Below are 115,343 nucleotides of genomic sequence, written 5' to 3'. Positions count from 1 at the left end.
CATCAAGGCGCTGGTCGATCAGGTCAACCGCGAGGACATTTGGCGCGAGGCGGCGAAGGATCTCGGTGTCGCAGCGGCCGATATTCCGGCCTCGTCGTCGCGCGGCGTCGAGACCTTCTTCGACGGCAAAATCTTCGATCCGGCCAACCCGTCCGCCTATCTCGACAGCTTGAAGATCAAGGCATCCGCCTGATCGCCGGCGCGCCCCAAGGAGTTTTTCCCAGACATGTCGATCCAGACAATCGAGGACACCACAGTGAAGGCGTTTCCCGCAAAGCCGGCCGCGGTGATCGCTTTCACCGCCAAGGCGCGGCGCCGCTTCGACCCGATCGCCATCGCCGGCAATCTTGCCACCGCCCTGGTGCCGCCGGTCATCGTCATCGCCTTCATGCTGGTCGTCTGGCAGATCGCCTGCTCGTCGCCGACCGCCAGCCTGCCGCCACCCAGCCAGGTGTGGAACGAGGCCTATGACCTGATTGCACACCCGTTCTTCAACAATGGTCCGCAGGATATCGGGCTGGCGTGGCGGGTGCTGATCTCGCTGCAGCGCGTCGCCATTGGCTTTGGCCTTGCGGCGATCGTCGGCGTCGCGCTCGGCGCGCTGGTCGGCCAGTCGATCTGGGCGATGCGTGGCCTCGATCCGGTGTTCCAGATCCTGCGTACCGTGCCGCCGCTGGCCTGGCTGCCGCTGTCGCTGGCGGCGTTTCGCGATTCCAGTCCGTCGGCGCTGTTCGTCATCTTCATCACCTCGATCTGGCCGATCATCATCAACACCGCCGTCGGTGTGCGCAACATCCCGCAGGATTACCGCAACGTCTCGCGCATCCTGCGGCTCAACCAGTTCGAGTTCTTCGTCAAGATCATGGTGCCGGCTGCTGCACCCTACATCTTCACCGGCTTGAGGATCGGCATCGGCCTGTCCTGGCTCGCCATCGTCGCCGCCGAAATGCTGACCGGCGGCGTCGGCATCGGCTTCTTCATCTGGGACGCCTGGAACTCGTCGCGGCTGCCCGACATCATCGTCGCGCTCGCCTATATCGGCGTCACCGGCTTCTGCCTCGACCGCGTGGTCGCTGGCGTCGGCGCCTTCGTCACCCGCGGCACAACGGCAAAGTGAGGAGAGGGCGATGAAGGCCTATCTGAAGCTCGACCATATCGACAAATCCTTTGCCCGCGGCAATCAGGTCAGCGAGGTGCTCAAGGACATCAGGCTGACCATCGACAAGGGCGAATTCGTCTCGATCATCGGTCATTCCGGCTGCGGCAAGTCGACCTTGCTCAACCTGATCGCCGGACTGACCAAGGTTTCCGCCGGCGCCGTGCTGCTCGAAGACAGGGAGGTCGACAGCCCCGGACCCGAACGCGCGGTGGTGTTTCAGAACCATTCGCTGCTGCCGTGGCTCACCGTCTACGAAAACATCAGCCTGGCGGTATCGAAAGTCTTCGGTCGTTCGAAGAGCAAGGCCGAGCGGCATGACTGGATCATGCGCAATCTCGACCTCGTGCAGATGGCGCATGCCAAGGACAAGCGGCCGGCGGAAATTTCGGGCGGCATGAAGCAGCGCGTCGGCATTGCGCGTGCACTCGCCATGGAGCCAAAAATCCTGCTGCTCGATGAGCCGTTCGGCGCACTCGATGCGTTGACCCGCGCCCATCTGCAGGATGCGGTGATGGACATCCATTCCAGGCTCGGCTCGACGACGATCATGATCACCCATGATGTCGACGAAGCGGTGCTGCTTTCCGATCGCATCGTCATGATGACCAACGGTCCGGCGGCGACCATCGGCGAGGTGCTTGCCGTGCCGCTCGCCCGGCCGCGCCACCGCGTCGAACTCTCTTCGGATCGCACCTTCCTGCGCTGCCGCGAGGCGGTGCTGAAGTTCCTCTACGAACGCCACCGCTTCGTCGAAGCCGCGGAGTAACGCCATGAGCGAAAAACTCGTCATCATCGGCAATGGCATGGCCCCCGGGCGCATGCTGGAGCATCTCCTGGAACAGGCGCCGGGTCGCTACACAGTCACCATCTTCAACGCTGAGCCGCGGGTGAACTACGACCGCATCATGCTGTCGCCGGTGTTGTCCGGCGAAAAGGCCTATGAGGAAATCATCATCCACGGCGACGGCTGGTACATCGCCAACAACATCACCCTCTACAAGGGCCACAAGATCATCGCCATCGACCGGGAGGCGAAGACCGTCACCTCCGATCACGGCGTCACCGAGCCCTACGACAAGCTCGTCATCGCCACCGGCTCGGTGCCCTTCATCATTCCGGTGCCCGGTCATGATCTGCCTGGCGTGCTGACCTATCGCGACCTCGACGACGTGCAAGCCATGATGCTTGCCGCCCAGTCGCGCGCCAAGGCCGTTGTCATCGGTGGCGGCCTGCTTGGACTCGAGGCGGCAGCAGGTTTGAACGCCCAAGGCATGGACGTCACCGTACTGCATGTCATGCCGACGCTGATGGAGCGCCAGCTCGATCCGGCCGCCGGCTATCTCCTGCAGCGCGCTGTGGAACAGCGCGGCATCAAGGTCGTCACCAAGGCCAACACACAGGCGATCACTGGAAACGGCAAGGTCGGGCAGGTGGAGCTGGCTGATGGCACCATCATTCCGGCGACGCTGGTGGTGATGGCGGTCGGCATCAGGCCGAATTCGGCGTTGGCCAAACAGGCCGGCATCGCCGTCAATCGCGGCATCGTCGTCGACGCCGGCATGCGCAGCAACGACCCTGATATCTACGCGCTCGGCGAATGCGCCGAGGTCAACGGACAGGTCTACGGGCTGGTGGCGCCGCTCTACGAGATGGCGCGCGTTGCCGCGAGCCAGCTTGCAGGTAACGAGGCGGCGGCCTTCGTCCATATGGACACGCCGACCAAGCTCAAGGTCACCGGCATCGACCTGTTTTCGCTCGGCGACTTTGCCGAAGGCGAGGACCGCCAGGAGATCGTGCTGCGCGATGCCGCCGCCGGCGTCTACAAGCGCCTGGTGCTGAAGGACGATCGCATCATCGGCACCGTGCTCTACGGCGAGACGGCGGACGGCGCCTGGTTCAATGATCTCAAGAAGAAGCAGACAGACATTTCTGAGATGCGCGACACGCTGATCTTCGGCCAGTCCTACCAGGGGGGTGCCCCGCTGGACCCTATGGCGGCCGTTGCAGCCTTGCCGGATGATGCGGAAATCTGCGGCTGCAACGGCGTCTGCAAGGGCAAGATCACCGGCGCGATTTCAGGCAAAGGCCTGACTTCGCTCGACGATGTGCGCGCCCACACCAAGGCCTCGGCCTCCTGCGGCTCCTGCACCGGGCTGGTCGAGAAGCTGATGGTGCTGACCATCGGCGACAAATACAACCCGGCCGCCGTTCAGCCTATGTGTGGCTGCACCACACTCGGCCATGACGAGGTTCGGCGGCTGATCATCGCCAAGAGCCTGAAGACCATTCCGGCCGTTATGCAGGAGTTGGAATGGACGACCTCCTGCGGCTGCGCCAAATGCCGCCCGGCGCTCAACTACTACCTCGTCTGCGACTGGCCCGACGACTACGCCGACGACTACCAGTCGCGCTTCATCAATGAGCGCGTCCACGCCAACATCCAGAAGGACGGCACCTATTCGGTGGTGCCGCGCATGTGGGGCGGCGTCACAAACGCCGCGGAACTGCGCGCCATCGCCGATGTCGTCGACAAGTTCGAGATCCCGATGGTCAAAGTCACCGGCGGCCAGCGCATCGACATGCTGGGCATTCGCAAGGAAGACCTGCCGGCGGTGTGGGCCGATCTTGGCCAGGCCGGCTTCGTTTCAGGTCATGCCTACGCCAAGGGGCTGCGCACGGTGAAGACTTGCGTCGGCTCCGACTGGTGCCGCTTCGGCACGCAGGATTCGACCGGCCTCGGCATCCGCATCGAAAAATTCATGTGGGGCTCGTGGACGCCGGCCAAGGTCAAGATGGCGGTGTCGGGCTGCCCGCGAAACTGCGCCGAGGCAACCTGCAAGGATGTCGGCGTGATCTGCGTCGACAGTGGCTACGAGATCCATTTCGCCGGCGCCGCCGGTCTCGACATCAAGGGCACCGAAGTGCTCGGCCTCGTGAAGACAGAAGACGAGGCGCTCGAACATATCGTGGCGCTGACGCAGATGTATCGCGAACAGGGCCGCTATCTCGAACGCATCTACAAATGGGCCAAGCGCATCGGCATTGCCGAGATCAAGCGCCAGATCATGGACGATGGCGAAAAGCGCAAGGCCTATTACAACCGCTTCGTCTTCAGCCAGAAATTCGCCCAGGTCGACCCGTGGTCGGAGCGCGTCTCCGGCAAGGACAAGCACGAGTTCAGGCCGATGGCTTCGGTCGGGTTTGCGCAGGCGGCGGAGTGATGGAGATGAACTGGATTGCAATCGGCGCCATCTCCGACATCCCCCGCCGTGGCGCGCGTTGCGTCGACACGCCGGAAGGCAAGATCGCCGTCTTCCGCACCGCTGACGATCAGGTCTATGCCATTGACGACCATTGCCCGCACAAGGGCGGGCCGCTCAGCCAAGGCATCGTGCATGGCACGGCGGTGACCTGTCCCCTGCACAATTGGGTGATTTCGCTGGAGACGGGCAGGGCGCTCGGCGCCGATGAGGGGGCGGTGCGCACCATTCCGGTTAGGATCGAAGGCGAGCGTCTGTTCATCGCGCTGGAAGCGCTGGCCAGCCGCGCGGCCTGAATCATGGAAATCGACGCAGCGCGCGAGGTGAGGACCACCTGCCCCTATTGCGGGGTGGGTTGCGGCGTGCTGGCGAAGGTCGCCGCGGACGGTGAAGTCAGCGTCCGCGGCGATCCTGACCATCCGGCAAATTTCGGCCGGCTCTGTTCGAAGGGTTCGGCCCTTGCCGAAACCATCGACCTCGATGGCCGGCTGCTCCATCCGGAGATCGACGGTCGCCGCGCCGGTTGGGACGATGCGCTCGATCTGGTTGCCTCGACCTTCTCAAAAACCATCGCCGAGCACGGTCCGGATTCGGTCGCCTTCTATGTTTCCGGACAGCTGCTGACTGAGGATTATTACGTCGCCAACAAGCTGATGAAAGGTTTTGTCGGCTCGGCCAACATCGACACCAATTCGCGGCTGTGCATGGCCTCATCGGTGGCCGGCCATCGCCGCGCCTTCGGCTCCGACACCGTTCCGGGCACGTACGAGGATCTTGAGCTCGCCGACCTGATCGTGCTGGTCGGCTCCAACCTCGCCTGGTGCCATCCCGTGCTCTACCAGCGCATCGCAGCTGCCCGTGAAAAACGGCCAGAGATGAAGATCGTGCTGATCGATCCGCGCCGCACCATGACCGCCGACATTGCCGACATGCATCTGGCGATCGCGCCGGATGGCGACGTTGCTTTGTTCACCGGGTTGCTCGCCTGGCTCGGCCAGCACAACGCGCTCGACCGCGGCTACATCTCAGCGCACACCGCCGGTTTCGGCCAGGCGCTTTTTGCCGCCTCGAAACTCGACCTTGCCGGTGTCGCCGCCGCCACCGGCCTCAGCGAGGATGAGCTTGGCCGCTTCTACAGCCTGTTCGTGGCCACCGCGAAGACCGTCACCGTCTACAGCCAGGGCGTCAACCAGTCGTCGTCGGGCACAGACAAGGTCAATGCCATCATCAACTGCCATCTCGCTACCGGCCGCATCGGCAAGCCAGGGGCAGGGCCGTTTTCGGTGACCGGCCAGCCCAATGCCATGGGCGGCCGCGAGGTCGGCGGCATGGCCAACATGCTCGCCGCCCATATGGAGATCGAAAACCCCAAGCACCGTGACCGCGTGCAGCGCTTCTGGAATGCGCCGGCCGTTGCGCAAAAGCCGGGCCTGAAGGCAGTGGAAATGTTTCAGGCGCTGGCCGACGGGCGCATCAAGGCACTGTGGATCATGGCCACCAACCCGGTCGATTCCATGCCGGACGCCGACGCCGTCGAAGCGGCGATCAAGGCTTGCCCGTTCGTCGTGGTGTCGGATGTGCTGGCCAGGACCGACACGGTCCGCCACGCCCATGTCCGGTTGCCCGCCGCCGCATGGGGCGAGAAGGATGGCACCGTCACCAATTCAGAGCGCCGCATCTCGCGCCAGCGCGCGTTTCTGCCGGCACCCGGCGACGCTCGGCCGGATTGGTGGATCATTGCGGAAGTGGCGCGGCGGATGGGGTTTGGCGAGGCGTTTTCGCATGCCGCCCCTGCCGAGATTTTTGGCGAGCACGCGGCGCTGTCGGGGTTCGAGAATGATGGCGCGCGGGATTTCGATATTGGCGCTTATGGTGAAATGGACGCGGTGGCCTACGAGGAGTTGGCGCCCTTCCAATGGCCAGCGTCGGCTCGCGGCACCCCCCTCTGTCCTGCCGGACATCTCCCCCTCAAGGGGGGAGATCAGCCCGCACCCCGGCCTTCGCCAATGTTTGGCGTCGCAGAACAGGCGGCGAGCCCGAAGCTGCCAATCTCCCCCCTTGAGGGGGAGATGTCCGGCAGGACAGAGGGGGGCGTTCAAGCTCGACATCAGCCGGAGCGAGCCGTACCTGGTCCCTCCGACACCCGCTTCTTCGCCAACGGCAATTTCTATACCCCCGACCGCAAGGCGCGCTTCATCGCCATCCGCCCAACGGTCGAAATCCGAACCAATCCGGACTATCCGCTCATCCTCAACACTGGCCGGGTCCGCGACCACTGGCACACGATGACGCGGACCGGCAAAAGTTCACGCCTGTCCCAGCACATCGCCGAGCCGTTCGTCGAAATCCATCCGGCGGATGCACAGCAACACGGTATCGGCGATGCCGACATCGTGCGTGTCTCCAGCCCGCGCGGCGAGGTGCTGGTGCGCGCAATGATCACGTCCCGCCAGCGCCGCGGCAGTCTGTTTGCGCCGATGCATTGGACCGACCAGTTCGCCGCCAAGGGCCGCCTCGACACGCTCACCGCGCCGCTGACTGATCCTGTTTCCGGCCAACCCGCCTTGAAACACGTCGCGGTTCGGCTTCAGAAATTCGCTGCAAAAGCCTTTGGCTTCGCTGTGACGCGACGACGTCCCGAGGCGATCGACGCCGACTACTGGGCAGCAGCCCGCTGCAAGGGCGGCTGGCGGGTCGAACTCGCTTTTGCCGACGGCGACATCGACTGGGCAGGTTTCGCCCAGGCCCTGTTCGGCGCGCCGCCTGAAACCGAAATGCTCGCTTACCACGACCGCGACGCGGGCCAGCACCGTATCGCCGCCTTCGATGACAACCACCTCGCCGGGGCCTTGTTCGTTGCGCCCGGCCCGGTTGCGGTATCACGCGGCTGGGCAGCGCAACAGCTCGAGGAGGTGCACGCCAGCCAGCGCGAACGCTTCCGCATCGTCGCCGGCCGCGCCGGAACTGAGCGGCCAGATGCCGGTGCGATCGTCTGTTCCTGTTTCGGCGTCGGGGTCAACCAGATCGTGGCGGCAGCGGCGGCCGGCTGCACGACGGTCGATGCCATCGGCGGCGCGCTCAAGGCCGGCACCAATTGCGGCTCCTGCCGGGCCGAGATCAGGGCGATCATCCAGGTCAATCGGGTTCAGGCCGCAGAGTAGATGCGCTCCGGCGCTTGGAGTGTCGATGCCTTCAGGTGCTGCGCTCTAATCCAAGATCCACAGCGCCGGGCCGCGCCTACTGTGGCATCTCAAGTCCCGGCCGCAATCCTGTCGCGACGACTGAGACCCGGAATTTTCCGGCGAGTGCCCGGTCGAATATCGCGCCAACGATGATGTCGGCGTCGGCGTCGACCTCCTCGCGGATGCGGGTGGCGGCCTCATCGACTTCGAACAGCGTCATGTCCATGCCGCCCGAGATCGAGACCAGGACGCCCCTGGCGCCGATCATCGAGGCTTCGTCGAGCAGCGGGTTTGCGATGGCCGCTTCGGCGGCCCTCTTGGCGCGGCCCTCACCCGTGGCTTCGCCGGTACCCATCATCGCGCGGCCCATGTCGCGCATCACCGACTTCACATCGGCGAAGTCGAGATTGATCAGCCCCTCCTTGACGATGAGGTCGGTGATGCAGCCGACGCCGGAATAGAGGACACGATCGGCCATGGCGAAGGCGTCCGCGAAAGTCGTCTTGGCATCGGCGATCCTGAACAGGTTCTGGTTGGGAATGACGATCACGGTATCGGCGCATTCGCGAAGCCGCTCGATGCCCTCTTCGGCCGCTTGCATGCGGCGTTTTCCTTCGAAGGTGAATGGCTTGGTGACGACCGCCACCGTCAGGATGCCGGCTGTGCGCGCAGCGTTCGCGATGACGGGCGCGGCACCGGTTCCGGTTCCGCCCCCCATGCCGGCGGTCACGAAACACATATGGGTTCCCGCTAGGTGGTCCCTGATCTCGTCGATCGACTCCTCGGCAGCCGCGCGGCCCACCGCGGGCAGCGATCCGGCGCCCAGGCCTTCCGTGACATGGGCTCCCAACTGGATCAGCCGCGATGCCTTGGACATGGTGAGAGCCTGGGCATCGGTGTTGGCGACGATGAATTCCGCCCCCTGAAGATTTTCGGCAATCATGTTGTTGACCGCGTTGCCGCCACCACCGCCGACGCCGACAACGGTTATCTTCGGCCGCATTTCAGAGATGACGGGCCTTGCCGCGGTGCTCATCGTCTTGTCTCCTTGGAATCGATCGACAAAAAATTCATCCCGGAACGCGCCGTTTGAACACGCCAGGAGCAAGAATCAGCTTCTACAGCCTTGGCGCAGGGAATCAGAGGGCGAACTTCGCGGCAAGACATGATGTAGCGCTCGTATCATATGCGCCTGGTCGAGCCCACCACATGGCGTCCGCCTATGGACAGCGCGCCACGGAGCAGCGACATTGGCGGCTCACAGCAGGCGAACCAGGGCAGGTGGCATGGCATCGGTTTCGGATTTCGAGCAGGGGCAGAGCTTTTCCGTCGAAGCCGGCGGCAGGACGATCGCGCTGCAACTGAGCGCGGTAAAACCCATTGCCAACAGCCCGCGCGAGGGTGGCGGCTTCACGCTGCTTTTCAGGGGGCCGCGCGACATAGCGCTGCCGCAGGCCACATATCACCTCACGGGCGATACCATCGCCGACGACATCTTCATCGTCCCGATTTCCGTCGACGCCGCCGGCTATGTCTACGAGGCCGTCTTCAACTGATCTTCGGCGGCTAGGCCGGCAAGGGCGACGACCAGACCATCAGGTCACTCCGGAAGCGAGGACGGCTCGGAACATGATCGACTATATTGAGATGGCGGGTGTGCTTTCCGAAGCAGCATGCAGCGCGCTGTGCGCGGAAATTCGGGCGGCGCGCGGCCGTCCGGCTGGCCTGATGGGGCGGCCCGACCAGAAGCCGGCATGGCCGGAGGTCCGCAAGACCAAGCGCGCCGAGATCTCGCCGGCCAGCGAAGCGCGGGTGGTTACCCTTTTGGCGGAGCAGAAGACTGCGCTGGAGCGGCATTTTGGCCTCGCGCTGGGCCATGCTGAGAAACCCCAGTTTCTTCACTACCGGGAAGGTGATTTCTTCGTGCCACACCAGGATGGCAACACTCCGCTCATTCACGACGACTCGCGTTTCAGAAGGATCTCGGCGGTGATCTTTCTCAACCGCCAATCGGACGATCCTTCCCCCGAAAGCTACGCAGGCGGCTCGCTGGTCCTGCATGGTCTCTATAGCGGTCCGGACCTGCGCGTCGCGATGCCTGCATTGCCGGGTTCTCTGGTCGCATTTCGCTCGGAAACAACGCACGAAGTCACACCGGTCACACGCAACGAACGTTTCACCATCGTATCCTGGTATCGCAGCGCGTGACGATCGGCACAGCCGTCACTGCGGCGAACGGATCATCAGGTCGTAGACGCCCTTGTCCTCGGCAACCGTGAAGCCGAGCCGCTGGTAGAGCCGTCGCGCCGGGTTATTCTTCTCGACATGGATCGAGACCGACTTGCCGACAGTGGCCGCCTCATCAATGAGATCGGTGAGCAGCGCACTGCCGAACCCCTTGCCGCGGTGCGCCGGCAGCAAGGCGATGTCGATGATGCAATGCTCGCTCGGCGAGCGCTCGACATAGAGGCGGCCGATGTCTTGCCCAGCCTGCTCGATCACCAGCCAGTCGGCATTGGGATAGTATTTTTGGTAATGCGCGTGCTGCGCTTGAAACTGCATCTCGAGGAACGCCGTTTTCTGCGCGTCGCTCCACGGTGTGACGGCAAGTTCTTCGGCGCGGGTCGAGGCGTAGAGTGCCGACAGGAACGGCAGATCGGCGCCCGCGATCGGGCGGAACGTCAGGCCAATCCGTGCCGCGCGCGCCCAGCAAAATGGAACTCGCGCGCCGTCCGCGATCGGAAACCGGATCATGGAGTGGCGCTTACGGACGCGCCGGAAAAACGCCTTGCATGGCGATGATGAACGTCATCGCCAGATAGGGAGGCAGGTTGTTGTGAGGCAACGTACTGCCCGTCATGCTCAGCGCCTGGGGGTCCATCTGGACCAGATTTTGCGACGTGTTGTTCTGATACAGCATTCCGCCCCCCGACTTCCCCAGAACAACCGCATCGGTCAGAGTTCCTTGGGCGCCATTCTCGGTGGATATCGCGACAAAATGATTATGTTGCGGCATTTCCGTCTGCAGAAGGGTAACGGACGTTTCGCCACCCGTCTCGCCGAGAAACCGCTCCGACAATCCGTTGCCCTGTCCTTGCGCCATGGGTGCGGAGCCGGCCATGTTGGGCAAAGCGAAGGTCGACTTGCCGTCGCCGCCGTAGTACGTGCCCAGCAGTGAAAACAGCGCCGTATTCTGCGAGATTGGCAGCAGCTGACCATCGCAGGTCGCCCAACCAGTCGGGGCGAAATCTCCGGCAAAAATTCGTATTTCGGCGACGAACGGATTGGTCATGACAATCTCTAGCTTTGCTGAGGGAAGATGCCATACAGCGAGATGATGAAACTGACGGCGAGGAACGGCACCATATTGTCGTGAGGTTGGCTGCCGCCGGTCGGCGAAATGGCTCCGGCGGCCATGTTGCCATCAGGTGCGATACCCACATAGGGCGTCAGCAGGCTCGATGTCGCCAGGACACCGCCGGACGGACCCGGATTCTTGGCGATATTCGACGAACCCGTCCATGTATGGGAATGGTTCGGCATTTGTTGAGTTGAAACAGTGACGGATTCGACCCCGCCCAGTTCTCCGAGTTGATAGGTCTGGCTGACCAGCGGGCCTTTGCCAGCATGGACGGGGATGCGGGATGCGAGGTTGGGCAGGGCGAATGTTTCCTCCCCGTCGCCGCCATAGGTCGTACCGATCAGAGTAAACAAGGTTTCGTTCTCGGAGATCGGCATCAGCTGGCCTTGGCAGAACGCCCAGCCATTCGGAGGGAAATTGCCGCCGAACATCCTGATCTCGCCGACAAAAGGTTGGCTCATCGAAGCGTCCTCTTAATTTCGCGACGGGAAAATGCCTTGCAGGGCAATGATGAAATTCAAGACGAGATACGGCGATCTGTTCTCATGCGGCTGACCGCCACCGACGAAAGTGATGTTTTCCTTCGCCATAGCCACCGCGCTGCCAGGCGGTTGATAGATCGGGCTGGCGCTCGCCCCCAACAGTGCGCCGGATGGATTGTTGACGTTGCCGGCAGTGTTCGATGCGTTGACGAAATGGTTGTGTGTCGGCATTTCGCCGAGCGTGAGCGTGTGAAACTCTTCTCCGCCCTGACCGCCGACAACTGCACCGATAGGGCCGCCGGTATGAACAGGCGCGCGTCCCCTGACATCCGGAAGAGCAAAGTTTGTCTGGCCGTTGCCGCCGTACTTGGTGCCAAGAAGTGAGAACAATGCCTGGTTCTGGTTAATCGGCAACAACTGGCCGTTGCAAAATGCCCAGCCGCGCGGAGCATAGTTCCAGGAAATGATCTTGACTTCACCTAAATAAGGCTCACTCATCCCGGTTCCCCTCGGTTCGCGGCTTACTGTCTGAATTCTTGTATTATGCCTAACTAAGGCAACAAGTCGATATCAGATTTATAAAATATATTTCCCAAGGTGGAATCCAAGGTTGCGATTACGGCGTGGCTGCAGGCAGCAGTGGCAGCGGCTGGCTGAAGAACGTCCGGCCGTCCGTCAGCGCCGTTGCCCCGCCATTGACGGCTTCGATACCTGCCTCGTTCGCCTGCGGCACGTTGATGGTGCCGTCGGCGGCGCCGAGGCCGTCCGCGAGGAAGCGGATGGCATTGGCGTTGTTGACATTGGTGATGGTGTTGGCGTGAACGTCGGCATTGATGATGGCGCCGGCAAACGTGGCGGTGACCGTGATGCCGCGGCTGTCGGCATTGTCGCGAATGATATTGTTGGTTACCGTCGCGTGCACGGTGCCCGGCTGGACGAGTTGCGAGATCGTGATGCTGTCGCCACCGCTTACGCCGTTGACGCCGATGCTCTGGATGATGTTGTTGTCGATCAGCACCTTGGCGACGCCGAGGCTTTCATGTCCAATCCGGATGCCAGAGCCGGCTACCGATCCCGAGGTTGCCACGCCTTGCGTACCGATGACGTTGTTGGCGATGATGCCGTCGAGCGTCCGGGCGAGGTCGCCGCTGCTGAACACGTTGATGGCGTTCCCTTCGCTGTTGGTGACGGTGTTGTTCTTGACGGTGAAATTCAGATTGCCGCCCGTGCCGGCGCCGGCATTGCTGCTCTGGGTGAGGTTGATGCCGTTGTTCAGGTTGTTGAAGAGATTTCCCGTGGTCTCGCCGATGTGAGCGTTGACGGTACCGTCATTGGCAATGACGAATAGGCCGGTTCCAGGGATGACGCCCGGCCCGGGATAAGCGTTGTTGCCGGTAAAGGTTGCGCCGTCCACGGTCAGCGTCATCGTCGGCGTGCCGGCGACACCGGCGCCGTCCGCTTCGAAGATGAAGTCGCTGCCGGCATTGTCGGAGGCGCCGTTGTTTGAGAACGTGCCGCCGCTCACCACCAGATTCGTCAACGTGCCGCCGGAATTGATGACCTGCACGTTGTGGGTGAATGAGTTGGAGACAATAAGGTTGGTGAACGTGGTGACGTGCGAGGCATTGCCGGTAAGTTCGTTGAACAGGATTCCGGACTCGGTGTTGTTATCGGCATTGCTGTTCAGGGTCAGACCGTTGAGTACCACACCGTTGACCCGCAGGCCCTTTATGCCGTTGCCCGCATTGTCGCTGATGATCATGTTGCTCAGGCTGACATCCTGAGTGTCGGTCAGGCTGACGCCGTCGCCGGTCGAGTTCTGGATCGTGCCGCCGCTGCCCGCCGTCGCGCCGGTGCCGGTCACCACCAGATTGCCGCTCGTACCGGTGTTGTTGAGCACGATGCCGTTGGCTGCGCCATTGGACGCAATGCTCCTGAACGTCACGTCGCTGACGCCGATCGTCGTGTTGGCGATATTGAGGGCCGTGCCCGTGCCGGACGCGATGGTGTTGCCGGTGCCCTGCACCGTCACCGTGCCGCCGCCCGTGGCATTGAAGCCGGCGCCGCTGGTGGTGGTGATGGCCAGCCCGCCATTGGTGAAGTCGATCGTCGCGCCGCCATTGTCGGTCAGGCTGACGCCCGCCGCCGTCGTCGAGGTGATCGACTTCGAAGCGCCGGAGAAGGTGATGATGCCGGCGGCATTGTCGTCCATAAAAATGCCGACCTGGCCCGCCACATTGTGCGTGATGTTGCCCGACAGCGTGATGTTGCCCGCGCCCGCTGCGCGATCCTGGATGTCGATGCCACGGCCGGTGCCGCTGGTGATGGTGCCGGCATAGGTGAATGCCGCCGTGCCGCCGCTGTTGGCAGTGCCTAAGCCATCGCCGATGCGGATCACCGCGCTGGTGCCGCCGACCAGCGCGCCGGTGCCGAGATCGATCGCGCCGGCACCGATGACGGTATCGAGGATGACGGCGCTGGTGGCGCCGGCGCTCTTGTTCGTGGAAGCGAAGGTCATGCCGCCCGCGCCGATGGCGACGGTGTCAAGATTCACGGCGACGCCGCCCGTCGTGGTGATCGAATTGCCAGCACCTGTCACGGAGATCGTGCCGCCACTCGTGGCGTTGAAGCCGGTGCTGGTGGTGGTGTTGATCGCCAGCCCGCCATTGGTGAAGTTGATCACCGTGCCGCCATTCGCGGTCAAATCGACAGCGTTGTTGGCGCCGGTGGTCAGCGTTTTCGTGGTGCCGCCGAAGGTGATCGTGCCGCTTTGATTGCTGGTGGCAAGGATGCCCAGGCCATTGTCGTTGCGGGTGATCGAGCTGGCGGAGTCGAACGTGACCGAACCGCCATTCATGCCCCGGATGTTCACGACGTTGCCGCCCGGGTTGGTGATGTCGACATTGTTCAGGTTGACGGTCGCGCTGACATCGTTGTTGGGCGGCAGGCCCTGATCGCCGTCGATGACGAAGGCATGGTTCGTCGCGCCGGCGGCAGTCTGGATGGCGACATTGTTGAAGGTGAAGGTGCCGGTCGCGTTGTTCGCCGCATCGCCGAGGATGGTGATGCCGCGCGCTCCGGTGAGGCTCGCATTGTTGACGGTGACGTTGCCCGCCGCGCCGTCGATGAGTATGCCGGTGCCGGTGGCCGCCGAGTTGTTGAGGCCGTTCACCGTCGCGGTTGTGAAATTTATCGCACCGCCGGTCGTGTTCGCGATCGCGATCATGCGCTGGCCGGCGGTTGCCTGGGTGATGGTGCCGGCATAGGTGACGGTGGCGCTGCCGCCACTGACATCGAACGATGTGCCCGTCGCGCCGCTCAGCGCACCGGTGCCGAGCGCGACCGTGCCGGTGACATTGGTCAGCGCGACATTGTTGACGCCGCCGGTCGACGTGGTCGAGGTGAAGTTGACGCCGGCAGCGATACCGTTGAGGTTGACCGCCTGCGCGCCGGTGGAATTCACCGTGCCGGTGGTGACATTGACCGTGCCGCCATTGCTGGCGCTGAAGCCGGTCGTGCCGTTGCTGACGATGTCGAGGTTGGCGAAGCTGACCGTCGAGGCGGTGCCGTTGTTGTCGATCGAGACGGCGGTGCCGGTCAGCGCCGTGGTCGTGCCGAGAGCGACGCCGCCGGTGAAGCTGACCGTGTTCGCCGCTGTCGCGCCGGAAACGCTGATGCCGCTCGCCGCGCCATTTGCCACGACCGCCCCGGCAAAGGCGAAGCTGCCGCCAGTCCTGGTCGCGATGGTGACCGCCGTGCCGGTCGACGTGCTGGCAACAAAGCTCGCCGCGTCGAAGGTGATGGCAGCGTTGCCACCGGTGACCTTGATCCCGCCACCGGCGCCGCCCGTGACATCGACATTGGTAGCCGTAATCGTGCCCTGGGGACCGGACGCGCCACCGAAGACGATACCGGTTCCCGTCGCCGCCGTGGTGACATTGACGTTGGTCAGCGTCGTGGTGCCGGTGGTGTTGCGCAGGTCGAAGGCGATGCCGGTGGCGCCTGTGCTGCTGACGTTGGTGATGGTGGTGCCCAGCGCATTGACGATGACGTCCGACGCGTTGTTGGCGAATGTCACATTGCCGATCGTCGTGTTGGTCGACGGCGTGATCTCGACGCCGGCGGTCAAGAAATTTCGGATCGTCATATGGCTGATCGTGGTGCCGGAAGCACCGGCGCCATTGTCCTTGATGCCGCGCGCCGCGCCCGCCGGGCTGCCGTCGAGGATGAAGCCGTCGATAATGTTGCCGCTGGCGCCGAGCGTGATGGCGTTGCTGCCGGCACTTGTCGTCAGGGTCGCCGCGCCGTCCGGCGTCTGGTCGATGATCGAGATGTTGTTGCTGGCCAGCTGGATGGTTGAGGGTACCGTCAGCGCCAGGTTGATGTTGCCATTGCCGAAACCGCGCACCTGCTCGCCGGTGGCCAGCGCCAGCGTGTCGTTGCCGTTGCTGCCCTGCGCGGTGATGACGCCGCCATTGTTGACGAGAACGATGATGTCGGTCGCCACCGCCGCGGCTTCGGCCGTCGAGAGCGTGGCCAGATTGTTCTGGTCGCGCCCGCTGCCGTCGCCGGTCGACGTCGCGCCAACGAAATAGACCTTGCCGACACCGAAGCCGAGGCCTGGGGTCGCCTGGAAATTCACGTCCTGGAAATTGTAGGTGCCGGCCACCGGCGCGCTGGAAGCGTCGATGCCGACATTGGCGCCGATGGTCGAGAGCTGGTCGATCGCCGATTCGCCATCGCCATAGGTGAAAGCAAGGTTGGTCGCGCTGTTGAGGAACACGCCGGTGTTCACGCCGGCAATGCTGGAACTGGCGCCGCCGGCCGCGGCGTCGCCAAGGCGGACCGTCTGGCCGCCAATGGCGCCACGCAGGTCGATGCCGATCGAGGTGCCGGCGGCGGCCGCGTTGGTCACGTCGAAATCATTGGCCGTTATCGCCGCATTGATGGTGGCGCCGTTGAGATCGAAGGCCACACCCGTGGTGCTGTTCAGGCCGATGTCGAGATCGTTGAAGGACAGCGCCGCGCCAAGCGAGCCGGAAACATCGACGCCGCGCGTGGTGATGCCTTGCAAATTGACCGTGCCAAGCGCGATGGCGCCGCCGCCGGACGAGGCGATGTTGTTCAGCGAGATGCCAGTCGCCGCGCCATTGACGGAGATGGAGCTGAAGTTGAGGCCGCCCGCGCCGATCGTCGCGCCGCTGAGGTTCAGCGCGGTGCCGCTGCCGGTCGAAATCGTGTTGGCGCCGCCGGTGACGCTTATCGTGCCACCGCCGGTGGCGTTGAAGCCGGTGCCGGACGTGGTGGTGATCCCCAATCCGCCACCGAAATTGATCACGGCTCCGGTGTTGGCAATCAGACTGACTGCCGGGCTGGCGCCGGTGGAAAGCGTCATGGCTCCGTTGAAATTGAACGTGCCGCCACTGTTGGTGTGGACATCGATGCCGTTGTCGAAGCCACCGGTGGCGCTGAGGTTGCCCGACAGCGTGACCGTACCGCCGGTGACGCCGGAGATGTCGACGATATTGCCGGCGGTGGTCTTGGTGACCGTGCCGCCATAGCTGACGGTCGCGTCGCCACCGCCGAGCAGGAATGCGACGGCCGACGCGCCGGTCAGCGAGCCGGAACCGAGGCCCACCGTGCCGGTGACGTTGGTCAGGCTGACATTGTTGGTGCCGCCACCAGACGATGTCGAGTCCAACGCAATGGTCGCCGCGACGCCGGAGAGGCTGATCGCCTGGCCGAGGGTTGAGTTCACCGTCTCGGCACCGCCGGTGGCGGTGATGCCCATCGTGCCGCCGGTACCGGCGATGCCGGTGCCGGTCGTGGTGTCGATGGTCAGGCCGCCGGTGAAGCTGGTGGTGCCGCCGCTCTGCGACAGGCCGACGCCGCTCGCCGTATCGATGTTGGCGAGGCCGGTGACGTTGACCGTGCCGGATACCACATGGATGCCGCCGCCGGCGGTGGCGGTGTTGTTGACCGTCACCGCGCCGAAGGTGAACGTGCCGCTGTTGGCGCCGGTGACGTCGATGCCGAAGCCGCTGGTGCCGGTGATGCTCGTCGCGCCGGAGACATTCACCGCCCCGGTGAGGCCGTTGAGGATGATGCCGCTGGTGCCGCCGCTCGAGGTGATGCTGTCGAAGTTGACGCCGCCGCCGCCGAGCGTGCCTTGCAGCGACAGCGCCGTCTGGCCCGTCGCGTTGATCGTCGTGGACCCGGCATTGGCGACGGTCAGGACATTGAGGCCCGACAGGCTGAGGCCGGTGGTGGCGGACGTCGTGATGTCGAGGCCGCCGTTGAAATTGACCGCGGCTGCCGCGCTGCCACCCGAAATCGAGACGCCATTGCCGCCGGTGATGGTCACCTGGTCGGTGAAGGTCACCGCGCCGCCGGTGCGGTTGGCGATACTGATACCGCCACCGGTCAGCGTTCCCGGCGTTGCGCTGTTGGGCAGGATGCCGCGCGAGACCGAGATGGTGCCGGTGCCGCCATTGACGTCGAGCAGCGTGCCGGCAACGTTGATGTTGTTGTTGATGACCGACAGATTGCCATTGAGGCCGGCAACCTGGATCGCCGTCCGGCCTGCCGCGACATTCGAGATCGTCACGCCTTCGATGGTGATGCCGCTGGCATTGCTGAAGCCAACCGCGCTCTGGTCGATCAGGAAGGCGGCACCGGTGGCGCTGCTGAAGTCGAATGCGGTGTGGCGCACGGCATTGTCGCCGAGTAGCTGCATCAGGTTGGCCGTTCCGCTGACCACGGCCTCGTCGCCGGTGATGTTGCCGCCGGTGGCGCCGAGATTGCCCTGGACGTTGGCCGGCTGGATCGTGCCGGTCGAAACCACATTGCTGTTGCCGAAACCGGTGATCGTCTGGCCAGAATCGAGCGTGAAGGCGGTGGCGCCAAGATTGATCGTGCCGACGAAGGCGAAGTTCTGCGCGCCGGTCAGCGCATCGGCGGCGGCGAGCGAAATGGTGTTGACGCCCATGCTGAGATTGCCGGTCGTGCCGGCGGCGATGAAGCCGCCCGACTGCGAGACCAGCGTGACCGAACCGGGCGCTGTGGCAAGGTTGGCGCTGCCGGTGAAGAACACGTCGTCGAAATCGTAGTTGCCGAGCGTCGGATCGAGACCGACCGTGTTGACGGTGAAGCCGCCGGCGGCGGCGATGATGAAGGATTCCAGCCCGTCGGTGGAGTCGCCGTCGCCGAAAGTGAAGGTGGCGTTGGCTGAGGTCGCGGTGGTGCCGCCGGACGACAATTCGACGCCGACGCCAAGATTGTCGATCTTGGACCCCTGCAGGAAGGTGATGACCTTGTTGCCGGTGGTCGACGACAGGTCGATGCCGCGCGAGGTCAGATCGCCAAGACCGGTGATCGTCGTCAGGCCGAAATCGGCTGTCGTGGAGGAACCGCTGAAGTCGATACCGGTCTGGTTGGCGCCGACATTGTCGATGGTCGTCGTGCCGAAGCTCACATCGGCATTGGTGCCGCTGAAATTGATGCCGGCCGTATTGGCGGCGGCGCCCATCGTCACCTTGGTCGTGCCGAGCGTGACAGAGCCGGAATTGCCTGAAATGTCGATGCCGTTGCCGCCGGCGCCGCTCACCGTCACCGCTCCGAAGGTGGCGCTGCCGGCAACATTGGCGACGGACAGGCCGTTGCCGGTCGCGTTGGTGACAGAAAGCGCCGCGGTGGCGTTGAAGGTCGCGCCGACGCCGAGCCCGCCGATCACCGCACCGCCGCCGCCCGTCGCCGTCAGCGTCGAGCCCGTGAAACTGATCGTGCCGCCGCTCGGTGCCGTCGTCGAGCCGATGTTGAAGAGATTGCCGGTGCCGGTCGAGGTGGAATTGCCGCTGAAGGTCACCGAACCACCGGTGATGCCGTCGACCTTCACCGCGGTGCCCGGCGCGGTGGCCGAGTTGGAGATGCCGGCCGAGACCGTGATCGCCGCGCTGCCGCCGGATACGACCACGCCGTCGCCGCTGCCGGAGTTGGTGATGGTGCCGCCAATGCCAATCGTGCCGGTGTTGTTGGTCAGGTTGACGTCGGCGCCGGAAACCAGCGTTGTCACCAGATTGTTCACATTGACCGTCGCGGCGCTGCCTTCCACCACGAAACCGGCGCCGCCGCCAATGACCGTGTCGATCGTCGTCGTGCCATTGAAGGTAACGGCGTTGGCAACGTTGGTGAGGCGGATGGCGTCGCCATTGACGCGGTTGATGTTGACGGCACCGAAGGTGATATTGCTGCCGATGGTGTTCTGGATGACGATGCCCGTCGCCGCCGCTCCGCCAGAGCCGTCGACAGTGACACTGTCGAAAGTAAACCCTTGCGCGATGACCAGGGTGTTCGGGCCGCCCTGCAGTTGAATACCTCTTTCGGCTAGCCCGGCCCCCGTTGTAACCGTGTTGCCGGAGCCTGTGACGCTCAGTATTCCGCCACCGACGGAGCTGAAGCCAAAGCCGCCGTCGGTCGTCAGGTCGAGCCCACCGGTGAATTTGATCGTACCACCCAGATTGTTGGTCAGGTCGATCGCGTTGGCGGCGCCGGTGCTGGCGGTAATCTTGCCGCCGAAGGTGGCCGTGCTGCCGCCGGACATGGCATTGATCTTTACCGCGCTTGCCGCGCTGGTCTGGTTGATGGTGCCGTTGTAGGTCAGGTCCGGCTGGGCATTGTCGATGTTGAACGCCACGCCCGTCGTATTGGCAATCGAGCTCGCGGCGTCAAAGTTCAAGGTGCCTGTAGAACCACCAACGAGGTTGATGCCTATACCAGCGCCATTGATATCGAAATTCGCAAAAGTGGCGTTGCCACCGAAATTATCAAGCGATAGGGCGGTTCCGGTGACGCCACCGATCGTCGTCGTGCCGCCGAAGGTGACCGCAGCCCCGTTATTGTCCAGAGCGATGCCGTTCTGAGCCGCCTGGATTGTTAGGTTGGTGACGCTGACGGCGCCCGAGGCGGCGGTCAGGTTGACGCCGGTGACCGCGCTTTCGATGGTCACGCCGTTGATCGTCACGCCGACGGAGCCGGCCCCGTCAATCGCAGAGCCCGAGCCGGCGTTTCTGACGCTGAGATCGGCGACGCGGTTACCGTTGGCCAGGTTGATTGCGCTGCCTGTCGAGTTGTTGAGCGTGGCGGCGCCATTGCCGAACGGATCGACTTGGGTGCCGGCGGTCACGACCTCGGTGCCGGTAACGTTGGCCGGAGGCCCGCCCAGAGCGATCGTGTTGCCGTTGGCAAACGAGACGATCTGCTGGCCGTCGGCAAGCGTAAAGCCGTCGGCATCGGTGCCGAGGTTTCCGTTGCCGTCATTGACGAGGACGAAAATGGTACTGGCATCGGTCGTCAGATCGTCGGCAGCCGCCGCATTGATCAGGTCATTGACGCTGGCGCCGGTGCCGGAACCGGTATTGGCGGCACCGACGAAGACAACGTTGGCGGCATCGAACAGCTGCGGGCCGACCAGGTGCGTGGCGTTGAAGGCATAAGTGCCGCTGCCGGCCATCAGGCCGCGCATGTCGAGCGAGGCGGTGGTGCCGGTGATCGTGCCGCCGCCGGTGGCGCCGAAGGAGAACACCGTGTTGGCGGTGGTTCCGGCTGCCCCATGCGTGCCCATCTGCACGCCGGTATCGGCCGTAATTGTTCCGGTGCCGATCGTGACCGAGCCGCCGGTCGTGCCCGACAGGTCGATGCCGGTTGAGGTGGCGCCGCCGAAGACGGTGAGCGAATTGGCGGTAAAGGTCGACTGGCTGCCTGACAGGTCGAGGCCGGTGGCCTCGACGCCGCCAATAAATATCGTGCCGAAGCCGATCGTGCCGTTGACGCCTTGAACGTCGATGCCGTTGAGGCCCGGCAGACCAATTTCCGCATAGCCGAAGCTGACGGCGCCGGTGTTGCCGTTGAGCGCGATGCCGTTGCCAAGCACCTGGCTGATGAGCACATCGCCGCTGAACCCGACCGTTGCCGTGCTCCCGCTGACCGAAATGCCGTCGCCCGTGGTGCTATCGATCGTCGTCGGGCCGGTGACGCTGAAGCTGCCTGAGACACCCGAAAGGCTGACGCCGGTCGTGCCGCCGACCTGGCCGATATTGTCCAGCGTGACGTCGAGCCCGATGTTCGTGGCCTGGAAGGCGGCTGTCGTGTTGTTGCTGACGATGCCGCCTTCGATCGAAAGCGAGCCGGTGCCGGTTGACGTGGCCTTGACGCCATTGCCGCCATTGCCGGTCGCATTGAGCGTCTGGAAGCTGGTGATGGCGTTGCCGTTGATCAGCAGGCCATCGCCGGTATTGTCCGACAACGTCGTCGTGCCGGTGAAATTATACGTGCCGTCGCCCTGGATCGACAGGCCAGCGCCGCCATTGCCGGTCGAGCTCAAATCGCTGCCGGAAACGCCGTTGGTGCCGTCGAACAGCACGCCGTTGAGGTTGGCGCCGGACACGGTCATGCCCGTCAGCGTGACGCCGGTGACGCCGCTGCCATGGATGCCGTTGGCGGTGCCGCCCGAGATGTTGAAATCCAGCAGCGAGCTATTGCTGGCCAATGTGACGACGTCGCCGCTGCCCGAAGCGGTCAGCGTCGCCGCGCCCGCGCCGTCCGAGACGGTGGAATTGTGCTGGACATTGTCGCCGACGACGTTCATCGGCACGCCGCCGAGCGAGAAGGTGCGGCCGCTGCCGAAGGACGCCAGCGTCTGCCCTGCGTCGAGCGTGAAGCCGTCCGTATCGTCGATGAGGCCGCGATTGACCAGCACGAAGATGGCCTGGCCGTCCGCGTTGGCGTCCGCATCGGCAATCGTGGCCAGATTGTCTAGGGACGACCCGTCGCCGGTGCCGGTCGCCGCCGCGGCGACAAAGAGCAGATGCGCCACGTCGAATAGCTGCGGCCCGTTGAACTGGGTCGAGCCGAAATTGTAAAGCCCGGAACCGGGGTTCAGCCCGCGTGCGTCGAGTGAGGCAAGGTTGCCGCCGATCGAGCCGCCGCCGAAGGTGAACTGGGCGTTGGCGGTGTCGGCCGGCGAGCCGGCAATGCCGAGCCGCACGCCGGTGCCGACATTGGCGATGGTGCCGCCATTGGTGATGATGATCGTGCCGCCGTCGGTCTGGGCGAGATCGATGCCGATCGAATTCGTGCCGCCGGTGCCGGTTATGTTCAGCGACTGCGCCGTGAAATTCGTCGCGCTGTTCGAGAAGTCGAGGCCGACGCCAGCGCCAAGGCCCGCAATAACGATGTTGCCGGCAATCACCGATGTATTGGCGCCGGCAAACACCATGCCGTCGGCGAGGGGATTGGTGATGTTGATGTCGCCAAAGCGGATCGCCGCCGGCGATTCCGTGATCGCAATGGCGGGTCCGGTGGTGCCCGTCGCATTGGTCGCGCCGGTGACGGTAAAGCTGCCGGAGACATGGTCGAGGACAACGGCCGACGTGCCGCCGGTCTGGGTGATCGAATCCAACACGATATGGGCGGTGATCGGATCGATGAAGACGCTGACGCCGTCATCGCCGAGCGCCTTGTTGCCCGACACCTGGCCGCCCGTAATGGTGATCGAGCCGGCGACCCCGGTGCCCTTCACGGTTATGCCGGCATCGTTGTTGTCCAGGGCATTGAGGGTGGCGAAGGTGTAGGTGCCGTGGCCGGTTGCGTCCAGGCCGTCGTCGCCATTGCCCTGCAGCAGCGTCGTGCCGGTGAAGTTGTAGGTGCCGTCGCCTTCGATATGCAGGCCGTCGAGGCCGTTGCCGGTCGCGGTGAAGTTCGAACCTTTGACGCCGGTCGACGTGCCGGTGAAGCTGGCGCCATTGCCGCCGGTGCCGGTGACCGTGACGTTGGTCAGCGTAGCGCCGGTGATGTTGTTGCCGAAAACGCCGTCCTTGCCACCGGTGATGGTGATGCCGCTCAGCGTGTTGCCGTTGGCGAGCGTCAGGACATTGTTGGCGGGATTGGTGCCCTGAATGGTGCCGTTGGAGCCGCCGAAATTATAAGTGCCGATGCTGCCGTCGGCGAGCTTCGCCTGGACGCCGCCGCCACCGCCGATGACGATCTGGCCGTTGGCGAGCGTCACGCCGGCTGTCGTAATGTTGCCCTTGCCACCGAGCGCGACGACAACGCCATTTGCGCCGGCGCCGGCGACTGCATTGTCGAGCGTGGTGGGGTCGCCGATCGTGCCAAGGCCGAGCGCGTCGTTGTCGCCATCGGCGAAGAAGAACTGGCCGAACGCCGAGTTGGTGGCGGCGTTGATCGCGACACGCGTGGTCGAGCTTGTGACCTTGTCGTGGCTCTCGATCCGGACGCCGATGTCGCCGCGCACGCGCTCGTTGAGACGTTTGCGCAGGCCGGGGCTGACCGGGTAGACTGGCTCGGTGCCGTCATCGACCGATGAAGTGGTCTGGTCGAAAGCGTTGAGCGGCACCGTCAGCCGGATGCTGCCGGCGAACTGGGTGTCGTCGCGATTGTCGTTGCGCACCTCGCCGGTGAAGGTCAGCGACGTGCCTCTGCCGATGACGTCGCCGATCGAGTATTCCAGGCCGGCCTTGGCGCCGGTGATGCTGCGGTCGTCGCCATCCGGATCGCCGAAATGGTAGGCGCCGACATCGAAGCGCAGCGAATGGTTTTCAGGCAGGTCGAGCGGCACCTGGACGCCGATCTCGCCCTCTATGCCCCAAGCCGCGTAGTCGCGGTGGTCGATGGCCGATATCTGCTCGATCAGCTGATGGCCGACCAGCGAGAGGCTGGACTCTTGCCCGCTCGAGTGGCGGTCGCCGCTGATCGGCAGATAGACGTTTACATGCGCGTCATATTTCGAGGTGATGGCCTCGAGGCCGAGCGTCGAGGCGACGAACTGGTGGCTGTCGTGATTCTGGATGTTGAGGTAGGCGTAGCCGCCGACCATCAGATCCGGATTGACGATGCGGCGAACGCCGAGGCCGACATCCTGGCCGAAGCCGTCGTCGAAATCGTATTTCGAGCGCACATCGAGGAAGAGAACGGATTCGAGGTTCTGCTTCAGCGGCAGGAAGCCCTCGATGGCCGTGTTGCCGCCATTGTTGTTGGCGCCGATGATGGCGCGGACCTGTGGCTGCCACAGTCCATTGTCACCCGCCTGCGCGGCTATGCCGGAAAGGGCAAGTGCCAAGGTGGAAAGTGCTGTTGTCTTCCACAAATGCCTGGAAAAGCCTGACCGGCGATACTCAGTATTCGCCCGGAAGCGTCTTCCGTGCGTCGCCATGTCATTGATTTGCCGAGTTTTCTCGGTCGTCTCCATCCCGTACGGACCCCGTGGAGTACACGCTCGGCGCGAATATTTATCCGAATCCTACTGTATAGCGAGCGCCGATTCTTCTTTTTACACCTACAAGATTGCAAAGTTGTTTATTGTGGCAGCAAGGCAACAGTACATTAGCCGGCTCTAATTCGCCTGTAGTGGCTTCCCGGCCAAGCTCGCCTGTTGTATCAAGGCCGCGAAAACCCTGACACGGCGAGGATCGCGTGGCTCGACTGCTGAAAACCATCTTTGGGCGGGCCGCGTGGGTTGGCATTTTGTGGCTTGTGGTTTCGGCAATGGGGCCGGCGCTCGCCGAGGATGCAAAGCCTGCCGAAGCCAAGCCTGCCGATGCCAATCCATGGGCGGTAAACTGCTCCAGCGGCTCGGCGAACACCGAGCTTCAGTGCCAGGTTTCGCAAAACCTTACCGAAGCCAAGACGGGCCAGCGTGTGCTGACCGTGACCGTGCGCCGCGACCCTGGCAATGGCAGCCTGGCAATGTTGCTTGCCCTTCCGCACGGCTTGTTCCTGCCGTCCGGCGCCAGCTATCAGATCGACCAGGGGCAGAAAACCACCATCGCGATCCAGACCAGCGACCAGAACGGCGCCTACGCCGCCACGCCGCTGTCACCGGAGCTTGTCAAGGCGATGAAGTCGGGAACCAATCTGAACATAGGCATGGAATCGGTGACGCGTAAGCCGGTCACCATCCCGGTGTCGCTAGGCGGCTTCACCGCAGCTATCGCCAAACTGGAAACCCTCAAATAGCGGTTCAGGTCCCAAACTTGCGAAAGCATCGGCTTACGCAACGCCCGATCACCTCACAAATGCTTGCGGCCGGTCCTCACCGCCGGGCTGCGACTAAAATGCGTCGGTGCGGCGGCCGTGCTTGATGCCGCCGCAGTTTCGCTCCACATCGTGAGGGATGAAGACGGAGACATCGCAGCGGCGTCGGACTTTGCTGTGGGCCTTGCCCGCATCGCTGATCCTGCATGCGCTCATCGCCGCGCTCCTGGTCTACGGCCTGCCCATGCCCCCTCAGGAGCCGCAGGAGGAGCAGCCGATCAATGTCGCGCTCGTGCCGCCGCCCGAACCGCCGAAGCCGAAACCTCCACAGAAACCCGAAGCGAAAAAGCCGCCCGAACAGAAGGTTGAAAAGCCGGCGCCGGAAAAGCTGCCGCCAGTCAACGTCCTGAAGCCTGTTTTCCAGTTCGGCGACAAAGATACCGGCCCGAGAAAATCCATGGATGGGGGCAGCGATCAAGACCAGGCGCCGTCGCCGGCCAAGGACAATGAGCCGGAGCCAGCCGCCGCGCCAAAGGATGCGGAGAGTAAACCCGCCCTTGCGCCGGATGTCGAGGAACCGGCTCAGTCGACCAAGATCGGCGAGAAGTCGGAAGCTGACAAGCAGGAAGCGGGAGCCCCAGACGCCGACAAACAGGAGTCCGCGACCACGACGCCTTTGCCCGCTGCCGAGAACGACAGTGAGATCGAGCTTCCAGCGTCGGCCGAGGCTCCTCAGGCCAGGCCCGACAATGTGCCGAAACCCCGGCCGGTAAAGGCTGCGAAGTCAGAACCCGGAAATGCGGGAGTGCGAGGCTCAACGGCCGCGGCTACCTCTTTGGCGTATTCGGGCCTTCCGGGTGTCCGCAAACTGTTTTCGCAGGGCGCTACTGGCGATGTGTTCGCGATGAGCTCGATGGCCGATGTGCCCCGCGACCAAAGGATCGCCCAACTTTGCGCCAGCGTTCTTAGCCAGGAACTGAGGGATGCAGCCTATGCTCCCCATCTGATCCCAAGTATTCCGCTGAAGTCCGGCAACATTCTTGACGCCCCGGATACCGCGTTTCGCACAGCAACTACGTGGTACCATTTGCGTTTCCGGTGCGGGATCGATGCCAATGCGACGCGGGTCACGTCCTTCGCCTTCCGTGTCGGGGCCGTCGCCTCGCCCGAAGAAAGTGTTCTTCTTGATCGAGATGCTCGTCGGCAGGGCTTCCGGTGAGAACGGCCCAGTAGTGTAAGGCGAGGATTTCAGAGCCCGCGCAATAATTGCCTCCTGAAAGGCTTGTGCTGCCGCGTGGATGCCCTAGTCCGGCATGTCTGCTGCGTAGCTCTGCTTCAGCCCTTCACTGGATTGGCCTTTCGCCATTCCTCGTATTCGCCGCGGGCATCGTCGTGCAGCGGATAGTAGCGTTGCAGTGGCGCACCCTGCATCAGCTTCATGCGGGAGAACTCCTCCCACTCGTGATGCTTCTGTGATTCTTCGATCACTTTTGCGGCCATTGCGAGCGGAAGCACCACCACCCCGTCGTCGTCGGCCACGATAATGTCGCCGGGGATCACCGTGACACCGCCACAGGCAATCGGCACGTTGACGGCATTGGGATAAATGCTGGTCTGCACATGATAGTTGGGCGTCCAGCCGCGCAGCCAAAGGGGGAGGTCGAGCTTCTCGACATTGGGCCTGTCGCGCATGCATCCGTCGATGACGATGCCGGCGCCGCCTCTGCCCTTGAAATAGGTGGACATCATATCGCCGAAGACGCCGGAGCTCATGTCGCCGCGCGCGTCGACCACGACCACATCGCCCTCCTGAGCGTGATAGAGCACGTGGCGGTGCAGTTGCGTCTCCGGATCGGCATATTCTCCCTCGCTGAATAGGTCCGGCCGCTGCGGCAGGAATTGCAGCGTCAGCGCCGGCCCGACGACCGACTTCCCATGGTTTTGCGCCACCGGACCAACCATGTGCGGATTGCGGAAGCCCATGTGGCCAAGCGTGCCGGCAACCGTCGCGGCGCCGATCTCCCTCAGCGCATCGATCAGGTCTTTTGGCGGCCGCTGCGTGATGTCGGAAGTATGCGTCATTAGGGACTCCGGTTGAAGTTGAACTACCAGTTCGTAACTGAACCATCGCGGCGCTTGAGGTGAGGCGCTTCCCAGAAGCGGAAGCTCTGCGCCTGGATCGCCTCTTCGTTGATCTCGACGCCCAGTCCCGGCAGATCGCTGACCGGATAATCAGGGCCGTCCAGCCGTGGTTGCACGGGAAAGAACTCGGAATTGTCGAAGCCCAGCTTCCTTTCCGGCGCCCTGGTTTCGAGCCATGCGAAATTCGGCACCGCCGCGGCGAGATGGATGGTTGCTGCTGTGCAGACTGGGCCAAGGGGATTGTGCGGCATCAGGTCCACATAGTGCGCCTCGCTCCAGCCAGCGACCTTCATCGCCTCCGTCAGCCCGCCGACATTGCAAACGTCGAGCCGGTTGAATTGGTGGATGCCGCGCTCGATGTAGGGCAGGAACTGCCACTTGCTGGCAAATTCCTCGCCGATGGCGAACGGGATGTCGGTCATCGTGCGCAGGGATTCGTAGGCCTCCGGGGTCTCGTCGCGTATCGGCTCCTCAAGAAAATCGAGCACGCCACGGCCGAGTTTGTTGCAGAAGCTCGCCGCCTCGGCGACCGACAGCCGATGATGATAGTCGATACCAAGGACCACCTCGTCGCCCAGCGCCTCGCGTGCCTTGTTGAGCATCCTCGCGGTAGCGCCGATCGACTCGCGCGGCTCGAAGATGTCCTTGCTGCTTTGGCCTGCGGGGAAGAAGCGGATCGCCTGCCACCCCTGCGCGCACAGTTCCCGGGCTCGTTCGATGGCAACATCGCCCTCGGCCTCGTCTCCGGTCGAGGCGAAGGTGGGGATGCGGTCGCGCTGCTTGCCGCCGAGCAACTGGTAAACCGGTACCCCCAGCGCCTTGCCCTTGATGTCGTGAAGGGCGATGTCGATGGCGGAAATCGCAGCCTGCAGAACGCGTCCGCCTTCGAAGTACTGGCTGCGATAGACCTCCTGCCAGATCCGGCCGATCTGCATCGGGTCGCGGCCGATGAGAAATTCGCGATAGTGCTCGAGCGCGCCGGCCACGGCTTTCTCGCGACCGCTCAAGCCGCTCTCGCCCCAGCCGAAGATACCCTGGTTGGTCTCGACTTTGAGGAGCATCTGGTTGCGGGTTCCCACCCACACCGGATAAGGCTTGATCGCCGTGATCTTAAGTTTCGTGGTCATTCACACGCATTCCCCCAACGCATACGCCCCTGTCTCAATCGGCCTGGAGGGCCATCTCCGTTTCGCCGTCGAACAGATGGATGCGTTCCTGATCGAACTCGAGCCAGATGTGCTCGTCGGGTGTGACGGCGATGTTGGGAGACACGCTGATGTTGACGATCGCGCCGGAGAGGAACGCTTGCACGAAGGTGACGTCTCCGGTTGGCTCCACCGTATAGGCCTTGGCCGGAATGGCGCCGGGGGCGGCGCTCTTGTGCAGCTTGATCGTCGAATGTCGCGCGCCGAGCACCACCTTCCTGGTGGTTGCTCCCAGCACCTTGCGCGCGTTGAGTTGCGACAGCGGGAGGCTCCAGCCTTCGGCGCTCGTCAGAGTTGTGCCGCCGTTTGCGGTCGATGCCTCCAGCGGGATAAGGCTCATAGCAGGGCTGCCGACGAAGCTCGCGACGAACATGTTGGCGGGATGAGCGAAAACTTGCGCCGGCGAATCGTATTGCTGCAGGAAGCCGCCGTTCATCACGGCCATCCTGTCTGCCATCGTCACGGCCTCGAGCTGGTCGTGTGTCACATAGACAATCGTCGCCTTCAGGTCCTGGTGGAACCGCTTGATTTCAGACCGCATCTGCACGCGCAGCTTTGCGTCGAGATTGGAGAGCGGCTCGTCCATCAGGAATACCGCAGGATCTCGAACCAGGGCGCGCCCTAGGGCCACGCGCTGCTGTTGCCCGCCTGAAAGCTCGCGTGGCTTGCGCTCGAGCAGTTGCGTCATGTCGAGCACCTTCGCCGCTTCCCTGACCTTCCTGTCGATCTCGTCCTTTGGCAGCTTGCGCATCTGCAGGGGGAAGGCGAGGTTCATATAGACCGACTTTTGCGGATAGAGCGCGTAGTTCTGGAACACCATTGCGATGTCCCGGTCCTTGGGGTCGAGGTCGTTGACCACCCGGTCGCCGATGACGATATCGCCCGACGTGATCGGGATCAGCCCCGCGATGAGATTAAGCGTCGTCGTCTTGCCGCAGCCTGAGGGGCCGACGAGCGCAACGAATTCGCCGTCATTGAGCGTCAGCGAGACTTTGTTGACGGCTTTGAAGCTGCCATAGGTCTTGACCAGATCTTTGAGGACCACGTGGGCCATCGGCAGCTCCTTAGTGCTTGACCGCGCCTTCTGTAAGGGCGCGTACGAAATGTCGTTGCAGGACGAGGAACAGCACCACCACCGGCACGCTCATCATAAAGCTGGCGGCCATCAGGCCGGGAAAGTCCGTCGTATTTTCGGAGAAGAAGCGCTGGATACCGACCGGCAGTGTCAACTGCTCGTTCTTTGACAGAAAGGTATAGGCGTAGATGTACTCGTTCCACGCGCCGATAAAGGAATAGATCGCCGTTGCGATGATCCCCGGCGTCGAGAGCGGCATCACGATCAGGATAAAGGCCTGGAACCGTGTTGCCCCATCGATGCGCGCGGCCTGTTCGAGCTGCACCGGAATGTTGTCGTAGAAGCCCTTGAGCAGCCAGATCGCCAGCGGCAAGCCGAATGTGAGGTAGGTGAGGATGAGCGATCCATGCGTGTTCACCAGCCCCAGCATGCGCATCAGGATGAAGAGCGGCACCAGAAAGATGACCGCCGGGAACATGTTGCGCAAAAGCACAGTGAAGAACAGGAAGTTCCGGCCGGGAAAACGGAAGCGCGAAAACGCGTAGGCCGCAGGGACAGCCACGATCACCGAAAGGATTGTCGTGACGGTCGACACGAAAAGGCTGTTCCAGAAGAAGCGGAGGAAGTCCTGGCCGACACTGTTCTGCGGATCGAGCAGCTTCTGATAGCTGGCGAGGGTAGGTTCATCGGGCCACCATTGCGGCGGAAATTGCATCGCCGCGAACCCGGATTTGATCGAAGTGATCAGCATCCAGACCATCGGCAATGCTGTGTAGAGCAGCATGAACACCAGGAAGATACGTCCGGCCCACCGCCATCCGTCGACGCCGCTACGGCGACGGGACCGGCTTCGAGGAGCAGTCTCGGCAATCTTGCTCATGAGTCCGCCTCTTTCCGCTCGTTGCCGCTCAGCGCACGGACGTAGAAGTAGCCCAGCGTCATCATGAACAGGAACAGGAGCACCGAATAGGCGGAAGCCACCCCCCAGCGCTGCCGGCCGAAGGCGAGTTCATAAATATGGGTGATCCAGATGTGCGAAGCGTTGGACGGCCCGCCACCGGTCGTGATCCAGGGGATGATGAAGGAATTGAAGTTGGCCACTGCGAGCAGCAGGATCGTCACCGTCGAGACGTCTCTCAGGTGCGGGAAGGTGACGTGCCAGAAGCGCTGCCACGCGTTGGCTCCGTCGACTTTGGCGGCACGCAGCAACTGGTCGGGAACTGTCTGCAGGCCGGCCATCATCATGATCATGGCAAACGGAAACTCGCGCCAGATATTGACGACGATGAGAGAGGGCAGCACCGTGCTGACGCTGTCGATGAAGTTCGGCGGCCGGTCGGTCAATCCGAGGCCGACCAGCACCGCGCCGATGATGCCGAAATCCGAATGGTAGATCCATTTCCAGATATAGGAGGCGGCGACCGCGCTGATCACCCAGGGAACGATCAGGATGGCGCGCAGGACGCCACGACCGACAAAGTCGCGGTGAAGCGCCAGAGCCGCTGCAAAGCCGAGGGCGAAGGAGATGAAAGTGGATGCCAATGTCCAGACAATGGTGTTCCACGTGACCTTCCAGAACACCGGACTTGTAAGGATGGCCGTGTAGTTGTCGAAGCCGATGAAGATCTTGTCGCGGAGCTGCAGGCCTGGCGGCGTATTAAAGAACGACAGCTCGACCGTGTAGTAGATTGGATAAGCGATGACGATGAGCATCACGACGATCGCAGGCAGCACATACGCGTAGTCAGCGCGATGCTCCCAGATCTTGCGCAGCAGCAGGCTCCAACGAGCGGGCCGCAACTCTTGCCGAGCTCCGGCCTTGCCGGTCACGATCGTCACTTTGGCGTGCCCTTGTTTTTCGAAACGGACCGGCTGCACTCTCGGCGCAGCCGGTGGATCGCAGGTCAGGCTTCGGCTAGAGTCCGCCGTCCATCAGCTCTTTCACCCTCTTGGCCGCGTCGTCCGCTGCCTGGTCGACGGTCATCGCTCCGGTCAGGGCATTCTGCAGCATGTCCGGCACGATGATGTTCATGATCTCGGGGGACTGCGGCAGCGCCGGGAACGGGATGCCGTATGGCAACATCGACGTCGTGACATCGAGGAACTTGATGCTATCCAGGCGTTCCTTCATCCATTTGGTCTTGAAGCCGTTGAGGTTGCCGGGGTTCGAGCCGGCATAAGCCATCTTCAGCGACCATTCCGGGCTCGTCCACATGCAGATGATGGCCTTTGCCGCCGGCTCGTCCACCTTGCCGCCCTCGACATATTCGGGCTTGAGGATGTGGATGTTCGAGCCGCCGAACACGACTGCGCGCTTGCCGTCCGGGCCGGTCGGTATCAATCCATAGCGCATGTTGTCGATGACGGTCTGCGCCTTGTCCTTGTCGGTGCCGGTCGCCTTCTTCTGCAGGTCGAGCATCACGTTGTAGTCGGACGGATGCGAGACCATCATGCCAAGCTGGCCGGCCAGGAACAGGGGCTGGTTGTCGGCCTGCTGGTTGGTGAGTGCCGAAACCGGAACCGATTTGTCCCGAACATACATGTCGTAGGAGGCCTGCAGCGCCGCCTTGCTTTGCAGGCTGTTGAGTTGGATCTCCTTGTAGGTCGGGTTCGCCGTGGCTTCGTCGAAGACGCCGCCGCCATAGGCCCACAGCTGCGGCATGAAACGGTACGGCGTATTGCCGGCATTCTTGCGGGCCACGAGGCCGTAACCGGCAATGCCGAGCTTGTCGTGGATTTGCTTGGAATCCTTGACGACGTCGTCCCAGGTTGCCGGAGCCTTGTCCGGATCGAGGCCTGCACGCTTGAAGATGTCGGCATTCCAGATGAACGCCATCGTCTCGTTGTTGGTTGGAATGCCGTAGGTCACCCCGTCCCAGGTCACGGCCTTCATGGCGCCGGGCCAGAAGTCGTCAGTTGAATACCCTACATCCTCAGGCTTGAGTGGCTGCAGATAGCCCTTTGCGGCGAATTCGGTGCCGCCCAGGATTTGCAGGCGCACCGCCATCGGCGCGGCATTGCCAAGAAGCGCCGTGCGGAACTTGTCGAGGAGATCGTTGTAGGTGAGGGCTTGTTCTTCCAGCTGGATGTTGGGGTAGGTCTTGCGGAAGGTTTCGAAGAAATCCTTGTAGTACTGGCGCAGGAGGTCGGGGTCGCCCTCGAACACGCCCTGATACCAGAAAGTCAGTCGCCCCTTGTAGTCGAGCGGGGTGACCTTGGCGCAATCGCCCGCCGTGTCAAAATCCTGCGTACCCGCAATGGAACGCACATATTCCGGCGACCACTTGCTCAAGTCGACCGGCGCCGCGCCCAGCGCCGATGCGGACATCAACGATACCATCAAAGCAGTGGAGACAGTGCCGCGCAGGACGGCACCGCCGAGTGAAATCCTCGTCATAGGTATCCTCCAGGTTTCTCTCCCACGCCGCTCTGCGTCGAGGCGAGCGGTCCTGCTCGTCGGTGGGCGAACGTTCCGTTCGATGTATCCCTTCGAGCACTTCATACGTTTTCAGATCGTGGATTGTCTGTCAACGCGCCAAATCGTACATTGTTTATGGAAACCGTGCGTGATATCGATTGAAGTGTGTATTGATCTGGGGGCAGCCTTGGCCGAAGCAAGCGATTTCAAAGCAGAGCCACCCGAAGGGATCGACCCTATCGGGGCCTCCAGCGAGGGCGCCTCGCTTTATCAACTGATCCGGGAAGACATCATCGAGGGGCGGCTCGCCGCCAACGAGCGGCTTGTGGTCACCGATCTCGCCCGCCGTCACGGTACCTCGACCAACCCGGTGCGCGAGGCTCTGCAGCTTCTGCGGGGCGAGGGCTTTGTCACCTTTGTTGCCAACCGTGGGGCGCGTGTCCGGCCTATAGACCAGGACTTTGTCCGGGATATCTACGAGATCGGAGTCCTGATCGAGCCGGCCCTGACGCGATGGTTTGTGAATATGGCTACCGTCGAGGACATTGCCGAACTCGAACGTATCCAGGGCCTGATTGAAGAGAACAACTTTGCCGACACGTTCAGGCACAGCGAGCTGGATACGGCCTTTCACACCGTGATGTACCAGAGACACTACAACCGCCATGCCGCCGAGCTTTGGTGGAAGCATCGCGAAGTGCTGCGGGCTGTGAGCCGGCGTTTCAACTTCACGCTCGCCCGGCGTGCCGCGATCCTTCGCGAGCACCGCGAGCTCATCGCGCATGTAAAAGCGGGAAATGCCGACGAGGCAGCCGAACTGATCGCGCGGCATGTCGAGGGCTCCGGCCGGCATGTCCTCGAACACATGCGCGCGCGTAGCGCCGCGCGGGCAGGATAGAACATCCGGTCCAGAACGCACCAATCCCGATCCACTTCGCATAAGGCAGTTGAGATGAAAATCACGAGCGTTCGGCCGTGGCTGATCAAGTCCGGCGCTTCTTATTGGGGAGAGTTCCTGTTCGTCGAAGTGACGACTGACGAGGGGGTGAGCGGCTGGGGAGAAATCACCACCACCACAAGGCTCGCCAACCGCGCTCTGTGCACGATCCTGCGGCAGATCGGTGCCGCCGTGACAGGTGAGGACCCGGCGCGTATCGAATATCTGTGGCACAAGATATTCCGCAGCTTCACCTATATGGGCAGCCGCGGCGCCGCCGTCGAATGCGTGAGCGCCATCGACATAGCTCTCTGGGACATTCGCGGCAAAGTTCTTGGCAAGCCGATCTACGAGCTGCTGGGCGGACCGGTACGCGATGAGGTCGCGCTCTATACCCATCCTGACCAACGCAAGTTTACCAGCAAGGAGGCTGTAGTTCGCGAAATTCGAGACATCGTCGAGTCCGGACACACGGGGCTGAAGTTCGATCCTTTCCCGCATCAGGGCAACACCGCCGACGGGCAGTCGCGCGAGCAGCGGGACGGCTACCTCGATGGCAGCATGACCCGCAAGGACGAGCGTGAGGCCGCCGAACTGACGGCTCTGATCCGCGAAACGGCGGGCCCCGACATCGACGTCCTCATCGATGCGCATGGTCGCTTCGACGTTCCCACCGCCATTCGCCTCTGCCGGAGCCTTGAGGAAGCCGGCCAGATCGACTGGTTTGAGGAGCCTTGCCCGCCCGAGAGCCTCAATGCCCTCAAGCAGGTGCGTGAGAAGGTCAGCGCCGCTATCTCGTGGGGCGAGCGCGGCCACACGAAATGGGATTTCGTGCCGGTGCTCGAGAACAAGCTCGCCGACTACATCATGCCGGACGTGACCTGGACCGGCGGCATTACCGAACTGAAGAAGATTTCCGCCCTGTGCGAAGCCTACTACATCCCGGTATCGCCGCATGACGCGGCGGGACCGATCAACGTGGTTGCGGGAGCGCAGGTGATGATGACCGTTCCCAACTTCTACAAGCTCGAAACGTCGGAGTGGAACCTTGGCAAATATGATCACCTCATCGATAGACCCCTCGACGTTTCAAACGGAAATCTCAAGCTGACGACGAAACCCGGTCTCGGGGTTGAGATGAACCGCGACTATCTGCAAGCCCACGAGATTGAGCTGGGCTAGCGATGCTCTGTCCGGCGCAGCGTGCGGGCGCCAAACGCAGCCAACAGAACGAGGATAAGCCATGCCCAAGACGGGTAGCGCCGGCGAGGCGCTCAATCGGGTAAATACGAACTCCAAGCCGTCCGAGCTGCGCATCACCGACCTGCGGGTCGCCGAGATCGTCGGTGCGCCGTTCACCTCGGCGCTCATCAAGATCTACACCAACCAGGGCATTGTCGGCCTGGGCGAAGTGCGCGATGGCGCCAGCGCGACCTATGCGCTGATGCTGAAAAGCCGGCTGCTTGGCGAGAACCCCTGCGACGTCGACCGGTTGTTTCGCCGCATCAGGCAATTTGGCGGCCATGGGCGGCAAGGTGGCGGCGTCTCGGCAATCGAGATCGCGCTGTGGGACCTTGCCGGCAAGGCGTACGGCGTACCGATCTACCAGATGCTCGGGGGACGGTTCCGCGACAAGGTGCGCGTCTATTGCGACACCGATGCGGACAAGCCCAGCGGCACCGAGACCGGCAAGCGGCTGAAGGCGCGGATGGATCTCGGGTTCACCTTCCTCAAAATGGACCTCGGGCTGGCGCAGATCGCGCACATACCGGGCGCGGTGGTGGCGCCGGCCGGCGTGCTCGACGGTTTCCGCACGCATGCTGCTCGCGGCCCTGCACGCACGCTGGACGAGCGCCGGGCGCGCAATGTCGCCTATGACGCGCAGAATGTGCCGCACCCCTTCACCGGCCTCCACTTCACCGAAAAGGGCATCGACCTGCTCGACCAATATATCCACGAGGTTCGTGAGGTGATCGGCTACGAGGTCCCGCTCGCCATCGACCATGTCGGCCACATCTCGCTGCAGGACGGCATCCGTCTCGCCCGGCGGATCGAGAAATACGCGCCGGCCTGGCTCGAAGACGTGATCCCCTGGCAATACACCGAGCAGTATCGGCAGTTGCAGCAGGCGACGTCGGTGCCGATCTGCACGGGTGAGGACATCTACCTCAGGCAAGCATTCGAGCCGCTGCTCAAATCAGGCATTTCCGTCATCCACCCGGACCTGCTGACCACCGGCGGCATCCTAGAGACCAAGAAGATCGGCGACGCGGCGCAGGAGCATGGCGTCGCCATGGCCATTCACATGGCCGAAAGCCCGATCGCGGCGATGGCCGCCGCCCATGTCGCGGTGGCCACGGAAAACTTCATGGCGCTCGAGTACCACAGCGTCGAAGTGGACTGGTGGGACGACATCGTCACCGGCTTGCCCAAGCCGCTGGTCAAGGACGGGTTCATCACAGTGCCGGACAAGCCGGGACTGGGCATCGATGACGTGGTGGACGAGGTGATCAGCCAGCATCTGCAGCCCGGTGTCACGGGGATATGGCAATCCACCGAGCGTTGGGACAATGAATATAGCTGGGACCGGACCTGGAGTTAGCCCAGACCTCCTACCATCATTCCCCCCAGGCTCACAGGGCCAAACGACCGACCATTCGTGTCGACCTTTCCCAAGGGTGCAAAGAAAGAAACGGACGAAACCATGATCTACGAACTGCGTATCTATGACTGCCTGCCGGGCAGGCTGCCGGCTTTGCTCAAGCGTTTTTCCGACCAAACGCTGGCCATCTGGGAGCGGCACGGCATCCGCCAGGCCGGGTTCTTCACCACGGTTGTCGGTGAAAACAGCAATCGACTGACCTATTTCGTCGCCTGGGAATCCCTTGCCGAGCGCGAAGTGAAATGGAAGGCCTTCACCACCGATCCGGCATGGCTCAAGGTCCGTGACGAGTCCGAGCGCGATGGCCCGATCGTGGCCAATATTTCCAGCCAGTTTCTCGCGCCAACCGCCTTCTCGTCGGTGAAATAGAGGACATCATGAAAATCACCGATCTCCGCTGCGCCGTCATCGGGCGGCATCCCATCGTTCGCGTCGTCACTGACGAAGGTCTCCATGGCCTCGGCGAGGTCGAACACACCAAGCCTTATCTGAAACCCTGGGTGCTGCATTTTCGCGAGGCGCTGATCGGCGAGGACCCGACGGATGTCGAACGCTGCATGCTGAAGATCCGGCAGCGCGGCTCGTTCAAGCCCTATGGCGCCGCCGTCAGCGCCATCGAGCATGCGCTGTGGGACATTGCCGGCAAGGCGGCAGGCGTTCCGGTCTACAAGCTGCTCGGCGGCAAGGTGCGCGACCGGGTGCGGGTCTACAACGGCTCTATCCGCAAGAAGCGCACCGGAGACAGGCCTGAGGATTACGCTGCCGACGTCAAATGGATGATGGAGCGGCCGGAAAACTTCTTCATGGTCAAGCAAGGCATCAGCTTCCACTCCAACATGAAGACATCAGTGCCCGACTTCCACTACGGCGTGCGCCAGCCGCCGACCTATCACGGGGCGATGGACCAGGGGCAGATCAGCGAGCGCGGCATGGCGCATATGATCGAATGCGTTATCGCCATGAAGGAAGTGCTCGGCGACAAGGTCTCGCTGGCGCTGGATTGCGGTCCCGGCTGGTTCCTGCCGGACGCGATCCGCTTCGCGCAGGCGGTGGAAAAATACAATCTGATGTGGCTGGAGGACATGCTGACCGGCGACTACGTGCCATGGATCAACCCGCAGGCCTACCGCGAACTCACCACATCGACATCCACCCCGATCCACACCGGCGAGCAGATCTATCTGCGCCACAATTTCAAGGAACTGATCGAGACGCAGGCGGTCCGGGTCATCGGTCCGGACCCTGCCGATATTGGCGGCATCGCCGAGCTCAAATGGGTGGCCGAGCACGCCTATATGCACTCGATCATGATGGCGCCGCATGGCACGGCCAACGGCCTGCTCGGCCTCGGTGCGCTGATCAATGTCTGCGCCACGCTGCCGGCCAATTACATTGCCTTCGAATATCCCAGTGCCTCCGACCCGTGGTGGGAGGACATCGTCATTGGCCTGCCGACGCAGATCGTGAAGGATTCGATGATCGACCTGCTCGAAGCACCGGGGCTGGGCCTCGACATCGATGCTGCGGGAGCGAAAAAATATCTCGCGGAAGAGGACGCCGGTTTCTTCGACTAGCGCGTGCGGCCACGGGGGCCGACGGTTCTAACCCGTCAGGAGCGCCGTTTCGCGCTCTTGCCAAATATAAAGCCAACCACCACCCTATTCGAAATAGCATTGGAAATAATTATTCGGTTTTCGCGCGAAGTATCTTTAAACCCGTTGGCGCTATGCCTACGTCATTTAGCGTAGTGTCTATCAAGGCAACACCGATGTGAGATAACTCACGGCCACGCCGCCCCCACTGGGGACTCGGGACGCGCGGTCATTTTCCACACAATGAGCAGCCCAAACGTTCGACATGCCCTTGGTGCGTCGGGCGCGCCGGTGCGCAATCTCCCCGCTTCATCAATCAACACCAACCGAGTGGCCCTCGGGTGAACGAACCCGCGCGCCCCATAGGAGAGAAGAGATGGAAGCCCTGCAATATCTCGGCCCGATCGAATGGACGGCGGTTGAGGTCGCCGTAACAGTCATCGTGCTGGCAATCCTGTTCAGGTGGAGCGGCGTGGTCCGCTACATCCCGAACGACAGGCTCGGCATTCTGGAAAAACTATGGAGTTTTCGCGGCTCCATCAGCAATGGCTTCATAGCGCTCAACCGTGAGGCGGGCTACCAGCCGGAAGTCGTGCGCGGTGGCCTGCATTTCTTCATGCCGTTCCAATATTCGATGCATCGCGCCAATCTTGTCACCATCCCGCAGGGTCAGATCGGCTATGTCTTTGCCCGTGATGGCAAGCCGCTGCCCGACGCAGACACTTGCTTCCAACACCGAAGCCGATGATTTCCAGGATGTGCGCGGCTTTCTCGAAAAAGGCGGACAGAAAGGACCGCAACGCAAGATCTTGCGTGAAGGCACCTATGCCATCAACCTCGCACAATTCATCGTGCTGACCGCCCAGTCGATCCATTCCGTCAATCTGAGCTCGTCGGAACAAAGCCTGTTTTCCAACATGTCCAGCATGATCTCGGAGCGGGGCGGCTTTGAGCCGGTCGTCATCCACAATGCCGATGACATGATCGGCATCGTCACCATCCATGACGGTCCGGCCCTGCCGGACGGCGAGATCATCGCACCGACCGTCGCCAACGATCCGAACGACCCGAACTTCCACAACAATTTTCAGGACCCGGAGAAGTTTCTCAATGCTGGTGGCTACCGTGGCCGGCAGTTGCAGGTGCTGGCCGACGGTAGCTACTTCCTCAATCGCATTTTCGCGACCGTCGAACTGGTCGAGAAGACGATCATCGACGTTGGCACGGTGGGTGTCGTCGTCTCCTATAACGGCCGCCACGGCACGGATATATCCGGGCAGGCTTACCGTCACGGCGAGCTGGTCGAAATCGGCGCACGCGGTGTCTGGTCGACGCCGCTGCTGCCCGGCAAGTATGCGTTCAATACCTTTGCCGGCAAAATCATCATCGTGCCGACCACCAACTTCGTGCTCAAATGGACGAAGGAGCAGTTTGGCGAACACAGGCTGGACGAGAACCTGTCTGAAGTGTCGTTGATCACCAAGGACGCGTTCGAGCCTGTGCTGCCGCTCTCAGTCGTCGTGCATATCGACTACATGAAGGCGCCGCTCGTGGTGCAGCGTTTCGGTGACATCAAGCGGCTGGTTGAACAGACGCTCGACCCGATGGTCTCTGCCTACTTCAAGAATATCGCCCAGACAAAGACGCTGATCCAGCTTTTGCAGGAGCGTAGCGATATCCAGCGCAAATCGGGCGAGGAGATGCGCGAAAAATTCAATTCCTACAGCCTCGAGCTGCAGGAAGTGCTGATTGGTACCCCCCGTGCTGCCAATGGCCAAAACAGCATAGAGCAGATCCTGATCCAGCTGCGCGATCGCCAGATCGCAGTCGAAAAGGTCGAGACCTATAAATTGCAGGAGAAGGCGGCCATTCAGGAACGCACGTTGCGCGAGAAGGAGGCGCTCGCCGAACAGCAAGCCAAGATCACGACGTCGGCCCTTACCATCGAGATCAGTGAGAACGAGGGCAAGGCGCAACTCGCCCGCACCCGCCAGGAGGCGGAAACCATTCAGGTCACTGCCAAGGCAGAGGCCGAGAAGGTGCGCCTCGGCGGCCAGGGCGAGGCCGACATGATCAAGGCTGTCGCGCTTGCCGATGCCGAACGCATCAAGGCGACCGGTTTTGCGGAAGCCGAGAAGGTGCGCGCCATCGGCCTGGCGGAGGCCGAGGCCACCGAAAAGAAGGTCGCGGCCTTCGGCGGACCGGACTATCAGCTCAACTCGCAGGTTCTCACGCGCTTTGCCGAGGCGATCGAGAACGGCAGGCTGCCGATCGTGCCGCAGATCCAGATCGGCGCTAGCGGTGGCGAGAAGGGGGCTGCCAATGGCCTTGTCGAGATGATGCTTTCGATGCTCGTTGCCGACCGGATTGGACCGCGGAACCTGCCGGATGCGATCCCGGAACCCGTTGAGGAGGAAACCGTCGAGGAGGAATGAGTGAAATTGGGCCGGTGGTACCGGCCCATTTTTTGCGCTCTCCCCGCACCGACTGAATCCGGGCGCGACGGGAACCTTCCCGATAGCGGCTGCTCGTCGGGGGCGATGCGGCATAGATTGTTGCCAGAACCGGATTTCTGGTTGAGAATCTGGCAGCAATGTTGCGCATCCGGGAAGAATAGATGGACCGTATCGAAGCCATGCGGGTGTTTGTGGCGGCGCTGGACGAGGGCAGTCTGGCGGCCGCGGGGCGCAAGCTGCGGCGCTCGCCCGCCGCGGTCAGCCGCGCCATTGCCTTTCTCGAACAGCATGTCGGCGCCGAACTCCTTCACCGCACCACGCGGTCGATCAAGCTCAGCGAAGCGGGAGAGCGATACGCCTCGGCCTGCCGGCGCGTCCTGATCGACCTCGAGGAAGCCGATATGTCGGTTGCCGGCGAGCGCGCCGCGCCACGCGGAACGCTGACGATCAGCGCGCCGCCGATCAGCGGCGAGGAGATCCTGCGCCCGGTCATCGACGCTTATCTCGACGCGTATCCGGCCGTGTCGGTCAATCTCATCCTGATCGACCGACACGCCAATCTGGTCGAGGAGGGGATCGACGTTGCCCTGCGTGTCGCGCAGCTGCCGGATTCGTCCCTGGTTGCCGTGCGGGTGGGCGGTGACGTCAAGCGCGTCATCGTGGCATCGCCGCGCTATCTCGCCCAGCATCCGCGCATCGTCGAGCCTGCGGATCTGACCAGGCATCGCATCGTGACGACCACGCATTTCGGTCATGACGCGTGGGTCTTTGCGCCGCCGGCGGGCGGCACGATCGCCCGCTCTGTCCACTTCAAGCCCCGGCTGGTGGTCAACAGCGTTCGCGCCGCGCTGGCGTCGGCTGTGGCCGGCCATGGGGTCACGCGCCTTTACACCTACCACGTGGCCGAGCGCGTTCAGGACGGCTCGCTGAAGATCGTGCTGCGTGACGCCGAACCCGCCGCTCTGCCCGTGCACCTGCTCACGCCTCAGGGCCGCACCCTCGCGCCAAAGGTGCGTACCTTCGTGGATTTTGCGGTGCCGCGACTGCGCGCCGAGTTTGGAAGACTGTCCGCGCAGGCCGACGACCTGAAGGACTGAGGCACCTATTCTTCCGCTTTGGGGAAGGATGCCTGCCGAACAGCAGCTATTCAGCCGATTTCCGATCGATCCGATATTCGTGGCCGGCCCGCGTTGATGGGTCGCCGGCGGCAATTGGCCTGCCGGATCTCTTTTCAGGACAGGACAGATCATGAGCAACGAACAGAAAGTCGCCATCATTACCGGTGGCTCGCAAGGCATTGGCGGCGCGCTGGTGAAAGCCTATCGCGATCGCAACTTCAGGGTCGTCGCCACCTCGCGTTCGATCAAGCTAGGCGGCGACAAGGATATTCTCGCCATTGCAGGCGATGTCGGCGATCCCGCGACGGCGCAACGCATCGTCAGCGAAGCGATGGCGCGTTTCGGGCGGATCGACACGCTGGTGAACAATGCCGGCATTTTCATCGCCAAGCCGTTCACCGATTATACCGCCGAGGATTTCACGTCGAAGATCTCGACAAACCTGGCCGGCTTCTTCCACGTCACCCAGGCCGTCGCCGCGCAAATGCTGAAGCAGGGCTCCGGCCACATTGTCAGCATCACCACCAGCCTGACCGATCATGCCATCGCCGGCGTTCCGACAGTGCTGGCCAACCTGACCAAGGGCGGCATCAATTCGGCCACCAAGGCGCTGGCCATCGAGTACGCCGACAAGGGCATTCGTGTGAACGCTGTCTCGCCCGGCGTCATCAACACCTCGATGCACGCTTCGGAAAACCATGAGTTTCTGGCTGCGCTTCATCCGGTCAAGCGCATCGGTGATCTCAGCGATGTCGTGGGCGCCGTGCTCTACCTCGAAACCGCCGGCTTCGTGACGGGTGAGATCCTGCATGTCGATGGCGGCCAGAGCGCCGGTCACTAGGGGAGGTCTCACCATGCCCATCGTCACCATTCAAGTCACCCGGGAAGGGTCTGCTCCTGGCCGGGATTCCGTCACCGCCGAGGAGAAGGCCGCCCTCATTGCCGGCGTCAGCCAATTGCTGCTCGACGTCCTCCACAAGCCGCTCGAAGCGACCTTTGTCGTCATCGAGGAGGTCGAGCTGGAAAACTGGGGCTGGGGCGGATTGCCGGTGCCCGAGTACCGAAGGCGCAAAGCCGCCGGCAACAGCTGACCAACCGGGCCGCCACGCTGTGGCGGCCCGCCGTCAGTCATCAATTCTCCTGAGGCGGTCCGAAGATCGCCGAAGCAGGCAGCGGATGTAGAGACGGGCAAGACGGACTGAGGTCGGGCAGGCATGCTGCGGCTCAGCAACAAGGCGCGCTTTTGGCGTTCGCCGGTTACATCCCTGGCAGCTGGCACTGTACACGCGCCTTCTTCGCCTGACGCTCAAATAAAGCTGTGGATATTTTAGATATGACCGGATTGTGTCGTATCGGCCAAATGAAGCCGGAGTAGCGTCAAGCAACTGACTCGGGGGTTTCAATGAAGCGGTTGCTTTTGGGTGCGGCTATGTTTTCCGCTGGCATTTTCGGCGCGGATATATCTTCCGTTTCTTATATTAGGGGCGATGCAGGAATAGAAGCCTTTGCGCAGAATGCGCAGGGAACCTCGCTCGAGGCGCCAGCCAGTGGCGGTTTCGGTAATGGCGGGGCAGCACTTGGCGGCGGCTCTACCAAGCCCGCCCCGGCGGCAGGCGCGACCGGTGACGCGGCGACCGGCAGCCCGGATGCGGCCGCCAAGGTTGGCGCGAAACCGGCCGATGCCAAGGCTGGCGATGCAAAGGCGAGCGACAGCAAGGCAGCCGACACGAAGACGTCCGATACCAAGGGCAAGGAAGCCGAGAAGGCCGATACGGAAGCAGCGCCGGAGGAACCGCCCGCAGCGGCGGCAGTTGCAGCAGCCGCGGCCACCGACAGCGGCGATCCTGAAGCGGTCGGCACGCCGAAAGTGGACCTGCCCAAGGCCGCCGGCAACGGCAATCTGGGCTACGCCATCGGCATCGACGTGCCGGACTTCCATGGCATCGAACCGCAGATTTCGCTCAACTACAATTCTTCTCGCAAAACAAAGCTCGGCGGCCTCTACCAGGGTTGGCTGGGCTATGCCTGGGGCCTCGATGGCTTCGATGTGATCGAGCGGGCAACGCCGGGCTATGGCATGCCGGCGTACGACGCCAATGACATCTATCTGCTCGACGGCCAGGCAATGGTGGCTTGCGTTGCGGGCACCGTCTCGCCGTCCTGCGCGACCGGGGGCACGCATGCGACGGAGAATGAGAGCTACCGCCGCATTGCGCTGAACGGCGCCACCAACGAGTGGAAGGTGACGGATCGCGACGGCACGGTCTCGACCTTCCGCTCGGTGGCGGCGGTTGCGAACCTCACCCCGGCCGCCGGCACGCCGGCCTATGACCTTGCGATGAGCTATCGCTGGCTGCTGACTTCGGTCACCGACACCAACGGCAATACGGTCACCTACAGCTACTCTTGCCCGGTGAGCCCGGTCTGCTATCCCGATGCCGTCAGCTACAACGGCACGGTGGTAAAGTTCTACTACGAGACCCGGCCCGACATGATCCTGATGGGCAATGGCCGCGACATCTCCGAGACCAGCCAGCGCATCAAGACCATCGGCATCACGGTCTCCGGCGCTGTGCGCGGCGCCTACAAGCTGACCTACGACCAGGCGCCGTTCTCCAACGCCTCGCGGCTTACTGCCGTCACCCGCTACGGAACTGATGCCGTCATGGCCACGGATGGCACCATAACCGGCGGCACGGGAAAAATCCTCGGCCAGATGACGTATCAGAACACCGATGGGGTCTACACGACATTCAATAGTGCGCCCTCCAAATTTCAAGGAGCTCCAAAGGAGACCAGTGATCTCAATTTTGACGGTCGCGACGAAATGTTTGGAGACCAAGCGGGGACAACAACAACGCACTCCGGAGGAAGTGAGGGCGACACAATAACGAGCCATTTCAGAAAAAAACATATATACAAATTTAGTTCAAATGGAGAGTTTGTTGAAGAAATTGTAAAAGACGTCAACGCAGACGAAGATTATTTTTCACAATCCGGAAGATTTATTGCAGGAAAAAACACGGCTGATTTTGCAGATTCGGTGATCCATACTTTCACTGACGGCCACACCGGCCGCACTACTTATACCCCTCAAAATTCACTTCTTAAGACGGACACTTCGCTTGGGTTGACAAAAGCGCCTTGTTCGCCAACGGCACCAGCCGGTTACCAAGCCATTTGTGACGGGCTGCCAACTGGTGGGGCTACAAAATCCTTGTGGCCCGTTGTTGCTGACGCTGATGGCGATGGCATCGACGCCGTCAACGCCGTCGGTGGCAGCGCGCCTAGAACCATAATAGGCGTCGGCGATTTTCTAGGCAACGGACGGCAGCAGCCGCTCTACTGGGGCGCTGGCGGAACGGCAAGGAAGGGAACGCTTTCGAGCGGCGTTTGGCAGAAGAGCGGACCATCCTTCAGTATTAGTTGCCCGGCGCAGGAATCGCAAACCTCCGGCACATGCGTATTTGCCGATATCAATGGCGATGGGGCAACGGATGTTTTCCGCTTCGGCGGCAACGGCGTCGCGGTTTGGCTATCGACGGGCCTCGGCTTCAAGAATTACTCGATTTCCCCGATGTCGGGAACATCTGCCATCCTGCGCGACTTCGACAATGACGGGCGCACGGATGTCATCACGACAATCGGCAGGCAGCTATCGCCACCCCAGCCGTTTTGGACCGGCCCGATCAAGATTTACTCGTTGCGGCCCTCCTCGACGGCGATGACGCCAGTGGAGTTTACACTGCCGGCCACGGCTAACGTCGGAACAGTCATTGGCGATTTCAACGGCGATGGTCTGCCGGACTTCACCAACTACACCAGCATGTTCATCTCGAACGCCGGCACCGGCAATCCGAACCTGTTGAAGCAGATCGTGACGGAGCTCGGCGGCACGGTTGCGGTGGAGTACACGCCGTCCTCGACCTGGGTGAACGACTATCTGCCGCAGCTTGTGCATGCGGTGACCAAACTTTCGGTCAGCGATGGCCGCGGCCAGACGGCCGTGTCGAGCTATACCTATGCCGGCGGCAAATACGATCCGGCGGCACGCAAGTTCCTGGGCTTTGCCTCGATCGTCGAGACAAAACCGCTGGCCAATGGCGAGACGGCGCCTTCCAAGATCGAGACCACTTACCGGCAGGATCTGGCGAGCTACGGCCTGCCGTCGCTGACGCTGTGGAAGGATGGCGCCGGTGTCGTCCACAAGCAGGTGGCCGAGACCTATGTCGTCAATACGGCGAGCAAGCCTTACACCGTGCAGAACACGGCGACCGACACGACGGTCACCGAGAGCAGTGTCGTGCGTAGTTTGCGGGTCGAGCGTGGTTTTGATGCCTACAACAATTTCGTCAGCCTCAAGGACTGCGGCCGCACCGACGTCAGCGGCGACGAGACCTGGACGGAGCGCTTCTTCTCGCCCAACACATCCGCTTACATTGTCTCGGCGTTGATCGCCGAGCGCACTTATGCCGGCCTCGACACCAGCGCTCCCTACATCAGCTACAAGCACAACTACTACGACGGCAGCACCGACGTCTGGGCCGTGCCGACCAAGGGCAACCTGACCTGGGTTCGCGACTTCAGCGACATCAACTCGACGCCGGTGAAGGCAGCCCAACAGATCTTTGTCTACGACAGCTATGGGAACAAAATCTCTGCCACCAATGGGCTCGGGCACAAGACCGAATGGGACTATGACGCGACCTATCACCTTTATCCGGTGACGCAGCGCAGCCCTCGTTATTTTGCCACCGGCGGCCAGAGCTCCGACACGCGCTTTGTCTCAACCGCAACCTACAGCGCCACCTGCGGGCTGCTGGCGACGAAGACCGATCCGAACGGCCTGGTCAAAACCTTCACCTACGATCCATTCTGCCGGCTCTACCAGGTCTCGCAAAGCGTCACCGGCGCCTATGCCAAGACGCGCTTCGAGAACGAAGGCAATCCGGCAACCCAGGCGCTGGTGAAGTACACGCCGCTGCCCAACGGTGCCGGCGAGGATTTTACCCGCTCCTACTATGACGGGCTCGGCCGGGTCTATCGTGTCGAAACCCCTGGAGAGACGGCAGCCGGCGCAAAGCGCATTGCCGAGACCGACTACGATCTGCGCAGCAACGTCCTGCGCACCGCCTTCTCGAGGTTCGTCGGCGAGGCTGCGCAGTGGACCACGAACTCTTATGACTGGGCCGACCGGCTCGTGCTGACGGTCAATCCGGATGCCAGCCAGCGCAGCTACCTGCCCTATCTCGCCACCGCCGAAACCATTCCGCCGCGGCTGTGGGGTACGACGATGACTGACGAACTCGGTCACAAAACCACGACGGTCACTTGGGCACGTGGCGATGTCGTAGCCTTCTACCGCGACACCACAGGTCTCGGTCTGTTTGAGAGCCGCAACTACGACAGGCTTGGCCGGCTGATCGGCGTGACCGATCCCGGCGGTTCGACCTGGACCTACACCTATGACATGGTCGGTAACCGGTTGTCGGCGTCCGATCCCGATCTCGGCACGTGGACCTACAGTTACGACGCCGCCAACCGGCTGGTCAGCCAGACCGACGCCAGGGGCACGGTCACCAATCTCAGCTACGACCAGATGGACCGCTTGACGCTGAAGACGGCAACGGCGCCGGGTGGCAGTGCGGTGACGCAGACACAGAACAGCTACGATCAAGCCGCTGCCGGCTACTACAACATCGGCCAGCTGACCACCTCGACCAACCCTGCCGCGACGCAGAGCTACAAATATGACGGCTTCGGCAAGGTCGCGCGTCAGGACGCCACCATCGGCACGCTGACCCACACCACGACGTCGGTGCGCGATGCCTCGGGCCAGATTCTGGCGACGCAATACCTGCCGGTGCAGCTCGACTTCGGCACAGTGGCCGCGCCGCTGCAATACAGCGCCGGCAACAAGCTCATCTCCGCACCCGGCTTCATCACCTCGACGATCTATGAGGCCGATGGGCAAACGAAGGAGATCACCTACGCCAATGGCGTGAAGACCTCTTTCACCTATTCGCCGACAAGGCGCTGGGTGACGCGTGTCACGACATCGAAGGGCGCTAGCGTCCTTCTCGATGATCAGTATGCGCGCGACAATCTTGGCCGCATCACCGGAACGACGGGGATGACCGCTGTCGACAGCTGGACCTATGGCTATGACAATGCCGATCGTCTGATCTCATCGGACAATCTCGGCGACAACACGCTGGACGAAACTTTTGTTTATGCCGCCAACGACAATATGGTCTCGCGCACCCGTGTCGCCGGCACCTATGTCTATCCCGCGGCGAGCGCTGCGCGTCCGCATGCACCGATATCCGTCGGCGCCAATGCCATGGCCTATGACGCCAATGGCAATCTGACATCCGACGGCAGCCGCACACTCACCTGGGACGAGGCCAACCGGCTGAAGACCGTCACGCTTGCCGCTAACACCGTCAATCTCACCTACGGACCGGACGGGGCGCGGGCGACGAAGAGTTCGTCCTTCGCCACCACGCTCTATCCCGACGCTTCCGTCGAAATCAATCCCGCAACACCGGGAGCGGAAATCTACACCAGATACCCGCATCCCGACATCAAGGTGACCGGCACGACAAAGGCGTTCCTGCACAGGGATCACCTGGCCTCGGTGCGCATGGTCACCGACGCCTCGGGTAATATCGCCGAGGCCACCAACTACTCCACCTATGGCGAGCGCCTCAACTCTGGCTTCCAGACGCAGAAGAGCTACATCGGCGAACGCTTCGATCCCGAGACTGGGCTGCTCTATCTCAATGCCAGGTATATGGATCCGGTTCTGGGGCGGTTCATCTCGCCGGATGATTGGGATCCGACGAAGGAAGGCGTAGGCACCAATCGGTATGCATATGCCCAAAATGATCCGGTTAACAAGAGCGACCAGAATGGGCATCTTTCCGTCGCGCAAGCTCCCCTCTCCATTGGGGATTTTCTCAAGGGCTTACTTGGCAGGGATGGAGGAAATGATGGCAAGAAGAGCGATGCATACCAGGCCGGGGCAAAGTTGAGGGCTGACATCGGCGACAAACTGGACTTCGCCAAAAAGATGGCCCGCCAACCCAAAGCATGGTCTGGTGTGGCGAAGCAGATCGTTGGGGGGGCCATTGTTGGTGGTACGGTCGCCGCGAGCGGCGCTGCTGAAATAGGGTCGGGGACTCTCGCAACGCCGGCTGTTGCTCCCGCTGCGATAGCCGCCGTGGGAGCAGGTTTGGTGATAAACGCGGACGGTGCCAGGGATTACGCGGAAGCTCGTTCCAATGTACTTACGGCGAAGAGCCACGACCAATACGAAGATCAAGATCGAGTTCAAAAAAATAACAGAAGCAATAAGCCTGGAGACAACAAGGCGCAAAACAGATCATTTCAGGGTGCGGTTAGGAGCGTTGAAAGAGAAATAGGTAGAGAGTTAACCAATTCAGAGAAGAGGGATTTTCACGATGAGATCACTGGACAGGACTACGACTACCATGAAATGGTTAGTACCGGCGTGAGTATGTTTAAGTGAGTGAAAAGTTGTGATTGTATCTGGAAAAAATTCTCTGGGTTGCGTTGAGTGCCTGGTGTCGAGCTCAATTCAAAGATCCGGCGTTATTTCAGCAAGCCGATCAGTTGGATCTAGTTTTATGATTCGCGCTGGGTTAACTGGAAAATCAGCAAAGGGAAAGTATACCTCGGAATGGAGGATAGACGTCCTGTCTGCTAGATGGAGTTTAGTTTCCGGTGGCAATAAAATTTCATGCTCAGAGGACCATGATGGAATTCAATACGCACTAAATCTATTGCCTCGTAAAAAAATATTTAAGATTTCGATGATAATGGATGGTACGTTGAAAATTGTATTTGATGAAGGCCATATTTGTCTTGAGTTGATTGAGAGCGATCTGGAAGAAGGGATAAATTGGATGATATCGTATTGGGATCGATGGCTCCTCGTCGAGAAGCAAGGGCATATTTTCGAGCTTGAAGCATTGGCAGAACTAGATTGAACTCTCGAGGGTGACGGTGGACTTCTTCGGTTTGCGGTGCCAGTGCACCTTTGCTTGCCCGTCAGAATTATGAAACTACGGCGACAGTGCACTTTTCGTGCTTACCCAAATAGCGTGTCCGGATTGACGATATATCCCCGCCTCTGTTGCAGCGCGCTCTCCCGCCCAACAAAAGCTGTGGCTAATCCGCCCTCCGCCTTCTCGCTGATATCCCCGTCACACCAGCCCCTGTAATCTCAAACCCGAAAGCCCTCGGCTTAGAATCAACCGGGGCGGGGTGGGGTCGTGGCGGCATTGAGCGCGCAATGTCTGGATTTCCGGGACTGGTGGCTCGAGGAGCTGCGAGGGGTGCGGCTTTCGCCGAAGCAGAAACTGGCTTCCACTGCCGACTGGATCGTCAGCCTCGCCGATGACGGCATCCGCGTGCGCGAGGCCGGGGCGCCGGAGTTTCAGTCGATCCCGCTGGCGCTCACCGCTTCGTCGGACGAGATTCTGGCGCTGCTGCAGGGCGGGCGCCGCGTCCGGCGGCCGCGCTTCGACATTGTCATCCAGCCCGGCCTGTTCCTGACAAGGCAGCTGGCGCCGCGGCGTCTGCCGGTTCGGCAGGCGCGCGACATGGCCGAGCTCGACCTGCTGGCCTCGACGCCGTTCGACCCGGCGCAGGTGCATGTCGTGTTCGCCAGGGATGGCGGGCAGGAGAGCGCTTACCATGTCGTCAAGGGCAAGACTCTTGCCCCGGTGCTGGACGCGGTGCGCCGCGCCGGCGGTTCGGTGCGCAGCCTGTCGCTGGCGCAGCCGGACACGACGCCGCGCGCCGATCCGCTCAGCCTGGCCGCGATCTGGCCGCCGACAGCGCGCGACCGGCGTAGGCACCGCGTCTGGATCGCCGCCTGTTCGGCGCTGGCCGCGGCCTTGCTCATCACCTTTGCCCATGCGCATTGGCTGATATGGCAGGCCGATGGCGAACTCGACGCCGAGATTGCCGATGCGCAGGTGCTGGCCAAAACGGCGCGCGCGTCGCTGCAGAAACGCCAGGCCGGCATCGAGCGGGTCGAGAAAATCCGCCAGGAGAAAAAGACCACGGCCTCGCTGGTGCGGGTCTGGGCCGAGCTCACGCATCTGCTTCCCGACACGGCTTGGCTGACCGATCTCTCCGCCAAGGGCGACGACCTGACGATCACCGGCTTTTCCACTTCGGCGGCGGAATTGATCCAGCCGATCGATGCCTCGCCGCTGTTTTCGGCGCCTGAATTTGCCGCACCGGTGGTCAGGGTACCCGGGCAGGACGGCGAACATTTCACCATTTCGGCCAAGATCGGAGCGCTCTGACGATGCTCTCCGCCATCCTCAACACCAGCCCGCCGCTGCGCCGCCTGATCGCGCTGGCGCTGGCAGTGGTGGCGGCGTGTCTGTGCGCCTGGCTGGTGTTCGCGGCGTTCGACAGCGTTGCGTCGGCGCGAGCCCGCATCGAGGAAAAGCGCGCGCTGCTCGGCCAGTTGCAAAACGTGGCGGCGCTGGCCAAGCGCCTCGACAGCGACGCCAGCCCGGTGGCAGCGGCCACCCCCGAATTCCTCACCGGTGAAAGCGAAGCCATCATTCGCGGCGGCTTGCAGACGCGGCTGAACGCGATTGCCGCCGCCAATGGCGTCAGCGTGCTGTCGGCCGGCAATGCCCCGGTGCTGAGCGAAGGCGGCGTCGATTTCATCGGGCTGCGGGTCAATCTGTCGGGGCCGCTGGAGGGCATCCACAACGCCGTGCTCGCTTTGGAGACCTCGCTGCCGGTGCTGTTCATCCGCGAGGCGACGCTGCGCACCACCGATGTCAGCCCCGCCGCCGGGCGCACCGGCGACCCCGAGCTGTTTGCCGAGATCCTGTTTTACGGCCCGCTGCAGACGCAAAGTCCGCCAGCCGGGGTCAAGCCATGAGCGGGAAAATCGCGGGCCTGGCGATTGCTGGAGGTATCGCGGTTCTCGTGCTGGTCAATGTCGCGCTCTACAACACGCCGGTCGACATCACGTCGATCGCTTCCGGCAAGGGGCATGATGGCGGCCCGGCTTCCGCGGCGGGATCGCTGCAATTTCCCGCGGCCGGCGATTTCGGGGAGACGTTCCAGCGGCCGCTGTTTACGCCGACACGGCGGAAAATCATACCGCCCCCGCCGGTACCGCAGCCGGTGGAGGTTGCCGTGGCGCCTGTCGAACAGGCGCCGGCGCCGGTCGACGTCGCGCCGGCGGCCGCGCCATCGCTTCTGGGCATCAGCATTCAGGGCGGGGCGGGGAAAGCGCTGCTGCGCGTCGCCGGCAGCGATGCAGCGGTCTGGTATGGTAGTGGCGAGACCGTCGATGGCTGGACGGTCTCGGCGGTGGACAGGGACCAGGCCGTGCTGGAGCGCGACGGCAAGGTGGCGCGCATCCTGCTGCATCCGCCATGGACGAACCCGCCGCCAGTCCCACCGCCCCCGCCACCACCGCCTGAGCCGCAGCTATGAGCGGGCGCGCAGCTCCCGGGAGTGCAGGCAGGACAATCACATACGGCAGCGCCGCCCCCTCTCCGTCCGCTGCGCGGCCACCTCTCCCCCACTTCGTGGGGGCGAGGAACCCAAGCTTTTCGAGGTCGCGCCCTCGGGGGTTAGCGTTTCCTCGCCCCCATGAAATGGGGGAGAGGTGGCTCGGCGAAGCCGAGACGGAGAGGGGGAGCTCCATATGCGATCGGCCCGACGACGCAGATAGCGCCAGCGCCGGCTTTTCGCTGGTCGCGGTGCTGGTGTTCATGCTGATCGTCTCGGCCATCGTCGTTCCCTTTGCCGTCACCGCCAGGACGCGGCTGATGATCGCCAACAACGAGCTGGAGCAGGAGCGCCTGTCGCTGCTGGCCGAGGGGCTGAGCAATGTGGTTGCGAGCGAACTGACCGCGGAGCAGGCCACGGAAAAGCTGCCGCTGGATTCTACGCCTGCGGCGTGCCGCTCAGGAAAATACAGCTTTGTCCTGCGCGTCCAGGATCATGGCGGGCTGATCGATCTCAATGCCGCTGACGACCGTCTGCTGGGGCTGGGTTTCGCCGCGCTCGGCTTCGAGCAGCAGATGTCGGACGAACTGGCCAAGGCCGCGATCCGGTTTCGCGACAGCGCCAAACTGTTCGCCGGGCTGCCGCAGGCCAGAAGCCCGGTCGGGCCGCCCGAGGACAAACAGGCGCCGTTCGAATCCGTATCCGAGCTGCAGGAGTTTTCAGCACTTGCGCGAATCCCGCTGCGCAGCCTGCAGGGGATTTTCACCGTCAACTCCAAGCGCGGCACGATCAGCGCCGATCGGGCGCCGCGCCGGCTGCGCGCTGTTCTCACCGGCGGCCCCAACGCATCGGTCGTTGCGGGCGCAACCGATGTGTCGGCCTACACGGTTGACGTCGTCGTCAGGCGGGACGGCTCCGGCATCACAGGCGAGGCCGGCTTCATCATCGAGAAATCGCAGGCGGGCCCGTCGTCGTTCTCGCGCGTTTCGCGCAGCCCGGCCGGCGATGCCGCAGCATTGCCGGCAGCAGCGGCCATCGCCGGCTGCGAGGCGCTGTTCGGCACCGAGGCCGCGCAATTGCTGGCGAGGTGGAGCGCATGAACGCGTCCGCCCAGACCAAGGGGATCGAGGCGTTTCTCACCTTTCTCGAGGGCGAGAAAGTGCTGACCGCGCATGCCGCGCAGCGCGCGCTCGGCGCGTCGCGAACATCCGGGCACCCGTTCGATACGGTGATGACCGAACTCGGTCTGATCGGCGAGCAAGAGCTTGCCAACAGCCTCGGCCGCTATCTCGAAGCGCCGATGCCGGTGGAAATCCCGGAGCAGGTCGGCCCGGAAATGCTGGCCCGCGTGCCGCTCGCCTATCTCCGGGAAAACGCCATCCTGCCGCTGCAGATGGATGCCGAGCGGCTGATCGTCGCCGTCGCCGATCCGTTCGCGTCGGCAACCATCGATGCGTTTGCCTTCCACTATGAGCGGACGCTTTCGCTGCGCATCTTGCCGAGGCGCGTGATCGCCGAATGCATCGACCGCATCGAGCAATCGGCGCTGGCGGCTGTCACGAATGGCGGTGCTACCGGCGAGATCATGGATTTTGGTCCCGACGATCTGGAGCGGCTGAAGGATTTCGCCCGCGAGGCGCCGATCGTGCGCTTCGTCGCCGAGACCATCCACAAGGCGGTGGATGCCAGAGCCACCGACATTCACATCGAGCCGCTCGAGGACCACGTCCGCATCCGCTTCCGCCATGACGGCATGCTGTCCACCGTCGACACCGCCTCGATTGCGATGCTGTCGGGCATCTCCACGCGCATAAAAATCCTGTCGCGGCTCAACATTGCCGAACGCCGCCTGCCACAGGACGGGCGCATGCGCATTGCCGTGCGCGGCCGGGATGTCGATTTGCGCGTCTCGGTCATTCCGTCCATTCACGGCGAGGCCATCGTGCTGCGCATTCTCGACCGCGCCGGGGTCGAGCTGAAGCTGGAGAAGCTCGGCTTCGACGCTGCCGCGCAGGCCAAGATCCGCTCCATGTCGCAAGCCGCCAATGGCATCGTGCTGATCACCGGGCCGACCGGCAGCGGCAAGACGACGACGCTCTATTCGATCCTCGCCGAGCGGTCGCGGCCGGACGTCAAGATCTTCACCGTCGAGGATCCGGTGGAATACCGCATGGCCGGGATCACGCAATTGCAGGTCAATCCGGCGATCGACCTTGACTTCGCCGCCGCCCTGCGCTCGATCCTGCGCCAGGACCCCGACATCATTCTGCTCGGCGAAATCCGCGACCGCGAGACGGCGCAGGTCGCGGTGCAGGCGGCGCTTACCGGCCATCTGGTGTTCTCCACCCTGCACACCAACAGTGCGGCGGGCGCACTGACGCGGCTGCGCGACATGGGCATAGACGGCTATCTCCTGGGCGCGACGATCCGCGGCGTCATCGCGCAGCGGCTGCTGCGGCGTGTCTGCCCGGCCTGCCATGGCGTCGAGCAGGCCGGCTCGCCCTGCCGCACCTGCAACGGCTCCGGCTATAGCGGGCGCACGGTGACCTACGAAATGCTGCAAGTGTCGCCACGCATTGCCGAGCTTATCGACCAGGGCGCCGGCGAAATGGAGATCGGCCGCATCGCCGCGCAAGACGACCTCGTGCCGATGTCGGTCCATGCCACTGCACTTGCCCGCGCCGAGGTCACCACGATGGACGAGGTCCGTCGTGTCATCGATCTCGCCGGAGGCGGCTGATGCCGGCCTTTGCCTATCGCGCCTATCTCGTCGACGGCAGCACCGAGACCGGCGTTCTCGATGCTGCGACCAAGCAGGAAGCGGCGCGCAAGCTGGCGCAGCAGGGCCGCCGTTCCTATCACCTCGCGCCGGTGAGCAGCGACAGGTCGCAGCTGCGCCTGCCGGGGCGCAGCGCACTGACCTTCACTAGGAAGGTCGATCTCAGCCGGCTGTTTTCCGAGCTTTCGGTGCTGCTCAATGCCGGCTTCACTGTCGACCGGGCGCTCGGCGCGGTCATTGCGGGCGAAGCCAATGGCCAGCGCCGCCAGCAACTGCAATCGGTGCTCGATCTGACGACCGGCGGGCGGCCGATCGCCGAGGCCTTTGCCGCCCTGCCGGGCATCACCTCCGATGTCGCAGCGCTGCTCGCCAGCGGCGAGCGCAGCGGCAAGATGGCCTATATCTGCCAACGGCTGGCGGACACATTCGAGGCCACCGCCAAGCGCCGCGCGGCAATCGGCGAGGCGTTGGCCTATCCCGCCTTTCTGCTTTTGGTGATGAGCGGGGCGCTGGTCATTTTGGCGACGGTGCTGGTGCCGGCGCTGGAGCCGATCTTCGAAGGATCGTCCGCCGCCAAGCCGTTCACCATGAAAATGCTGTCCGTGTTCGGCACGGTGTTTCGTGACTATCCCTTCGTCTTCCCGCTGGCTGCAGTGCTCGGCCTCTTGTCCTATCTCCTGATATCCCGCTCTGCCGGGGCCAGAAGACAGGTCTCGCACGCGGTGCTGAAGATACCGCTGATCGGCGCGCTGGTCCGGGATGCCGTGATCGCGCGCTACCTTGAAACGCTGGCCCTGCTGCTCGGCAATGGCGTGGCGATGACCGAGGCGCTTGGGCTTGCCGCCAATGTGTCGAAGCAAAGCTCGCTGGCGGCAAGCTTTGCCTCGATCGAGGACAATGTCGCCAATGGCGCGCGCCTGCACGGGGCGATCGTCAAGGCGGGGATTTTCGATCATGCGACCATGTCGCTGGTCTCGCTCGGTGAAGAGGCGAATGCGTTGCCGGTGGTGCTCGACCGCGCGGCCAAAATGCTGCAGCTGACGCTGACACGGCGGATCGACACGGTGCTGAAACTGCTGACGCCGGCGCTGACGATTTCGCTAGGCTTCCTCGTCGGCAGCCTGGTCATTTCGGTGATGACCACGATCCTCTCGATCAACGATCTGGCGCTGCAATGACCGCCGCCCCGAAAGCCGACCAGCAGGCGGAGGCCGGCTTCACCCTGGTCGAGATGCTGGTGGTGCTGGCGATCATGGCGCTGGTCGCGACTATTGCTGCGCCGGGGCTGGTCAGCCACTACCGCAGCAAGCCCCTGGAGGCGCTGGCCGGCGAGATCACCATGCGGCTGCGCCTGTCGCGCACATCGGCAATCGCCACCGCGCGACCAAAACAGGTCCTCGTCGATCTCGGCGCCCGCACCATCCGCTTTGGCGAGCGCGATGTTTTCGCCTTGCCGGATGACGTGAAACTGACCGTGGTCACCGGCCAGGAAACGGTGGTCGCCGACCGCCAGACGGTGCTGACCTTCCTGCCCGACGGCAGTGCGTCCGGCATGGACATTTCGCTGCAGCAAAAAGGCCGGACCGCGCGCATTTCGGTCAACTGGCTGACCGGGCTTCCAACATGGCGGCCATTGCCATGACAGAGCCTTCTTCGCAGGACGGTTTTTCGATCCTGGAGATGATCGTCGCCATGACGATCCTGGCGCTGGTGCTGGGCATCGCCAGCCAGTCGATTGTGCTCGCCAGCCGCAGCATCGCCATCGCCAAGGCGCAGATCGAAGCGGCGAGGGCGGCGCGCATCATGCTGGCCGACTACGAGGCCGGGACAAACGGTTCAGGCGAGCGGGTGCAATCCGGCTGGCGGCTTCAGGCGCGCCCGATCATGGTGTCGAAGGCCAAGATGGCCGCCGTCGTCATTGGCAGAACCAACGGCGCCGGCCAGCCGTTCCTGACCTTCGTGCCGGTGAAGGAGCCGCAATGATCCGGCGGCGGATCCGAACCCAAGCGCATCTTGGCGGTCCGCCATCCGGATGGCGTGTCCCCAAACAGATCTGCCGTACCGGCCGGCGCCCCAAATCATCGGCATCGATGGAAGGCTTCGCGCTCATCGACGTGCTGGTCGGCCTGGCGATGATCGGCGTGATCTCCGCGCTGATGATCGTCTTTCTTGGACAGGCGCGCACGATGATGCGCATCCAGAAGACGACCGAGATGCAGATGGAGGTCGATGCCGCGGCGCGGTTTCTCGAGACGGCGATCGGCAGCGCCGAGCCGCTGCCGTTGTCGCAGTCGACGCCCGATATGGTGCTCTATCTCAGCGGGACCGGCGCGCGCATCGAATTCAACGCCGTTCAGGCCATCGGCTTCAGATCCTCCGCCTTGCGCGAGATCGCCGTTTCACTTGGAAGCGACTTGACGATCATCCAGAAAATCCGGCGCGGCACCGATGCCGCCAAAGCGGCCGGAGGCCAACCGGTTCGGCTGATCGCCGGCGTCAGCGCGGTCAGGTTCGAGTATCTCGACGCTTCGGCCAAAGTCCCGTCATGGTCCGCAAGTTGGGCCGAGCCGCGGCGTCTGCCTGCTGCCGTGCGGTTCACCATCTCGGTGGTGAGGGATGGCGCCACCTATTCGTCGGCAGGCTTTGCCCGCCTCGATCTGGCTGATATCCAGCCGCCGCCGGCGAAGGGAGGGGCCTGATCGACCCCGCGGCGTTTCAGCCGGGATCGATCACGGGGATCAGTTGGTGATGTCCTGGTCCTCGCCGGTGCCGTCCGGCTTGCCGTCCTTGCCAAGTGTGCGGATGACCACGCCACTCGCATCGGCCTTCACCTCATAGGAATAAGGCTTGCCCCAGGGATCCTTGAGACCGCCCTTGAGATAGGGCCCGTTCCAGCGTGTTTCGCCGGCGGGTTGTGTGACCAGCGCGGCGAGGCCCTCTTCATCGGTTGGGTATTTGGCGTTGTCGACATAGTAGAGTTCGAGCGCGCTTTCGATGTTGCGGATCTGCGCCTTGGCGGCGTTGGTCCTGGCCGAGCCGAGATAGCGCAGCACCTGAGGGGCGGCGAGCGTCGCGATCAAGGCGATGATGGCGAGCACCACCAGAAGCTCGACCAGCGTGAAGCCGCTTTCGCTGGTGTCGCGGTTGCGGGCGGATTTTTCGGAAGCTTGCTTAAAGCGCAGCGTGATCATCAGAGCAGTCCCATGTTCAAACCGGCATATTGTTCCAGCACCCAGCTGGAGCCGAGGCCGATGGCGATAAACGGACCGAAGGCGATGCGGGCCCGCGCGGCTGCCGGCCCTGTCGCAACCACTTGCCCACCGACGAAAAGCAGCGCGGTGGCGCTGGCGATGAACAGCAGCACCGGCAACAGCAGCGGGTCGATCCAGCATGCCGCGGCGGCCAGCATTTTGACGTCGCCGAGGCCAAGTCCGATCCGGCCGGTCATCAGGAAATGGCCGCGCCGCAGCAGCCAGGCAGCGGCGAACGTTACTGCGGCGAAGAGGAGATGCGGCGGCAGGCCGTCGGCCCCGGCGGCCCCCTGATAGCCAAGGCCAATGGCGGCCAGTGTAAGGTTCAAGCCGTCCGGGATGATCTGGCGGCGGAAATCGGCGATCGAAATCGCGGCGAGAATTGCCGCCAGGGCGATCGTGGCGGCCAGCAGGAGCGATGGGTGCGCGGCCGTGATCAATAGGCAAGCCTCTTCAAATCCTGCTGTAGCTGGGTACCGCCGCGGCGTTTCTGGATCGGCGTGTGCAGGCTGATCTTGCCGCGGAATTCGTCGGTCACCTCGCGCGCCTCGTTGATGTCGCGCACGACATGCGGGCGGATGAAGATGATCAGCTCGGTGCGCTTGATGGTGTCGTCCTTTTGCTTGAACACATTGCCGAGTATCGGGATGTCACCGAGGATCGGCACCTGCGTGCGGCCGACGCTGTTGTTCTGCTGGATGAGGCCGCCCAGCGCCAGGCTCTCGCCGTCATTGACCAGCACTCGGGTCTGGATCTTGCGCTGCTGGATGGTCGGTGAATCAATATCGGAGCTCTCTGTCTTGGTGACGTTGCTGACCTCCTGCTGGATGTCGAGCATGACCCGGCCGGCATTGTTGATGCGCGGCGTCACCGTCAGGATCACGCCGGTATCCTTCATCTGGACCGAGTTGATGATCGGCGCGCTGCCGTTGCCGGTGTCTTGCGATTGCTGCGTCAGGATCGGCACTTGGTCACCGACCTGCAAGATCGCCTTCTGGTTGTTCAAGGCCATGATGGTGGGCGCCGATATGACGTTGACGTCGGTGACCTTGGAAAGCGCGTTCAGCGTCACCTGGATGTTGTCGGTGGCATAGCTCCAGTTGAAACCCGGCAGAGTGGCGGCCGCAGCACCCTTGGCCACGTCGGTCACCGATATCTTCGTGCCGCCATTTTCGAAGAACCAGCGCAGGCCGTATTTCAGATCGTCGTTGAGGGTGACTTCGGCGATGACGGCTTCCAGCATGACCTGTGTCGGCAGCACGTCGACCTTGGCCAGGATCTGCTCGATACGTTCGTAGTCGCGCGCCGTGGTCTGGATCAGCAGCGCGTTGTTTTCGATGTCGGCGACGACGGTGGCGTGGGCGGGCGGCTGTCCGTCCTGCTGAGGCAGCGAAGGCGACGGTCCGGTCAACGGCGCCGGGGTGACGCCGTCCGACTGCATGGCGATCGGTGTCTGGTCGGGCGAGACGTTCGAGCCGCCGGAATCGCCTTCGGTCTTGACCGAGGTTCCGAGAACCGAACTCAGCACCGCGGCCAGTTCCTTGGCCGGGCGGTTCTGGATCTGGTAGACGAACAGCTGGTCCTCGTTGGACTCGGCCAGCCTGTCGAGCTTGTTGATCCAGCTGGCGGCGCGGGCGAGGTATGCCGGACGCGAGGTGATCACCAGCACCGAATTCAGCCGGTCGTTGGGGATGAACTGGATGAGCTTGGCGCCCGGTCCGTCTTTTGTACCGAAGATAGAGTCGAGCTCTGCGGCGACGGCTTCCGGCTTGGAGGTCTTCAGCGGGTGCAGCGCCACCGACATGCCGCGCATCCAGTCGACGTCGAACACCGAAACCGCCTCGCGGATGGCGTTGAGGTCGCTGTCATTGCCGGCGACGGTGATCAGGTTGCGGGTGGCATCGACCCTGAGCACCGAGCCCTGGCGGGTGATCGGCCCGAGAATGGTCTTCATCTCGTCGGCGGCGATGTATTGCAGCTGCAGCACCTGCACCTTGACGCCGGGACCCGACGGCGACACCGAGGGAACGCTGACCGGCGGTGTGTTGGACATGATCTCGGACAGCGGCACGATCTGGTAGGTGCCGGCGCGCTTGGTGATGCCCGCGGCGTTCACCGCAAGCGCCGATTCCAGTATATCGACCAGCGCATCCTTCGACACCGGCTGCGAGGTCTGCAGCGTCACCGTGCCTTGCACGCGCGGGTCGACGATGTAGTTGAGATGCAGCGCGTCACCCAGCACCGCCTTGGCCGCGTCGGTGATCGGCGCGTTGACCAGATTGAGCTCGAACTGGCCCGAGCCGTCTGTCGTCACCCTTGTGACCGGGGCGCTGGACGAGACGAACTGGCCGGACCCCTGATACTGCGCGCCGTTGAAGCGCTGGCCGGCGGCTGCGGCCGAGGTGACGGTGGACGGTCCGGTGTATCCTGCCCGCAAGGGTGAGTTCTTGGCGTGCAGGCTGTCGATGGTTTCGGTAAAAAAGTCCTTGCCTGGCGCGGACGTACAACCGGCAACAGCAAGCATCATCAGGCACAAGATTACGCGATTGCTTGACCCGATTGCCATACGCCCGATTCCCCAAGGACTTTAGTCTAGGACGTCCTGAGGTTGAGTGCTTGGATTGATGGGGGGATTTGGAGTCTATCCACAGGGTTGGTGGTGGCGATTGCTGCATTCAACTCACGATGCTGAAATAGGGCGGCAAGAAATGCCCGGTCTTTTTCTGCCGGGATGAAGCCGGCAAGGCGCCGTGCGAAGAAGTGTATCTGCTTCATATTAGTTACCGCTTAAGTACAAGTATGATTTGGTCGTTCGGGAATCACGCTTGCTTCCTCGCCGTCGCGGCAGTCTCAGCAGGGATGGGGGAGTACCATCGGTCAAAGTTGTCAGTCGTTTGAATCCGAATCCTGGAGGCGCCCATTTGTCGCGGCGATATCAACGAAGGTCCCGCCGTTTTTACCACCTCCGGGTCCAGCGAACCACGCTTCCGGAGCCAGGCCGGCGCCCCCGGATGCTGTAACCCTGACTTTCAAGGACAGAGGCCAGGCGATCGTTCAGCCACAACCCGACGACGCTCGCGCTCGATCACACCGCCTTCATCGAGCATCGTCGACCTGATCGCACGCGATCCGGCGGAACAGGTCGCGTCGACAATCATCCACGACCGCACGGTCCGCTGGGGCACTTCCTGTTAAACGGACGGACTGGCGTTATCGCCTATTTGACACCTCTCGGCCGTGGGCACATAAATCGCGCCCCAAGTTACGGAGACCCCGATGACTGTCGACCAGACGCTGCCAGATGCAGCGCCCGTGGAGGCCGAAGCCAGGCCTGATCTGACGACACTGGTCGTCTATTTCGGTGCGCTGATCGCCATGTTCATGGCCACCATCGACATGCAGATCGTCGTCACGGCCTTGCCCACCATTGCCGGCGAACTGGGCAATCTGCATCTGTTCGGCTGGGTGGGTGCCGCCTATCTGCTGTCGACCGCCGCAGTCTCGCCCTTCTACGGCAAGCTCGGCGATATGTATGGCCGCAAGAATGTCGTGTTGACAGCGATCGGCCTGTTTCTCGTGGGTTCGCTGGTCTGCGGCATGGCGTGGTCGATGGAGAGCCTGATCGCCGCGCGCGTGCTGCAGGGCATCGGCGGAGGCGGCCTGATGGTGTCGGCCTTTGCCATGATCGGCGAATTGTTCGGACCGCGCGACCGCGCCAAATGCCAGGGCTACAGTTCGGCGGTGTTTGCGCTGTCGTCGGTGCTCGGCCCGCTGGCCGGCGGCTACATCACCAGCCTGTTCGGCTGGCGCTGGGTATTCCTGGTCAACCTGCCGATCGGCATCGTCGTGATGGCGGTGCTGGCGTTCGCCATGCGCAGCCGGTTTAACGAGAAGCGGCACCGCATCGACTATCTCGGCGGTGCGCTGCTCGCCATCGGCACGACATCAATCGTCTATTGGGGCTATCACGTGCTCGACCCTACCGGGCCGGACCTCTTCACCTTCGCGCTGCCGCTTCTCGCACTGGTCGCCATCGCCCTGTTCATCATGGTCGAGCGCCGGGCGGAAGAGCCGATCGTGCCGTTGCGGCTGTTCGGCAATTCGACGGTCAGCATCGTTTCGGGCGTGTCGCTGGTCGCCGGAACGGTGACGCTGGGCATGTTCTTCTATTTCGCGCTCTACATGCAGACGCTGACGGGGCTGAGCCCGGCCGAAGTCGGCTTCCTGTTCCTGCCGGCGTCGCTGACGTCGATGGTCATCTCGATCGTGGCCGGGCGGGTGATTGCCGCAACCGGACGCTACAAATGGATGCCGGTGGTGGCGATGGCCATTGGCGGGTTCCTGATGCTGGGCTTCGTCATCACCAACCAGCACACGCCGATCTGGGTGCTGGCGACGATGATGGCTGTGTTCGGCATCAGCATGGGCCTGCAGTTCCAGGTGCTGATCGTGGCGATCCAGGCGGCAGCACCCCTGCAGGACATCGGCGCGGTGACCTCGCTGATCACGCAGGCGCGGACGCTCGGAGCATCGCTTGGACTGGCGCTGAACGGCGCGGTGATGATCTGGGCGCTGAACCGGCAGACATCAGAGCTCCCCGCCGATGCTGCGGCCCTTTTGCCGCAAGGCCTGAACGGGCTGACCCCGCATCTGGCGTCGAGCCTGCCGGACGCGATGCGCGAAGTGGTGCTCGACCATTACTCCAGTGGGTTCAACGTGATGTTCATCTGGGTGGCGGCACTCTACTTCGTCGCCATGGGGCTGACACTGCTGCTCGAGGACAAAGAGATCCCGAAGCACCGCTGATGTAAAAGCCAGCTCTGCTCCTTTGTGAGAGACTGCCCTATCGAACCATCTCGACATAGGGAGACTTTCAGTTGAGCTCGATTAAGGCGTTCCTTTTTCTCGCGCCAATAGTTGGTTGGGGATTATCTCTAATGGTGTGGAATTATCGCAAGCACATGCTTGTGAAAAAATACAACGGCTATCGATCGTTCGCGCACAATGATGGGGCAGGTGTTGTTCACGTAAATTGGGAAGGTGAGAAAGTCACAACCGAATTCTTGCGCGAATGGGCAGAGGTAACGCGACCATATAAATTGGTTGCATGGATATTATCGGGTCTTTTGGTCGTTGACGTCGTCTTTATTTCAATCCTGGGCCGTTGAAATTACTGAATCGCGCGAAGTCTGCCGGTGGCGATTGCCGATCACATTTCGATATTTTCTGGCATCTGTCATGCGTCATGCTCCTCGCCCAGCGACGGCTTGTCGCGACGCTCGACGATGTAGATGTGGTCGGCGGCCAGCACGACTTCGCCATGCTGGTTGATCACTTCGCAGCGCTCGATGATCCGTCCTGAGCCCGGCCGCTTCGGGTCGTCTTCCCTGGCGGTGATCGTCGTGCGGGTCTTGATCGTGTCGCCGATGAACACCGGCTTGATGAAGCGCAGCCGGTCGTAGCCGTAGGAGAAGGCGACAGGATTGACGACGCTTGCCGTCAGCCCGACGCCGACGGAGAAGACCAGCGTGCCATGCGCGATGCGCTGGCCGAACGGCGTCGTCTTCATGAACTCGGCGTCCATGTGATGCGGGAAGAAATCGCCGGTGTGGCCGGCATGGACGATGAAGTCGGTCTCGGTGATGGTGCGGCCGCTGGTCAGGCGCGACGAGCCGATCTCGTAGTCCTCGAAATACTGGATCTGTTCCATCAGGGTCTTTCCGCGATCGGCGTCGCCGGCGCCGCGCTCGAGCGATAGGCGGCCTCAACCAGCGCCATAGTGTTCCAGGCATCCTCGGCCGAGCTTATCAGTTCGTTGTCCTCGCCGGCGGCAAAACGCTGGACATTGGCCATGCGGCCTACAAAGGCATCCGGAAACCATTCGCCGGCCAGCGGCACCGCAACCCAGTCCGTTCCGCCCTTCGGATAGATCTCCAGAATGTCCGGCTCTCCGGTGGGATAGTCCAGGTTCAAGCCGAGCTTGAGATAGGCCGCGCCCTCGGTGCCGCAGATGCGGAATTCGCAGGCCTGATGCCGGCGGCCGAATTTGTGGTCATGGTTGATCGACAGCGCGCAGCGCACGGTGTCGCCATAGTCGAGGATGGCGCTGGTGCGCGTCTGCGCAACCTTGTGGTTGGGATGGCCGAGCGTCTTGGCGTGGACGCCTTTGGGGTCGCCCAGCAATTGCCGGATCAGATCGAGATAGTGGATCGAATGCATGGCGATCTCGACGCGTGGCGCCTTGAGCAGGAACTCCCACAACTCCCACGGCGTCGCCAGCGCCAGCCAGGCATCGAAGTCGACGACGTCTCCGAGCCAGCCCTTGGCGATGGCATCCTTCAGCGCCAGCATCATCGGTGCGAAGCGGAGCTGGAAATTGACCGCTGCCTTTAGATTTTTCGTACGGCAGATTTCAAGGATTTCGGTGGCTTCGCCGAGATAGTTTCCCATCGGCTTCTGGATCAGCGCGACCGCGCCGTCAGGCAGGGCTTTCAGAATTTCGGCGTGCCGTGCCGGCGGCGTCGCAAGGTCGAAGATCGCGTCCTTGACCGCTGCCGCTTCTTCCACTGAGCTGAATGCCCCTACGCCCCATCTTTCGGCCAGGGCCTGCGCCTTGGCCTGGTCCGGATCGTAGAGGCCGGCAATCGGAAAGCCTGCTTTGCGATAGGCCGGGAAATGCGCGTCGCCGACAATCGAACCCGCGCCGAAAGTGACGATCGGCCGAGGCTTTGACGATTTTGGCCAGGACTGGACGAGAGAAGCTGGATCGAAAACCCCGTCAGTCATGGTGGAAGACTTCATCCATCGACGCCCACCATTCGCCATCCTTGCGGGTCGCCAGCGGCTCCTGGCATGGCATGCAGACGGCCCACCACTCCTGCGTCCGGGGATCGGCAGCCATCTTCGCCATGTCGGCGGCGTAGTCGGTGCCATGATATTCGAAGGTGGAAAACAGCAGGTTCTCCGGCCGCTTCAAATAGATGGAATAATTCTTGATTTTACAGGCCGAAATCATGGTCAGCACGTCGGGCCACACGGCAGCGTGCAGACGGACATATTCCTCGACCTTTTCCGGCTTGAGGCCGAGCACCATTCCCATCCGCTGCATGTGCCGGCTCCCTATTTGGCAATCGTCGTGGTGAATTCGGCGATGCTCTTTGCCTTGACTGCGTCCCAGTCCCAGTCGATGCCGATGCCGGGCTCGTCAGGCGCCAGCGCCTCGCCATTCTCGATGCGCATCTTCTTGCCGGTCAAATCGTCCAGCTGCGGAATATACTCGACATATCGTCCGTTCTGAACAGCGCAGGCGAGGCTGACATGCAGTTCCATCAGGAAGTGCGGGCAGACCGGAATGTCGAAGGCCTCGGCGGCATGCGCCACTTTCAGCCAGGGCGTGATGCCGCCGATGCGGCCGACGTCGACCTGCACGATCGAGCAGCCGCCCTTTTGCATGTATTCGCGAAAATGCCGGATGGAATAGAGCGACTCGCCGATGGCGATCGGCGTCGACGTCGCTTGGGACAGCCTGACATGGCCGTCAATGTCGTCGGCCGGCAGCGGCTCCTCGATCCAGGCGAGATCGAGGTCGCGCAAACGCTCGGCGCGGCGGATGGCTTCGTCGACGGAAAAGCCCTGGTTGCAGTCGGTCATGATCTCGTAGCCGTCGCCGACCGCCTTGCGCACCGCCGAGAGGCGAGCGAGATCCTCCGAGCCATGCGGCTTGCCGATCTTCACCTTCGAGCCGCGAAAGCCCTTGGCCTTGGCGGCCAGCGCATCGTCGACCAATGCTGCCGTCTCGATATGCAGCCAGCCGCCTTCGGTGGTGTAGAGCGGGCAGCGGTCCTTGGCGCCGCCGGCGAGCTTCCAGAGAGGCAGGTTCTGTTTCTTTGCCCTGAGGTCCCAGAGTGCCGTGTCGATGGCGGCGATCGCGATCGCTGTGATAGCGCCGATGGTGGTGGCATGGGTGGCGAATTCGAGCTCGTGCCAGATCGCCTCGATCTGGTCGGCGTCGCGGCCGATCAGGCGTGGCGCCAGATGGTCGGACAGAAGCCGCATCACCGAGGAGCCGCCGGTGCCGATCGTGTAGCTGTAGCCGGTGCCGACCGCGCCGTCAGCATCGGTGATGGTGACGATCGGCGTTTCCTGGCTGACGAAGCTTTGGATGGCGTCGGTGCGTTTGACCTTGGGCACCAGGTCGACGATGCGCAGCTCGACTTTTTCGATTTTCGCCATGTCGGTCAGCTCCGCAATGTCTTGCCGCTTGCGGCGGAAAACAGATGCGCCTGCGACAGATCGAGGCTCATCTTCACCCTGTAGCCGGCCTTGAGCGGCTTCGGGTTGAGCATGCGCGACACCCAGTCTGTGCCGTTGAATTCGGCGAACACCAGCGTCTCGTTGCCGAGCGGTTCGGTGACCGTGACGGGAAGCTCGACCTGATGGACATCGGTATCGGCGCCGGAGTTGAGGCCGTGCCCGGTCGGGTAGATGTCGTCCGGCCGCAACCCAAAGACGACCTTGTCGCCGGCGGTGGTGTTTGCCTTGAACTGGCCGGGCAAGGGCAAGCGCTCGCCGCTGGCAAACAGCAGCTCGCCGTTGTCGACCGTCGCTTCGTGCAAATTCATCGGCGGTGAGCCGATGAAGCCGGCGACGAAGCGCGTCGCCGGCCGGCGAAAGACCTCGTCGGGCGTGCCGACCTGTTCGATGAAACCGTCGCGCATGATGACGATGCGGTCGGCCAGCGTCATCGCCTCGACCTGGTCGTGGGTGACGTAGATCACCGTCGACTGCACCTTGGCGTGCAGCTTCTTGATCTCGGTGCGCATCTGCGTGCGCAGCTTGGCGTCGAGATTGCTGAGCGGTTCGTCGAACAGGAAGACATCGGGATCGCGCACGATGGCGCGGCCCATGGCAACGCGCTGGCGCTGTCCGCCGGACAGCTGCGAGGGTCGCCGTTCGAGCAGCGTATCGAGGCCGAGGATACCGGACGCCTCGGCAACGCGGCGGTCCATTTCCTCTTTGGCCGCGCCCGCGATCTTTAGCGAGAAGCCAAGGTTCTCGCGCACCGTCATGTGCGGATAGAGCGCGTAGGACTGGAACACCATCGAGATGTTGCGCGAGCGCGGCGGCAAATCGTTGACCTTGCGGCCGCCGATTTCGATCACGCCGCCGCTGATGTCCTCAAGCCCGGCGATCATGCGCAGCGTCGTCGACTTGCCGCAGCCGGAGGGGCCGACAAGCGCGATGAATTCGCGGTCGGCGACCTCGAGGTCGATGCCGTGCACGACCGCGACCGGGCCATAATTCTTGCTAAGGTTTTTCAGGGATACGGTTGCCATGTCAGCCTTTCACCGCGCCGGAGGTGAGGCCGCCGACAAGGTGTTTCTGGACGATGAAGGTAAGCGTGAGCGCCGGTATGATCATGACCACGGCCAGCGCGCACATGCCGCGCCAGTCGATGGTGAACTCGGAGGTGTAGTCGAGCAGGCCGACCGGCAGCGTCTTGGAGTTGATCGAGCGCGTCAGCTGCGACGCCAACGCGAACTCGTTCCAGGAGGTGAGGAAGGCAAAGATGCCGGCCGAGGCGATACCGGGGCCGGCCAGCGGAAACTCGACCTGCCAAAAAGCCTGCCAGCGCGTGCAGCCGTCGATCTGTGCTGCCTCGGCGAGGTCCTTCGGCACCTGGCGGAAGAAGCCGTCGATGAGCCAGACAGTGAACGGCACGTTGAGGGCGACATAGACCAGGATCAAGCCGAAATGCGTGTCGATGATGCCGAGCCGCGCATAGACGAAGAACAGTGGCAGTGACAGTGCAATGCCGGGCACGGTGCGGGTCAGCATCAGGCCGAGAAACATCGCCGACTTGGCACGAAAGCGATAGCGGGCGAAGGCATAGCCGCCGGCCATGCCGATGACGATGGCGATCACTGTCGAGGTCACCGAGATGATCAGCGAATTGCGGAAATAGTCGAGCACCGGAATGCCGCCCTTGCCGATACCGCTGAACATGGCAACGTAGGCGTCTAACGATAGCTCCTGCGGGATCCACACGGGCGGCTTGGCCATGATCTCGACGGTTGGCCTGAGCGACGACAGCACGATCCAGATGCCGGGCAGGCAGATGACCAGCATGGCCAGGAACAGGCCGACACCGTGGGCGATGCCGAGCGCCTGGCGGCGGACGCGATGGATACTGTTCTGATCCATCGTCACCACTCCGCCGCGATCTGCGTGCGCGCCGCGGCGAGCTTGCGGTAGAAATAGACGGTGAAGCCGATCGACAGCAGGATCGAGAAATAGGCCATGGCGTTGGCGAGGCCCATCTTGGCGTCGCTGTAGGCGGTGCGGGCAACCAGCGTCCAGACCAGTTCAGTGCGGCCGGCCGGGCCGCCATCGGTCATGATCTTGACGATGTCATAGGCGCGCGCCACGTCGAGCGAGCGGATGGTCATGGCGATGAAGGCAAACGGCATGATGAACGGCCAGGTGACATAGCGGAATGTCTGCCATGGCGTGCAGCCGTCGACGCGCGCCGCCTCGACCGGTTCGCGCGGCATGGCCAAGAGACCTGCCAGGATCAGGATGGCGAATACCGAGGTCGACGACCAGATCTCGGCGGTCAGGATGGCGATGAAGGCGAGGTTGCCGTCGATCAGCCAGGGGATGGCGCGATCGGTCAGGCCAAGCGCCTGCAGCGCGTTGTTCACCAGGCCGATATTGTCGTTGAACATGAACTTGAACTGGAAGCCGACCAGGATCGGCGAAAACATCATCGGGAACATCATGATGGTGCGCAGCAGGCGCTGTCCGCGCGATGCTTTCTCGACCAGCAGCGCCAGCCCGAGGCCGATCAGCATTTCCAGATTGAGCGCCACCGTCAGCAGCCCAACGGTGCGGGCAAACGCGACCCAGAAATCGCGGCTGGTGAAAATGTTGATGTAGTTGCGGGCGCCGATGAAGACCCAGAAGGTCTCCGGCCGCGTCAGCCGGAACGGCGTGAAACTGGAATAGAGCGACAACAGCAACGGCACCACCACCACTGCCGCCAGCACGATGACGGCCGGCAGCAGAAGCAGGAAGGGTGGCGAGGATTTCCAGCTTTTCATGTCGATCCGGTTCTGGTTGGCGTTGTGATGCCGCAAGCCGTTAGCGGCGAGGGGACATCAGAGCATCTTGCTGTTGGAAATGTTTGGGGCGCGGTGCTTTCGCAAATGCCGCGCCCCAGGGAGGATATCAGAGCTTGCCGGCGTCCTCGAGGATCTGAGTGGCCTTGGCAGCCGCATCGTCCAGCGCCTGCTTGGAGGTCTTGTCGCCGAGGATGGCGGCCTGCAGCTCAGGATAGACGGCGTTGGAAATCTCGATCCACTCCGGCGTCTGCGGCACCGGGAAGGCGTTCTTGGCGGCTTCCTGGAAGGCCTGCAGCACTTCGGTCTTGTAAGGATCGGACTTCGCCTGCTCGATGTCCCATTCCCACACCTTGGTGCGGGTGGGCAGCGGGCCGGCGGCTGCCTCCAGCTTCTGGCTGTCCTCATTGGTCAGCCACCAGACCAGAGAAGCCGCGGCTTCCTTGTTGGCGCAGTTCTCGGTCACCGAGAAGCCATGCGCGCCGGACCAGCCGGAGCGCTTGCCGGACGAGCCCTTGGGCTGGACCTTGACGCCGACATTGCCGGCGACCTTGGACGACTTCGGGTCGTTGAAGAAGCCGGCCCAACCTGGCCAATCGAGGTTGATGGCTACGGTGCCCGAGGCAAAGCCCTGGCCGAGATCGTCCCAAAGATAGTTGGTGGTGCCGGCCGGCACGGCCTTGGCCTTGTAGAGATTGACGAACCAGTCGAGCGCCTTGACGCCGGCTTCCGAGTTGAAGGCGGGCTTGCCGTCCTTGTCGAGATATTCGCCGCCATCGGCGATAACCATCTCGTAGAAGCGGCCGTTGATCGCCTCTTCCTTGCCGGCATATTGGGTGCCGTAGAAATCCGGCGGGCTGGCGAAGAATTCGGCCTGCTGCGCCATCTCGTCGAACGTATCCGGCGGCACGAGTTCCTCGCCGTATTTGTCCTTGTAGGCCTTCTTCTTGGCTTCGTCCTGATAGAGGCTCTTCTGGTAGTAGAGCGCGGAGACGTCGAACTGGGCACGCGGCAGCATCACCAGCTTGCCGTCAAGCGTGCCGGCGGCGATGTTGGCCGGAACGAAGGCATCGATCTCCTCCTTCGGCAACAGCTTGGCAAGATCGGTGTAAATCCCGGGATATTGCGGCGCGAACGAGGTGTGGTTGGAGCCGACGCACCAGTTGATGCTGCCCGAGGCGATGTCCGATTTGATTTCCTTGTCGAGCTCGAAGTGGTTCTTCTTCGAGATGACGTTGACCTTGGCGCCGGTCAGCTTTTCCCATTCGCCGATGCGCGCATAGAGGCCTTCATATTGCTGGCCACCGATCAGCTTGGCGTCGATGGTGACGCCCTCGAATTTGCCCGGCAGGTCGCCGGCAAAGGCGACGCTCGCGGACAGAGCAAGCAATGTCACGCCGGCCGACAGGCCGGAAAACAGTCTGTTCATTTGGTTTCCTCCCAAAGAGCCTGCGTCGAACCCGTTGTGGGATTCGATTGACAGCCTTCATTCATATACAAACAAAACATTTATGGAAGCGTCAAGCCGGAAAGTGCTTTCAGATGACGATCTGTATGCGTATATGAAGTCTGAAATTCACTGGAGAGTGAGCATGGCCGAGGACGATGACGACGACCGCTATCGCGCTCCTGCGCTGGACAAGGGGCTCGACATTCTCGAGCTGCTGGCCGGCGTCGATGGCGGCCTGACGCAGGCGGAAATCGCCAAAAAACTCGACCGCAGCCCGAACGAATTCTACCGCATGCTCGACCGCCTGGTGCGGCGCGGCTATGTCACGCGCCCCGACGGCGATCGCTACTCGCTGACGCTGAAACTGTTCGGCCTGGCGCAGTTGCATGCGCCGGTGCGCAGGCTCGGTTCCTTTGCCACGCCGCTGATGCGGGAACTGGCCGAAACCTCGCAGCAGGCCAACCAATTGGTGGTCTTCGACCGCGGTTCGGCTGTGGTGATCGCGCAGCAGGAGGCACCGGACTATTGGGGCATCTCGATTCGCGTCGGTTCGCATATCAGCCTGTTCGACACCGGCTCGGGCCATGTGCTGCTGGCCTTCCGCTCGGACGAAGAGCGACAGATGATGATTTCGGAGCATATCCGCAGCACCGACAAGCCGGCGCAGTCGCCGGAATTCTTTGCCCGCCTCGACCAGATCTGCGAGCGCGGCTACGAAATGATGGCGTCGCTGCAGACCGCCGGCGTGTTCAACCTGTCGGCACCGGTGCTGGGATCGGACGGCAAGGCGATCGCAGCCCTTTCGGTGCCCTACATCACGCTGGTCAATTCGCCCCAGGCGCCCGACATCACCAAGACCATCGCGCTGTTGCAGGCGGCGGCAGAAAAGCTGTCGCAGCTGGCAGGGTCAACCTTCAAGCCATCGAAATGAAATTCTTATTTGAATGAATGATTTCTCCGTGAGATGATTTGAAAATCACCGAGGAGGACGGCGCCACCATGATCATCGACACCCATCTGCACCTGATCGATCTGTCGGCGTTGCGCTATCCCTGGCTCGGCGGCGTGCCGGCGCTCAACCGTGATTTTTCGCATCAGGAATATGCGACGCAGGCCCGCCGCGCCGGCATCGAGGCGGCCTTGCACATGGAGGTCGATGTCGACCAGGCCGATATCCAGGCGGAGACCAGCCATGTCAAGGCGCAGTCGCTGGAGCAGGGCAGTCTGCTGCGCGGCGCGATCGCCGCCTGCCGTCCGGAGGACGCGGGCTTTGCCGCCTATCTCGAGCGCCAGCAGGCCGATCCTTTCGTCAAAGGGTTTCGCCGCGTGCTGCACGTTATGCCCGACGAACTTTCGGAAAGCGCGCTGTTTCGCGAGAACATCAAACGACTTGCCGGCACCGGCCTGACCTTCGACCTCGTCGTCCTGCCGCATCAGATCCCGCGCGCGATTGCGCTTGTGGATCTCGCGCCCGATGTGCAGTTCGTGCTCGACCATTGCGGCGTGCCCGATATCAAGGGCAATGCGGAGCACCCATGGCGCGAACACATGGCCGAGATTGCGCGGCGCCCGAATGTCATCGGCAAAATTTCGGGCGTGGTCGCCTATGCGGATTCAGGCTCATGGACCGTCGAAAGCTTGCGTCCCTATGTCGAGCACACGATCGGCAGCTTCGGCTGGGACCGCGTCGTCTGGGGCAGCGACTGGCCGGTGTGCACGCTTGGCGGCGGCCTTGCCACCTGGGTGGCGGCGACGCATGCGCTGATCGCCGGCGCCAGTGCCGACGAGCGGACGAAACTGCTTTCGGGCAATGCCAAGCGGATTTGGAAGTTATAGCGCCGGACGGACAGCGCTCGCCTAGTGGCGAGGAGCGCATCTCTGCCTCCTGGTTCAGGCTCCAGCGCCTAGCGCCGGGCTACTCTCCCGGAACAGGTTGTTGAGATCGGCAACGACCTGGCCGGGCCGATGCCCTGAAGTCAGGCCGGCGATGATGCGGTCGGATGCTTTCTGCTGGAACGCCATGTAGCCGTCATGGCGTGGCCGCACCCATGCGCCTTCCAGCGTCGCGCGCGTATCGCTGTAGAAATTGCCGGTCGCGGCGTTGACGCTCTGGTCTTCCCAGGCAGCAGCATGACCGGGCTGTCCGCCGGCAGCGGCATAGGCACCGCGCTGGACATCGCCGCTGGCAACCCAGTAGGCGAAGTCGATGGCGGCGTCTTTCGCCTTGGAGAAAGCCGAGACGGCTATACCTGTACCGCCAAGCGCCGAACCGATCGGGCCGCTGGAGCCGATCACCGGGATGTCGGCGAAGGCCAGCCGGTGCGCGCGAAACCCAGATAGTGCATAGGAGACGTAGCCATAGATCAGCGGCGCGCAGACGATGCGGGCGTTGGCCTCAGCCATGCGTTCCGAGACGGCGATAGGATCCATTTCGTAGCAGGCGGGATCGACCAGCGCGGCGATCTCGCGCATGGCCTCGAAGACTTCGCTGCCGGTCTCGCTGTCGATGAGATCGCCCGACGGATCGGTGGCGCAGGCGTGGCCGAGATTGCCGGCCAGCGTGTAGAAGGTCATCAGGGAATGCGGCGGCCGCAACGGCAGCAGCACACGGCCTTGCCGGGCGAGGTCGAGCACCTCGCTCCAGCGCGTCGGCGGCGCATCGAGCGCATCGGGCCGCCAGGCCTGAACTTGCGTTGCCGCATCGATGGGGAAGGCCCATTGCCGTCCCTGCCAGCTGTAGCTCGGATAGGACTGGCCGACGCTGCCCGGGGCAAGCGCTGCGCGCTCGGCTTCGCGACCGGCGATATCGAGCGGCGTGAGGCAGCGCTCAGCCGTGATCTGGCCGACATGCGGATGGTCGATGACGATCAAATCATAGGCGCGCGCCAGTTCCTCGACCGGGAAGGATTCGAAATCCTGCAGCGAGCGCTTGTCCCACTCGATGGCGACGCCGGTCTTCTGCTCCCACAGCGCCGAACAGGCAACCATCGGATCGTAGCCGCGCGGATGGCTCCAGGTCATACCACGCAGCGTCACCTGGCTCACAGGCCGAACTCCGCGCGGATGGCAGCACTGTGCTCGCCGATGCGGGGTGCCGCGCGGTCGACCTTGGCCCTGACACCGTCGACCCGAAGCGGCGAGCTTGTGGTGAGGATCGAGACGTCGTCGTCGCGCGTCACCGTCTGCAGCATGTCGAGCGACTGGAAGCCATCGCTGGCCAGCATCTCGGTCCAGGTCAGCACCTTGGCGCACCAGATGTCGGCTGGCTCGAGGACGGCGAGCCATTCGTCGATGGTTTTCGTGGCAATGCGCTGCGCAATGATCGCCTTGATGTCATCGCGCGCGGTGAACCACGACGCCGGTTTGTCGCGATAGGGCGCGAGCTCATGGAGCGACAAGAGATCGGCGAGCTTCGGGATCGGCGTCATGGCTATGGCGAGATAGCCGTCACTGGCGGGATAGACGCCGTAGGGCGCCGACAGATAGGCATGCGCGCTGCGGAAGCTGGAGCGGCGCGGCAAACGGCGGCCATCATTGAGATGCGTCGTCAGCACCTCGAACTGGAAGTCGACCAGCGCTTCGAGCAGGCTGGTTTCGATATGGCTGCCCTGGCCGGTAATGCCGCGCCGAACGAGGGCGGCGAGAATGCCTTGCGCGCAGGCCGCACCGGCCAGCATGTCGCCAATGGCAAGGCCGAACGGCACCGGTCCCTGGTCCTCATCGCCGTTCAGCCACATCACGCCCGAGCGCGACTGCGCCAGCAGATCCTGGCCCGGCCGTTTGACCCAGGGACCTTCTTCGCCATAGCCGCTGATCGAGGCATAGACGAGCCGAGGATTGATCTTGCGCACGGATTCGTAGTCCAAGCCGAGCCGCTCGATGACGCCGGGGCGAAAATTCTGGATCAGCACGTCGGCCTTGGCCAGAAGCCCGCGCAACGCCTCCAGGTCGGCCTCGTTCTTGAGGTCGATAGCAAAACTTTCCTTGGCCCGGTTGATGGCATGGAAGATGGTGGAATCGCCGCCGATCTCGGTGTCGCTGAGATAGAGCCGCCGCGACAGGTCGCCGCCATCCGGACGTTCGATCTTGATGACGCGGGCGCCGAGATCGAGCAGCCTGAGCGAACAGTAGGGCCCGGACAGGAACTGGCTCATGTCGACGACAGTGAGACCGGCAAGCGGCAATTCGGCTGCCATCGTCATTTCTCCGTCTTGCCGACGAAGTCCGCGGGGTTGCGGTACTTCACCGTCTGCAGGTGCTCGCAGTAGAGAACAAGCTCGCCTTCGCCCTTGAACACTTCGTAGGAGGCGCGGATCAGCCCCATCTCCTTGTAGCGCGGTTTCTTGTTGAGATTGGAGCGGATCGAATAGATCGTGTCACCAATGAAGACAGGTTTTATGAAACGCAGCTTGTCGTAGCCGTAGGAAAAGGCGTTGACGCAGTTGGTGGCGACGAGGCCGAGACCGGCCGAAAAGACGAAGGCGCCGGCGATCAGCCGCTTGCCGAAAATGCCTTCCGTCTCCGCGAACATCTGGTCCTGCACATAGGGGTGGATGTCGAGCACCAGCGTGTTGAACAGATGGCTGTCGCCTTCGGCCATTGTGCGCCGCAACGAGCGGATTTTCTGGCCGACCGGCCAGTCCTCATAAAACCAGTTCTCCGCGTTCCAGACCGGGAGATCGGCATGATCTCTGGGCATGTTGGCGGGGTGCGTCGATGCCACGCCGACAGTCGGCGCAAACCCCGTCATGGCAAAACCCCCCGAACGGACAAAGCATCCGTCCGGGCGCGCCGCGGACCCGCAGATAGCATGATCGATCCTCCCGCCAATCTTCTTTTGTGAATAGTATTTTCACATATGGGGTTGTCTTGCAAGCGTGAAAGGTGGCTTGGCAGCCTTACTTCACGCCGATGCCGGCGGTCAGGCCGCCATCGATCCGGTAGTCGGCGCCGGTGCAGAAGCCGGCCTTCGACGAACACAGGAAAGCGATGAGTTCGGCCACTTCCTCCGGCTCGCCGATGCGGCCGAGCGGGTGCGCCGCGCCGAAGCGTCTGTAGGCCTCTTCGACATCGGCATCGCTGCCACTGTCGCCGCGCGCGGCCTTTTCCAGGATCGGCGTACGGATCGAACCCGGGCTAACCGAATTCACCCGGATGCCGGCTGAGGCATAGTCGAGCGCCAGCGAGCGGGTCAGCGTGTGGATGGCGCCCTTGGTGGTGGCGTAGGCGGCGACGTTCTGCTGGCAGGCAAAGCCTTGCACGGAGGCGACATTGACGATGGCGCCGCCGCCGCGCTTGATCATTTCCGGAATGCCGAAATGCGCAGTCAGATAGATCGAGCCGACATTGACGGTCATCGTCCGGTTCCAGGTTTCCCAGTCGGTCGTCGTCGCGGTTCCATAGGGGTGGACGGCGGCCGAATTGACGATGACGTCGAGGCCACCGAATTTGGCCACGCCAGCCGCCACCGCGTCGCGCACCTGGTCGGAGACGGAGACGTCGGTGTCAATGACCAACGCTTTGGCGCCGGCGCTTTCCAGTTGCGCTTGCATCGCCGCATTGGCGGCACGGTCGATGCCACAGGCGATGATTGCAGCGCCGCCGGCCGCAAGGCGTTTGGCGGTCGCCAGACCAATGCCGGTCGTACCCGTCACCAGGGCCACCTTGCCCTCGAAATCCGTCATTTCTAAAAACTCCTTCCTTTTCTATCGACTTCCGTCGCGGTCCAACAATAAGTTGCCAACCTCTCGCAGAAGGAAAGCCGAAAATGGAACAATGCTGGCGCTGGTATGGACCCGACGATCCGGTGACGCTCGATCATGTCAAGCAGGCTGGCGCCACCGGCGTGGTCTCGGCACTTCATCATATCTACGACGGCAGGGCGTGGCCGGAAGCCGAAGTGCTGGAGCGCAAGCGCATCATCGAGGAAGCGGGGCTGACCTGGTCGGTCGTCGAGAGCATCCCGGTTCACAACTCCTTCAAGATCGGCGCGCCGGAACGCGAGCGCTATGCCGGCTACTATCGCGACTCGATCCGCGCGCTGGCCAGGGCCGGCATCGCCACGGTCTGCTACAATTTCATGCCGGTGGTCGACTGGACCCGCACCGATCTCGCCTACCGGCTGCCGACGACCGGCTATGCCTTGCGTTTCGATGCGATCGATTTCGCCGCCTACGATCTGTTCGTGCTGAAGCGCAAAGACGGCGCCGACAGCTACACGCCGGCGCGCATTGCCGAGGCGGAGAAGCGGCTCAAGGAATTGCCGCCCGAGAAGATCGACCAGATCGAGCGCAACCTCATCGCCGGCCTGCCGGCGACCGAGCGCAAGTATGATCGCGAGAGTTTTCGCGAGGCGCTTGCCGACTATGACGGGATCGGGCCGAAGGAGCTGCGCGACAACCTCGCCTGGTTCCTGCGCGAGATCATTCCGGTGGCGGAAGAGGAGGGGGTGCGCATGTGCATACACCCCGACGACCCGCCGTTCTCGCTCTACGGCCTGCCGCGCGTCGTTTCGACCGCCGAGGATGCGCGTTTCATTCTCAATGCCGTCGACAGTCAGGCCAACGGGCTGACGTTCTGCACCGGCTCCTACGGCACGCGCGCCGACAACGACATTGTCGCCATGGTCAAGGAATTCGCCGACCGCATCCATTTCGCCCATCTGCGCAACATCACCATCGAGAAGGACGGCTCGTTCTACGAGGCCGAGCATCTCGAGGGCGGCACCGACATGGCGCATGTCATTCTGGCGTTGATGCAGGAAGAGGCGCGCCGCCACAGGGAAGGCCGCGCCGACTGGCAAATCCCGATGCGGCCGGACCATGGCCATCTGCTGGCCGACGATATCGGCAAGACCAGGATCAACCCCGGCTACTCGCTGATCGGCCGCCTGAAGGGGCTGGCCGAACTGCGCGGCATCATGCGCGCCGTGGAGACGTTCGGGCTGGCTTGAGAAGCGCCAAGCAGCCTGCGTTTCAATGCCGGTGCCGGCCCAGCGTGCCGTCACTGTAGATCATGCGGCCGGCGCGGAATGTCGCCCGCACCCGCGCCACCGGCTGGCGATCGGCCACCACCAGATCCGCCAGCAGTCCCGTCTCGATGGCGCCGCGATCGGTAAGGCCTAGCGCCGTCGCCGGATTGGCGCTGGTCAGTGCCGCCGCCGTCACCAGGCCACCGTCACGCAGTTCAGCCAGGCCGAGCACCGCCGGCAGGATCGAGGCCGGGTGATAGTCGCTGGCCAGCATGTCGAGCAGTCCGGCTTCGTAGGCCTGTCGTGCCGACAGATTGCCGGAATAGGACTGGCCGCGCAGCGCATTGGGCGCTCCCATCACTGTGTGCATTGCCAACCTCCTGGCTTCCTGCGCCGCTTCGAGCGTCACCGGGAATTCGCTCAGCGTGGCGCCGAGGCCATGCACCAGTTCCACCTTTTCCAACGTGTCGTCGTCATGCGAGGCAAGCGCGACGCCATTGGCCTGCGCCCGCGCCGACAGGTCCTGCAGCGCATTGAGTACATCGCCCTGGCCTTCGCGGCCGGCCATGCGATGGCCGACCACCTCGGACGCCTGGGCAACCGACATGCCGCGCTCCTTGGCGATGCGGGCGATGTACAGCTCGACGTCGCGATACTGGCCCTGGCCGGGGGTGTGATCCATCAGCGAGATCAGATGCAGCCTGCCGGCATCCATCAGCTTCTGCAGCATAGCTATGGCCGGCGTGAAGGTGACTTCGAAGCGGGCATGGATGCGGTGATCGACCAGCAAATGGTCCTTCATCCTGGCAATGGTGTCGATGATCGCCGAAGTGTGCTCTTCCGAGTGCGCCACGCCGCTGGTGATGCTGGCGCCGATGAAGGACAGCGCGGCATAGGCGGTGGTGACGCCGCAGGACGCGAGCTTCTTGTCGAGTTCGGCAATGCCGATCTGCATCGGCACATGCACGCCGAGACGCGGCTCGACTTCCCTCTCGACCATGTCGCCATGCATGTCGATGAAGCCGGGCAGGAGCAGGCGACCGCCGCCTGAGATGTCGGCATTTTCAATCGGCTCATTGCGGATCTCTGCGATCCGGCCGCTTTCGATGCGGATGGCGCCGTTCGGGATGACGCGGTCGCGCAGGACAATTTCGAATTCACTTAGCCACATACGATTTCTCTTCGGGGGACAGGCGGTTCAGGACGGGGTTTTCGGTCGACAGGACCGAGCGACAGCCGTCCCATAGCAGCTGCTTGCCCCTGAAAAATGACAGTCGGTGACATGCCTGGTGATTGACGCGAAAAGTCACGGGCCATGAGGTCGACGGTGGCTTTTCTTTCGAAGCCGGCTTGCAACGGCTTAGGGCTCGATTGCCAGCTTGACAGAAAGCTGACAATGTATCATATCCTAAAAGCTGACTATGTATCATATTATTTGACGCAGGCGTTAAGACCGGTCAAGCCGGCCGTTCCAGGGAGGCGATTGTGGGAGAGGCTATCAGCCAGTGGAGCAATTGGTCGGGCTATGTCACGGCCACGCCGCAGGCTCTTGCCGAGCCGCAGAGCCTCGATGAATTGCGCGAACTCATCCGCAGCGCCCCAGGGCCCGTGCGCTTCGCCGGCACGGGCCATTCCTTCACGCCACTGGTCAAGAATGACGGAACTATCCTGTCGCTCGATCGCTTCGAGGGGCTAAAGGCGTACGATCCCGAAAAACTGACGGCGCGGGTCGGCGCTGGTACCAAGATCGGCACGATGGCCAAGCTGCTGCACGGCGTCGGCCAGGCGCTGCCGAACATGGGCGACATCGACAAGCAGGCCTTCGGCGGGGCGCTCGGTACAGCCACGCATGGTTCGGGCATCACGCTCGGCGCCTATCATACCCAGCTCGAGGCGATGCAGATCGTCGACGGGCGCGGCGTGGTGAAGGAGTTCGACCGCGTCAAGAACTCCGACATGATCGATGCCATAGGCGCCTCGCTTGGCGCCTTCGGCGCCGTCACCGAAGTGACGATCCGCAACATGGCAAGCTACCGCATGCGGCACCGCCGCTGGACGGCGCCGATTGCCGATGTGCTTGCGCAATTCGAAAGCACCATGACGGCGCATCGCTCGGCCGAGTTCTACTACGTGCCGTTCTCCGGCCAGGCGCTGCTGATCGCCAGCGACATCACCGAGGCGCCGGCGACGGTGCGGCCGCCGACGGAAGACGATGATGCCGTCACCACGCTGAGGAGGCTGCGCGACTATCTCACGTGGTTTCCGTGGCTGCGCCGCCGTCTCATCGGTTCGGCCTTCGCGAAAGTGCCGGCAGAAGACTATGTCGAGGACTGGCTGAAGGTTTTTACCTCCGAGCGCAACGTTAAGTTCAACGAGATGGAATATCACCTGCCGTTCGAGGAAGGGGCGGCGGCACTCGGCGAAATCATCGCGCTGCTCGAGACGCGGTTTCCGGAGGTCTACTTTCCGATGGAAGTGCGCGTGGTTGCACCGGACAATGTCTGGCTGAGCCCCTTCTACAAGCGGCCGACCTGTTCCATCGCCATTCACCACGGCGTCGAGCGCGATCCGATGGCGTTCTTCAACGCCGCCGAGCCGATCTTCCGCAAGCGCGGAGGGCGCCCGCATTGGGGCAAGATGCACAGCCTGACAGCCAAGGATTTGAGCGCGCTCTATCCGCGCTGGAACGACGCCATGGCGGTGCGCCGCGAGATGGACCCGGACAACCGCTTCGTGTCGCCCTACATGGCCAGACTGCTCGGCGTCGCGGCATGAGCCTGACCGACACCTATTTCGCCGAACTGTCGGGCGCGCTGAGAACCGCCGAAATCTACCAGCCGTGCCTGGTGCTCGATCTCGACCGGCTCCACCACAACATCGCCGCGATCAAGGCGAAGTTCGCCACCGACCTCGCTCTGCGCCTAGTCGACAAGTCGCTGCCATCCCTGCCGCTCATCCAGCATATCCGCGCGGCGTTCGCGACCGACAGGCTGATGACCTTCCATCTGCCGATCAGCGCCGAGGTGCTGAAAGCCTTCCCCGATGTCGATCTCCTGCTTGGCAAACCGATGCCGGTTGCCGGCGCGAGACACTCCCTTACCAAGGGAGTGCTCGCCGGTCTTGGTGAAGCGACGTCGCGTGTCGTCTGGCTGATCGATACCGAGGAGCGGCTTGCCGCCTATGGCGCGCTCGCCACTGAGCTCGACCGCGAGCTGCGCATCTGCTTCGAAGTCGATGTCGGCCTGCATCGAGGCGGCATCGGCGATCCCGACGTATTAGCACGGGCGGTTGCCGCGCTGACGAATTATCCGCGGCTGAAATGCGATGGCATCATGGCCTATGAGGCGCATATCGGCCACATCCCCAAACTGCTGGGTGGGCCTGCGAAGGCGCGCGCCAAGGCCGTCAGCCTGTTTCGCCAGTATGTCGGCTGCCTCGCGCCCAACCAGCGCAAGATTCTCAATCTCGGCGGCAGCAGCACCGCATTGCTCTATGACAGCTGGGTCGGCGCCAACGAATTGTCCATCGGATCGGCATTCGTGCTGCCGACCGATTTCGATGTGCCCAGCCTCAGCCAGTTGCAGCCGGCCGTCTTCATCGCGGCGCCGATCCTGAAAGTGGTCGATGTCCAGCTGCCGGGCCTGGACGAGCGCTCCTGGCTGCTCAAGAAGCTTGGCCTGGCGCCGCGCCGTGGCTGTTTCCTCTATGGCGGCAAATGGATGGCGAAGCCCGTCCATCCCGTGGGCATGAAGACCGACAAGACGTTCGGCTTTTCGACCAACCAGCAGTTCATGGCGCTGCCCGACGATGCCAATGTCGGACCCGACGACTACGTCTTCCTGCGTCCGACGCAGAGCGAATTCGTGCTACAGCAATTCGGTTCGATCCAGGTCTATTCCGGCGGCAAGATCGCCGCGCAATGGGCCGCGCTGCCGTTTTCGTAGGAGCAATTCCAGGAAAAGTGTGAAGCGGTTTTCCGTCCGAAATTGCGGCAAACTAAGAGATCGAAGTGGAGGAGGATACGATGGTCGCCAAGGCAGTCAAAACCCAGCCCATTCAGCCTGAGTGGGCAGCCGAACTCGACCTTGCGCTGGCCGACCTCGACGCCAGGAAGGACGATTGGGCGCGGACCTCGAACAGCGAGCGCATTGCGCTGCTGCGGCAGGTCAAGGACCATATCCGCGAGGTCGCCGAGGCCTTGGTCAAGACGGCGACGCGCAAGAAGGGCATCCCGACCGGCTCGCCGCTGGAAGGCGAGGAGTGGCTGGCCGGCCCGGCGGCGCTGATGGACGGCTGCAACCAGTTCATCCACACACTCAGCCTGATGGAGGGCAAGACCTTCCTCGACGGGCTGCCGGTCCGCACCTTGCCCAACGGGCAGGTGGCGGTGACGGTGGTTCCGAACTCGGTCTGGGACAAGGTGCTGTTCACCGGTCTGAAGGCCGAGATATGGATGCAGCCCGGCGTGACCAAGGCCAATCTGGCCGAAAACACCGCCTCGGCCTATGACGCGCCGGCGACGAGCCGCAAGGGCAAGATCGGACTGGTGCTCGGCGCCGGCAACGTCGCCTCGATCGCGCCGCTCGACTGCCTGCACAAGCTGCTCGTCGAACACCAGGTCGTCCTGCTCAAGATGAACCCGGTAAACGACTATCTCATCGATTTCCTCAAGCCCGCGCTCAGGCCACTGATCGAGTTCGGCGCGCTGCGTATCGTGCGCGGCGGCGCCGATGTCGGCGCCTATCTGTGCAATCACGATCTCGTCGACGACATCCACATTACCGGTGCCGCCACCTCGCACGATGCGATCGTCTGGGGTCCCGGCGAGGAGGGCCGAAAGAACAAGGCGGCGGGCACGCCGAAGAACAAAAGGCGCATCACCTCCGAGCTTGGCGGCGTGGCGCCGACCATCGTGGTTCCCGGCCCATGGTCGAATGCCGACATCGCCTATCATGCCGAACTGATCGCGACCCAGAAGCTCAACAATTCCGGCTTCAACTGCATCGCCTGCCAGATGCTGGTGCTGCCCGAAGGCTGGGACAAATCCGATGCGCTGCTCGCGGCGCTCGAAAAGGTGATGCAGAAAGCGCCGCCGCGCCCTGCTTACTACCCTGGCGCCACCGAGCGCCTCGCTGCCTTCGAAGCGCATGCCGACAGTGTGCAGAAATTCGAGCGGCCCGGCGGGCCGGCCTGCGTGGTGGTGCCGTTCCGGCCGGGCACGGACCCCTATCTCGAAAATGCCGAGGTGTTTGCGCCAGCGCTCAGTGTAATGCGATTGCCGGCGGGGAACGCCGAGTCCTATCTGCGCGCAGCGGTCACCTACGCCAACGAAAAACTGCACGGCACGCTGGCCGCCAACATTCTCATCCATCCCCGGACGATCGCCGAGATCGGCCGGACGCGCTTCGAAGAGATCGTTGCCGAGCTGCGCTATGGCGGCATCGGCATCAATTCCTGGAGCGGTGTTCTGTTCGCACTGCTGCGGCCGACCTGGGGCGCCTTCCCCGGCCATACGCTCGAGGACGTGCAGAGCGGCATCGGGGTCGTGCACAACACCTTCCTGTTCGACAAGCCCGAGCGCAGCGTGCTGGAAGCGCCCTTCCGCATCATGCCGAAACCGGCATGGTTCCTGACCCACAAAAGGGCGCACATCGTCGGCCGGCTGATCACCGAGTTTCACTACAGACCGAGCGTCCTGAAACTGCCGCGTATCATCTGGAACGCGCTGCTGGGATAGTGGCAAGCAACGATCCCAGGGCATCGCAAAGGCGAGACAGGAGCTACGACAATGGCTGACGCGGATGCAATCATCGTTGGCGGCGGGCTGGCCGGTCTGGCCGCCGCCGCGGAACTCGGCGATGCCGGCAAGCGCGTGATCATCGTCGAGCAGGAGGGCGGCGGTTTTCTCGGCGGCCAGGCATTCTGGTCGCTCGGTGGCCTGTTTCTGGTCGACACGCCCGAGCAGCGCCGCTTGCGCATCAAGGACAGCCGCGACCTTGCCTGGCAGGACTGGCTGGGTTCGGCCCAGTTCGACCGGCCCGAGGACCATTGGCCGCGGAAAGTCGCGGAAGCCTATGTCGATTTCGCTGCCGGCGAGATGCGGCCGTGGCTGCACGGCATGGGCATGCGTTGGTGGCCGGTGGTCGGCTGGGCCGAGCGCGGCGGTGCGCTGGCTAATGGCCACGGCAATTCGGTGCCGCGCTTCCACCTGACTTGGGGCACTGGGCCCGGCGTGGTCGCGCCGTTCGAGCGGCGCGTGCGCGAACACGTCGCCAAGGGGATGATCACGCTGAAATTCCGCCATCAGGTCAGCCGGCTGATCAAGACCAACGGCGCGGTCACCGGCGTCGCGGGCGAAATCCTGGAGGCGTCCAACGTCGAGCGCGGCAAGCAGTCGAACCGGACAGTCGTCGGTGATTTCGAACTCTCGGCCGGTGCCGTCATCGTCACCTCCGGCGGCATCGGCGGTAATCACGATCTTGTCCGCAAGGTCTGGCCGGTCGAGCGGCTCGGGCCGGCGCCGAAACGTATGGTCGCCGGCGTGCCGCACCATGTCGATGGCCGCATGGTGGCTATCACCCAGAACGCCGGCGGCGCCGTCATCAACGCCGACCGCATGTGGCACTATGTCGAAGGGCTCAAGAACTGGAATCCGATCTGGCCGAACCATGGCATCCGCGTGCTGTCGGCGCCGTCGCCGCTATGGTTCGACGCGCTCGGACAACGCATGGAGGCGCCGTTCTTCCCGAGCTTCGATTCGCTCGGCACGCTGAAGCGCATCCTGTCGACCGGCCACGACTATTCCTGGTTCGTGCTGACCAAGACGATCGCCTCGAAGGAGTTCGTGCTGTCGGGCTCGGAGCAGAACCTTGACTTCACCGGCAAGGATTGGCGGGCCGTGCTGAAGAACCGGCGCGGCGGCAAGGCGCCGCCATCGGTGGCGGCGTTTTTGGAGAAGGGCGAGGACTTCGTCGTCCGCGACAATCTGGCTGATCTGGTCGCGGGCATGAACGCGCTCTCCGGCGACAATCTGCTCGACTACGACCGGCTCAAGGCGCAGATCGTGGCGCGCGATCGCGAGGTCGACCATGCCTACACCAAGGACGCGCAGGTCACGGCCATCCGCGGCGCTCGCAACTACATCGGCGACAAGATCTTCCGAGTGACCAAACCGCACAAGATACTCGACCCCAGGCACGGACCGCTGATTGCGGTGCGCCTCAACATCCTGACGCGCAAGACGCTGGGTGGCCTGCACACCAACCTCAATTCGCAGGTTCTCGACGGCAATGGCGAGCCCATTGCCGGGCTCTATGCGGCAGGCGAGGTGGCCGGCGGCGGTGGCGGCGGCTATCACGGCTACAATGCACTGGAAGGGACATTTCTCGGCAGCTGCATCTTTTCCGGCAGGAATGCAGGTCGGCACGCCGCGGGCAGGTGACGCCGCGAACCGGGCAACGCTGCCATCGACATCGAGACAGACCATCATCGGGTGCCATGGTCGGGGTATTTCCCGGCGACAGAGCAGATTGTTAATCGTCCTGCGTTATTGGGAGCGTGGGGGTGAATGGATCTGGTAATCTGATCGTGTTCACGGGTCGACTATGGCAGTACTTGGTACCCATCCTCCCGATCTCGGCTGCCGGCCAATTCACCAGGGTGATTGGGACGGCGTAGCCGATTGTCTGCGCCGGGGCTTTCCAGAACGCAGCCGCAATTACTGGATGCGGGCGCTCACCCGTTTGTCGCAGCGGCCCATCGTCGCCGATTTTCCACAATACGGTTTTGCCTTGGAGCATGCCGGCAAGATCGTTGGCGTCGTGCTGACGCTCTACGCCCGCTTCCCTGGCCGGGAAGGCGACGAAGTCCGCTGCAACATTTCCAGCTGGACGGTGGACGAAGGGTACCGCCCCCAGGCCATGAAGCTGATTTGGGCGATCCTCAGGCGGAGGGACGTGACCTTCACGAACATTTCGCCGGCGCCGGCGACATTGAAGGCCAACAAGGCACTCGGCTTTCAGCTTTTTTCCAAGGGACAGTTTGCCTTCCTGCCCGCCTTGAGTTCGATGGAGGGGGCGTGTCGGGTGCTTGAGGTTCGCCCCGATCTTGCCGAATTGGCGATGCTCTCCGACGGCGAAAGATACATCGTCCTGGAACACGCCGCGCTGGGCTGCATCTCTCTGGTCTGCATTTGCGACGGGGTGGCGTCTCCGCTGGTGTTGATGCCGCGCCGAATACTGCATGGTCTCATCCCCTGCGCCCAGATCGTCTATTGCCGCTCCCTGGCGGATCTGAGCCGATGTGCCGGCGCCCTGGGGCGCTTTGTCTTGCGAAGGGGAATCCTGCTTTGCCTCGTCGATGCCAGGGAGCCCATCCCTGGCCTGTTCGGCCGCTACTTCGCCAACCGGGGGATAAAATACTTCAAGGGTCCGAATCCGCCGGCGCCGGGCGACCTGACCTTCACCGAACTTGTGGTGTTCGGTCCGTAATTGCGATCTCTTTTCCTGACGCAATTCCCAAGGGAAAGCGCTACGCGCTTTTCCCGGGACAACCGTTTCACACTTTTCCTGAAATTGCTCTTTGCATCGCCAGTTCGCGCCAGCGCGTGCCCAGCGACACACCGACAAGCAACAGGCAGAAGCCGAGCGCAAGCGGCGAGTAGAAGGCTTCTTCCTGCAGCACGGCATTGGCCGAGATGGTGACGATGACGACGAAACCGAACAGGAAATCCGGGTCGCGGGTTTCGATCAGCTGACGTCGCGCCGCCATGGCGAGCGCCGCCAGGAAGCCGAAGAAGACAAAGCTGCCTATACCCATCTGATAGAGCATGACGCCGACGGCGCTTTCGACGGGGACCGAGGCGACACCTTCCGCCTGGGCGTTGGCCCAGCTGAGATTGACGCTGGTGCTCGACAAATTGCCGCCAAAGCCCAGTCCCTGTCCAAGCGGGTTGGCCAGGAAGTCGCGCAGGCCGGCCGTCAAGCCAAGCACGTGATAGTCCCCATGCGTCGCGCCATAGCCGATTGCCGCGGTCGTCCAGGCTAAAGCCAGGACTATGACGGCGGTAAGCGTAAAACCGGCACGGGAGGGGCTGTAGATCAGACGCATGGCGAGCGCGATGAGCAGCAGGAACGTCGCGCCCTTAGAGCCGATGACGAGCAGCAGCGGCAAGGCCGCAATGGGAAGCAGCCAGCGTCCTTTGAAGAGCAGCCAGGCCGATATGATGCTGAGAGCATAGGCATAGCTGATCGGATGAAAATTCGGGCCGCCGACACGAAAGACGCTGGGCAGGATGTCGTTGAAGAACGGCGTGTTGAAGAAGGTCGTGGTCATCACGTCCTCAAGCCCACGGAAAACGAAGCCGGTTTCCGTCAGCGCCTTCTCCCAGACGCCGGTCTCGATCTGCCGCGATATGCTGCGTTCGATGTAAAGGTCGCCATGGAAGAGGCTGAGGAAATTCATCGTGAAGATCAATTCCAGATATCCGTAGACGACCGCGCCGGCACCGAGCCACAACATGCTCTTGCGCAGGTCGACCGGATAGAGGCTGGCGGCGAGCACGGCGATGTGGAAGCAGGCAAGCGGCGTGATGGTGTTGCGGAAATAGACGACCGCGTCCTTGGGCTGGCCGTGCACGATCCCCAGGGCGAGATAGAAGGTGATGGTTCCACAGAGCACGAGGCTAAGCAGCAGCCAGAAGCGCAATTCGATCAGGGCGCGCACGCGCTGCTGGAATGACGCGGCAAGGAAAATGCCGAAGGCGCTCATCAGGATGACGAAATTGGTACCGCGCAGCGAATCGAACGTGTCGTTGTCTGGGATGTAAGGGGTGTACCAGGTAACGACGAGGTTCTGGTAAAGGAAGGCGCAGATGATCAGGACGGGAACGCCCGCGGGCAGGGCGTTCGACACGATCAGCGTCAGGAGGAAGGTCGCCGCAATGCCGAACGGGGTCCAGACGGCAAAGGCCGAAACCGTCAAGACAACAACGATCAGCGACACGCAGACATGCAGCAGCGCCTCGGTGCTATCGGGCGCGCGCAGCCCGACTCGCGGATATGCGCTGGTGACGCTCATTGCCCGGCCGCCTCGTCGCCCAGCAGGGCAACCATCATCGAGGCATCGAACCCTTCCGTGCTCAGCCTGCTCTTGATGAAGCCAAAACCCTGGTCGAGCTCCCAATAGGTCCAGCCGATATGATTGGCTTCGGCGGCCTCGCGCACGGCACGGACCCAGGCCGCGCGGCTTTGTGCATCGACGCAGAAATTGAGCACGCCGAACTCGTTCAGCATCACGGGACAGTCATGCGCCGCCGACCAGCGTCCGGCCTCGGCAAAGCTCGCGGCGATCGCGGCCTCTGTCCATGGGTTCGAGAGTTCGTTCTCGAGCAGGGAGGCGGCTTCTTCGTCGCCGGCAGTGCGCAATTTTGCGATCAGGTCGCGGACCGCAGAGGTCTCCCTTGTCGCGGGAAACGGCAGGTTGGCCATGCGCGCCAGCGGCGACGTATCCCAGTTCTCGCATTGATGGGTGAACGCCATCGGCGCATAGAAATGGATGGCGGCGATCTGGTTGTCGTCGGCCAGAGGCGGCGCATCCGCAATCTCCCATATGCCCTGGAAGCGTGCCGGGCCCCAGACCAGCGTGTGGCGCGGACATGTTGCGCGCAGCGTCTCGGCGAGCCTGTCGCGCAGCGCCAGCCAGACGGCAGGCTCCATCGGCGGCTCGTTCAAGAGTTCCGGATAGACCGAGGCCGCCGGCAGATCGGCGATGACGGGACGCAAGGCGGTCCACGCCTGGACCACCTGCTCGCTTGCGGCTGCCGGATCGCGCTCGAACGCGGCGTGAAGGTCGACGGACGGGTGCATGTCGACGAGAACGGCAAAGCCCAGCCCGGCAAGATCGGCGACGCCGTCATGGATAGCGCGGAGCCCGGCCGTGTCGCCGGCCGAGATAAGATCGCTGTTCACCGGCAAGCGGATGGTTTCGAACCCCGACTGGCGCAGCTTTTCCAGCGTCGCGCTTGCCGGAGCAGTCCCTGCCTCGCGATCGAACCATCCCGAAAGATTGAAGCCGCGCGATGGGACGCTGCGCACGGTTGTCGCCGCACGGGCCGGAAAGGGGAGGGTGGCAAGCACAGCCCCGCCAGCCAGCGCGAGCGCCTGCCGCCGTGACATCACCGGCAGCGATGTCAGCTCCGCCGGCACGGATCAGCTCCTCGCGGCCAAACCGCGGCGCCGATCGGCGGCGCCGGAAGGCTGCACGGGCGTGCGTGCGGCCGGCTGTGCGGTCTGCGGTGCGATGACCAGCGTGGCGCTGCGTCCGACCTGGGCGGCGCCCAGCCGTTGCGCCAGCAGGGCGGCAGCGTCGGCAGCCTGCTCCGACGGGTTCAGCGCCAGCAGCGTCAGATCGGCCTGCGTGAAAAACTCCGGGGACCAGGCCTTTTCGCTGAAGGCCGGGGCGCTGATGAGGATGAAGTCGAAGGCGTTTGCGGCCTCGGTCAGGACGTCGCCCAGGGTCCGGCCATTTTTTTGCCCCTGCGGGCTGCAGATGGCGGTTCTGAGCCCACTGGCGCTGTCGACGAATATACCGGGGCCGTGGCCCGCCGAAGCGGATGGCTGGCCTTCGATCTCGACGACCAGCACGTTCTGCTCGACGCGCTGCAGGCTGATTCCGATCAGTGCGCCGGCAAGCCTTGCCTCAAGGCTGCTGCGCATCGAGGACACGGCCAGCACAAAGGGTTTGGGATGGTCGTGCAGGCGCAGGATGATCTGCCGCATCAGCTTCAGCACGTCGCGCGAAAGCGCCTCGTCGCCGTCCTGGAAAAGCGAAGCCCTGATCGCCTTGATGCCCGAAAGCGCCGTACCGCCGGCCGGCACGCGGTATTCGCCCAGACTGGGCGGAACCGGCTTCGGAGCCGGCTGGGCAACGGGACGCGATGCGTCCTGCCTGGGCTGGACCGCCGGCACCATTTCTTCCTTGGGCGCCTGCGGTTCGTCTTCCGGCCGGCGAACCGGGCCGAACGCCAGAGCGAGACCGCATCCGGCGAGGAGGCCAAGAACCGCGCCCACCGGCAGCAGCAGCGCGGGCTTTGGCCAGGTCGGCTGGATCGGCGGCGAAGCCTTGGCGATGGTGCGCGCCTCGGAGGTCTGGACGCCCTCCATCTGCGAGGTTTCCTTGGCCCGCTTCAGATAGTCGTCGAGGACGCCACGGGCGGCCTGGGCCTTGGAGTCCAACTGCCGCAGCTGCACCTGGGCAAGGCTCGAGTCCGAAGACTGCTGGCGCAAGGCTTCGAGCTTGGCCTGCAACTTGCCGACATTTTGCGCGGCAAGATCGTAGCTGGCCTTCAACTGCTGCCTGATGCGGTCGGCCTCGACGCCCATGAGCCGGTTCATCCGTTCGATCTCGGACCGCAGCCGCGCGATCGCCGGATGGCGCGGCCCATACATGGTTTCGAGATTGGCGAGTTCGGCGGCGCGCTGGTTATAGTCGTCGCGCAATTTGATGGCCGAGTTGGAGGACAGGATTTCCGCCAGCCTGGCGAGACCGGCAGGCGAGCTGCCCGCGGCAAGCGCCTGATTGTAGCGGTCCCTTGCCTGATCGGCATCGCCCTGGGCGGTGATCAGCTGCGTCGTCAGCTGGTCGAGCTGGAATTGCAACGTGCCGCCATCGGTCGGGTCGACGATCCTGTGCGTCGTCTTGAAATCCTCGACCGCGCGCTCGGCGTCGCTGACGTCCTTCTGCAGGCCCTTGATCCTGTCGTTGAGGAGGGAGTTCACATCGCTGTTGGCGCCTTCGCGTTCCCCGGCAAGGCCGGTCCGGTAGCGCTCGACGATGGCGTTGGCGATCTTCGCGGCCGTCTCTGGCGATTTCGAGGTGAAGCTGACATTGATGACATAGGTGAGCCCTTCGCGCTCCACCGATACCGCTTTTTGAAAGCGCTTGAAGGTCGCGTCGCGCGTGGCCTTCTTGTCCGATCCGAATATGGAAAACAGCCGCGATACCAGGCCACGGCCCGAGAATTCGGGGTCGCTCTCCACCTTTTGACCGTTGAACACGTCTCCCAGCAGATCCTGCGATTCAATGACGAAGACCTGGCTGGCAATGGCGGCGCTGTCGGAGCCGATGCCGGGCAGAACATTGTTGAAATTGGTGGAACGCGAGTCGCGCGGGTCGATGAGGATCGAGGCTGTCGCCGTGTAGCTCGGGCTGGTCACGGCGAGATAGAGCACGGTCAGCAGCAGCACGGCGCCGGTGATGACCAAAATCATCAGGCGGCGGCCCCAAAGGATCGCCGACAACGCCGCGATATCAAACAACGGCGGAAGCGTGCGATCGTCGATGCTGGCTGGACTCATGATTTTTCCTCTGCAGAGTCACGTCACTCTACACCTCGCACTATTCCCCATTATCGTTAGCCTTTCGTTAAGGTTACCAAAGCGTTTCGCCTTTGTATGCAGGGGCGCCAGTAACCATTCGTCGCGTTCGGGCTGGCGCTTGCGTGAGTTTTTGTTCTATTCAGGGACAGGTTTCAGGGTCGGTTCGGCTGCCGCGGGGGCCAGGCCATTGCCGATCGTCACAGGAGCCGATCTTGGATGACAACATAAGCGACAACAAAGCCGCAATGGCTGGGAGCGGCAATCCGGCAGCCGACATGCGCATGTCCATCCCCGCGCTCGCCAGGAGTGGGGCGGTCGCGGGTGTGATAAAGCTCGCCAGTGCCGGCCTGTCGTTCCTGATGTTCGTGGCCGTGGCGATGGTGATGGACGAGCGGCAGTTCGGCCTCTACAGCGCCACCTATGCCGGCGCCAGCCTGGTTTCTTTCTTTGCCTCGGTCGGCCAGCAGAGCACAGTGCTCAGGTTCTGGCCGCAATATGCCGGCCTCGGCGACCTCAACTCGGCACATGGCATGATGGCGCGCGCCATCGTGGTGGCGCTGATGGGGCTTGTCGCCTCCAGCCTGCTCATCCTGGTGGCGGGTTTTTTGCCGTTCGCCAGCAGCGCGACGCCGGAGTGGTTTTCGCTGTGCCTGGCTGCCGCGGTGCTGTCGCTCTCGCTCGGCTGGTCGGAATTCACCTCCGGCGCCTTCCGCGCGAAGAATGCACTCATTTACGGCCTGCTGCCGCGCGACATCATTTGGCGGGCAGCGACCATTGCCGCCATGCTCGGCTGCCGCTTCCTGCATGTCGAGATGGGTGCGGTCGCAGCGACCTTTCTGACCGCCGGGCTGCTCATCCTTTCGGTTGTGCCGCAGACGGTGCTTCTGCTGCGCGACACCTCGCGCGCCGAGCGTGGCCCGCTTACGGAAGAGCAAAAAAGCGAATTCAAGACGGTAACGCTCGGCCTGTGGGGCGTCACCTCGCTGCCGCCGGCGCTCGGCCAGGTCAGCACCTTGCTGGTGGCCATGATCCTGGGGCCGGTGCCGGCCGGCGCCATCTTCGTCGCCGACCGCACCACGCGGTTCGTGGCGCTGGCGCTCAACGGCATCAACCAGGCGCTGGCGCCGCAGATTTCGAGCGCCTTCTACAGCGGCGACAGGGCGCATGTGCAGCGCATCACCAGCCTTGCGGCACTTGGCAGCTTTGCCATTGCGCTCTGCGTGCTGGCGGCGTTCTGGCTTTTCGGCGGCTTCATCCTGTCCATTTTCAATTCGGCCTATGACACGCCGACCATGCGCACGACGCTCGTCATCTTCGGCATCGGCGCGACCTTCGCCACCGCTTGCGGCCCGATCGAGATACTGCTGCAACTGACCGGCCTGCAGCATGCACTGTTCAAGGTGCTGATCATCGTCAACGTGCTGGGGCTCGCCGCGACGGCCGCGACGACCTACTATTTCGGGCCGGTCGGCGCGGCGGTCACTATCGCCGGAACGGTGATTGCCTGGACTGCCCTCGCAGTCTCGATCGCACGGCGTCGAATAGGCATAAACCCGTCCATCTTCGGCCTCGCGATGAGCAAGGCGGCAGCCGTTTCCCACCCTGTGCTTAGAGACCGTACGTGAAGATCGTGCAGGTCCAGACGCAGGCAGAGGCGGCCGGCGCGCAACGCGTTTCCGACATGGTGGGTGAAGGACTGCGGGCGCGCGGCCATGATGTCCGCACCGTCTTCATGTACCGGAAGACCGACGCCTTCGACCACGACACCAGCGCCGATTTCATCCTCACCGAACCGCCAAAAGGGTTGCCGGGACAGATCCGGGCGACCATCGGGCTGGTGAGTTACCTGCGCAAGGCGCGGCCGGATGCCGTCATCACCTATCAGCACTATGGCAACATCTTCGGCACGATTGGCGCGCGACTGGCCGGGGTCAGGCACATCGTCGCCAACCAGAGCGGCGCACCGCACACCAAGGGCACCATGGGCCTGCTCTCCCAGATCGACAAGCTGATGGGCGTGGCCGGCCTTTACCGGGCAAACATCGTCAACTCTGCCTGGACCGAGGCGCAGTTCGATCGCTATCCGCAAGCCTACCGGCGGCGTCTCCATCGCATCGATCACGGTGTTCCCGCACCGCGTGAGCAATTCGACAAGGCGGCGGCGCGTGCCCGCTTCGGCTTGCCAGGCAATGCATGGCTTGCCGTCTCGTCCGGACGGCTGACACGGACGAAGAACCAGATCGCGTTGGTCGGGGCACTTGAACGGTTGTCCGACATCCATCTAGCGCTTGCCGGCGTCGGACCGGAACTGGAGACGCTTGTAGCCTTCGCCAAGGAACGGGGCGTGGCGGACCGGCTGCATCTGGTCGGCGAAGTTCCGCCGGCACAGATTTTCGAATTCCTGGCCGCAGGCGATGTCTATGCGTTCCCGTCGACGAGCGAGACCTTCGGTCTTGCCTGTGTCGAAGCGGCGATTTCCGGGCTGCCGGTGGTGGCGAGCAATCTTGCGGTGATGCGCGAGGTGCTGACCGCGCAAGACGGCGAACCGGCTGCGATCTTTGTCGAGGCCGACGCCGCCGGCATGGCCACGGGGCTTGCCGAGATGATCGCCAGGCCGGAGTTGATGGCCAGGCTTTCGGCGGCCGGGCGGCGGCTCAAGGACAAGTACTCGCCGACCCAGATGTGTGCCGGCTATGAGGCGCTACTGCTTTCCTGAACGCTTCCGCACTGCCGCGATCCCGTCGATCACCTCCAGCCTGCCGGCGCGGTTGAGCGTGTGGATCTTCGGGTATGGCCAGTCGCCGTCGGCGACGATCGGCCGGGGTGCTGAAAGCCGCACTGCCTGCCGGTCGAGCTGCAATAGCTCGGACAGGCCGAGGCCGCCGCCATAGCCGAGCGTTCCGTCCTGAACGGGAAGGACGGCGCGTCCGTCCGGGCCGCGAAAGAAAGCGCCGCCCGGACGCGCCATGCGGTGGTCGATCAGGATCGGGTTGCCGGCATGCGGTGTCCAGGGACCGGTGAGGGCGGAGGCCGAAAACACCACCAATGTGTCGGAGGTGCTGCCGTAGCGGTCGCGGTCGGTGGCGAACAGCCAGAGCAGCCCGTCATGCTCGAGCAGCGTTGCATCGGAAATCTCGCCCTCGACCAGAACGTTCTCGGCGGTCCAGCGGTCCGGAAAGCCGGAGGCGCGATAGAGCGTGAGCTTGCCGCTGGCGCTGGCTTCAGGAAGCATCCAGATTGCCCCGTCGCGCTCGAACACTTGCGGATAGGAGAGGTGGTGCGGTTCCTCCAGCACCACCCGTGGCGCCTCGGGAACGCCGTTCGCATCAAACGCAACGACGGAGATGACAGCCTTGCCGGTGGCGTGGGGATAGTCCTCGACGAACACGAACGACCGGCCCTGCCACTCGAACGGGAACGGATCGGCGTAGAAATGGTCGCCGGGGTCGGGCAGGACCGACCAGCAGCTGCCGAGCCTGCCGGTTTCCGCGACGCCGGGGGCATCGGCAAAGCGGTAGCCGACCCGCCAATGCGCGTGGCGATAGCGGACGCGCCGGATGATCTCCCGGCCAAGCCGCGGCAGCGCCGAGCCGACATAGGCAGGCAGGAATTGCCTTACCGGAGCGCTACGAGCTTCAGACGACGGTTCGTTCTGCAAGGTCCGGCCGTCGGCAAAAACCTTGGCGAGTGAGACGATCAGCGTGATGGCGCGTGCGAGGACATCTTCCGTGCCGAGCGCCACCGATTCCCGCTTGTCCACCATCGGCCGTGCCCGACCGACCACGTTTCCGTCGAGGATGGCCTCGATCACAGGCAACTTTCCGGCAGCGATCACTGTCGCCACTGCGAGATCGGACCGAGATCCATCGAACAGCAGGCCAATGGTTGGAACATCGGATCGCGGCGCATTGCCGGCAAGGTCCAGCCTGAGCGCTGCGGGCCGGCCGGCCGGCTGGACGGGAATCTCGTTCAGCGCGGCGGCCAGATTGGAACGGCGGCGCCGAAACAGGCGCTGTTCGAAAGCAAAAGCGGCTCTGGCCGACCCTGGCCAGCCCGGCATTCCCGGCTGCTGCAGCACGGCGACATCATGGCCGTCCAACCGCAGCCGCTCGATGACAATCTTCTGCCACAGGCGCGGCCTAGATTGCGGAACAATGACATCGATCGCCAGCATGCCTTACCAGTTCGCGATTGTATCGGGACCCGGCCTGGGCATTTGAAAAGCAATGACCGGTACAAACAAATGACTGACCGAAAAAACTTACCTTGCGGTTACTTGGACATCTGGCCATCCCCTTTAGGGGAAGATCTTGACCAACCCTGCCGGTCAGTCGCCGAATGCTGGATTGACGATAGATATGCAATCAGCACCTGAGGACCCGTATATACCAAGTTCCTAACATTCCATGCGGTTGACCTTGACGTGGAACGCAAGACAGCGTCGATAGACCATGCCCAGCCGGTTCGGACCATATGTTTGAAGTCACAGTCGAGGATTCGTTCGATTTTCGTTCGAAGGAATATGCCGAGCTTTTCGCCAGCTCGGCTGCGACCGCTTTTCAGCACCCCATTTGGCTCGCTTTGCTGTACGAGAAAATCGTCGGACATGGTGCGGCCACGCCGCTGATCATCGTCGTGCGCACAGGCGGAAGACTGGCGATGGTCCTGCCACTGGTCAGGCGTCGCTACACGCTCTTGAAAGTCGTGGAATTCGCCGACATGCGTGTTTCCGACTACATATCGCCGGTCGCCGACGAGGAGACGTTTTCGCGCATCGTGGCAGACGGCCGCACCGTGGCCGCCATCCGAAAACATGTGAAGCCCTATGATCTGCTGCGCATCGGCAAGCTGGCCGACCGCTCGCTGGCGATCGAGCGCCTGTTTGGCATCGACAAGCGCGAAAGCATGGGCATGAGCGCCTATTCGAGCACGCTTGAACCGACATTCGCGGCGTGGCGCGAACACCAGCTCGACAATTCCTACCGCAAGGAACTCGACAAGAAGGCGCGGCAGCTCGGCCGGATGGGCCAGGCGCGTTTTGAATGTTCGGATAGTGTCGACGCCATCCGGACGACATTCGATGCGCTCAAATTGTACCGCGGCAAGCGTTTCGACGGCAGCGACGGCCCGGCCGACCTGCTGCAGTCGCCGTCCTATTTCGACTTCTACATGGCTGTGGCGGCGGAGGGATGTGGCGGCTTTGCCCGCACCTACACATTCTGGATGGACGATCGCGCGATTGCCGGCGCGCTCGGCCTCGCCCATCGCGGCTCGCTGCTGGTCATTCTCGGCGGCTTCGACGAGGCCGGTTACAGGAAGCAGTCGATCGGCAGCCTGATGTTCGAACAGATCGCCCGCGACTGCATCGAGCGTGGCGACCATTCGCTCGATTTCACCATTGGTGACGAACCCTACAAGATTACCTTCGGTGGCCGGCCATCGCCGATGTGGCAGATTTTCAGCGCCGGCAGCCCGCTCGGCTATGCCGCGCACATGACCGTCGAGAAACTGCCGGCGGCCAAGGCCCTGGCGCGGCGGCTGGTCGGATCGCACGGCAAGAAGCGCAAGCCTGACCGTACCGTGGTGCCGCAGGCGCCCAGCGACGAAGCGGCTGGATCCTGAACGTCCGTTTCACGGAAACGTTGACTGCCCTATCTCTTTGTTTTTACGCAATCCCAAGGGAAAGCGCTACGCGTTTCCCCGAAAGACCGCGTCACACTTTTCCTGGAATTGCTTGGATGCCTGCGATCAGCTCGCGGCTTCGATCCCGGGCTTTCTGAAACCGCGCAGCCTGGCCGCGAAAGCGGGGCTGAAATTGCTGATCTGCTGCAACACGCGACGACGGCTGAAGTGAAGCTGCCGGCGCGCGCGCCAGCGCAGATCGGTGTCGATGGTCAGGCTGCGGCGAAAATCAGCCATGTGCAGACCGTGCTCATCCATCGCCCGCTTTGCCGGATCGTCGTAGAACGTTGCGATCTTGGCAGCCGCCATCCCCGGCGAAGCCATCCAGTTCGGCACATGCATGCACAGCCGCTCGACATCGGTGAGCAGCCGGCTGACGCCGGTTCCGGCGGCCGGACAGGATGTCTGATAGGCATCGCCGATCAAAACGACGCCGTTGCGCACGCAGTTCTGCGCCACGGTGATGTCAGTGAGCCAGCTGTCGACCCGATTGATGACTTCGAAATCGCCGAACGCGTTGACCAGCCCCGGCAGCGTGTCGATGAGCGTCTCGCGGGGACGTTCGCGCAGCGCTTTCACCCAGGGATCACGGTGATCGCGGAAGACGAACAGATTGGCGCGCGTAACGTCAGCGGCGGGAAACAGGTTAAGGTAATCGATGCCGTCGGAGACCCCGCCGTAATAGGTGAGGGCCGGGTGCTTGAAGGCGCTTGCTCCCACCGGGCGCAGATTGAAGCCGAAGGTCAGCGACTGCTTCTGATGGACGAAATGGCGCTCGATGCCAACGTCGCGCTTCAGAATGTCGCCCATGCCCGTGGCGAGCACGAGCAGCCGCGCCGTTACGTCGTGGTGGTCGAGGATCGACACGCGCTGGCGGTCCGCTCCCGTCTCCAATGCGTTCACGCGGCCGGCTATGAAGCGAACGTTTTCGGGCAGTTCGGCGCGCATGGCGGCAACGAGGTCATCGTAGAAAATGCCGTAGTGGCGCGCATGCGTACGATCGAGGAAGCGTCCCCTGCGGATGTTGACGATCTCGTCAAAAGCCACGGCAGCCGTCGAAAGCCTGTCCAGAAGGCCAAGCCGGCGCATTTTTTCAATCTGGTCTCCAGCGACTTTTTCGACGCGGAACTCCCTGGGAAAAACCGAATGGCGATCGATCAGGATGACGCTGTAGCCGGCCCGCGCGAGCACATTCGCCGCAATGGTGCCGGACAGTCCGGCGCCGACGATGGCGATCTCGGCATCTGTCCCTTCAGGCAGCGGACTGTGGCTGTGCTCGGCCGTCATTTGGAGTACCTCAACAGGGCGTACACGGCCCGGGGACTGGTGGTGAAATAGCGCCAGAAAAGCCTGCGCGGCTCCATCATCACACGCCAGAGCCACTCGAAACCAGCCTTCTGCACCCATAGCGGGGCGCGCCGGACCTTGCCGGCGATATGGTCGAAAAGCCCGCCCGACGTCTTGATCAAGCCGACATTGTGGAGCCGCGATGCATAGTCGCGGATAAAGATCTGCTCGCGCGGCACGCCGAGGCCCAGCCACAATATGTCCGGCGCAAGCGCGTTGATCTCGTCGAGTTTCCTTTCAAGCGCCAGGCCGGCAAGAAAGCCGTGACAATTGCCGGCGATGCGCAGGCGAGGGTATTTGGCGCTGATGCGGGCGACAGCCTTGTTGTTCTCCGCCTCCGTCGAACCCAGCAGGTAGAACGTCGTGCCTTCCTGTTCGGCGAGCGTGGCCACATCATGGAACAGGTCCGTGGTGGCGACCCGCTCCGGCAGGTGCACGCTGCACAGCAGGCGCGAGGCAAAAACCAGCGGCTGGCCATCGGCAAAGATCTGGTCGGCCTGGCGAAACAGCCGGGCGACTTCCGCGTTCTGCCCCACCTGGGCGATGACATCGCCATTGGCGGAGGTGAAATAATAGGGGCGGGTGTTGGGCAGATGCCCGCGCGCCGCTGCGATCATCAGCCGGGCGGCATCTTGCCGGTCGATCACGGTGATCGGCAGGCCGCCGAGCACCACCATCGGCAAGGCGGGAAGTGGCGCGCCGGTTGTCACGCCCGCAGGTCCGGTCTCGCCAAGCGAACGGGGATGGGAAACCTCATTTGCTGCGGACGCGTCGGGGCGCCGCGAATCCGCTTCGCGGATCGCGCCTTTGCCCCTTCGAGACTTTTTCGAAACGTCGCCCATCGTGGAGATAACCCATTTCGAAGTATTCTAAGTAAAATGAGGGGAAAGTTAAGCGATACGTTAATAGGTAGTTAATGCGTAAATTTTTCACAAAAATCTATAAATAAATCAATGCGTTGCATCGCCGCAGCGAAGCGTTGCCAATCGCGGAGAACGACCGTTTCAGGTCCCGCTTGCCTTTTGACCCTGAAGCGCAAAAAAACCAATTGGATCAATGCCCTCTGTGCATTTTTTCAGCCGACAGAGTTCGATGGCGGTGTGGCCGCAGTTTGGCGTTGCGAACGCCCAGGCGGCCACCGGGCGACATGGACATGTCGACGCGGTCCGCGACAAGAAAAGGTCGATGGAAACGGATTTCAGCCATGGTCCATGGCTAGCGATAGCTTTTGAATGAATGTCAAAAGCATCAACCGATGTGATGCTTGTAAGCAACCGCAATCAGTTGAATATGTATTTCTGGTTGCATTTACTTGCAGAACCTGTTGCCATCGCATGGGTCGATAATTCGCCGCCGCTGCTCGCCTCAACCCGCTTCGCTCTGTCGGACCTGCCCGGGATCGGTAGCCCAAGGGCAGGCGCATCGTGAGGCAGTCGAGCAAAAATCCTTCCGACCCCTATCCCTTGGTGGATGCCCATTGCGGCGGGAATGCCTTATCGTCGAGCGCGGGCGCAAGCGCCAAATCCTGTGAACCAACCTGAGTAAGATGCTGCTTGATTCAGGCACCGCGTCAGGGGATACCGAACGGATCAAGCATGGAGTCCAGTTTGCCAGCCGTTGTTTCGCAACCGGTCGTCGCCCTCTTGACGCGGGCCGCGATCTTTCTTGTCGTCACGCTTAAGCCCGGCCCCGAACACGACGCGACCGCACGCGGCCTGTGTGCCGATCTATCCGCACTCAAGCGAGCGGTCGGCTTTCGCGACCTCGAGGGCGGGTTGTCCTGTGTCATGGCAATTGGCTCCGACGCATGGGACCGGTTGTTTGCAACGCCAAAGCCCAGGGATCTGCACCCGTTCCGCGAGATCCGCGGCCAGCATCACGCCGTTTCGACGCCGGGCGACTTGCTGTTTCATATCCGTGCGGCGCGAATGGACCTCTGCTTCGAACTGGCGACGCAGATCATGGCGCGGCTTGGCAGCGCCGTCGCCACGACGGACGAGGTGCAAGGCTTCAATTATTTCGACAGCCGCGATCTGATCGGTTTCGTCGACGGCACCGAGAACCCGGTTGATCAGGGCGCGATCGATGCCACCATCATCGGCGAGGAGGATCCCGGCTTTGCCGGTGGCAGCTATGTCATCGTGCAGAAATATTTGCACGATCTGGCGCGCTGGAACGAGGTGCCGGTCGCCGAGCAAGAAAAGATCATCGGCCGAACCAAACTTTCCGACATCGAACTCGACGATGCGGTGAAGCCGACATCGGCGCACAATGCGCTGACCTCGATCACCGAGGATGGCGAGGAGCTCGAAATCCTGCGCGACAACATGCCGTTCGGCGATGCAGGCAAGGGCGAGTTCGGCACCTATTTCATCGGCTATGCCCGCTCGCCGCGCCGCATCGAGCAGATGCTGGAGAACATGTTCATCGGCCGGCCGCCCGGCAATTACGACCGGCTGCTCGATTTCAGCCGTGCGGTGACCGGCTCGCTTTTTTTCGTGCCGTCGGCGACCTTTCTCGAGGACGTCACTGCGGATGCAGCGGTCGCCGCGCCGCCGGCGAACCAAGCCGAGGCAGCGGATCAACCGCGTTCGCGCGACGGTTCACTCGGTATCGGATCTCTCAAGGATGTGAGGCAGACATGAACACTCTTTATCGCGAACTCGCTCCCATTTCCGACGGCGCGTGGGAGCAGATCGAGGACGAGGCATCGCGCACCCTCAAGCGCCATCTGGCGGCGCGCCGCGTCGTCGATGTCGTCGGCCCGAAGGGTTTTGATCTGTCTTCTTTCGGCACCGGCCATACCAAACCGATCGCTGCGCCCGGCGAAGGGGTGCAATCGGTGCAGCGCGAGGTCAAGGCGCTGGTCGAACTGCGGGTTCCGTTCGAACTGACACGCCAGGCCATCGATGACGTTGAGCGGGGCGCCACGGATTCAGACTGGTCCGCGGTGAAGGAAGCGGCCCGCAAGATCGCTTTTGCCGAGGATCGCTCGGTATTCGACGGTTACGCCGCCGCCGGCATCCAGGGCATTCGTGAAGGCACCAGCAATCCGGTGGTGGCGCTGCCGGCCAATGTGATGGGTTATCCCGAAGCGATCGCCCAGGCGGTCAGCCAGTTGCGGCTCGCCGGCGTCAACGGTCCCTATGCGCTGGTGCTGGGTGCTGCGGCCTATACCGCCGTCAGCGGCGGCAGCGATGAGGGTTACCCGGTCTTCCACCATATCGAGCGCATGGTCGACGGCGGCATCATCTGGGCACCGGCCATCGAAGGCGGGTTCGTGCTGTCGACGCGCGGCGGCGATTTTGAGCTCGATATCGGCCAGGACCTGTCGATCGGCTACCTCTCGCACTCCAGCACGAGCGTCGAGCTCTATCTGCAGGAGACGTTCGCCTTCCGGCTGCTGACGTCAGAGGCCTGCGTCACGCTCGCGCCGTCGCGAAAGTGACGCCGTCGGCGCCGTCTACTCCGAGGTTCCCGACCAGGTGTTGAAGCGCTCGTTCAGTTCTTCCAGATGGTCGAGCCAGAAGGCGCGCGCCTCTTCGCTGCCGATATGCAGGCCGGTTTTTAGATTGTCGCCGGCCGGCAGCAGCGCGATGCGCTCGGGCTTGATGAACTTCTCGGCGCCGTTGATCGTCGTGCCATAGGCGAAGATGTTGGTGAAGTCGGCCTGCCGCCTGGCGTCGGACGCGTATTTGATGAATTCGTGGGCGAGTTCGATATAGGGCGACTTGGCGGGGATGGCCCAGGCGTCGACATCGTACTGCGTGTTCTGCCACACGATGCCGAAATGCTTGCCACCGTCCAGGGCAGCGGAAACCCGGCCGTTATAGGCGAGCGCCATGGCGACATCGCCTGAAGCCAGCCATTCTGTCGGCTGGGCGCCGGCCTTCCACCATTGGATCTGCGGCTTGATCGTATCGAGCTTGGCGAAGGCGCGATCGATGCCTTGCGGCGTCGACAGCACCTTGTAGACGTCTGCGGGTGCAACGCCATCGGCCATCAGGGCGAATTCGAGATTGATCTTCGGCCCCCGGCGCATGGCGCGCTTGCCCGGCCATTTCTGAAGATTGAAGAAATCCTGAACCGTCGTCGGGCCGTCCTTCACGCTGTCCTTGTTGTAGGCAAGCACGATCGACCAGGCTGTGGTGCCGACGCCGCATTCCGAAACCGCGTATGGCACGAAATCCTTCTTGTCGCCGATCTTCGACCAGTCGAGTGGCGCGAAGACGCCTTCCTCGCAGCCGCGGACCAGCTCGGCGGTCTCGACCTGGACAACATCCCACGGTGCGACACCGGTATCCTGCATGGCCTTGAACGGCGCCCAGCCGCCCTCGTAGACATCGTCGAGAACCTTGATGCCTTTCTCCTGGGCGAAAGGCGTGAAGTAGATGTTGCGCTTGGCGTCCTGCACCGCACCGCCCCACGCCGTCACCGTGAAATCGCGCGCTTGTGCCAGGCCTTGCTGCGCGACGCTGAGCGCGGCTGCCAGCAGCGCGCCCTTGATGAAACCCTTCATGCCCAACCCCCCTCTGTGTGTGGCCCCTCAAGGACCGCTTGCCATCGCTTTGGTAGCCCAAGTCGTTCGAAACTGCCTGACGATTTTTGGGGTGAAGCCACCAAAAATTGCATGCAGATCATGGAAGCACACCTTCCACCTTGCCGAGGCTGCGCAAGGCGTGGCGGCGCAGGGCCTCGAACACTCCAAGGAAAATCAGCGTGCACGCAATCAGCAGCGTGGCGACGGCCACGATCGACGGCTCGAGTTGGTCGCGCAGGCCGGCGAAGAGCTGACGCGGCAGCGTGAATTGCGCCGGCGAAGCTACGAACAGCGCGACCACGACCTCGTCGAAGGAGGTGATGAACGCAAAGGCCGCGCCCGACAGCACTCCCGGCGCGATGATCGGCAGTGTGATCATGCGGAAGGTGGTGAGCGGTGTGGCGCCACAGCTTTGCGAAGCACGCAGCAACTGGCGGTCGAAGGTCTGCAATGTCGCCATGACGGTGAGCACCACGAAAGGCGCGCCAAGCATGGCGTGCGCAAGGATCAGGCCGGTGAACGTTCCCGAGAACCCGATGCGGGCATAGAGGAAATAGACCCCGAGCGCGATGATGATGGGGGGAACGATCAGCGGCGACAGGAAGATCGCGATCACGATGCCGCGCCCGGGAAACTTCGCCAGCGTCAGCCCGCAGGCGGCCATGGTGCCGAGCACGGTGGCGAGCATGGTCGAAGCGCCGGCCACGATCAGACTGTTCTCCAGCGCCGTGAGCCATGGAGTGGGCTGCAACACTTGTTCATACCAGCGAAGCGACAGTCCCGGCAGCGGATAGCTGAGGAAGGTGCCGGAGCTGAATGAGATCGGGATGATGGCGAGGATCGGCAGAATCAGGAAGGCGCAGGCCAGCGCCACGACAACCCGCAACGCAATTGCGCCGAGACGCTGCTGCCAGGTGACGAAACCGTGTGAGGCGGAAAAGGTCCTCATGTCAGGAAGCCGCGCGCGCCAAACAGCCTGGCAAACACCAGGTAGCTGATCAGCGTCGAGACCAGCAGCAAGGTCGCGGCGGCACTCGCCATGCCCCAATTGCCGATCTCCAGCGCGAACTCGGTCACCAGCGAGCTCAGCATCTGGTCGCTGGGGCCGCCGACCAGCGCTGGCGTGGTGTAGTAGCCGAGCGACAGGATGAAGACGAGCAGGGCGCCGGCGCTCAAGCCCGGCAACGACTGCGGCAGGTAGACGCTGAGGAAAGCCGACAGCGGCGTGGCGCCGAGCGAACTGGCGGCGCGCATGTGCAGCGCCGGGATGGTTCGCATGACGCTGTAGAGCGGCAGCACCAGAAACGGCAGCAGCACATGCACCATGACGACATAGACGCCGAAGCGGTCGAAGATGAGCGGCAAGGGCTGATCGACAAGACCAAGCCGCAGCAGCAGGCTGTTGACGATGCCGTTCTTCTGCAGGACGACGATCCACGCGGCCGTTCGCACCAGCACGGAGACCAGGAACGGCAGCAACACCGCGGCAAGCACCAGGGTTCTGGCAAGCGGCCGGCAGTGTGCCGCGTAGAAGGCGAGGGGATAGCCGATCGCGATGCACAGCAGCGTGACCACGATGCTCATCCAGAAGGTGCGCGCGAGATAGCCGATATAGACCGCGCCGTCGGGCGGCACGCGCACGATGCCGCCGTCCCACTCGCGCTCGAGGTCGAGCACCTGCAGGAGGTAGCGCGGCGTCAGCGGCCCGGCGGCCGAGCGCATGGCGCGCCAGGTGGCAATGTCGTCCCAGCGCGGATCGATGGCCGCGAAAGCTGTCCGGAAAGGCGGCGTCAGCGTTTCTGCCTTGCGCGCGGTCTGCATGACCAGGCTGCGCATGCCTGGGATTTCCTGGTTGAGCCGTGTTGCGATGCCTGCCACGGTCTTTTGCGCGTAGCCCTGCGCCAGATCGGCGGCAAGGGCGGCATAGGCGGGTTCAGACGGCACAGCTTCACCGGTCCAGCTGGCCAGCGCCGCGGTCGTTCGCGGCAGTGCCGCGCGCATTTCGGTGCTCGAAACCGAAAACAGCAGCGTCGAGGCGATCGGCAGCACAAAGATCGCCAGCAGGAAGGCAAGCAGCGGGCTCACCAGCGCGAAGGCGCGCAACTGACGTCCCCGCTCGGCGCGGCGCAGGCCCGCGCGCAGATCGATCATCGGCGCGGCAGCGACAGTCATTGCGCCTGTCTCTCATCCAGCACGCGGGCCTTGTCGGCGTCCCAGCTCAACGCGACGCTTGCGCCGGCTGCAAAGCGCTGCGATCCGGCTGTTCGTGCCATGAAATCGGAGCGGCCATCGACCTCGATTTCATAGCGAAGATGATCGCCATGATAGATCGTCGAGCGCACGGTCGCCGGTATGGCGCCAGCTTCGCCAGGCAGGCCGAGACGCGTGTGCTCTGGCCGTACAGCGACGTTGACGCGCATGCCGGACTTGGCGTCAATCGCGTTGACGGCTTGCATGATGACGCCGCAGTCGAGCGCGACGCGGCAGACGCCGTCGTCGTCGCGCACTGTGCCCGGAAAATTGTTCATCTCGCCAATGAAGTTGGCGACGAAGGAGGAATTGGGCGTCTCGTAAATCTGTTCGGGCGTTCCGATCTGCAGGATCGCGCCCTTGTCGAGCACCACGATCCTGTCTGACAGCGTCAGCGCCTCCGACTGGTCGTGCGTGACATAGAGAACCGTCACGCCGAGCGCCGCATGGAGATGCTTGATCTCGATCTGCATCTGCTCGCGCAACTGCTTGTCGAGCGCTCCGAGCGGCTCGTCCATCAGAACGATGTCAGGCTTGAACACGAGCGCGCGGGCCAGCGCCACGCGCTGCTGCTGGCCACCGGAAAGCTGCGCCGGCAGCCGCTCGCCAAAGCCGTCGAGATGGATCATGGCGAGCGCCTCGTCGACCCGCCGCGCGATCTCGGCCTTGGCGACGCCGCGCTGCAGCAGCGGGTAGGCGATATTTCGGCGCACGTTCATATGCGGAAACAGCGCGTAGCTCTGAAAGACGATCCCCATGTTGCGCCGGTGGGCCGGCATGCGGTCGAGAGGTCGGCCATCGAGCCGCAACTCGCCGCCGGTTGGGCTTTCAAACCCGGCCAGCATCATCAGCAGCGTCGTCTTGCCGGAGCCGGAGGGGCCAAGCAGCGTCAGGAATTCGCCGCGGCCAATGGTGAGATCGAGGTTTTCAACGACGTTGGCCACGCCATCATAGGTCTTGTCGATGTTGCGGAATTCCACGAGAGGGGTGGCCTCCGCTGAGGGCCGCCCGGTGCTCAAGTTGCCAGCCGCGCCAGCTTGTGGCCGCTGAAGGGCTGAGAGCTGCTCGTTCATGTCCCCACCGAAGTCGTCTTGCCGCCGTTCCCGTTAAGCCGGTCCGCGGCGAAATAGCAAGGTTTCGTGCGCTTGCCGGGCGCGCGACGTTGGTGTTTAGCTGGGAAAGGGCAGGGGGTGCAGGTGTGTGGTGAATCGATCCGATCAGCCGCGGCGGAGTTCTCATCGGCGCGGGCGCCAGAGATGAAGACGAATGCCGAACTTTCGCTCGGCCAACGCTTCGTTCTGGCGGCGGCGCGGGTGTTGATCACGATCCGGCACCCGGTTCTCGTCATCCGGTTTTTCCGGCGGCTGGGCTACTGGCCCAATCCCGCCGCGCCGGAACGCTACAATGAACGCATGCTGTGGCGGAAGGTGATCGACCACAATCCGCTGTTCATCACCCTGTCGGACAAGCTCGCCGTCAAGGATTATGTTGGCCGCGTCTGCCCGGATTTGCCGATACCCAGGACCTTGTGGCGCGGCCCCGACCCTGACGACATTCCGTCCTCGCTGTTGGCTGGCGATGTGGTGGTCAAAGCCAATCATGGCTGCGACATGAACATCTTCGTGTCCGGAGGCGAGCCTGATCGCGCGACGATCGTGCGCAAGATGAAGCGCTGGCTGGGCAAGCAGCATGGCCGGCGCTTTGGCGAGTGGGCCTATTGGTCAATCGTACCGGAAGCGTTTCTCGAGGAGGCGCTGCCCCTCAGTGGCGGCAGGATCGCAACCGAGATCAAAGTGCAAGTGTGCAGCGGCGTCGTCTGCCATGTCAGGGCCGAGGACAAGAAAGCCCTGATGTCGCGGCTGTTCGATCCCCAGGGCAATCCGTTGCCGGGGCGGGATATCGACTATCCGCGCGAGGATCAGGCGCTGCCGGTGACGCCACGTCTCGTCGAGTTCATCCGGCAGGCGGCCGAAATCGGGCCGCGCATCGCCGGCGATCTCGACTATGTCCGCGTCGATCTGCTGGTCACCGACGACTGCCTGTTCGCCGGCGAGGTCACGGTCTATTCAGCGGCCGGCTATGCCACCTGGAGCAATCCGGCGATCATGGCCGATGTCGAGCAGCGGTGGCGGCTCGATCAGTCGGATTACCTGCGCAGGGGCCACAGCGGGTTTGCAAGGCTTTATGCCAACGCGCTGTTGGCGAAGTACGGCGATCGGACACCGCTCGTCGAGAAAGTGCCTCTGCAAACTCTGCCGGGCTGAGGCGCGTCAACGTTCGAACGTTGCAGGCGACAGCACCTCACCACTCGGCGAAGGAGCCGTCCTTGTGGCGCCAGACCGGGTTGCGCCAGCGGTGGCCTTCCTTGGCGCGTTCCTTGACGTAGTCCTCGTCGATTTCGACGCCGAGGCCGGGGCCGTCGGGGATGGCGACGTAGCCATCCTCGTAGCGGAAGACATCCTTGTTGGCGGCGTAGTCGAGCAGATCGTTGGCGGCGTTGTAGTGGATGCCGAGGCTCTGCTCCTGGATGAAGCAGTTGTAGCTGACGGCATCGAGCTGCAGGCAGGCGGCGAGCGCGATCGGACCAAGCGGGCAGTGGGGCGCGACCGCAATGTCATAGGCCTCGGCCATCGCCGCGATCTTGCGGCATTCGGTGATGCCACCGGCATGCGACAGGTCGGGCTGGATGATGTCGACGGCGCCTTGCTCGAACACCGACTTGAAATCCCAGCGGCTGTAGAGCCGCTCGCCGAGCGCGATCGGCGTCGATCCAAGGGCGGCGATCTCCTTCAGCGCGTCGCGGTTTTCGCTGAGCACCGGCTCCTCGATGAACATCAGCCGGTAAGGTTCCAACTCCTTGACCAGCATGCGCGCCATCGGCCGGTGCACGCGGCCGTGGAAATCGACGGCGATGCCGATGTTGGGGCCGACGGCTTCGCGCACCATGGCGACGCGCTCGACGGCCGCATCGATCTTGTCGTGGCTGTCGACGATCTGCAGTTCCTCGGTGCCGTTCATCTTCAGGGCCTGGAAGCCGCGCGCCACCACTTCCCTGGCGCCATCAGCGACTTCCGCCGGCCGGTCGCCACCGATCCAGGAATAGACCTTGATGGTGTCGCGCAGCTTGCCGCCGAGCAGCTCATGCACGGGAACGCCGAGCGCCTTGCCCTTGATGTCCCACAGCGCCTGGTCGATGCCGGCAATGGCGCTCATCAGGATCGGCCCGCCGCGGTAGAAGCCGCCGCGATGCATCACCGTCCAATGGTCCTCGATCAGGCGGGGGTCCTTGCCGATGAGATAATCGCCGAGCTCCTTGACCGCCGCCTCGACGGTCAGCGCCCGGCCTTCGACGACAGGTTCGCCCCAGCCGGTGACGCCGGCATCGGTCTCGATCTTCAGGAACAGCCAGCGCGGCGGGACGATGTAGGTGGTGAGCGCGGTGATTTTCATGCTGGTCTCAGTTGTTCTTGAGTTTCTTGGCGCTGACGAGATCGCGCGCCGCAAGGTCGAGAATCCGGCCTGCCGCGGCCCGCGCCGCCTCGGCATCGCGCATGCGCAGCGCCTCGACCACCTCGCGGTGCGCTGCGACCGCTTCCATGCGCCGGTCGAGCGAGATGGTTGCCGTGGCTTCCAGTGAGAACTTCAGCCCGGTGTCGATCAGATTGCCGATCTGCCGAAAGATCGGGTTGTGGCTCGCGGCATAGACGATCTGGTGGAAGACGATGTCGGAGCGCGAGAAGGCGGCGAGATCCTCGCCTGCATTGGCCATGCCGCGCCATGCGGCTTCGAGGTCTGCGATCTCTTGCAGCGTCGCGCGCGTTGCGGCGAGTTCGGCGACCAGCGGTTCAATGGCGCGGCGGGTTTCCAGGATGGCGTCGAACAGCTTGTCGTCCAGCGCATGCGGCGCGTGCCAGGCCAGCACCTGCGGGTCGATGATGTTCCAGTTGTCCTGTTCGCATACAACCGTGCCGATGCGCGGACGCGACAACACCAGCCCCTTGGCGGCCAATACCTTCAGCGCCTCGCGGATGACGGTGCGGCTGACGCCATATTCGACGCCGAGTTCGTTTTCAGTCGGCAGGGATGAGCCGGCAGGATAGCGTCCGGAAAAGATGTCGGAGGCGATGGCCTTGATCACATCAGGCATGACGCGCGGGCGGCGGGTGGGCGTGTCGCCTGATGCCTTCTTCGAAGTCTCGGTCACCTCAGCCCTCCTCCAAGGCGGCGAAACGCTGATCTCGCACAACCGGTCCGGCCTTACCGGATGCGGATGATTTGCGCCAGCGATCCCTGGTCAGAGCATGTAGCTTAATTATCATACCAGATCAATTGACGAGTATGATAAAAAGAATTAGAGACTCTGCATCCGGGCTGAGCGCCCGGCCATCGCTGGGAGGTAATCATGCGACTTCTGAAGACCGCGCTCGTCGCGGGCGCGCTTGCCGTGCTGTCCGTCACGACCATCGCTGCATATGCTCAGGACACCAAGATCGGTTTCATCGTCAAACAGCCGGAAGAGCCCTGGTTCCAGGACGAATGGAAGTTCGCCGACCAGGCCGCCAAGGAGAAGGGTTTTACCCTCGTCAAGATCGGCGCCGAGGACGGTGAGAAGCTGATGTCGGCCATCGACAATCTCGGCGCGCAGGGTGCGCAAGGCTTCATCGTCTGTACGCCTGACGTGAAGCTCGGCCCCGGCATCGTCGCCAAGGCGGCCGCCAACAATCTCAAGCTGATGACCGTCGACGACCGTCTAGTCGGTGCCGACGGCAAGGCGCTGGAAGACGTGCCGCATATGGGCATTTCGGCGACCAAGATCGGCGAGGCCGTCGGCCAGGCGATCGTCGACGAAATGAAGGCGCGCGGCTGGAAGGCCGACGAGGTCGGCGCCATCCGCGTCTCCTATGATCAGCTGCCCACCGCGGTCGACCGTGTCGAAGGCGCCATCTCGGTGCTCAAGGCCAACGGCTTCAAGGCCGAAAGCATCTTTGACGCGCCGCAGGCCAAGACCGACACCGAGGCCGCGCTGAATGCGGCGACGGTGGTGCTCAACGCCCATGCCGACATCAAGAAGTGGGTCGCCTTCGGCCTCAATGACGAAGCCGTGCTGGGTGCGGTGCGTGCGTCCGAAAGCGTCGGCATTTCGGCCGATAACGTGATCGGCGTCGGTATTGGCGGCGCGGATTCGGCGATCAACGAGTTCATGAAGCCGACCGCCACCGGCTTTGTCGGCACGGTGATCATCTCGCCGAAGCGTCACGGCTACGAGACGGCGCTCAACATGTATGATTGGGTCGCCAACAACAAGGAACCCGAGAAGCTGATCCTGACCGCCGGTGCGCTGGCCAAGCGCGACGACTACCAGACGGTCCGCAAGGGTCTCGGCATCGAATAATCCTCCCTGTACAAAACGGGCGGCGGCTTGATGTCGCCGCCTGTTTGGCATCACACAGAAGGATCGACCCGTGTCCTTTCTGGACTTCTCGCGCATCACCAGGACCTATCCGGGCGTCAAGGCGCTGTCGGACGTTTCCTTCGGCGTCGACAAGGGCGCCGTGCACGGCCTGATGGGCGAGAACGGCGCCGGCAAATCCACGCTGATCAAGATCCTGTCCGGCGACCAGCATGCCGACGAGGGCGAGATCCGCATCGACGGCAAGGTCCAGGCCTATTCATCGACGCGAGATGCCTTCGACAATGGCGTCATCGTCATCCACCAGGAACTGCAGCTCGTTCCCGAGCTCACCGTCGCCGAAAATCTCAGCCTCGGCCGTTTTCCCGCCAGCGCCGGCATCATTGCCCGCGCCAGGATGCGGGACGATGTCGGCGCCAAGCTGAAATCGGCGGGCATCGATATCGATATCAGCCGCAAGGTCAAGACGCTGTCCATCGGCGAGCGCCAGATGGTCGAGATCGCCAAGGCAATCATGCTCGACGCGCGCGTCATCGCGCTGGACGAGCCGACCTCGTCGCTGTCGTCGCGCGAAAGCGAAATCCTGTTTGCCCTGATCGGCCGCCTGCGCGGTGAAGGCAAGGTCATCATCTACGTCTCGCACCGGCTGGACGAAGTATTCCGGCTTTGCGACAGCCTGACGGTGCTGCGCGACGGCAAGCTTGCGGCGCACCATGCATCGCTGAAGGACGTCACCCGCGACCAGGTCGTCGCCGAAATGGTCGGCCGCGAAATCTCCGACATCTGGGGTTTTCGCCCGCGCGCCTCCGGCAATATCCGGCTGAAAGTCGATGCTGTTTCCGGAGCAAAACTGAAGACGCCTGCCAGCTTCGAGGCGAGGGCCGGCGAGATCGTCGGCTTCTTTGGCCTGATCGGTGCCGGGCGCTCGGAGCTGATGCGGCTGGTGTTCGGCGCCGACCCGCGCTCCGGCGGCACGATCAGCGTCGACGGCAAGGTCGTTCACGCCGCCGATCCGCATGATGCTATCCGCGCCGGCATCGTACTGTGCTCGGAAGACCGCAAGCATGACGGCATCATCCAGGGCCGCTCGATCGAGGAGAACATCAACATCTCGTCGCGGCGCCATCACACGCGCTTCGGCGTCCTGAACCGCGCCAGCGAGATCGCCACGGCCGAGACCTTCATCAAGAAGCTCAAGGTGCGCACGCCGTCGCGCAAGCAGGACATCATCAACCTGTCCGGCGGCAACCAGCAGAAGGTCATCCTGGGTCGCTGGCTGTCGGAGCAGGGCGTGCGGGTGCTCATCGTCGACGAGCCGACGCGCGGCATCGATGTCGGCGCCAAAGCGGAAATCTATGAACTGCTCTACCAGCTTGCCGAGGACGGCATGGCGATCGTCGTCGTCTCGTCCGAACTGCCGGAGGTGATGGGCATTTGCGACCGCATCCTGGTGATGTGCGGCGGCCGCGTCAGCGCCGAACTCAGCCGGGACCAGTTCGCCGAAAAGGCGATCCTGGCCGCCGCTCTTCCCGATACCAAAACCCCCGACGCGATCGCTTCCTGAGGATTTGCCATGACCGACCAGTTGAAGAAAATCCTGCTCGGCGAACAGGGCCTTGTCGTCATCTTCATCGTCGCCTTCGCGCTGGTGTCGTTGCTGGTGCCCAACTTCCTCACTGACCGCAACATGCTCGGCCTGCTGCAGTCGGTGGTTACCGTCGGCATCGTCGCCTGCACCATGATGTTCTGCCTTGCCGCGCGCGACTTCGACCTGTCGGTCGGCTCCATCGTCGCCTTTGCCGGCATGGTCGCGGTCATGGCGTCGAACTACACCGGCTCGATCATGCTCGGCCTTCTCGCGGCCATCGCCTGCGGCGCGTTCGTCGGCTTCATCAACGGCGTTGTCATCGCCAAATTCCACATCAATGCGCTGATCACGACACTCGCCACCATGCAGATCGTGCGCGGCTTTGCCCTCATCGCCTCAGATGGCCGCGCGGTCGGCATCAACAGCCCGGATTTCTATCAGCTGGCGCTCTCAAAACTGCTCGGCATCCCGACGCCGGTCTGGGTTTTGGCCGTGCTGTTCTGGATCTTCGGCTTCGTGCTCAACCGCACCGTGTTTGGCAAGAACACGCTGGCTATCGGCGGCAATCCCGAGGCGTCGCGGCTGGCCGGCGTCAATGTTGACTGGACGCGCATCTGGATCTTTGCGCTGCAAGGTGTCGTCTGCGGCATTGCCGGCATCCTGCTTGCGTCGCGCATTACATCGGGCCAGCCCAATGCGGCGGTCGGGCTCGAGCTTTCGGTCATCTCGGCCTGCGTGCTCGGCGGCGTCTCGCTTGCAGGCGGTCGCGCCACCATGTCCGGCGTCATCGTCGGCGTGCTGATCATGGGTATCGCCGAAAACGCCATGAACCTGCTCAACATCCCGGCCTTCTACCAGTACATTGTGCGCGGCGTGATCCTGCTGCTTGCCGTGCTGCTCGACAATCTGCGTTCGTCGGCACTCGGCCGGCGCTGACCATCTTCCAGTGGAGTGACAGCCATGGCTGAGCGCCTGTCCGGCAAACGCATTTTCCTGACCGGCGCCGCGCAAGGCATCGGGCTTGCCATCGCCGAGGCCTGCCTGGCAGAGGGAGCAAAGCTGTTCCTGGTCGACCGCGACGGCGTGCTGCTGGACAAGACGGTTTCCGGTCTTGCCGCGCCGCGCGGTCATGTCGGGCATGTCGCGGCTGACATCAGCGACGGGGCTGCGATCGCCGCTGCCGTCCGTCAGGGGGGCGACGCAATCGGGCCGATCAACGCACTGATCAACAATGCCGGGGTGAATGTGTTCTCGACGCCGCTCGAGGCGAGCGAGGAGGAGTGGAACCGCAATTTCGACGTCAACGTCAAGGGCGCCTGGAATTGCAGCAAGGCAGTGCTGCCGGGCATGATCGCGAACGGTGGCGGGGCGATCCTCAACATCGCCTCGACGCACAGCTTCACCATCATTCCGCACACCTTTCCCTATCCCGTAGCCAAGCACGCGCTGCTCGGGCTGACCAAATCGCTGGCGCTCGAATATGCGGGGCAGGGCGTGCGCGTGAACGCGCTGGCGCCCGGCTATGTCGAGACACAGAAGGCGACCGACTACTGGAACAGTTTTGCCGATCCGGCGGCAGCGCGCGCCAAAACGCTGGCGCTGCATCCCGGCGGCCGCATCGCCTCGGCGCGCGAGATCGCGCTGGCCGCAGTGTTCATGATTTCCGACGAGTGTCCGTTCATGAACGCAGCCACCCTCGTCGTCGATGGCGGGCTCAGCCAGCTGCAGCATCCCGCCTGAACGCTGGGAAGAGATCATGACCAAGAGACGATCGCAGCACTGGTTCGGCGGGCTGGGCAAGGATGCCTTCATCCACCGCAGCTGGATGAAGAACAACGGCCTGCCCGACGATGCTTTCGACGGCCGTCCGGTCATCGGCATCTGCAACACCTTCTCCGAGTTCACGCCCTGCCATGTGCATTTCCGTGGACTGATCGAGCACATCAAGGCGGGCGTGCTGGAGGCCGGCGGGCTGCCGCTGGAATTCCCGGTGTTTTCGTGCGGTGAATCCAATCTGCGGCCGACGGCGATGCTGTTTCGCAACCTTGCCTCGATGGATGTCGAGGAAGCGATCCGCGGCAATCCGATGGACGGCGTCGTGCTGATGGCCGGCTGCGACAAGACCACGCCGTCGCTGGTCATGGGCGCCGCCTCCTGCGACCTGCCGGCGATCGTCATCTCCGGCGGGCCGATGCTCAACGGCCGCTTCCAGGGCCGTGCCATCGGTTCCGGCACCGATGTCTGGAAATTCTCCGAGGATGTCCGCGCCGAGGTGATGAGCGAACAGGATTTCGCCGATGCCGAAAGCGCCATGTCGCGCTCGCCCGGTCACTGCATGACCATGGGCACCGCGTCGACCATGGCATCGATGGTCGAAGCGCTCGGCCTGGCGCTGCCGGGTAACGCCGCCTATCCCGCAGTCGATGCGCGCCGCAACCGCATCGCCCGGATGACCGGGCGGCGCATCGTCGAAATGGTCAATGAGGATTTGCGCCCCTCGGCCATCCTCAAGAAGGCGGCCTTCGCCAACGCCATCCGCGTCAATGGGGCGATCGGCGGCTCGACCAACGCGGTCGTGCATCTGCTGGCGATAGCCGGCCGCGTCGGCACCGAACTGACGCTGGACGACTGGGACCGGTTTGGCCGCGACGTGCCGACCATCCTCGACCTGATGCCGTCCGGCCGCTTCCTGATGGAGGATTTCTGCTACGCTGGCGGCATTCCGGCGGTGATGAAAGAGATCGCCGACATGCTCGATCTCGATGCGTTGACCGTCACCGGCAAGAGCGTGCGCGACAACATCGCCGATGCCAGGAACGACAATCCCGAGGTGATCCGCCCGCGCGACAAGGCGCTGACCCAGCAAGGCGGCATCGCGGTTCTGCGCGGCAACCTGGCGCCGGACGGCGCCATCATCAAACCGTCGGCCGCCACGCCCGCCCTTATGAAGCATCGTGGCCGCGC

The 115,343-nt window shown here is 63.1% G+C and carries 91 protein-coding genes and 1 pseudogene (2 of these 92 cut by a window edge); 52 read left to right on the top strand and 40 right to left on the bottom strand.

Translation table 11 applies throughout. The features are described from left to right. The 6 genes in view from AC1DZ8_RS26115 to AC1DZ8_RS26090 are tightly spaced (at most 33 nt apart) and all read left to right on the top strand, a layout consistent with a single transcriptional unit that may run on beyond the window. Positions 1 to 193 carry the final stretch of a CmpA/NrtA family ABC transporter substrate-binding protein gene (locus AC1DZ8_RS26115; protein ID WP_477300737.1) on the top strand. Its footprint begins 1,136 nt before the window's first position, so only the last 193 of its 1,329 coding nucleotides appear in the window; the start codon falls outside the window, past its left edge; its stop codon occupies positions 191 to 193. A gap of 33 nt (positions 194 to 226) precedes the next feature. Continuing rightward, the gene (gene ntrB / locus AC1DZ8_RS26110; protein WP_477300739.1) at positions 227 to 1,117 is read left to right on the top strand and encodes a nitrate ABC transporter permease; all 891 of its coding nucleotides are present in this window, start codon (positions 227 to 229) and stop codon (positions 1,115 to 1,117) included. Positions 1,118 to 1,127: 10 nt separating this feature from the next. After that, complete coding sequence (locus AC1DZ8_RS26105) at positions 1,128 to 1,925, top strand: ABC transporter ATP-binding protein (protein WP_477300741.1); 798 nt, start codon at positions 1,128 to 1,130, stop codon at positions 1,923 to 1,925. A gap of 4 nt (positions 1,926 to 1,929) precedes the next feature. Further along, positions 1,930 to 4,380 carry a nitrite reductase large subunit NirB gene (gene nirB, locus AC1DZ8_RS26100; RefSeq protein WP_477300743.1) on the top strand — a complete coding sequence of 817 codons (2,451 nt, stop codon included), beginning with the start codon at positions 1,930 to 1,932 and terminating at the stop codon, positions 4,378 to 4,380. Continuing rightward, positions 4,380 to 4,715 carry a nitrite reductase small subunit NirD gene (nirD, locus tag AC1DZ8_RS26095; protein WP_477300745.1) on the top strand — a complete coding sequence of 112 codons (336 nt, stop codon included), beginning with the start codon at positions 4,380 to 4,382 and terminating at the stop codon, positions 4,713 to 4,715. The genes nirB and nirD overlap by 1 nt, the downstream gene beginning before the upstream one ends. Positions 4,716 to 4,718: 3 nt before the next feature. Then, positions 4,719 to 7,580, top strand: coding sequence for a nitrate reductase (locus tag AC1DZ8_RS26090; protein ID WP_477300747.1), 2,862 nt, complete (start codon positions 4,719 to 4,721; stop codon positions 7,578 to 7,580). Positions 7,581 to 7,656: 76 nt separating this feature from the next. On the opposite strand, the gene ftsZ is transcribed toward AC1DZ8_RS26090, so the two are convergent. Beyond that, entirely contained in the window at positions 7,657 to 8,637 is a 981-nt protein-coding gene (ftsZ, locus tag AC1DZ8_RS26085; RefSeq protein ID WP_477300749.1) for a cell division protein FtsZ, read from the bottom strand. A 250-nt stretch (positions 8,638 to 8,887) separates the two neighbouring features. Between ftsZ and AC1DZ8_RS26080 the strand changes: the two genes are divergently transcribed. Then, positions 8,888 to 9,157: a DUF6916 family protein gene (locus tag AC1DZ8_RS26080; RefSeq protein ID WP_477300751.1), complete on the top strand. Its 270-nt coding sequence runs from the start codon at positions 8,888 to 8,890 to the stop codon at positions 9,155 to 9,157. Between the two features lie 73 nt (positions 9,158 to 9,230). Continuing rightward, positions 9,231 to 9,809 (top strand): 2OG-Fe(II) oxygenase, encoded by a 579-nt coding sequence (locus tag AC1DZ8_RS26075; protein WP_477300753.1) that lies wholly within the window; start codon positions 9,231 to 9,233, stop codon positions 9,807 to 9,809. Positions 9,810 to 9,824: 15 nt separating this feature from the next. On the opposite strand, the gene AC1DZ8_RS26070 is transcribed toward AC1DZ8_RS26075, so the two are convergent. From AC1DZ8_RS26070 to AC1DZ8_RS26050, 5 genes are all read right to left on the bottom strand, one after another. After that, the gene (locus AC1DZ8_RS26070; protein ID WP_477300755.1) at positions 9,825 to 10,355 is read right to left on the bottom strand and encodes an N-acetyltransferase family protein; all 531 of its coding nucleotides are present in this window, start codon (positions 10,353 to 10,355) and stop codon (positions 9,825 to 9,827) included. A gap of 10 nt (positions 10,356 to 10,365) precedes the next feature. Continuing rightward, a complete protein-coding gene (locus tag AC1DZ8_RS26065) occupies positions 10,366 to 10,893 on the bottom strand; it encodes a phage tail protein (protein ID WP_477300757.1) in 528 nt (175 codons plus the stop codon). Positions 10,894 to 10,901: 8 nt separating this feature from the next. After that, complete coding sequence (locus AC1DZ8_RS26060) at positions 10,902 to 11,423, bottom strand: phage tail protein (RefSeq protein ID WP_477300759.1); 522 nt, start codon at positions 11,421 to 11,423, stop codon at positions 10,902 to 10,904. Between the two features lie 12 nt (positions 11,424 to 11,435). After that, positions 11,436 to 11,942, bottom strand: a complete 507-nt coding sequence (locus tag AC1DZ8_RS26055; protein ID WP_477300761.1) for a phage tail protein — start codon at positions 11,940 to 11,942, stop codon at positions 11,436 to 11,438. A 118-nt stretch (positions 11,943 to 12,060) separates the two neighbouring features. Continuing rightward, complete coding sequence (locus AC1DZ8_RS26050; RefSeq protein ID WP_477300763.1) at positions 12,061 to 24,576, bottom strand: beta strand repeat-containing protein; 12,516 nt, start codon at positions 24,574 to 24,576, stop codon at positions 12,061 to 12,063. 425 nt (positions 24,577 to 25,001) lie between these two features. Between AC1DZ8_RS26050 and AC1DZ8_RS26045 the strand changes: the two genes are divergently transcribed. Next, positions 25,002 to 25,472 (top strand): invasion associated locus B family protein, encoded by a 471-nt coding sequence (locus AC1DZ8_RS26045; RefSeq protein ID WP_477300765.1) that lies wholly within the window; start codon positions 25,002 to 25,004, stop codon positions 25,470 to 25,472. Between the two features lie 202 nt (positions 25,473 to 25,674). After that, a complete protein-coding gene (locus AC1DZ8_RS26040) occupies positions 25,675 to 26,709 on the top strand; it encodes a DUF930 domain-containing protein (RefSeq protein WP_477300767.1) in 1,035 nt (344 codons plus the stop codon). A 116-nt stretch (positions 26,710 to 26,825) separates the two neighbouring features. Here the strand turns inward: AC1DZ8_RS26040 and AC1DZ8_RS26035 are convergent, their stop codons facing one another. From AC1DZ8_RS26035 to AC1DZ8_RS26010, 6 genes are all read right to left on the bottom strand, one after another. Beyond that, positions 26,826 to 27,572, bottom strand: a complete 747-nt coding sequence (locus tag AC1DZ8_RS26035) for a ribonuclease activity regulator RraA (protein WP_477300769.1) — start codon at positions 27,570 to 27,572, stop codon at positions 26,826 to 26,828. A gap of 23 nt (positions 27,573 to 27,595) precedes the next feature. Next, positions 27,596 to 28,759 (bottom strand): mandelate racemase/muconate lactonizing enzyme family protein, encoded by a 1,164-nt coding sequence (locus AC1DZ8_RS26030; protein ID WP_477300771.1) that lies wholly within the window; start codon positions 28,757 to 28,759, stop codon positions 27,596 to 27,598. Between the two features lie 34 nt (positions 28,760 to 28,793). Then, a complete protein-coding gene (locus AC1DZ8_RS26025; RefSeq protein WP_477300773.1) occupies positions 28,794 to 29,891 on the bottom strand; it encodes an ABC transporter ATP-binding protein in 1,098 nt (365 codons plus the stop codon). Positions 29,892 to 29,901: 10 nt separating this feature from the next. Further along, positions 29,902 to 30,792 (bottom strand): carbohydrate ABC transporter permease, encoded by an 891-nt coding sequence (locus AC1DZ8_RS26020; protein WP_477300775.1) that lies wholly within the window; start codon positions 30,790 to 30,792, stop codon positions 29,902 to 29,904. Beyond that, positions 30,789 to 31,751 (bottom strand): carbohydrate ABC transporter permease, encoded by a 963-nt coding sequence (locus AC1DZ8_RS26015; RefSeq protein ID WP_477300777.1) that lies wholly within the window; start codon positions 31,749 to 31,751, stop codon positions 30,789 to 30,791. Before AC1DZ8_RS26015 ends, AC1DZ8_RS26020 begins: the two co-directional genes overlap by 4 nt. A gap of 76 nt (positions 31,752 to 31,827) precedes the next feature. Then, positions 31,828 to 33,309, bottom strand: coding sequence for an ABC transporter substrate-binding protein (locus AC1DZ8_RS26010; RefSeq protein ID WP_477300779.1), 1,482 nt, complete (start codon positions 33,307 to 33,309; stop codon positions 31,828 to 31,830). Between the two features lie 208 nt (positions 33,310 to 33,517). Between AC1DZ8_RS26010 and AC1DZ8_RS26005 the strand changes: the two genes are divergently transcribed. From AC1DZ8_RS26005 to AC1DZ8_RS25910, 20 genes and pseudogenes are all read left to right on the top strand, one after another. Then, entirely contained in the window at positions 33,518 to 34,228 is a 711-nt protein-coding gene (locus AC1DZ8_RS26005; protein WP_112562095.1) for a GntR family transcriptional regulator, read from the top strand. A gap of 54 nt (positions 34,229 to 34,282) precedes the next feature. Further along, positions 34,283 to 35,449, top strand: coding sequence for a mandelate racemase/muconate lactonizing enzyme family protein (locus AC1DZ8_RS26000; protein WP_477300781.1), 1,167 nt, complete (start codon positions 34,283 to 34,285; stop codon positions 35,447 to 35,449). A 61-nt stretch (positions 35,450 to 35,510) separates the two neighbouring features. Beyond that, positions 35,511 to 36,869, top strand: coding sequence for a mandelate racemase/muconate lactonizing enzyme family protein (locus AC1DZ8_RS25995; RefSeq protein ID WP_477300783.1), 1,359 nt, complete (start codon positions 35,511 to 35,513; stop codon positions 36,867 to 36,869). 102 nt (positions 36,870 to 36,971) lie between these two features. Then, positions 36,972 to 37,298 carry an NIPSNAP family protein gene (locus AC1DZ8_RS25990; RefSeq protein WP_477300785.1) on the top strand — a complete coding sequence of 109 codons (327 nt, stop codon included), beginning with the start codon at positions 36,972 to 36,974 and terminating at the stop codon, positions 37,296 to 37,298. Between the two features lie 8 nt (positions 37,299 to 37,306). Then, positions 37,307 to 38,503, top strand: coding sequence for a mandelate racemase/muconate lactonizing enzyme family protein (locus AC1DZ8_RS25985; protein ID WP_477300787.1), 1,197 nt, complete (start codon positions 37,307 to 37,309; stop codon positions 38,501 to 38,503). A gap of 394 nt (positions 38,504 to 38,897) precedes the next feature. Continuing rightward, positions 38,898 to 40,956, top strand: a pseudogene (locus tag AC1DZ8_RS25980) (SPFH domain-containing protein). A gap of 182 nt (positions 40,957 to 41,138) precedes the next feature. Beyond that, positions 41,139 to 42,074, top strand: coding sequence for a LysR family transcriptional regulator (locus AC1DZ8_RS25975; RefSeq protein WP_477300789.1), 936 nt, complete (start codon positions 41,139 to 41,141; stop codon positions 42,072 to 42,074). Between the two features lie 151 nt (positions 42,075 to 42,225). After that, entirely contained in the window at positions 42,226 to 42,936 is a 711-nt protein-coding gene (locus AC1DZ8_RS25970; protein ID WP_477300791.1) for an SDR family NAD(P)-dependent oxidoreductase, read from the top strand. A 13-nt stretch (positions 42,937 to 42,949) separates the two neighbouring features. Beyond that, positions 42,950 to 43,186 (top strand): tautomerase family protein, encoded by a 237-nt coding sequence (locus tag AC1DZ8_RS25965; RefSeq protein WP_477300793.1) that lies wholly within the window; start codon positions 42,950 to 42,952, stop codon positions 43,184 to 43,186. A 311-nt stretch (positions 43,187 to 43,497) separates the two neighbouring features. Then, complete coding sequence (locus tag AC1DZ8_RS25960) at positions 43,498 to 49,629, top strand: RHS repeat-associated core domain-containing protein (RefSeq protein WP_477300795.1); 6,132 nt, start codon at positions 43,498 to 43,500, stop codon at positions 49,627 to 49,629. 55 nt (positions 49,630 to 49,684) lie between these two features. After that, positions 49,685 to 50,110 carry a hypothetical protein gene (locus AC1DZ8_RS25955; protein ID WP_477300797.1) on the top strand — a complete coding sequence of 142 codons (426 nt, stop codon included), beginning with the start codon at positions 49,685 to 49,687 and terminating at the stop codon, positions 50,108 to 50,110. A gap of 285 nt (positions 50,111 to 50,395) precedes the next feature. After that, entirely contained in the window at positions 50,396 to 51,439 is a 1,044-nt protein-coding gene (locus tag AC1DZ8_RS25950) for a PilN domain-containing protein (RefSeq protein ID WP_477300799.1), read from the top strand. A 2-nt stretch (positions 51,440 to 51,441) separates the two neighbouring features. Beyond that, a complete protein-coding gene (gene gspM, locus AC1DZ8_RS25945) occupies positions 51,442 to 52,035 on the top strand; it encodes a type II secretion system protein GspM (protein ID WP_477300801.1) in 594 nt (197 codons plus the stop codon). Beyond that, positions 52,032 to 52,598, top strand: coding sequence for a hypothetical protein (locus AC1DZ8_RS25940; RefSeq protein WP_477300802.1), 567 nt, complete (start codon positions 52,032 to 52,034; stop codon positions 52,596 to 52,598). Before gspM ends, AC1DZ8_RS25940 begins: the two co-directional genes overlap by 4 nt. 164 nt (positions 52,599 to 52,762) lie before the next feature. Then, positions 52,763 to 53,716 (top strand): hypothetical protein, encoded by a 954-nt coding sequence (locus AC1DZ8_RS25935; protein ID WP_477300804.1) that lies wholly within the window; start codon positions 52,763 to 52,765, stop codon positions 53,714 to 53,716. Continuing rightward, entirely contained in the window at positions 53,713 to 55,356 is a 1,644-nt protein-coding gene (locus tag AC1DZ8_RS25930) for a GspE/PulE family protein (protein ID WP_477300806.1), read from the top strand. The genes AC1DZ8_RS25935 and AC1DZ8_RS25930 overlap by 4 nt, the downstream gene beginning before the upstream one ends. Beyond that, positions 55,356 to 56,573 (top strand): type II secretion system F family protein, encoded by a 1,218-nt coding sequence (locus tag AC1DZ8_RS25925; RefSeq protein ID WP_477300808.1) that lies wholly within the window; start codon positions 55,356 to 55,358, stop codon positions 56,571 to 56,573. Before AC1DZ8_RS25930 ends, AC1DZ8_RS25925 begins: the two co-directional genes overlap by 1 nt. Further along, positions 56,570 to 57,037: a GspH/FimT family pseudopilin gene (locus AC1DZ8_RS25920; RefSeq protein ID WP_477300810.1), complete on the top strand. Its 468-nt coding sequence runs from the start codon at positions 56,570 to 56,572 to the stop codon at positions 57,035 to 57,037. The genes AC1DZ8_RS25925 and AC1DZ8_RS25920 overlap by 4 nt, the downstream gene beginning before the upstream one ends. Beyond that, positions 57,034 to 57,378: a PulJ/GspJ family protein gene (locus AC1DZ8_RS25915; RefSeq protein WP_477300812.1), complete on the top strand. Its 345-nt coding sequence runs from the start codon at positions 57,034 to 57,036 to the stop codon at positions 57,376 to 57,378. The genes AC1DZ8_RS25920 and AC1DZ8_RS25915 overlap by 4 nt, the downstream gene beginning before the upstream one ends. A 107-nt stretch (positions 57,379 to 57,485) precedes the next feature. After that, positions 57,486 to 58,094: a type II secretion system protein GspJ gene (locus tag AC1DZ8_RS25910; RefSeq protein WP_477300814.1), complete on the top strand. Its 609-nt coding sequence runs from the start codon at positions 57,486 to 57,488 to the stop codon at positions 58,092 to 58,094. Positions 58,095 to 58,133: 39 nt separating this feature from the next. On the opposite strand, the gene gspG is transcribed toward AC1DZ8_RS25910, so the two are convergent. Genes gspG through gspD form a run of 3 tightly spaced genes read right to left on the bottom strand, consistent with a single transcriptional unit; the run spans position 58,134 to position 61,212 of the window. After that, positions 58,134 to 58,586 (bottom strand): type II secretion system major pseudopilin GspG, encoded by a 453-nt coding sequence (gene gspG, locus AC1DZ8_RS25905; RefSeq protein ID WP_477300816.1) that lies wholly within the window; start codon positions 58,584 to 58,586, stop codon positions 58,134 to 58,136. Then, positions 58,586 to 59,086 (bottom strand): prepilin peptidase, encoded by a 501-nt coding sequence (locus AC1DZ8_RS25900; protein ID WP_477300818.1) that lies wholly within the window; start codon positions 59,084 to 59,086, stop codon positions 58,586 to 58,588. The genes gspG and AC1DZ8_RS25900 overlap by 1 nt, the downstream gene beginning before the upstream one ends. After that, positions 59,083 to 61,212, bottom strand: coding sequence for a type II secretion system secretin GspD (gene gspD, locus AC1DZ8_RS25895; protein ID WP_477300820.1), 2,130 nt, complete (start codon positions 61,210 to 61,212; stop codon positions 59,083 to 59,085). The genes AC1DZ8_RS25900 and gspD overlap by 4 nt, the downstream gene beginning before the upstream one ends. Before the next feature lie 710 nt (positions 61,213 to 61,922). Between gspD and AC1DZ8_RS25890 the strand changes: the two genes are divergently transcribed. Together AC1DZ8_RS25890 and AC1DZ8_RS25885 are read left to right on the top strand one after the other, a co-directional pair. Beyond that, positions 61,923 to 63,452 (top strand): MDR family MFS transporter, encoded by a 1,530-nt coding sequence (locus AC1DZ8_RS25890; protein ID WP_477300822.1) that lies wholly within the window; start codon positions 61,923 to 61,925, stop codon positions 63,450 to 63,452. Between the two features lie 71 nt (positions 63,453 to 63,523). Continuing rightward, the gene (locus AC1DZ8_RS25885) at positions 63,524 to 63,814 is read left to right on the top strand and encodes a hypothetical protein (RefSeq protein WP_477300824.1); all 291 of its coding nucleotides are present in this window, start codon (positions 63,524 to 63,526) and stop codon (positions 63,812 to 63,814) included. A gap of 68 nt (positions 63,815 to 63,882) precedes the next feature. Here AC1DZ8_RS25885 and AC1DZ8_RS25880 read toward each other — a convergent pair whose 3' ends face one another. From AC1DZ8_RS25880 to AC1DZ8_RS25845, 8 genes are all read right to left on the bottom strand, one after another. Beyond that, a complete protein-coding gene (locus tag AC1DZ8_RS25880; protein ID WP_477301460.1) occupies positions 63,883 to 64,359 on the bottom strand; it encodes a MaoC/PaaZ C-terminal domain-containing protein in 477 nt (158 codons plus the stop codon). Continuing rightward, positions 64,356 to 65,432: a Gfo/Idh/MocA family protein gene (locus tag AC1DZ8_RS25875; RefSeq protein ID WP_477300826.1), complete on the bottom strand. Its 1,077-nt coding sequence runs from the start codon at positions 65,430 to 65,432 to the stop codon at positions 64,356 to 64,358. Before AC1DZ8_RS25875 ends, AC1DZ8_RS25880 begins: the two co-directional genes overlap by 4 nt. Continuing rightward, complete coding sequence (locus tag AC1DZ8_RS25870) at positions 65,425 to 65,754, bottom strand: L-rhamnose mutarotase (RefSeq protein ID WP_477300828.1); 330 nt, start codon at positions 65,752 to 65,754, stop codon at positions 65,425 to 65,427. Before AC1DZ8_RS25870 ends, AC1DZ8_RS25875 begins: the two co-directional genes overlap by 8 nt. Before the next feature lie 11 nt (positions 65,755 to 65,765). After that, entirely contained in the window at positions 65,766 to 66,878 is a 1,113-nt protein-coding gene (locus AC1DZ8_RS25865) for a mandelate racemase/muconate lactonizing enzyme family protein (RefSeq protein WP_477300830.1), read from the bottom strand. 5 nt (positions 66,879 to 66,883) lie between these two features. Further along, positions 66,884 to 67,981 (bottom strand): ABC transporter ATP-binding protein, encoded by a 1,098-nt coding sequence (locus AC1DZ8_RS25860; protein WP_477300832.1) that lies wholly within the window; start codon positions 67,979 to 67,981, stop codon positions 66,884 to 66,886. A 1-nt stretch (position 67,982) separates the two neighbouring features. Continuing rightward, positions 67,983 to 68,849 (bottom strand): carbohydrate ABC transporter permease, encoded by an 867-nt coding sequence (locus AC1DZ8_RS25855; RefSeq protein ID WP_181055548.1) that lies wholly within the window; start codon positions 68,847 to 68,849, stop codon positions 67,983 to 67,985. 2 nt (positions 68,850 to 68,851) lie between these two features. Then, positions 68,852 to 69,748 (bottom strand): carbohydrate ABC transporter permease, encoded by an 897-nt coding sequence (locus AC1DZ8_RS25850; RefSeq protein ID WP_477300835.1) that lies wholly within the window; start codon positions 69,746 to 69,748, stop codon positions 68,852 to 68,854. Positions 69,749 to 69,875: 127 nt separating this feature from the next. Continuing rightward, complete coding sequence (locus AC1DZ8_RS25845) at positions 69,876 to 71,195, bottom strand: type 2 periplasmic-binding domain-containing protein (RefSeq protein ID WP_477300837.1); 1,320 nt, start codon at positions 71,193 to 71,195, stop codon at positions 69,876 to 69,878. A gap of 163 nt (positions 71,196 to 71,358) precedes the next feature. Here AC1DZ8_RS25845 and AC1DZ8_RS25840 point away from each other — a divergent pair, with 163 nt between their 5' ends. Both AC1DZ8_RS25840 and AC1DZ8_RS25835 read left to right on the top strand, forming a co-directional pair. Then, the gene (locus AC1DZ8_RS25840) at positions 71,359 to 72,147 is read left to right on the top strand and encodes an IclR family transcriptional regulator (protein ID WP_477300839.1); all 789 of its coding nucleotides are present in this window, start codon (positions 71,359 to 71,361) and stop codon (positions 72,145 to 72,147) included. A gap of 68 nt (positions 72,148 to 72,215) precedes the next feature. Then, positions 72,216 to 73,052: an amidohydrolase family protein gene (locus tag AC1DZ8_RS25835; RefSeq protein ID WP_477301462.1), complete on the top strand. Its 837-nt coding sequence runs from the start codon at positions 72,216 to 72,218 to the stop codon at positions 73,050 to 73,052. A 54-nt stretch (positions 73,053 to 73,106) separates the two neighbouring features. Here AC1DZ8_RS25835 and AC1DZ8_RS25830 read toward each other — a convergent pair whose 3' ends face one another. From AC1DZ8_RS25830 to AC1DZ8_RS25815, 4 genes are all read right to left on the bottom strand, one after another. Further along, positions 73,107 to 74,237 carry an ABC transporter substrate-binding protein gene (locus AC1DZ8_RS25830; RefSeq protein WP_477301464.1) on the bottom strand — a complete coding sequence of 377 codons (1,131 nt, stop codon included), beginning with the start codon at positions 74,235 to 74,237 and terminating at the stop codon, positions 73,107 to 73,109. Positions 74,238 to 74,257: 20 nt separating this feature from the next. Beyond that, positions 74,258 to 75,418 (bottom strand): CaiB/BaiF CoA transferase family protein, encoded by a 1,161-nt coding sequence (locus tag AC1DZ8_RS25825; RefSeq protein ID WP_477300841.1) that lies wholly within the window; start codon positions 75,416 to 75,418, stop codon positions 74,258 to 74,260. Next, positions 75,415 to 75,966: a MaoC family dehydratase gene (locus tag AC1DZ8_RS25820; RefSeq protein ID WP_477300843.1), complete on the bottom strand. Its 552-nt coding sequence runs from the start codon at positions 75,964 to 75,966 to the stop codon at positions 75,415 to 75,417. Before AC1DZ8_RS25820 ends, AC1DZ8_RS25825 begins: the two co-directional genes overlap by 4 nt. A gap of 148 nt (positions 75,967 to 76,114) precedes the next feature. After that, positions 76,115 to 76,900, bottom strand: a complete 786-nt coding sequence (locus AC1DZ8_RS25815; protein WP_477300845.1) for an SDR family NAD(P)-dependent oxidoreductase — start codon at positions 76,898 to 76,900, stop codon at positions 76,115 to 76,117. Between the two features lie 83 nt (positions 76,901 to 76,983). Between AC1DZ8_RS25815 and uxuA the strand changes: the two genes are divergently transcribed. Further along, entirely contained in the window at positions 76,984 to 78,168 is a 1,185-nt protein-coding gene (gene uxuA, locus AC1DZ8_RS25810) for a mannonate dehydratase (protein ID WP_477300847.1), read from the top strand. Between the two features lie 22 nt (positions 78,169 to 78,190). On the opposite strand, the gene AC1DZ8_RS25805 is transcribed toward uxuA, so the two are convergent. After that, positions 78,191 to 79,357, bottom strand: coding sequence for an alpha-D-ribose 1-methylphosphonate 5-triphosphate diphosphatase (locus tag AC1DZ8_RS25805; protein ID WP_477300849.1), 1,167 nt, complete (start codon positions 79,355 to 79,357; stop codon positions 78,191 to 78,193). 314 nt (positions 79,358 to 79,671) lie between these two features. Between AC1DZ8_RS25805 and AC1DZ8_RS25800 the strand changes: the two genes are divergently transcribed. The 5 genes from AC1DZ8_RS25800 (at position 79,672) to AC1DZ8_RS25780 (ending at position 86,675) form a co-directional block, all read left to right on the top strand. Further along, positions 79,672 to 80,961, top strand: coding sequence for a D-arabinono-1,4-lactone oxidase (locus tag AC1DZ8_RS25800; RefSeq protein ID WP_477300851.1), 1,290 nt, complete (start codon positions 79,672 to 79,674; stop codon positions 80,959 to 80,961). Continuing rightward, a complete protein-coding gene (locus tag AC1DZ8_RS25795; RefSeq protein WP_477300853.1) occupies positions 80,958 to 82,130 on the top strand; it encodes an alanine racemase in 1,173 nt (390 codons plus the stop codon). Before AC1DZ8_RS25800 ends, AC1DZ8_RS25795 begins: the two co-directional genes overlap by 4 nt. Before the next feature lie 80 nt (positions 82,131 to 82,210). Further along, complete coding sequence (locus AC1DZ8_RS25790) at positions 82,211 to 83,923, top strand: aldehyde dehydrogenase family protein (RefSeq protein WP_477300855.1); 1,713 nt, start codon at positions 82,211 to 82,213, stop codon at positions 83,921 to 83,923. A gap of 51 nt (positions 83,924 to 83,974) precedes the next feature. After that, complete coding sequence (locus AC1DZ8_RS25785) at positions 83,975 to 85,627, top strand: FAD-binding dehydrogenase (protein WP_477300857.1); 1,653 nt, start codon at positions 83,975 to 83,977, stop codon at positions 85,625 to 85,627. Positions 85,628 to 85,790: 163 nt separating this feature from the next. Then, positions 85,791 to 86,675 (top strand): hypothetical protein, encoded by an 885-nt coding sequence (locus AC1DZ8_RS25780; RefSeq protein ID WP_477300859.1) that lies wholly within the window; start codon positions 85,791 to 85,793, stop codon positions 86,673 to 86,675. Positions 86,676 to 86,742: 67 nt separating this feature from the next. Here AC1DZ8_RS25780 and AC1DZ8_RS25775 read toward each other — a convergent pair whose 3' ends face one another. The 3 genes from AC1DZ8_RS25775 to AC1DZ8_RS25765 are packed head-to-tail and all read right to left on the bottom strand — an operon-like array spanning position 86,743 to position 91,541. Then, positions 86,743 to 88,263 (bottom strand): hypothetical protein, encoded by a 1,521-nt coding sequence (locus tag AC1DZ8_RS25775; RefSeq protein WP_477300861.1) that lies wholly within the window; start codon positions 88,261 to 88,263, stop codon positions 86,743 to 86,745. Further along, positions 88,260 to 89,390: a glycoside hydrolase family 5 protein gene (locus AC1DZ8_RS25770; protein ID WP_477300863.1), complete on the bottom strand. Its 1,131-nt coding sequence runs from the start codon at positions 89,388 to 89,390 to the stop codon at positions 88,260 to 88,262. The genes AC1DZ8_RS25775 and AC1DZ8_RS25770 overlap by 4 nt, the downstream gene beginning before the upstream one ends. A gap of 3 nt (positions 89,391 to 89,393) precedes the next feature. After that, complete coding sequence (locus AC1DZ8_RS25765) at positions 89,394 to 91,541, bottom strand: GumC family protein (RefSeq protein ID WP_477300865.1); 2,148 nt, start codon at positions 91,539 to 91,541, stop codon at positions 89,394 to 89,396. A 233-nt stretch (positions 91,542 to 91,774) separates the two neighbouring features. Here AC1DZ8_RS25765 and AC1DZ8_RS25760 point away from each other — a divergent pair, with 233 nt between their 5' ends. Beyond that, positions 91,775 to 93,187 carry a lipopolysaccharide biosynthesis protein gene (locus AC1DZ8_RS25760; protein ID WP_477300867.1) on the top strand — a complete coding sequence of 471 codons (1,413 nt, stop codon included), beginning with the start codon at positions 91,775 to 91,777 and terminating at the stop codon, positions 93,185 to 93,187. Further along, positions 93,184 to 94,278, top strand: a complete 1,095-nt coding sequence (locus AC1DZ8_RS25755; protein ID WP_477300868.1) for a glycosyltransferase family 4 protein — start codon at positions 93,184 to 93,186, stop codon at positions 94,276 to 94,278. The genes AC1DZ8_RS25760 and AC1DZ8_RS25755 overlap by 4 nt, the downstream gene beginning before the upstream one ends. Here the strand turns inward: AC1DZ8_RS25755 and AC1DZ8_RS25750 are convergent. Then, positions 94,264 to 95,736 carry a glucosamine inositolphosphorylceramide transferase family protein gene (locus AC1DZ8_RS25750; RefSeq protein ID WP_477300870.1) on the bottom strand — a complete coding sequence of 491 codons (1,473 nt, stop codon included), beginning with the start codon at positions 95,734 to 95,736 and terminating at the stop codon, positions 94,264 to 94,266. The two genes, AC1DZ8_RS25755 and AC1DZ8_RS25750, sit on opposite strands and share 15 nt — an antisense overlap. Before the next feature lie 299 nt (positions 95,737 to 96,035). Here AC1DZ8_RS25750 and AC1DZ8_RS25745 point away from each other — a divergent pair, with 299 nt between their 5' ends. Further along, positions 96,036 to 97,184 carry a GNAT family N-acetyltransferase gene (locus AC1DZ8_RS25745; protein ID WP_477300872.1) on the top strand — a complete coding sequence of 383 codons (1,149 nt, stop codon included), beginning with the start codon at positions 96,036 to 96,038 and terminating at the stop codon, positions 97,182 to 97,184. A gap of 126 nt (positions 97,185 to 97,310) precedes the next feature. Here the strand turns inward: AC1DZ8_RS25745 and AC1DZ8_RS25740 are convergent, their stop codons facing one another. Continuing rightward, on the bottom strand, positions 97,311 to 98,531 hold the full coding sequence (locus AC1DZ8_RS25740) for an FAD-dependent oxidoreductase (RefSeq protein ID WP_477280290.1): 1,221 nt from the start codon (positions 98,529 to 98,531) through the stop codon (positions 97,311 to 97,313). After that, a complete protein-coding gene (locus AC1DZ8_RS25735; RefSeq protein ID WP_477300875.1) occupies positions 98,528 to 99,301 on the bottom strand; it encodes a WecB/TagA/CpsF family glycosyltransferase in 774 nt (257 codons plus the stop codon). The genes AC1DZ8_RS25740 and AC1DZ8_RS25735 overlap by 4 nt, the downstream gene beginning before the upstream one ends. Positions 99,302 to 99,827: 526 nt before the next feature. On the opposite strand from AC1DZ8_RS25735, the gene AC1DZ8_RS25730 reads away from it, so the two are divergent. From AC1DZ8_RS25730 to AC1DZ8_RS25720, 3 genes are all read left to right on the top strand, one after another. Then, positions 99,828 to 100,019 carry a hypothetical protein gene (locus AC1DZ8_RS25730; protein ID WP_477401833.1) on the top strand — a complete coding sequence of 64 codons (192 nt, stop codon included), beginning with the start codon at positions 99,828 to 99,830 and terminating at the stop codon, positions 100,017 to 100,019. Between the two features lie 167 nt (positions 100,020 to 100,186). After that, complete coding sequence (locus AC1DZ8_RS25725; RefSeq protein WP_477300877.1) at positions 100,187 to 101,236, top strand: Dyp-type peroxidase; 1,050 nt, start codon at positions 100,187 to 100,189, stop codon at positions 101,234 to 101,236. Then, entirely contained in the window at positions 101,233 to 102,039 is an 807-nt protein-coding gene (locus AC1DZ8_RS25720; protein ID WP_477300879.1) for a family 1 encapsulin nanocompartment shell protein, read from the top strand. The genes AC1DZ8_RS25725 and AC1DZ8_RS25720 overlap by 4 nt, the downstream gene beginning before the upstream one ends. A 15-nt stretch (positions 102,040 to 102,054) precedes the next feature. Here AC1DZ8_RS25720 and AC1DZ8_RS25715 read toward each other — a convergent pair whose 3' ends face one another. From AC1DZ8_RS25715 to AC1DZ8_RS25700, 4 genes are all read right to left on the bottom strand, one after another. Further along, positions 102,055 to 103,110, bottom strand: a complete 1,056-nt coding sequence (locus AC1DZ8_RS25715) for an ABC transporter substrate-binding protein (RefSeq protein ID WP_477300881.1) — start codon at positions 103,108 to 103,110, stop codon at positions 102,055 to 102,057. A gap of 118 nt (positions 103,111 to 103,228) precedes the next feature. Further along, positions 103,229 to 104,080 carry an ABC transporter permease gene (locus tag AC1DZ8_RS25710; RefSeq protein ID WP_477300883.1) on the bottom strand — a complete coding sequence of 284 codons (852 nt, stop codon included), beginning with the start codon at positions 104,078 to 104,080 and terminating at the stop codon, positions 103,229 to 103,231. Next, the gene (locus AC1DZ8_RS25705; RefSeq protein ID WP_477300885.1) at positions 104,077 to 105,303 is read right to left on the bottom strand and encodes an ABC transporter permease; all 1,227 of its coding nucleotides are present in this window, start codon (positions 105,301 to 105,303) and stop codon (positions 104,077 to 104,079) included. The genes AC1DZ8_RS25710 and AC1DZ8_RS25705 overlap by 4 nt, the downstream gene beginning before the upstream one ends. Then, positions 105,300 to 106,361 carry an ABC transporter ATP-binding protein gene (locus AC1DZ8_RS25700; RefSeq protein WP_477300887.1) on the bottom strand — a complete coding sequence of 354 codons (1,062 nt, stop codon included), beginning with the start codon at positions 106,359 to 106,361 and terminating at the stop codon, positions 105,300 to 105,302. Before AC1DZ8_RS25700 ends, AC1DZ8_RS25705 begins: the two co-directional genes overlap by 4 nt. Before the next feature lie 276 nt (positions 106,362 to 106,637). Between AC1DZ8_RS25700 and AC1DZ8_RS25695 the strand changes: the two genes are divergently transcribed. Beyond that, positions 106,638 to 107,645 carry an ATP-grasp fold amidoligase family protein gene (locus AC1DZ8_RS25695; protein ID WP_477300889.1) on the top strand — a complete coding sequence of 336 codons (1,008 nt, stop codon included), beginning with the start codon at positions 106,638 to 106,640 and terminating at the stop codon, positions 107,643 to 107,645. Between the two features lie 37 nt (positions 107,646 to 107,682). On the opposite strand, the gene dgoD is transcribed toward AC1DZ8_RS25695, so the two are convergent. Continuing rightward, positions 107,683 to 108,831 (bottom strand): galactonate dehydratase, encoded by a 1,149-nt coding sequence (gene dgoD / locus AC1DZ8_RS25690; protein WP_477300891.1) that lies wholly within the window; start codon positions 108,829 to 108,831, stop codon positions 107,683 to 107,685. A gap of 7 nt (positions 108,832 to 108,838) precedes the next feature. After that, entirely contained in the window at positions 108,839 to 109,528 is a 690-nt protein-coding gene (locus tag AC1DZ8_RS25685) for a FadR/GntR family transcriptional regulator (protein ID WP_477301467.1), read from the bottom strand. 255 nt (positions 109,529 to 109,783) lie between these two features. Between AC1DZ8_RS25685 and AC1DZ8_RS25680 the strand changes: the two genes are divergently transcribed. The 5 genes from AC1DZ8_RS25680 to AC1DZ8_RS25660 all read left to right on the top strand — a co-directional run. Next, positions 109,784 to 110,773 (top strand): arabinose ABC transporter substrate-binding protein, encoded by a 990-nt coding sequence (locus AC1DZ8_RS25680; protein WP_477300893.1) that lies wholly within the window; start codon positions 109,784 to 109,786, stop codon positions 110,771 to 110,773. 70 nt (positions 110,774 to 110,843) lie between these two features. Beyond that, on the top strand, positions 110,844 to 112,355 hold the full coding sequence (araG, locus tag AC1DZ8_RS25675) for an L-arabinose ABC transporter ATP-binding protein AraG (RefSeq protein WP_477300895.1): 1,512 nt from the start codon (positions 110,844 to 110,846) through the stop codon (positions 112,353 to 112,355). Between the two features lie 9 nt (positions 112,356 to 112,364). Beyond that, positions 112,365 to 113,315: an L-arabinose ABC transporter permease AraH gene (araH, locus tag AC1DZ8_RS25670; RefSeq protein ID WP_477300897.1), complete on the top strand. Its 951-nt coding sequence runs from the start codon at positions 112,365 to 112,367 to the stop codon at positions 113,313 to 113,315. Positions 113,316 to 113,339: 24 nt separating this feature from the next. Beyond that, on the top strand, positions 113,340 to 114,119 hold the full coding sequence (locus AC1DZ8_RS25665; RefSeq protein ID WP_477300899.1) for an SDR family oxidoreductase: 780 nt from the start codon (positions 113,340 to 113,342) through the stop codon (positions 114,117 to 114,119). Between the two features lie 16 nt (positions 114,120 to 114,135). Next, on the top strand, positions 114,136 to 115,343 hold the 5' portion of the coding sequence (locus tag AC1DZ8_RS25660; protein ID WP_477300901.1) for an IlvD/Edd family dehydratase. It continues 505 nt past the right edge of the window; 1,208 of the gene's 1,713 nt are visible here — the first part of the coding sequence; the start codon lies at positions 114,136 to 114,138; the stop codon falls past the right edge of the window.

The sequence above is a fragment of the Mesorhizobium sp. P2_F7 genome, from assembly GCF_056403695.1.
This window is presented reverse-complemented; position numbering and strand designations above follow the sequence as displayed.

Excerpts from the sequence above, each read along its gene's own strand:
- AC1DZ8_RS25720 (WP_477300879.1), top strand. The coding sequence starts at position 101,233 with ATGAACACTCTTTATCGCGAACTCGCTCCCATTTCCGACGGCGCGTGG.
- AC1DZ8_RS25710 (WP_477300883.1), bottom strand. The coding sequence starts at position 104,080 with ATGAGGACCTTTTCCGCCTCACACGGTTTCGTCACCTGGCAGCAGCGT.
- AC1DZ8_RS25840 (WP_477300839.1), top strand. The coding sequence starts at position 71,359 with ATGGCCGAGGACGATGACGACGACCGCTATCGCGCTCCTGCGCTGGAC.
- nirB (WP_477300743.1), top strand. The coding sequence starts at position 1,930 with ATGAGCGAAAAACTCGTCATCATCGGCAATGGCATGGCCCCCGGGCGC.
- AC1DZ8_RS25740 (WP_477280290.1), bottom strand. The coding sequence starts at position 98,531 with ATGACGGCCGAGCACAGCCACAGTCCGCTGCCTGAAGGGACAGATGCC.
- AC1DZ8_RS26035 (WP_477300769.1), bottom strand. The coding sequence starts at position 27,572 with ATGACGCATACTTCCGACATCACGCAGCGGCCGCCAAAAGACCTGATC.
- AC1DZ8_RS25825 (WP_477300841.1), bottom strand. The coding sequence starts at position 75,418 with ATGACGATGGCAGCCGAATTGCCGCTTGCCGGTCTCACTGTCGTCGAC.
- AC1DZ8_RS26045 (WP_477300765.1), top strand. The coding sequence starts at position 25,002 with ATGGGGCCGGCGCTCGCCGAGGATGCAAAGCCTGCCGAAGCCAAGCCT.
- AC1DZ8_RS26055 (WP_477300761.1), bottom strand. The coding sequence starts at position 11,942 with ATGAGTGAGCCTTATTTAGGTGAAGTCAAGATCATTTCCTGGAACTAT.
- AC1DZ8_RS26105 (WP_477300741.1), top strand. The coding sequence starts at position 1,128 with ATGAAGGCCTATCTGAAGCTCGACCATATCGACAAATCCTTTGCCCGC.
- AC1DZ8_RS25940 (WP_477300802.1), top strand. The coding sequence starts at position 52,032 with ATGAGCGGGAAAATCGCGGGCCTGGCGATTGCTGGAGGTATCGCGGTT.
- AC1DZ8_RS25865 (WP_477300830.1), bottom strand. The coding sequence starts at position 66,878 with ATGGCGAAAATCGAAAAAGTCGAGCTGCGCATCGTCGACCTGGTGCCC.
- AC1DZ8_RS25850 (WP_477300835.1), bottom strand. The coding sequence starts at position 69,748 with ATGAAAAGCTGGAAATCCTCGCCACCCTTCCTGCTTCTGCTGCCGGCC.
- AC1DZ8_RS25890 (WP_477300822.1), top strand. The coding sequence starts at position 61,923 with ATGACTGTCGACCAGACGCTGCCAGATGCAGCGCCCGTGGAGGCCGAA.
- AC1DZ8_RS25785 (WP_477300857.1), top strand. The coding sequence starts at position 83,975 with ATGGCTGACGCGGATGCAATCATCGTTGGCGGCGGGCTGGCCGGTCTG.
- dgoD (WP_477300891.1), bottom strand. The coding sequence starts at position 108,831 with ATGAAAATCACCGCGCTCACCACCTACATCGTCCCGCCGCGCTGGCTG.
- uxuA (WP_477300847.1), top strand. The coding sequence starts at position 76,984 with ATGGAACAATGCTGGCGCTGGTATGGACCCGACGATCCGGTGACGCTC.
- AC1DZ8_RS26075 (WP_477300753.1), top strand. The coding sequence starts at position 9,231 with ATGATCGACTATATTGAGATGGCGGGTGTGCTTTCCGAAGCAGCATGC.
- AC1DZ8_RS25990 (WP_477300785.1), top strand. The coding sequence starts at position 36,972 with ATGATCTACGAACTGCGTATCTATGACTGCCTGCCGGGCAGGCTGCCG.
- AC1DZ8_RS25915 (WP_477300812.1), top strand. The coding sequence starts at position 57,034 with ATGACAGAGCCTTCTTCGCAGGACGGTTTTTCGATCCTGGAGATGATC.
- AC1DZ8_RS26025 (WP_477300773.1), bottom strand. The coding sequence starts at position 29,891 with ATGGCCCACGTGGTCCTCAAAGATCTGGTCAAGACCTATGGCAGCTTC.
- AC1DZ8_RS25750 (WP_477300870.1), bottom strand. The coding sequence starts at position 95,736 with ATGCTGGCGATCGATGTCATTGTTCCGCAATCTAGGCCGCGCCTGTGG.
- AC1DZ8_RS25860 (WP_477300832.1), bottom strand. The coding sequence starts at position 67,981 with ATGGCAACCGTATCCCTGAAAAACCTTAGCAAGAATTATGGCCCGGTC.
- AC1DZ8_RS26000 (WP_477300781.1), top strand. The coding sequence starts at position 34,283 with ATGAAAATCACGAGCGTTCGGCCGTGGCTGATCAAGTCCGGCGCTTCT.
- AC1DZ8_RS25845 (WP_477300837.1), bottom strand. The coding sequence starts at position 71,195 with ATGAACAGACTGTTTTCCGGCCTGTCGGCCGGCGTGACATTGCTTGCT.
- ftsZ (WP_477300749.1), bottom strand. The coding sequence starts at position 8,637 with ATGAGCACCGCGGCAAGGCCCGTCATCTCTGAAATGCGGCCGAAGATA.
- AC1DZ8_RS25935 (WP_477300804.1), top strand. The coding sequence starts at position 52,763 with ATGGGGGAGAGGTGGCTCGGCGAAGCCGAGACGGAGAGGGGGAGCTCC.
- AC1DZ8_RS26065 (WP_477300757.1), bottom strand. The coding sequence starts at position 10,893 with ATGACCAATCCGTTCGTCGCCGAAATACGAATTTTTGCCGGAGATTTC.
- AC1DZ8_RS25835 (WP_477301462.1), top strand. The coding sequence starts at position 72,216 with ATGATCATCGACACCCATCTGCACCTGATCGATCTGTCGGCGTTGCGC.
- AC1DZ8_RS26070 (WP_477300755.1), bottom strand. The coding sequence starts at position 10,355 with ATGATCCGGTTTCCGATCGCGGACGGCGCGCGAGTTCCATTTTGCTGG.
- AC1DZ8_RS25910 (WP_477300814.1), top strand. The coding sequence starts at position 57,486 with ATGGAAGGCTTCGCGCTCATCGACGTGCTGGTCGGCCTGGCGATGATC.
- AC1DZ8_RS25805 (WP_477300849.1), bottom strand. The coding sequence starts at position 79,357 with ATGTGGCTAAGTGAATTCGAAATTGTCCTGCGCGACCGCGTCATCCCG.
- AC1DZ8_RS25920 (WP_477300810.1), top strand. The coding sequence starts at position 56,570 with ATGACCGCCGCCCCGAAAGCCGACCAGCAGGCGGAGGCCGGCTTCACC.
- AC1DZ8_RS25820 (WP_477300843.1), bottom strand. The coding sequence starts at position 75,966 with ATGACGGGGTTTGCGCCGACTGTCGGCGTGGCATCGACGCACCCCGCC.
- AC1DZ8_RS25985 (WP_477300787.1), top strand. The coding sequence starts at position 37,307 with ATGAAAATCACCGATCTCCGCTGCGCCGTCATCGGGCGGCATCCCATC.
- AC1DZ8_RS25965 (WP_477300793.1), top strand. The coding sequence starts at position 42,950 with ATGCCCATCGTCACCATTCAAGTCACCCGGGAAGGGTCTGCTCCTGGC.
- AC1DZ8_RS26080 (WP_477300751.1), top strand. The coding sequence starts at position 8,888 with ATGGCATCGGTTTCGGATTTCGAGCAGGGGCAGAGCTTTTCCGTCGAA.
- AC1DZ8_RS25680 (WP_477300893.1), top strand. The coding sequence starts at position 109,784 with ATGCGACTTCTGAAGACCGCGCTCGTCGCGGGCGCGCTTGCCGTGCTG.
- AC1DZ8_RS26090 (WP_477300747.1), top strand. The coding sequence starts at position 4,719 with ATGGAAATCGACGCAGCGCGCGAGGTGAGGACCACCTGCCCCTATTGC.
- AC1DZ8_RS26060 (WP_477300759.1), bottom strand. The coding sequence starts at position 11,423 with ATGAGCCAACCTTTTGTCGGCGAGATCAGGATGTTCGGCGGCAATTTC.
- AC1DZ8_RS25790 (WP_477300855.1), top strand. The coding sequence starts at position 82,211 with ATGGTCGCCAAGGCAGTCAAAACCCAGCCCATTCAGCCTGAGTGGGCA.
- araH (WP_477300897.1), top strand. The coding sequence starts at position 112,365 with ATGACCGACCAGTTGAAGAAAATCCTGCTCGGCGAACAGGGCCTTGTC.
- gspD (WP_477300820.1), bottom strand. The coding sequence starts at position 61,212 with ATGGCAATCGGGTCAAGCAATCGCGTAATCTTGTGCCTGATGATGCTT.
- AC1DZ8_RS25870 (WP_477300828.1), bottom strand. The coding sequence starts at position 65,754 with ATGCAGCGGATGGGAATGGTGCTCGGCCTCAAGCCGGAAAAGGTCGAG.
- AC1DZ8_RS25730 (WP_477401833.1), top strand. The coding sequence starts at position 99,828 with ATGTCAAAAGCATCAACCGATGTGATGCTTGTAAGCAACCGCAATCAG.
- gspG (WP_477300816.1), bottom strand. The coding sequence starts at position 58,586 with ATGATCACGCTGCGCTTTAAGCAAGCTTCCGAAAAATCCGCCCGCAAC.
- AC1DZ8_RS25765 (WP_477300865.1), bottom strand. The coding sequence starts at position 91,541 with ATGAGTCCAGCCAGCATCGACGATCGCACGCTTCCGCCGTTGTTTGAT.
- gspM (WP_477300801.1), top strand. The coding sequence starts at position 51,442 with ATGCTCTCCGCCATCCTCAACACCAGCCCGCCGCTGCGCCGCCTGATC.
- AC1DZ8_RS25705 (WP_477300885.1), bottom strand. The coding sequence starts at position 105,303 with ATGACTGTCGCTGCCGCGCCGATGATCGATCTGCGCGCGGGCCTGCGC.
- AC1DZ8_RS25725 (WP_477300877.1), top strand. The coding sequence starts at position 100,187 with ATGGAGTCCAGTTTGCCAGCCGTTGTTTCGCAACCGGTCGTCGCCCTC.
- AC1DZ8_RS25930 (WP_477300806.1), top strand. The coding sequence starts at position 53,713 with ATGAACGCGTCCGCCCAGACCAAGGGGATCGAGGCGTTTCTCACCTTT.
- AC1DZ8_RS25815 (WP_477300845.1), bottom strand. The coding sequence starts at position 76,900 with ATGACGGATTTCGAGGGCAAGGTGGCCCTGGTGACGGGTACGACCGGC.
- AC1DZ8_RS25775 (WP_477300861.1), bottom strand. The coding sequence starts at position 88,263 with ATGAGCGTCACCAGCGCATATCCGCGAGTCGGGCTGCGCGCGCCCGAT.
- AC1DZ8_RS25975 (WP_477300789.1), top strand. The coding sequence starts at position 41,139 with ATGGACCGTATCGAAGCCATGCGGGTGTTTGTGGCGGCGCTGGACGAG.
- AC1DZ8_RS25715 (WP_477300881.1), bottom strand. The coding sequence starts at position 103,110 with ATGAAGGGTTTCATCAAGGGCGCGCTGCTGGCAGCCGCGCTCAGCGTC.
- AC1DZ8_RS26030 (WP_477300771.1), bottom strand. The coding sequence starts at position 28,759 with ATGACCACGAAACTTAAGATCACGGCGATCAAGCCTTATCCGGTGTGG.
- AC1DZ8_RS26010 (WP_477300779.1), bottom strand. The coding sequence starts at position 33,309 with ATGACGAGGATTTCACTCGGCGGTGCCGTCCTGCGCGGCACTGTCTCC.
- AC1DZ8_RS25795 (WP_477300853.1), top strand. The coding sequence starts at position 80,958 with ATGAGCCTGACCGACACCTATTTCGCCGAACTGTCGGGCGCGCTGAGA.
- AC1DZ8_RS25830 (WP_477301464.1), bottom strand. The coding sequence starts at position 74,237 with ATGACCTGGAGCCATCCGCGCGGCTACGATCCGATGGTTGCCTGTTCG.
- AC1DZ8_RS26020 (WP_477300775.1), bottom strand. The coding sequence starts at position 30,792 with ATGAGCAAGATTGCCGAGACTGCTCCTCGAAGCCGGTCCCGTCGCCGT.
- nirD (WP_477300745.1), top strand. The coding sequence starts at position 4,380 with ATGGAGATGAACTGGATTGCAATCGGCGCCATCTCCGACATCCCCCGC.
- AC1DZ8_RS25780 (WP_477300859.1), top strand. The coding sequence starts at position 85,791 with ATGGCAGTACTTGGTACCCATCCTCCCGATCTCGGCTGCCGGCCAATT.
- AC1DZ8_RS25855 (WP_181055548.1), bottom strand. The coding sequence starts at position 68,849 with ATGGATCAGAACAGTATCCATCGCGTCCGCCGCCAGGCGCTCGGCATC.
- AC1DZ8_RS25995 (WP_477300783.1), top strand. The coding sequence starts at position 35,511 with ATGCCCAAGACGGGTAGCGCCGGCGAGGCGCTCAATCGGGTAAATACG.
- AC1DZ8_RS25685 (WP_477301467.1), bottom strand. The coding sequence starts at position 109,528 with ATGCCTGATGTGATCAAGGCCATCGCCTCCGACATCTTTTCCGGACGC.
- AC1DZ8_RS25925 (WP_477300808.1), top strand. The coding sequence starts at position 55,356 with ATGCCGGCCTTTGCCTATCGCGCCTATCTCGTCGACGGCAGCACCGAG.
- AC1DZ8_RS25665 (WP_477300899.1), top strand. The coding sequence starts at position 113,340 with ATGGCTGAGCGCCTGTCCGGCAAACGCATTTTCCTGACCGGCGCCGCG.
- AC1DZ8_RS25875 (WP_477300826.1), bottom strand. The coding sequence starts at position 65,432 with ATGACTGACGGGGTTTTCGATCCAGCTTCTCTCGTCCAGTCCTGGCCA.
- AC1DZ8_RS25960 (WP_477300795.1), top strand. The coding sequence starts at position 43,498 with ATGAAGCGGTTGCTTTTGGGTGCGGCTATGTTTTCCGCTGGCATTTTC.
- AC1DZ8_RS25970 (WP_477300791.1), top strand. The coding sequence starts at position 42,226 with ATGAGCAACGAACAGAAAGTCGCCATCATTACCGGTGGCTCGCAAGGC.
- AC1DZ8_RS25695 (WP_477300889.1), top strand. The coding sequence starts at position 106,638 with ATGAAGACGAATGCCGAACTTTCGCTCGGCCAACGCTTCGTTCTGGCG.
- AC1DZ8_RS25745 (WP_477300872.1), top strand. The coding sequence starts at position 96,036 with ATGTTTGAAGTCACAGTCGAGGATTCGTTCGATTTTCGTTCGAAGGAA.
- ntrB (WP_477300739.1), top strand. The coding sequence starts at position 227 with ATGTCGATCCAGACAATCGAGGACACCACAGTGAAGGCGTTTCCCGCA.